At 59.7% G+C, this 114521-nt stretch carries 114 protein-coding genes and 1 tRNA gene (1 of these 115 running past the window's edge); 95 read left to right on the forward strand and 20 right to left on the reverse strand.

Annotated elements, in window-relative coordinates:
- Positions 1-946, reverse strand: a 946-nt coding sequence (locus HPY65_09445) for a cache domain-containing protein (GenBank protein ID NPU84698.1), incomplete at its 3' end; no start/stop codon positions are given.
- Positions 947-1307: 361 nt separating this feature from the next.
- Here HPY65_09445 and HPY65_09450 point away from each other — a divergent pair.
- The 10 genes from HPY65_09450 to HPY65_09495 all read left to right on the forward strand — a co-directional run bounded on the left by HPY65_09450 (position 1308) and on the right by HPY65_09495 (position 13460).
- Positions 1308-2678 carry a sigma-54-dependent Fis family transcriptional regulator gene (locus tag HPY65_09450; protein ID NPU84699.1) on the forward strand — a complete coding sequence of 457 codons (1371 nt, stop codon included), beginning with the start codon at positions 1308-1310 and terminating at the stop codon, positions 2676-2678.
- A gap of 123 nt (positions 2679-2801) precedes the next feature.
- Positions 2802-3281 carry a chemotaxis protein CheD gene (locus HPY65_09455; GenBank protein NPU84700.1) on the forward strand — a complete coding sequence of 160 codons (480 nt, stop codon included), beginning with the start codon at positions 2802-2804 and terminating at the stop codon, positions 3279-3281.
- Positions 3281-4126, forward strand: coding sequence for an HDOD domain-containing protein (locus tag HPY65_09460; GenBank protein ID NPU84701.1), 846 nt, complete (start codon positions 3281-3283; stop codon positions 4124-4126). Before HPY65_09455 ends, HPY65_09460 begins: the two co-directional genes overlap by 1 nt.
- Before the next feature lie 27 nt (positions 4127-4153).
- Complete coding sequence (locus HPY65_09465; protein ID NPU84702.1) at positions 4154-4609, forward strand: hypothetical protein; 456 nt, start codon at positions 4154-4156, stop codon at positions 4607-4609.
- A 26-nt stretch (positions 4610-4635) separates the two neighbouring features.
- Positions 4636-5010: a chemotaxis protein CheY gene (locus HPY65_09470; protein NPU84703.1), complete on the forward strand. Its 375-nt coding sequence runs from the start codon at positions 4636-4638 to the stop codon at positions 5008-5010.
- Positions 5011-5042: 32 nt separating this feature from the next.
- Positions 5043-5516 carry a chemotaxis protein CheX gene (locus HPY65_09475; protein NPU84704.1) on the forward strand — a complete coding sequence of 158 codons (474 nt, stop codon included), beginning with the start codon at positions 5043-5045 and terminating at the stop codon, positions 5514-5516.
- Positions 5517-5761: 245 nt separating this feature from the next.
- The gene (locus tag HPY65_09480) at positions 5762-8263 is read left to right on the forward strand and encodes a PAS domain S-box protein (GenBank protein ID NPU84705.1); all 2502 of its coding nucleotides are present in this window, start codon (positions 5762-5764) and stop codon (positions 8261-8263) included.
- Positions 8264-8294: 31 nt separating this feature from the next.
- Positions 8295-9173 carry an HDOD domain-containing protein gene (locus HPY65_09485; protein ID NPU84706.1) on the forward strand — a complete coding sequence of 293 codons (879 nt, stop codon included), beginning with the start codon at positions 8295-8297 and terminating at the stop codon, positions 9171-9173.
- A gap of 4 nt (positions 9174-9177) precedes the next feature.
- Entirely contained in the window at positions 9178-10107 is a 930-nt protein-coding gene (locus HPY65_09490; GenBank protein NPU84707.1) for an MBL fold metallo-hydrolase, read from the forward strand.
- Between the two features lie 98 nt (positions 10108-10205).
- Positions 10206-13460, forward strand: a complete 3255-nt coding sequence (locus tag HPY65_09495; GenBank protein NPU84708.1) for a PAS domain S-box protein — start codon at positions 10206-10208, stop codon at positions 13458-13460.
- A 100-nt stretch (positions 13461-13560) separates the two neighbouring features.
- On the opposite strand, the gene HPY65_09500 is transcribed toward HPY65_09495, so the two are convergent.
- Genes HPY65_09500 through HPY65_09510 form a run of 3 tightly spaced genes read right to left on the reverse strand, consistent with a single transcriptional unit; the run spans position 13561 to position 15875 of the window.
- Positions 13561-14454 carry an OmpA family protein gene (locus HPY65_09500; GenBank protein ID NPU84709.1) on the reverse strand — a complete coding sequence of 298 codons (894 nt, stop codon included), beginning with the start codon at positions 14452-14454 and terminating at the stop codon, positions 13561-13563.
- Between the two features lie 20 nt (positions 14455-14474).
- Entirely contained in the window at positions 14475-15332 is an 858-nt protein-coding gene (gene motA, locus HPY65_09505; GenBank protein ID NPU84710.1) for a flagellar motor stator protein MotA, read from the reverse strand.
- Between the two features lie 3 nt (positions 15333-15335).
- Positions 15336-15875, reverse strand: coding sequence for a PilZ domain-containing protein (locus tag HPY65_09510; GenBank protein ID NPU84711.1), 540 nt, complete (start codon positions 15873-15875; stop codon positions 15336-15338).
- A 243-nt stretch (positions 15876-16118) separates the two neighbouring features.
- Between HPY65_09510 and HPY65_09515 the strand changes: the two genes are divergently transcribed.
- From HPY65_09515 to flaF, 53 genes are all read left to right on the forward strand, one after another.
- Positions 16119-18443 (forward strand): tetratricopeptide repeat protein, encoded by a 2325-nt coding sequence (locus HPY65_09515; GenBank protein NPU84712.1) that lies wholly within the window; start codon positions 16119-16121, stop codon positions 18441-18443.
- Entirely contained in the window at positions 18440-19231 is a 792-nt protein-coding gene (locus HPY65_09520; protein NPU84713.1) for a hypothetical protein, read from the forward strand. The genes HPY65_09515 and HPY65_09520 overlap by 4 nt, the downstream gene beginning before the upstream one ends.
- Before the next feature lie 33 nt (positions 19232-19264).
- A complete protein-coding gene (locus HPY65_09525) occupies positions 19265-20659 on the forward strand; it encodes a sigma-54-dependent Fis family transcriptional regulator (GenBank protein ID NPU84714.1) in 1395 nt (464 codons plus the stop codon).
- A gap of 72 nt (positions 20660-20731) precedes the next feature.
- Positions 20732-21115, forward strand: a complete 384-nt coding sequence (gene flgB / locus HPY65_09530) for a flagellar basal body rod protein FlgB (GenBank protein NPU84715.1) — start codon at positions 20732-20734, stop codon at positions 21113-21115.
- 1 nt (position 21116) lies between these two features.
- Positions 21117-21542, forward strand: coding sequence for a flagellar basal body rod protein FlgC (flgC, locus tag HPY65_09535; GenBank protein ID NPU84716.1), 426 nt, complete (start codon positions 21117-21119; stop codon positions 21540-21542).
- Positions 21543-21607: 65 nt separating this feature from the next.
- The gene (gene fliE / locus HPY65_09540; GenBank protein ID NPU84717.1) at positions 21608-21901 is read left to right on the forward strand and encodes a flagellar hook-basal body complex protein FliE; all 294 of its coding nucleotides are present in this window, start codon (positions 21608-21610) and stop codon (positions 21899-21901) included.
- Between the two features lie 76 nt (positions 21902-21977).
- Positions 21978-23555 carry a flagellar M-ring protein FliF gene (gene fliF, locus HPY65_09545; protein ID NPU84718.1) on the forward strand — a complete coding sequence of 526 codons (1578 nt, stop codon included), beginning with the start codon at positions 21978-21980 and terminating at the stop codon, positions 23553-23555.
- Between the two features lie 40 nt (positions 23556-23595).
- Positions 23596-24591, forward strand: a complete 996-nt coding sequence (gene fliG, locus HPY65_09550; protein ID NPU84719.1) for a flagellar motor switch protein FliG — start codon at positions 23596-23598, stop codon at positions 24589-24591.
- On the forward strand, positions 24578-25309 hold the full coding sequence (locus HPY65_09555) for a hypothetical protein (protein ID NPU84720.1): 732 nt from the start codon (positions 24578-24580) through the stop codon (positions 25307-25309). The genes fliG and HPY65_09555 overlap by 14 nt, the downstream gene beginning before the upstream one ends.
- Complete coding sequence (fliI, locus tag HPY65_09560; GenBank protein ID NPU84721.1) at positions 25299-26612, forward strand: flagellar protein export ATPase FliI; 1314 nt, start codon at positions 25299-25301, stop codon at positions 26610-26612. The genes HPY65_09555 and fliI overlap by 11 nt, the downstream gene beginning before the upstream one ends.
- Before the next feature lie 4 nt (positions 26613-26616).
- Positions 26617-27057, forward strand: coding sequence for a flagellar export protein FliJ (gene fliJ, locus HPY65_09565; protein NPU84722.1), 441 nt, complete (start codon positions 26617-26619; stop codon positions 27055-27057).
- Positions 27054-27659: a hypothetical protein gene (locus HPY65_09570; protein ID NPU84723.1), complete on the forward strand. Its 606-nt coding sequence runs from the start codon at positions 27054-27056 to the stop codon at positions 27657-27659. Before fliJ ends, HPY65_09570 begins: the two co-directional genes overlap by 4 nt.
- A 1272-nt stretch (positions 27660-28931) precedes the next feature.
- Positions 28932-29816 carry a hypothetical protein gene (locus tag HPY65_09575; GenBank protein NPU84724.1) on the forward strand — a complete coding sequence of 295 codons (885 nt, stop codon included), beginning with the start codon at positions 28932-28934 and terminating at the stop codon, positions 29814-29816.
- Positions 29817-29849: 33 nt separating this feature from the next.
- The gene (locus HPY65_09580) at positions 29850-30251 is read left to right on the forward strand and encodes a hypothetical protein (GenBank protein NPU84725.1); all 402 of its coding nucleotides are present in this window, start codon (positions 29850-29852) and stop codon (positions 30249-30251) included.
- A gap of 48 nt (positions 30252-30299) precedes the next feature.
- Complete coding sequence (locus HPY65_09585; GenBank protein ID NPU84726.1) at positions 30300-31514, forward strand: flagellar hook protein FlgE; 1215 nt, start codon at positions 30300-30302, stop codon at positions 31512-31514.
- A gap of 236 nt (positions 31515-31750) precedes the next feature.
- Positions 31751-32518: a motility protein A gene (locus HPY65_09590; protein ID NPU84727.1), complete on the forward strand. Its 768-nt coding sequence runs from the start codon at positions 31751-31753 to the stop codon at positions 32516-32518.
- Positions 32511-33203: a hypothetical protein gene (locus HPY65_09595; GenBank protein ID NPU84728.1), complete on the forward strand. Its 693-nt coding sequence runs from the start codon at positions 32511-32513 to the stop codon at positions 33201-33203. Before HPY65_09590 ends, HPY65_09595 begins: the two co-directional genes overlap by 8 nt.
- Positions 33200-33928, forward strand: coding sequence for a hypothetical protein (locus HPY65_09600; protein ID NPU84729.1), 729 nt, complete (start codon positions 33200-33202; stop codon positions 33926-33928). Before HPY65_09595 ends, HPY65_09600 begins: the two co-directional genes overlap by 4 nt.
- Before the next feature lie 53 nt (positions 33929-33981).
- Complete coding sequence (locus HPY65_09605) at positions 33982-34473, forward strand: hypothetical protein (GenBank protein ID NPU84730.1); 492 nt, start codon at positions 33982-33984, stop codon at positions 34471-34473.
- Between the two features lie 97 nt (positions 34474-34570).
- The gene (gene fliM, locus HPY65_09610) at positions 34571-35578 is read left to right on the forward strand and encodes a flagellar motor switch protein FliM (GenBank protein ID NPU84731.1); all 1008 of its coding nucleotides are present in this window, start codon (positions 34571-34573) and stop codon (positions 35576-35578) included.
- Positions 35559-36032: a flagellar motor switch protein FliN gene (gene fliN / locus HPY65_09615; GenBank protein ID NPU84732.1), complete on the forward strand. Its 474-nt coding sequence runs from the start codon at positions 35559-35561 to the stop codon at positions 36030-36032. The genes fliM and fliN overlap by 20 nt, the downstream gene beginning before the upstream one ends.
- A 9-nt stretch (positions 36033-36041) precedes the next feature.
- Positions 36042-36428, forward strand: coding sequence for a flagellar biosynthetic protein FliO (gene fliO / locus HPY65_09620; protein NPU84733.1), 387 nt, complete (start codon positions 36042-36044; stop codon positions 36426-36428).
- 26 nt (positions 36429-36454) lie between these two features.
- A complete protein-coding gene (fliP, locus tag HPY65_09625) occupies positions 36455-37204 on the forward strand; it encodes a flagellar type III secretion system pore protein FliP (GenBank protein ID NPU84734.1) in 750 nt (249 codons plus the stop codon).
- Positions 37205-37280: 76 nt separating this feature from the next.
- Positions 37281-37550, forward strand: coding sequence for a flagellar biosynthesis protein FliQ (gene fliQ, locus HPY65_09630; GenBank protein NPU84735.1), 270 nt, complete (start codon positions 37281-37283; stop codon positions 37548-37550).
- Between the two features lie 30 nt (positions 37551-37580).
- Positions 37581-38360 carry a flagellar type III secretion system protein FliR gene (gene fliR / locus HPY65_09635; GenBank protein ID NPU84736.1) on the forward strand — a complete coding sequence of 260 codons (780 nt, stop codon included), beginning with the start codon at positions 37581-37583 and terminating at the stop codon, positions 38358-38360.
- A gap of 51 nt (positions 38361-38411) precedes the next feature.
- Positions 38412-39482, forward strand: coding sequence for a flagellar biosynthesis protein FlhB (gene flhB, locus HPY65_09640; GenBank protein ID NPU84737.1), 1071 nt, complete (start codon positions 38412-38414; stop codon positions 39480-39482).
- A 15-nt stretch (positions 39483-39497) separates the two neighbouring features.
- Positions 39498-41606, forward strand: a complete 2109-nt coding sequence (flhA, locus tag HPY65_09645) for a flagellar biosynthesis protein FlhA (GenBank protein NPU84738.1) — start codon at positions 39498-39500, stop codon at positions 41604-41606.
- On the forward strand, positions 41593-42759 hold the full coding sequence (gene flhF, locus HPY65_09650) for a flagellar biosynthesis protein FlhF (GenBank protein ID NPU84739.1): 1167 nt from the start codon (positions 41593-41595) through the stop codon (positions 42757-42759). The genes flhA and flhF overlap by 14 nt, the downstream gene beginning before the upstream one ends.
- A 41-nt stretch (positions 42760-42800) precedes the next feature.
- Positions 42801-43697, forward strand: coding sequence for a MinD/ParA family protein (locus tag HPY65_09655; protein ID NPU84740.1), 897 nt, complete (start codon positions 42801-42803; stop codon positions 43695-43697).
- Complete coding sequence (locus HPY65_09660; protein NPU84741.1) at positions 43690-44400, forward strand: FliA/WhiG family RNA polymerase sigma factor; 711 nt, start codon at positions 43690-43692, stop codon at positions 44398-44400. The genes HPY65_09655 and HPY65_09660 overlap by 8 nt, the downstream gene beginning before the upstream one ends.
- 1 nt (position 44401) lies before the next feature.
- Complete coding sequence (locus HPY65_09665; GenBank protein NPU84742.1) at positions 44402-45661, forward strand: tetratricopeptide repeat protein; 1260 nt, start codon at positions 44402-44404, stop codon at positions 45659-45661.
- A gap of 13 nt (positions 45662-45674) precedes the next feature.
- Complete coding sequence (locus HPY65_09670; GenBank protein ID NPU84743.1) at positions 45675-46259, forward strand: hypothetical protein; 585 nt, start codon at positions 45675-45677, stop codon at positions 46257-46259.
- Between the two features lie 45 nt (positions 46260-46304).
- Entirely contained in the window at positions 46305-47105 is an 801-nt protein-coding gene (locus tag HPY65_09675; protein ID NPU84744.1) for a HAMP domain-containing histidine kinase, read from the forward strand.
- Complete coding sequence (locus tag HPY65_09680; protein NPU84745.1) at positions 47086-47850, forward strand: hypothetical protein; 765 nt, start codon at positions 47086-47088, stop codon at positions 47848-47850. The genes HPY65_09675 and HPY65_09680 overlap by 20 nt, the downstream gene beginning before the upstream one ends.
- A gap of 18 nt (positions 47851-47868) precedes the next feature.
- Positions 47869-48165, forward strand: coding sequence for a hypothetical protein (locus tag HPY65_09685; GenBank protein ID NPU84746.1), 297 nt, complete (start codon positions 47869-47871; stop codon positions 48163-48165).
- 20 nt (positions 48166-48185) lie between these two features.
- Positions 48186-48653 carry a hypothetical protein gene (locus tag HPY65_09690; GenBank protein ID NPU84747.1) on the forward strand — a complete coding sequence of 156 codons (468 nt, stop codon included), beginning with the start codon at positions 48186-48188 and terminating at the stop codon, positions 48651-48653.
- 30 nt (positions 48654-48683) lie between these two features.
- Entirely contained in the window at positions 48684-49844 is a 1161-nt protein-coding gene (locus HPY65_09695) for a flagellar hook-length control protein FliK (GenBank protein NPU84748.1), read from the forward strand.
- A gap of 63 nt (positions 49845-49907) precedes the next feature.
- Positions 49908-50204: a flagellar biosynthesis protein FlhB gene (locus HPY65_09700; protein ID NPU84749.1), complete on the forward strand. Its 297-nt coding sequence runs from the start codon at positions 49908-49910 to the stop codon at positions 50202-50204.
- Between the two features lie 81 nt (positions 50205-50285).
- On the forward strand, positions 50286-51026 hold the full coding sequence (locus HPY65_09705) for a flagellar hook basal-body protein (GenBank protein NPU84750.1): 741 nt from the start codon (positions 50286-50288) through the stop codon (positions 51024-51026).
- Positions 51027-51045: 19 nt separating this feature from the next.
- Positions 51046-51828, forward strand: a complete 783-nt coding sequence (gene flgG / locus HPY65_09710) for a flagellar basal-body rod protein FlgG (protein NPU84751.1) — start codon at positions 51046-51048, stop codon at positions 51826-51828.
- A gap of 8 nt (positions 51829-51836) precedes the next feature.
- Complete coding sequence (gene flgA, locus HPY65_09715) at positions 51837-52574, forward strand: flagellar basal body P-ring formation protein FlgA (protein NPU84752.1); 738 nt, start codon at positions 51837-51839, stop codon at positions 52572-52574.
- 10 nt (positions 52575-52584) lie between these two features.
- Positions 52585-53319: a flagellar basal body L-ring protein FlgH gene (locus tag HPY65_09720; protein NPU84753.1), complete on the forward strand. Its 735-nt coding sequence runs from the start codon at positions 52585-52587 to the stop codon at positions 53317-53319.
- A 13-nt stretch (positions 53320-53332) separates the two neighbouring features.
- Positions 53333-54514: a flagellar basal body P-ring protein FlgI gene (locus tag HPY65_09725; GenBank protein ID NPU84754.1), complete on the forward strand. Its 1182-nt coding sequence runs from the start codon at positions 53333-53335 to the stop codon at positions 54512-54514.
- 19 nt (positions 54515-54533) lie between these two features.
- Positions 54534-54857: a hypothetical protein gene (locus HPY65_09730; GenBank protein ID NPU84755.1), complete on the forward strand. Its 324-nt coding sequence runs from the start codon at positions 54534-54536 to the stop codon at positions 54855-54857.
- A 77-nt stretch (positions 54858-54934) separates the two neighbouring features.
- Complete coding sequence (flgM, locus tag HPY65_09735; protein ID NPU84756.1) at positions 54935-55243, forward strand: flagellar biosynthesis anti-sigma factor FlgM; 309 nt, start codon at positions 54935-54937, stop codon at positions 55241-55243.
- Positions 55244-55465: 222 nt separating this feature from the next.
- Positions 55466-56008 carry a flagellar protein FlgN gene (locus HPY65_09740; protein NPU84757.1) on the forward strand — a complete coding sequence of 181 codons (543 nt, stop codon included), beginning with the start codon at positions 55466-55468 and terminating at the stop codon, positions 56006-56008.
- A gap of 3 nt (positions 56009-56011) precedes the next feature.
- Complete coding sequence (gene flgK, locus HPY65_09745) at positions 56012-57370, forward strand: flagellar hook-associated protein FlgK (protein ID NPU84758.1); 1359 nt, start codon at positions 56012-56014, stop codon at positions 57368-57370.
- An 11-nt stretch (positions 57371-57381) separates the two neighbouring features.
- Positions 57382-58284, forward strand: a complete 903-nt coding sequence (locus tag HPY65_09750) for a hypothetical protein (GenBank protein ID NPU84759.1) — start codon at positions 57382-57384, stop codon at positions 58282-58284.
- Between the two features lie 365 nt (positions 58285-58649).
- Positions 58650-59456: a flagellin gene (locus HPY65_09755; protein NPU84760.1), complete on the forward strand. Its 807-nt coding sequence runs from the start codon at positions 58650-58652 to the stop codon at positions 59454-59456.
- Positions 59457-59616: 160 nt separating this feature from the next.
- The gene (locus tag HPY65_09760; protein NPU84761.1) at positions 59617-60249 is read left to right on the forward strand and encodes a hypothetical protein; all 633 of its coding nucleotides are present in this window, start codon (positions 59617-59619) and stop codon (positions 60247-60249) included.
- A 400-nt stretch (positions 60250-60649) separates the two neighbouring features.
- Positions 60650-61453 (forward strand): flagellin, encoded by an 804-nt coding sequence (locus HPY65_09765; protein NPU84762.1) that lies wholly within the window; start codon positions 60650-60652, stop codon positions 61451-61453.
- A gap of 66 nt (positions 61454-61519) precedes the next feature.
- A complete protein-coding gene (locus HPY65_09770; GenBank protein NPU84763.1) occupies positions 61520-61918 on the forward strand; it encodes a flagellar protein FlbT in 399 nt (132 codons plus the stop codon).
- Positions 61899-62312: a flagellar biosynthesis regulator FlaF gene (gene flaF, locus HPY65_09775; GenBank protein ID NPU84764.1), complete on the forward strand. Its 414-nt coding sequence runs from the start codon at positions 61899-61901 to the stop codon at positions 62310-62312. The genes HPY65_09770 and flaF overlap by 20 nt, the downstream gene beginning before the upstream one ends.
- A 66-nt stretch (positions 62313-62378) precedes the next feature.
- On the opposite strand, the gene HPY65_09780 is transcribed toward flaF, so the two are convergent.
- Together HPY65_09780 and HPY65_09785 are read right to left on the reverse strand one after the other, a co-directional pair.
- The gene (locus HPY65_09780; GenBank protein ID NPU84765.1) at positions 62379-65330 is read right to left on the reverse strand and encodes a DUF115 domain-containing protein; all 2952 of its coding nucleotides are present in this window, start codon (positions 65328-65330) and stop codon (positions 62379-62381) included.
- Positions 65327-66148 (reverse strand): tetratricopeptide repeat protein, encoded by an 822-nt coding sequence (locus HPY65_09785; GenBank protein ID NPU84766.1) that lies wholly within the window; start codon positions 66146-66148, stop codon positions 65327-65329. The genes HPY65_09780 and HPY65_09785 overlap by 4 nt, the downstream gene beginning before the upstream one ends.
- A 107-nt stretch (positions 66149-66255) precedes the next feature.
- Between HPY65_09785 and HPY65_09790 the strand changes: the two genes are divergently transcribed.
- The 4 genes from HPY65_09790 (at position 66256) to HPY65_09805 (ending at position 69350) form a co-directional block, all read left to right on the forward strand.
- Positions 66256-66471 (forward strand): hypothetical protein, encoded by a 216-nt coding sequence (locus HPY65_09790; protein NPU84767.1) that lies wholly within the window; start codon positions 66256-66258, stop codon positions 66469-66471.
- A gap of 13 nt (positions 66472-66484) precedes the next feature.
- Entirely contained in the window at positions 66485-67966 is a 1482-nt protein-coding gene (locus HPY65_09795; GenBank protein NPU84768.1) for a response regulator, read from the forward strand.
- Between the two features lie 444 nt (positions 67967-68410).
- Positions 68411-68962, forward strand: a complete 552-nt coding sequence (locus tag HPY65_09800) for a lytic transglycosylase domain-containing protein (GenBank protein ID NPU84769.1) — start codon at positions 68411-68413, stop codon at positions 68960-68962.
- 118 nt (positions 68963-69080) lie between these two features.
- Positions 69081-69350: a hypothetical protein gene (locus HPY65_09805; protein NPU84770.1), complete on the forward strand. Its 270-nt coding sequence runs from the start codon at positions 69081-69083 to the stop codon at positions 69348-69350.
- Positions 69351-69563: 213 nt separating this feature from the next.
- On the opposite strand, the gene HPY65_09810 is transcribed toward HPY65_09805, so the two are convergent.
- Positions 69564-70154 carry a hypothetical protein gene (locus HPY65_09810; protein NPU84771.1) on the reverse strand — a complete coding sequence of 197 codons (591 nt, stop codon included), beginning with the start codon at positions 70152-70154 and terminating at the stop codon, positions 69564-69566.
- Between the two features lie 357 nt (positions 70155-70511).
- On the opposite strand from HPY65_09810, the gene HPY65_09815 reads away from it, so the two are divergent.
- Complete coding sequence (locus tag HPY65_09815) at positions 70512-71360, forward strand: DUF2279 domain-containing protein (protein NPU84772.1); 849 nt, start codon at positions 70512-70514, stop codon at positions 71358-71360.
- Positions 71361-71456: 96 nt separating this feature from the next.
- Here the strand turns inward: HPY65_09815 and HPY65_09820 are convergent, their stop codons facing one another.
- The 3 genes from HPY65_09820 to HPY65_09830 all read right to left on the reverse strand — a co-directional run bounded on the left by HPY65_09820 (position 71457) and on the right by HPY65_09830 (position 74276).
- A complete protein-coding gene (locus HPY65_09820; GenBank protein NPU84773.1) occupies positions 71457-72785 on the reverse strand; it encodes a YihY family inner membrane protein in 1329 nt (442 codons plus the stop codon).
- Between the two features lie 56 nt (positions 72786-72841).
- A complete protein-coding gene (locus HPY65_09825) occupies positions 72842-73528 on the reverse strand; it encodes an HD-GYP domain-containing protein (protein NPU84774.1) in 687 nt (228 codons plus the stop codon).
- Between the two features lie 76 nt (positions 73529-73604).
- Positions 73605-74276, reverse strand: coding sequence for a Crp/Fnr family transcriptional regulator (locus HPY65_09830; protein ID NPU84775.1), 672 nt, complete (start codon positions 74274-74276; stop codon positions 73605-73607).
- 137 nt (positions 74277-74413) lie between these two features.
- Here HPY65_09830 and trxA point away from each other — a divergent pair, with 137 nt between their 5' ends.
- The 3 genes from trxA (at position 74414) to dinB (ending at position 77118) form a co-directional block, all read left to right on the forward strand.
- The gene (trxA, locus tag HPY65_09835; GenBank protein NPU84776.1) at positions 74414-74749 is read left to right on the forward strand and encodes a thioredoxin; all 336 of its coding nucleotides are present in this window, start codon (positions 74414-74416) and stop codon (positions 74747-74749) included.
- A gap of 126 nt (positions 74750-74875) precedes the next feature.
- Entirely contained in the window at positions 74876-75868 is a 993-nt protein-coding gene (locus HPY65_09840) for an arsenic resistance protein (protein ID NPU84777.1), read from the forward strand.
- Between the two features lie 134 nt (positions 75869-76002).
- Positions 76003-77118, forward strand: coding sequence for a DNA polymerase IV (gene dinB, locus HPY65_09845; GenBank protein NPU84778.1), 1116 nt, complete (start codon positions 76003-76005; stop codon positions 77116-77118).
- A 65-nt stretch (positions 77119-77183) separates the two neighbouring features.
- Here dinB and HPY65_09850 read toward each other — a convergent pair whose 3' ends face one another.
- The gene (locus HPY65_09850) at positions 77184-77768 is read right to left on the reverse strand and encodes a helix-turn-helix transcriptional regulator (protein ID NPU84779.1); all 585 of its coding nucleotides are present in this window, start codon (positions 77766-77768) and stop codon (positions 77184-77186) included.
- 1047 nt (positions 77769-78815) lie between these two features.
- Between HPY65_09850 and HPY65_09855 the strand changes: the two genes are divergently transcribed.
- The 4 genes from HPY65_09855 to HPY65_09870 all read left to right on the forward strand — a co-directional run bounded on the left by HPY65_09855 (position 78816) and on the right by HPY65_09870 (position 82832).
- On the forward strand, positions 78816-79868 hold the full coding sequence (locus HPY65_09855; GenBank protein NPU84780.1) for a 3-keto-5-aminohexanoate cleavage protein: 1053 nt from the start codon (positions 78816-78818) through the stop codon (positions 79866-79868).
- 96 nt (positions 79869-79964) lie between these two features.
- On the forward strand, positions 79965-80750 hold the full coding sequence (locus HPY65_09860; protein ID NPU84781.1) for a glucose 1-dehydrogenase: 786 nt from the start codon (positions 79965-79967) through the stop codon (positions 80748-80750).
- A 235-nt stretch (positions 80751-80985) separates the two neighbouring features.
- Positions 80986-81846, forward strand: coding sequence for a MoxR family ATPase (locus HPY65_09865; GenBank protein ID NPU84782.1), 861 nt, complete (start codon positions 80986-80988; stop codon positions 81844-81846).
- Between the two features lie 161 nt (positions 81847-82007).
- Positions 82008-82832, forward strand: coding sequence for a VWA domain-containing protein (locus tag HPY65_09870; protein ID NPU84783.1), 825 nt, complete (start codon positions 82008-82010; stop codon positions 82830-82832).
- A gap of 18 nt (positions 82833-82850) precedes the next feature.
- Here HPY65_09870 and HPY65_09875 read toward each other — a convergent pair whose 3' ends face one another.
- A complete protein-coding gene (locus HPY65_09875) occupies positions 82851-83972 on the reverse strand; it encodes a hypothetical protein (GenBank protein ID NPU84784.1) in 1122 nt (373 codons plus the stop codon).
- Positions 83973-84302: 330 nt separating this feature from the next.
- On the opposite strand from HPY65_09875, the gene HPY65_09880 reads away from it, so the two are divergent.
- Positions 84303-84872: a GAF domain-containing protein gene (locus HPY65_09880; GenBank protein ID NPU84785.1), complete on the forward strand. Its 570-nt coding sequence runs from the start codon at positions 84303-84305 to the stop codon at positions 84870-84872.
- Between the two features lie 30 nt (positions 84873-84902).
- Here HPY65_09880 and HPY65_09885 read toward each other — a convergent pair whose 3' ends face one another.
- Complete coding sequence (locus HPY65_09885) at positions 84903-85490, reverse strand: hypothetical protein (GenBank protein NPU84786.1); 588 nt, start codon at positions 85488-85490, stop codon at positions 84903-84905.
- A 537-nt stretch (positions 85491-86027) separates the two neighbouring features.
- Between HPY65_09885 and HPY65_09890 the strand changes: the two genes are divergently transcribed.
- From HPY65_09890 to HPY65_09910, 5 genes are all read left to right on the forward strand, one after another.
- The gene (locus HPY65_09890) at positions 86028-88058 is read left to right on the forward strand and encodes a hypothetical protein (GenBank protein ID NPU84787.1); all 2031 of its coding nucleotides are present in this window, start codon (positions 86028-86030) and stop codon (positions 88056-88058) included.
- A 159-nt stretch (positions 88059-88217) separates the two neighbouring features.
- Complete coding sequence (locus HPY65_09895; GenBank protein ID NPU84788.1) at positions 88218-88709, forward strand: hypothetical protein; 492 nt, start codon at positions 88218-88220, stop codon at positions 88707-88709.
- Positions 88710-88952: 243 nt separating this feature from the next.
- The gene (locus tag HPY65_09900) at positions 88953-90455 is read left to right on the forward strand and encodes a tetratricopeptide repeat protein (protein NPU84789.1); all 1503 of its coding nucleotides are present in this window, start codon (positions 88953-88955) and stop codon (positions 90453-90455) included.
- A gap of 15 nt (positions 90456-90470) precedes the next feature.
- The gene (locus HPY65_09905; GenBank protein NPU84790.1) at positions 90471-90773 is read left to right on the forward strand and encodes a hypothetical protein; all 303 of its coding nucleotides are present in this window, start codon (positions 90471-90473) and stop codon (positions 90771-90773) included.
- A gap of 31 nt (positions 90774-90804) precedes the next feature.
- Positions 90805-91356, forward strand: coding sequence for a DUF2889 domain-containing protein (locus HPY65_09910; GenBank protein ID NPU84791.1), 552 nt, complete (start codon positions 90805-90807; stop codon positions 91354-91356).
- A gap of 203 nt (positions 91357-91559) precedes the next feature.
- Here HPY65_09910 and HPY65_09915 read toward each other — a convergent pair whose 3' ends face one another.
- The 3 genes from HPY65_09915 to HPY65_09925 form a co-directional block, all read right to left on the reverse strand.
- Positions 91560-93839 carry a CHAT domain-containing protein gene (locus HPY65_09915; GenBank protein NPU84792.1) on the reverse strand — a complete coding sequence of 760 codons (2280 nt, stop codon included), beginning with the start codon at positions 93837-93839 and terminating at the stop codon, positions 91560-91562.
- 196 nt (positions 93840-94035) lie between these two features.
- Positions 94036-94380: a DUF4019 domain-containing protein gene (locus HPY65_09920; GenBank protein ID NPU84793.1), complete on the reverse strand. Its 345-nt coding sequence runs from the start codon at positions 94378-94380 to the stop codon at positions 94036-94038.
- Between the two features lie 152 nt (positions 94381-94532).
- On the reverse strand, positions 94533-97901 hold the full coding sequence (locus HPY65_09925; GenBank protein ID NPU84794.1) for a sulfatase-like hydrolase/transferase: 3369 nt from the start codon (positions 97899-97901) through the stop codon (positions 94533-94535).
- 453 nt (positions 97902-98354) lie between these two features.
- On the opposite strand from HPY65_09925, the gene HPY65_09930 reads away from it, so the two are divergent.
- The 10 genes from HPY65_09930 to HPY65_09975 all read left to right on the forward strand — a co-directional run bounded on the left by HPY65_09930 (position 98355) and on the right by HPY65_09975 (position 108630).
- Positions 98355-100586 carry a vitamin B12-dependent ribonucleotide reductase gene (locus HPY65_09930; protein ID NPU84795.1) on the forward strand — a complete coding sequence of 744 codons (2232 nt, stop codon included), beginning with the start codon at positions 98355-98357 and terminating at the stop codon, positions 100584-100586.
- Between the two features lie 250 nt (positions 100587-100836).
- Complete coding sequence (locus tag HPY65_09935; protein NPU84796.1) at positions 100837-102111, forward strand: ABC transporter substrate-binding protein; 1275 nt, start codon at positions 100837-100839, stop codon at positions 102109-102111.
- Between the two features lie 152 nt (positions 102112-102263).
- Positions 102264-103124: a branched-chain amino acid ABC transporter permease gene (locus tag HPY65_09940; GenBank protein NPU84797.1), complete on the forward strand. Its 861-nt coding sequence runs from the start codon at positions 102264-102266 to the stop codon at positions 103122-103124.
- A 107-nt stretch (positions 103125-103231) separates the two neighbouring features.
- Positions 103232-104140, forward strand: coding sequence for a branched-chain amino acid ABC transporter permease (locus tag HPY65_09945; GenBank protein NPU84798.1), 909 nt, complete (start codon positions 103232-103234; stop codon positions 104138-104140).
- The gene (locus HPY65_09950; GenBank protein ID NPU84799.1) at positions 104127-104882 is read left to right on the forward strand and encodes an ABC transporter ATP-binding protein; all 756 of its coding nucleotides are present in this window, start codon (positions 104127-104129) and stop codon (positions 104880-104882) included. Before HPY65_09945 ends, HPY65_09950 begins: the two co-directional genes overlap by 14 nt.
- The gene (locus tag HPY65_09955; GenBank protein ID NPU84800.1) at positions 104875-105591 is read left to right on the forward strand and encodes an ABC transporter ATP-binding protein; all 717 of its coding nucleotides are present in this window, start codon (positions 104875-104877) and stop codon (positions 105589-105591) included. Before HPY65_09950 ends, HPY65_09955 begins: the two co-directional genes overlap by 8 nt.
- A 48-nt stretch (positions 105592-105639) precedes the next feature.
- A complete protein-coding gene (locus HPY65_09960) occupies positions 105640-106242 on the forward strand; it encodes a hypothetical protein (GenBank protein NPU84801.1) in 603 nt (200 codons plus the stop codon).
- A gap of 571 nt (positions 106243-106813) precedes the next feature.
- Positions 106814-107389, forward strand: coding sequence for a lipocalin (locus HPY65_09965; GenBank protein NPU84802.1), 576 nt, complete (start codon positions 106814-106816; stop codon positions 107387-107389).
- 207 nt (positions 107390-107596) lie between these two features.
- On the forward strand, positions 107597-108031 hold the full coding sequence (locus HPY65_09970; protein NPU84803.1) for an OsmC family protein: 435 nt from the start codon (positions 107597-107599) through the stop codon (positions 108029-108031).
- 218 nt (positions 108032-108249) lie between these two features.
- On the forward strand, positions 108250-108630 hold the full coding sequence (locus HPY65_09975; GenBank protein ID NPU84804.1) for an EthD domain-containing protein: 381 nt from the start codon (positions 108250-108252) through the stop codon (positions 108628-108630).
- A gap of 81 nt (positions 108631-108711) precedes the next feature.
- Here HPY65_09975 and HPY65_09980 read toward each other — a convergent pair.
- The 4 genes from HPY65_09980 to prmA form a co-directional block, all read right to left on the reverse strand.
- Positions 108712-108787 (reverse strand) — tRNA-Phe (locus HPY65_09980).
- 73 nt (positions 108788-108860) lie between these two features.
- Complete coding sequence (locus HPY65_09985; protein NPU84805.1) at positions 108861-109364, reverse strand: RDD family protein; 504 nt, start codon at positions 109362-109364, stop codon at positions 108861-108863.
- Entirely contained in the window at positions 109361-110146 is a 786-nt protein-coding gene (locus tag HPY65_09990) for a 16S rRNA (uracil(1498)-N(3))-methyltransferase (GenBank protein NPU84806.1), read from the reverse strand. Before HPY65_09990 ends, HPY65_09985 begins: the two co-directional genes overlap by 4 nt.
- Positions 110143-111105, reverse strand: coding sequence for a 50S ribosomal protein L11 methyltransferase (gene prmA / locus HPY65_09995; GenBank protein NPU84807.1), 963 nt, complete (start codon positions 111103-111105; stop codon positions 110143-110145). Before prmA ends, HPY65_09990 begins: the two co-directional genes overlap by 4 nt.
- 158 nt (positions 111106-111263) lie before the next feature.
- On the opposite strand from prmA, the gene HPY65_10000 reads away from it, so the two are divergent.
- The 4 genes in view from HPY65_10000 to hemC are tightly spaced (at most 58 nt apart) and all read left to right on the forward strand, a layout consistent with a single transcriptional unit that may run on beyond the window.
- The gene (locus HPY65_10000; GenBank protein ID NPU84808.1) at positions 111264-111911 is read left to right on the forward strand and encodes a bifunctional precorrin-2 dehydrogenase/sirohydrochlorin ferrochelatase; all 648 of its coding nucleotides are present in this window, start codon (positions 111264-111266) and stop codon (positions 111909-111911) included.
- A 4-nt stretch (positions 111912-111915) separates the two neighbouring features.
- Positions 111916-112731, forward strand: coding sequence for a cytochrome c biogenesis protein CcsA (gene ccsA, locus HPY65_10005; GenBank protein ID NPU84809.1), 816 nt, complete (start codon positions 111916-111918; stop codon positions 112729-112731).
- A 4-nt stretch (positions 112732-112735) separates the two neighbouring features.
- Positions 112736-114004 carry a glutamyl-tRNA reductase gene (locus tag HPY65_10010; protein NPU84810.1) on the forward strand — a complete coding sequence of 423 codons (1269 nt, stop codon included), beginning with the start codon at positions 112736-112738 and terminating at the stop codon, positions 114002-114004.
- A gap of 58 nt (positions 114005-114062) precedes the next feature.
- A protein-coding gene (gene hemC / locus HPY65_10015; protein NPU84811.1) for a hydroxymethylbilane synthase crosses the window boundary here: on the forward strand, positions 114063-114521 show its start. The gene runs 486 nt beyond the window's last position; the window shows 459 of its 945 coding nt (coding positions 1-459); the start codon lies at positions 114063-114065; the stop codon falls past the right edge of the window.

A 114521-nucleotide genomic window follows, 5' to 3' on the forward strand; every position in this document is an offset into this window, starting at 1 on the left:
CGGACCTGGTGATGGGACGGCTGATGCCGCGGGCGAAAAAGAGAACGCCGACCACGGTCAGGGCCAGGAATGCCACGGCGATGATCAGGATGAAGTTCCGGATCATGTGGGCAGGAGCGAGAAATTCATCCTGATTCTGGGTGAAGCCGACGGCCCAGCCGGTGAGCTCGACGGGGGCGAAGCCGGCGATCTTGGGGACGCCCTGGAACACATAACGTTCCGATCCGCTTTCATGCGCCAGCATTCGCTTCATAATGCTTTCCATCCCCGCCTGTTTGTTCAGCTCCAGCTCCAGGATGAATTCCTTCTTCGGGTGAGCGACGACGAGCCCCTTTTTGTCGACCACGAAGGGATAGCCCGTTTTGCCGACCTTGACGGCGACGATCTTCTCAATGAGGAAGTCGATCTTCAACACGGTTGCGACCATTCCCCGGAACTCGCCGTTGCTTCCCAGGATGGGAGCGGCGACGACCGCGACGGGAGCGCCCGACTTCTTGGACTTGATGACGGTTCCGACATTCACCTTCCCGGCCTTCGCCGTGGTGAAGTAATCCCGGTCGCTGACGTTGAGGCCTACGTAACCGCCCCCGATTCCGTCCGCGCGTCCGACACCGGAGGCGTCGCTGACGAAAATACCTTCATAGTCGTTGCCGATCCTTTTCATCATCGTTGTCAGGCGCTGAGTCGCACCATCCGTCTTGCCGGAGGAAGCCTCTACAATGGCCGGATCCGCTGCGAGGCCCGCGATGAGTTTCATTTCCTCCGCGAGGGCCATGCCAATGAGGCCGCTCACGTTTTTTGCGACGATCTCGGCCTGGTTTTCGGCGATGTCGGACAGTGCCTCAGACGATTTCCAGGCACTGAAGATGCCGACGACGAGCAGCGGAATCAAAACGATCAGGATTCCACCGGTCATCAACTTCACATTCAGGGACATTTTCTTCATGGTTCCTTCTCCTCCTTACGACGTCTGGACCTTTGCAGGTTCGTTATGGGAATTATGTGTTCGGGCTGTTCAAAGCAATTTTGAGGCCATTTTTATCCCCTTTCTTTCGGTACGGCTGCCGGATGCCGCTCCATCCTCAGAATCGTGAGCAGCCTGCTGCGGCAGATGCCGATTCTGAAATGCGGAGCCGCAGGCTCTGCAGCCATGCCTGATAAATTTATGGATCGATCGAAAGACGATACTCGGGAGCGAGCGCCGGGGCGGGTGAAAAGATAATGATTACGGTCTTACAAAATGCTTGACAATTCCTGTCATGAAATTGACAATCCGTCAAACCCTTGGAGTCGGAGGAAGAAACCCCATGGCGAAACGCTGCCGGATCCTGATTGCCGAAGACGATGACATGAGCCGCCAGAATCTGAAGGAACTTCTGGAGGAGAGCGGTTATGAAACCGTCGCCTTCCCGGACGGCAAGGAGGCCATGGACGCCTACGTTACGGACCGATTCGACCTGATCCTGACGGATCTGCGGATGCCCCATGTCGACGGCCTGGAGCTTCTTTCCTTTGTAAAGGAAATCAACCCGGATGCGCTGGTCATCCTGATCACCGGCTACGGAACGGTGAACACGGCGGTGGACGCCATGAAAATGGGCGCCTTCGACTACATCACCAAGCCCATCCGGGAAGACCGCCTCAAGATCTCCGTCAACCGGGCGCTGTCTTTTCATAAATTAAAGGAAGAGAACGTGGTGCTGCGGGATCACCTGAAGGAGCGGTTCGATCTGGGCAAGCTGATCGGATACAGCGAGACCATGAAAAAGGTCTTCGAGAAGATCCAGAAGGTGTCTACAACGGACAGCACCATCCTTATTCATGGAGAAAGCGGAACGGGGAAGGAGCTGGCCGCCCGGGCGATCCATTTCAACAGCGACCGCAAGGAGGCGCCGCTGGTACCCGTCAATTGCGGAGCCATTCCCGAGGACCTCCTGGAGAGTGAATTGTTCGGTCATGAGAAGGGGGCCTTCACGGGAGCCATCCGGACGCGCATCGGGCGGTTTGAACTGGCCCAGGGAGGCACGATCTTCCTGGATGAAATCGGCGACATGAGCCAGGCGTTGCAGGTCAAGGTGCTCCGGGTGATCCAGGAAAGGCAGTACGAGCGAATCGGCGGCGTCAGGACATTCAACGCGGACGTGCGGATCATCGCCGCCACGAATCAGGACCTGGAAAAGGCCGTTGCTGAAAAGCGTTTCCGGGAAGACCTCTTTTACCGCATCAACGTGATTCCGATCTACCTGCCTCCTCTCCGGGAGCGCGGCCTGGACGTGGCCATCCTGGCGAACTCCTTTCTCAAGAAGTTCAGCAAGCAGAACAAGAAGACGGTAACCCGGTTTTCTTCCGAAGCGATTCAGGCCCTCCTCGACTACCCTTGGCCGGGAAATGTCCGGGAGCTGGAAAACCTGGTCGAAATGCTCGTGGTCATGAAGGATTCCGGGGATATCCTGGTGGATGATCTCCCGGAGAAGATCGCCGCCCGCAGAGGTCGAATCGAGCAGGTCTACTCCGTCGACTTTCCGGACGAGGGCGTCAATTTTAACGACATGGTGATCCAGTTCGAGAAGGATCTTCTTCTGAAAGCCCTCGAAAAATCGGGGGGAGTCAAAAATCGGGCAGCCAAGCTCCTGAATCTCAACCGGACGACGCTTGTCGAGAAACTGAAACGATTATAAGCTGTTCCCTCTCATAGTCCGGAAACGGACACCCACCTGCCACCAGGCGCCGGGACCCTGTTGAAGATGGTCTCGATCTTGCATTCACGCATCCTGAAATGATTCCTCGCTCAGGATGACAAAGTGGATATCGTCGTTGGCATTTCCGATGTAAAATGCAGCAACAAGAATGGGGACGTCCTCGTGACCTATGCGTTGGGCTCCTGCATCGCCGTGGCCGTGCATGATCCCGTGGCCGGCGTCGGGGGGCTGCTTCATTTCATGCTTCCCGATTCCACCCTCGACCAGACGAAAGCCAGCCAGGCGCCGGCCATGTTCGCCGATACGGGAATCCCTCTTCTGTTCAAGTCCTGTTATCAGTTGGGGGCCGATAAACGCAGAATGACGGTAAAGGTGGCCGGTGGAGCGAGCATTCTGAACGACACGGATTACTTCCGGATCGGGAAGAAGAACATCACGGCCATGAGGAAGATTTTCTGGCGGAACAACGTCCTCATCAGTGCGGAAGATACGGGACTCAACTTCAACCGGACGGTTCGACTCAATGTGGCGGACGGAAAGTGCCTCGTCAAGGTGTCGAACGGAACCCTGAAGGATCTATAATGGTCGAGAAAATTCTGCAATCCATCCGCAAGCTCCCCGCCTTTCCGGCCTCCGTGCACAAGGTTTCGGAACTGCTGAGGGATGACGACTATTCGACCCAGGAAGTAGTGAAGGTCATTCAGTACGATCAGGCCATTACCGCCAACATCATGAAGATGAGCAATTCGGCTTACTTCGGATCCAGGCAAAAGATCCGGACCATTCACGAGGCGGTCGTTTTCCTGGGACGGAGGCACCTCCAGTCAGCCGTGGTCACTGCCGGCGCATCGCGCTTCTTCCAGGCGTCCAAGGGCGGCTACGTGGAGAAGGGAAAGGCGTTGTGGGAACACTCCGTCGCCGTGGCCGTGATGTCCCAGATCCTCTCCCGGCATCTTCGCCAGCGTGAGGATCAGGTACTCTATACGGCGGCCCTGATGCACGACATCGGAAAGCTGATCCTGGGCGAGTTTGTGCACGACGGCTATGAGAAAATCCAGGACCTGATGGAGCGGAGAAGCTGTTCTTTCCTGGAAGCGGAAGAGGAGATCCTGGGGATCAACCATGCGGAACTGGGGGGACGAATCGCCGATCAATGGAACTTTCCCCCGGCGATCCGGGACGGGATCGCATTCCACCACCGTCCGGACCTCCTCGAGGACGAGGATTCCATTGCCGGCCTGATCTATCTTTCCGATCAGTTCTGTCTGATGGCGGGCATCGACGGAGGCATTGACGGCCTTGCCCATCGGGGCATCGGTTCGGTCATGAAGCAGTTTCAGCTCCGGGAAGTGGATCTGGAGCGGAATCTGATCGTGCTCCTCGATGAGCTCGACAAGGCCGCGGACGTTCTGCAACTGGTTCATTGAACGACTGATTTCCGGAAGGGGAATACCATGAAGGAACGATACGGAGAAATTGAGCAGCAACTGATCAAGGCCATCTTCGATGTCTTTGAAAAAATGTACTACCTGTACCTGGAGCCGCTGAACGGGGAGGAGGTCACCCATGAGTGGCAGGCCTCGATTGGATTCAAGGGGATCCTGAACGGACGGTTCGAGGCCCTCTTCAGCGAAGAAATCGCTACGGCGATGGTGGAGAACAGCCTGGTTCTGGACGGGGAAGAGGTGACGGACGCCCTGCGGGATGACTGCCTCAAGGAGTGTGTCAACATGATCTGCGGGAGCTTTCTCCGGCTGGTGGATTCCGACCGCATTGCGCATCTCTCGCTGCCGTCCTGCAGCAAAACCAAGACGGCGCTTCCGCCGGGAACGGGGGAGGAAGCCGGCAAGATCCTTCTCCGGTTCGAGGTCGACGGGATGCCGGTTGCATTCAGGGCAGAGATTGAATGAGGAATTGATAGAAAGGGGCATCTTATATGGATAAAGGATTGAAGCTTCTGATTGTCGATGATTTTGCCACCATGAGAAAGGTGATTCGCAACATCCTCAAGCAGCTCGGGTACGAGAACATTGTCGAAGCGGAAGACGGATCGATCGCACTCCGAGTGCTCAAGTCCCAGAAGATCGATCTGATCATCAGCGACTGGAACATGCCCAACATGACCGGCCTGGAACTCCTCAAGGCCGTCCGTGCCGACGAAGAGCTCAAGGCCACGCCATTTCTCATGGTCACGGCCGAGGCCCTGCAGGAAAACGTCGTCGCGGCCGTCAAGGCGGGAGTGAGCAATTACATCGTGAAACCGTTCACGGCGGAAGCAATGAACGAAAAGCTTCAGAAAATCCTGGGATAAAAAGTATACAATCCCCGGGCAGGGAGAGACTTATGGACGTTCGCTTTATCAATGCATTTCTGGCCGGCACCACGGATGTTCTCAAGATGATGGCTTTCGTAGATCCCAGGCCGGGGAAGGCCTTTCTGAAAAAGGACAATGCGGCCAAAGGGGATGTCTCCGGCGTCATCGGCCTCACCGGCGCGGCCCGTGGTTCGCTGGCCCTCACGTTCAGCGAGTCCTGCATCCTGAAGGTGGTTTCGAACATGCTGGGGGAGGAACAGACCTCCATCAACGGCGACGTCAAGGACGCCGTGGGGGAACTGACCAACATGGTCTCGGGTTCCGCCCGCAAGAAGCTGGAGTCGGAGGGCCTGAGCGTCACGGCGGCCATTCCCACGGTTGTGTCGGGCGGCGGGCATTCCATCCGGCATGTTCTCGGCGGTCCATCCATCATCATCCCCTTCGAGACGGACGACGGTCCCTTTTTTGTCGACGTTTGTCTGATCCTCGCCAACGGGTCCTGAAGCGGGTTCCCTCATGGACGGCTCCAGACCGGCGAAAGAGATGAAACGTTCACCGGCGGTGGGCATGCAAAACCAGCGGAACGGCATTGTCCGTGAACACCCGGAGCGTTCACGATCCCCACGACCAGTGACCATATCCGGCCCGGCACATACGATCGGGAAAAGGCCCTTCAGCGGGAAAGGGCCGGAAAGCGGGACATCTCCAGCCGGGGCACGACCGTAATTCAAGTGTCGGAGGATCCGTCATGACGAGACGGAAAACGCCCCTGCAGTTTCAGTCCTTTTTCCAACAACCCCGCGTGTCCGGTGAGGACGCTGTCCATCGTCCGGCCCTCCTCCTCCATCATCTGACGAACAGCGTCCTTGCGTTGTCCCTGCTTTCCCTCCTGATCGTCATTCCCTTTTTCTACGTCCGGAAAGAAATCGGCGCCGCATGTGCCGTTGCGGTCGTCATCGTCACCCTTGTCTGCCGGTATCTCCTGCATGGGGAATCCGTCCGCGGGAGCGCCGCCCTTTTCCTGTCTTTTCTCTGGATCGTGTTCTTTCTGGCCATTGTCTCCGGAAAAGGCCTTGGAGACGCGAATATCGCGATCATCATCGCCCTGATTGTAATGTCGGGACTGCTCCTGGGGCAGCGCATCGCCCTGGGGACGGCGGCCGTTTCGATCGTGGCCTTCCTGGGCCTGGCGCTGCTGGAAGGAAGCCATGTCCTGCCTCTGAACTTTTTCCCCCAGCCTCCGCTGGCGAAGTGGAGCCAGTACGCTCTGGCAATCGTGATCATCGTGCTCATGCTGAACCATGCCCTCAGAGCCCTGGATCGATCCCTCCAGTCGGCCCGACGGCAGAGTCAGGACCGCCAGGCGGCACTCGATTCGCTGCGGGAGAGCCAGGAGCTGCTCAGCCGCATCGTAAATGCCATTCCCGATATCGTGATCCGGATCAATATGGAGGGTGTGATCGAGTATGTGAACGACCATGCGCTGAAAGTCAGCGGTTACAGGCGGGAGGAGATGACCGGGGCGGACATGATGGCCTTCATCGTCTCCGAGGACCGCGACCGGGCCTTCCTGAACATGGTCCGGATGCAGGATGGCCCGCTGGGTGCCATCGAATACAAGTTCATCCTGAAGAGCGGGGAGCGGCTTTCCGCGGAGGTCAACGGCGATGTCCTGCGCCGTGGGGACGGTTCTCCCTATGGCGCTGTGTTTGCCTGCCGGGACGTCACGGACCGGAGGACGGAAGAGGAGCAGCGCCGCATCGCGATGAACAATTCCCAGTCGGGAATCTTCATTGCCTCGGGAGGACTTCTCCGCTACATAAACCCCAAGGCTATCTTCCTTTCCGGATACACGGAGGAAGAACTCCTGGGCACTCCGAGCATGCGTTACGTTCATCTGGAGGACCGGGAGATGGCAGGCCAGCACGCCCGGGACATGCTGGCGGGAAAGCGGACCACTCCTTATGAATACCGGATCCTGACGAAAACGGGCGGCGTCCGGTGGCTCATGGGAACGTTCACTCCGGCAATGTACCAGGGACAGCGGGCCGTTCTCGGTGAAATGATGGACGTCACGGAATTGCGGGAGGCCCGTGAGGAGCTCGAGAGAATGCAGGACCAGCTTCTCCAGGCAAAGAAGCTGGAATCGCTGGGGACGCTGGCCGGCGGTATCGCGCATGACTTCAACAATCTGCTCATGGGAATTCAGGGCTATGCTTCGCTGATGCTGCTGGATACAGGGGAGAGCCACCCGCATTACGAAAAGCTGAAGGCGATCGAATCGCAGGTGCGGAGCGGGTCGGACCTGACCCGCCAGCTTCTGGGCTTTGCCCGGGGGGGGCGGTACGAGGTGAAGCCGACGGACCTGAATTCCCTGCTAGGGAAAACAGCGCATCTGTTCAGCCGGACCAGGAAGGAAATTCGCCTGTTCGAGAGGTATGCCGAAAAACCGTGGACGGTCGAGGTGGATCGGGGACAGCTGGAGCAGGTGTTTCTGAACCTGTTCGTGAATGCGTGGCAGGCGATGCCGGGGGGCGGCGATCTTCATGTGGAGACGGCCAACGTCATGCTGGACGAAGATGACGCCCGGGCGGACCTGGCTGACGCAGGTCCGTATGTGAAGGTATCGATTACGGATACCGGCGTGGGGATGGACGACCGGACACGGCTCAGGATTTTCGATCCGTTTTTCACGACGAAGGAAATGGGCCGGGGAACGGGTCTGGGACTGGCGTCCGTTTACGGGATCGTCAAGGGTCACGGAGGGTTTATCCGGGTTTCGAGTGCACCCGGCCGGGGGACGACGTTCGTGATTTACCTTCCCGCCTCGGGCAAGGCGCTGGCGGTGGAGCCGTTCACCTGGGACGGCGGAATGAGCAGGGGACACGAGACGATCCTGGTAGTGGACGATGAGGACATGATCCGGGAGGTGACGAAAGAGATGCTGGAAGGCCTGGGGTACCGGGTCCTGACGGCCGGGGACGGCGGGGAGGCCGTTTCCCTGTTCCGCTCCGAAAGGAAAGGAGTCGACGTGGTGATCCTGGACATGATCATGCCCGGCATAGGGGGAGGAGAGGTATATGACGCTCTCCGGGCGCTGGACCCGGGGGTGCGCGTGATTCTCTCGAGCGGATACAGCCTCGACGGGCAAGCGCGGGCCATCATGGAGCGCGGCATTCGCGACTTTCTCCAGAAGCCCTTTCGTATTGAGGATCTCTCCCGAAAGATCCGCAGCGTCCTGGCGGAATGAACGACCATGAAGAGAGGCAACCGGGGGCCGGATGAATGATCGCCTGAAGCAGGTTGAAGCCTATATCGGCCGCATGCCGAGCCTGTCCACGACGGTTGCAAAGGTCCTGGATATCTGCAACCGTCCGGACACCTCTCCCAACGACCTGAACAGGGTGATCGCGCTCGATCCGGTTCTGACAGGCAGGGTCCTCCATCTGATCAACTCCGCCTACTATTCCCTGCCCGACGAAGTGACCTCCCTCACGCGGGCCATCATCGTGCTGGGCGTAAACACCGTGAAGAACCTGGCCCTCAGCACGGCGATCCTGGAGGCTCTGAGCGGCGGAGGGAACAGCCGGGCGCTGTCCATGGACGAGTTCTGGACCCATTCCATCGGGGTGGGAGTCATTGCCAAATCCCTGGCGGCCATGAAGGGCGTCCCCGCGATCCGGAGGGAGGAATATTTTGTGGCAGGCCTTCTCCATGACCTGGGGAAGATTCCCCTGAACGTCGTTTTCCCGGAAGATTATCGCCGGGTGGTTGCGCTGCTGGAGGAGGGGACGGCCGGGTCCAGCTCCGCGGCGGAAGAACAGATCCTGGGGCTGGATCACGCCCGGATCGGCGCCCTGATCGCCGACAAGTGGAAGCAGACGGAGGCCATGCGGGAGGTGATGCGATGCCATCACACCCCCTCGGCGGCGAAAGAAGAATGGGGACCCATCGTGACGATCGTCGGCCTGGCGGATGACTGCCATCATCTTTTCCGGAAGGTGCGCGTCGAGGATGGTTTTCCCTCCGGCGATCCCCGCCTTGCCCGTCTGTGGGAAGAGGCTGGGATGGATGCACCGTCGGTCGCGGCGCTCCGGGATGCCGTTTCGGAAGAGATTGAAAGGGCGAAGATATTCCTGTCGATCGCGGGGAAAGGGTAATGCGATGAAGATCCGCTTCTGGGGGGTCCGGGGATCCATTCCCTGTCCGGGGCCCGCCACCGTAAAATACGGGGGGAATACGCCCTGCATCGAACTCCGGCTTGAAGACTCCCGGCGGACCGTCATCATCGACGCCGGCTCGGGCATCCGGGATCTGGGCAACCTCATGATGGTCCGCGATCTTCCGGAGGGGCCGATACGGGCGGACCTTTTCCTGACCCATACCCACTGGGACCATATCATGGGGTTTCCCTTCTTTACTCCCGTCTATGTTCCCGGGACAAAACTCAACATCTACGGACCGGCTACGTACGAGGAAGAAACCATGCGGGATGTGATGGGCGGGCAGATGGCCTACCGGTATTTCCCGGTGCGCTGGACGGATCTCGCCGCTGACATCCGCTACTTCGACCTGAAGGAAGAGCGCATCGACCTGGGGGGGGGGCTCCTGGTTTCGTCCATCTACCTCAATCACCCGGTCCTGAGCCTCGGGTACCGCTTCGAACGGGCCGGCGCGGTTCTCTGTACCGTCTTCGACACGGAACCGTTCCGGAACATCTTTTCCACGGATCCGCTGGATTCGTCTTACAGCGAGGAAATGGCCGCGGAAGGAGAGGCGGTCGCGAAGGAGCAAAACGAACGTCTGGAAGCGTTCTTTCACGGCGCCGACTTCCTGATTCATGACGCACAGTATACCGGGGAGGAATACAGTCAGGGCAAGACTGGCTGGGGGCACTCGCCGATGGAGCACGCCATTCAGACAGCCGGGCGGGCAGGCGTCAAAAGGCTGGCGCTCTTCCATCACGACCCGATGCGGACCGACGCAGAACTGGACGCGCTCGCCGTGACGCTCTGCACTCCCGGGACGGCTGAATCCCCGGAGGTTGTATTCGCCCGGGAGGGGATGGAGATCGATATCGGGCGGTGCGCGTGATCTGAATCCGGAAACCCGTTGCTCTCGACGCCTGGCTCCCGGAGCGGCAGGATCCGCGAAGACGGACGGGCGGCGGGGCGGGAAAGGAGGTCCGTTGGATGGTGAGGGATGCTTTCTTGACGTTCCGGTCCTGGTTCCGTCCCCCCGTTTTTCCGGATGACGAATTCAAGACCGGCGCAGCCAGGGTGCTCGCCACCATGCTGGCGTTGATGTCCGCGCTGGCACTGTTCTCTCTCTTTGTCGCCGTTCCCTTCATTTACGGTAAAAAGCTGGCCAGCGCCGCAACCAGCCTGTTTGCCCTGCTCGTCGTCCTGGGTGGCTACCTGCTGATGCATCGCGGGAGCATCCGTGCGGCCGGTGCGTTCGTGATCGCCGGGCTCTGGATCCACTTTCTCGTGGTCGTCATCCTGGGCAGCGGCATGAAAGACACGAACCTGGTCCAGTTCGTCGTCCTGCCGGCCGTGGCGGGACTGATCCTCGGCTGGCGGGCGGCCATCTGGACGATCGCGCTGGCCATCCTGACCGGCCTCACGCTCGCCGTGCTGGAGATTCGGGGATTCCTGCCGCTGTACTTTTTCCCCCAGCCGCCCCTGGCCCGGTGGGTCACGATCGCCTTCGGCATCGTCCTCCTGGCTGCGACGCTCAGACAATCATTCCGGACGCAGGAGGATCTGCTGCAGTCCGCCCGTGCGCAGCTCCGGGAGCGCATGAAGGTCGAGGAGGCGCTGCGGCGGAGGACGGAGCAGGTGTCCGCCGTCACTTCCAGCCTGCCCGGTTTGGTCTATCAGTTCTATGCCCGCCCGAACGGCGAGATGGGGCTTAATTATCTCAGCGACCGGGCCGCGGAGCTTTTTGGCATATCCAGGGACGCGGCGACCTTCTTCGATGATTTTTCATCCAGGTTGCACGCCGATGATTACGGGCGGTTCATGAATTCGATCGCAGAGTCGATCGCGGCCTTCCGCCGATGGGATTTCGAGGGCCGATTCGTGAAAGAATCGGGCGACCTGATCTGGTTCCGGGGCCTTTCCGTACCGACACGACGCGGGGATGAAACCGTCTTCAATGGAATCCTCCTGGACGTGACGGACCGCAGGCGGGCCGAGGAGGCGCTCCGGGAGAGCGAAAACCGGTTCCGGGTTCTCGCCGATGCGGCCCGGGAGGGCATTCTCATCCACAAGGACGGCGTCATTTTCGATGCCAATGAATCGGCCTTTTCGATGTTCGGATACGAACCCCGGGAGGCGATCGGAAAAAGCGTTCTGGATTTTCTGGCCCCCGAATCGGTTCCGGCGGCTCTCGCAAAACTTGCCGAGGCCGACGCACCGGAACTCTACCTGGAGGCCGTGGGTTTGCGGAAAGACGGGACGGTCTTCCCCATGGAAATTTTCGGGAGACCCATCACCTACCGGAACATCCGGGGCCGGGTCCTGGCGATCCGCGATCTCTCGGCCCGCAGGGCGGCGGAAGAGGCCCTGCGGCGGACCGAGCAGCGATACAGCACGATCCTGGAGGAGATCGAGGAAGGATACGTTGAGTTCGACGACAGCGGCCGCGTTACTTTCTGCAACGAGTCCTTCCGTCGGGCCATGGGCTATGAAGCCGACGAGATTATCGGTTCCAGCTACAAACGCTTCACGGCGGACGAAGACGTGCGCAGGGACATCGCTCGGGCCTACGGCGAGATGTTCCGCACGGGGGCGCCCCTCCGGATGTACGAACTGGACCTGCTCACCCGGACGGGAGAGCGGCGAACCGTCGAGCACTCCGCGTCACTCATACGGGATGCGGAAGGCCGTCCCACGGGGTTCCGGGGAGTCTTCCGCGACATCACGGAGCGGATTCGTGCGGAGGAGCAGTACCGGGTCATGGCGAACAACTCCCAGGCGGGGGAGTTTATTGCGATCGAGGGGAAGTTCCGGTTCGTGAACCGGCACGTCCTTCAGTACGGGGGATACACGGAGCCGGAGATGATCGGGGTGCCGACGATGCAGTTCGTGCATCCGGAGGACCGGGAGATGGTTCGGGAGAAGGCGAGGCAGATGCTCAAGGGGGCGGCGGTCTCACCGTACGAATACCGGATCGTCAAGAAGAGCGGGGAGTCCCGCTGGCTCCTCGAGTCGGTCACCCGGATCACCTATGAGGGCCGTCCGGCGGTTCTGGGGAACAACATGGACGTGACGGAGATCCGGGAGGCGCGGGAGAAGCTGGAGCACATGCAGGAGCAGCTGTTGCAGGCGCAGAAGCTGGAGTCCCTGGGGACGCTGGCGGGAGGGATTGCACACGACTTCAACAATCTGCTGATGGGGATCCAGGGATACGCGTCGCTGATGATGCTGGACCTGAAGGAGGGTCATCCGCACCTTGAGAAGCTGAAGGCGATCGAGTCGCAGATACGGAGCGGGGCGGAGCTGACGCGCCAGCTGCTGGGTCTTGCCCGCGGGGGGCGGTATGAGGTGAAGCCGACGGACCTGAACGAGCTGGTGGGGAAGACGGCGCGGATGTTCGGCCGGACGAAGAAGGAGATCCGGATCGACGAGCGGTATGAGGGCGGCCTGTGGAGCGTGGAGGCGGACGGGGGCCAGCTGGAGCAGGTGTTTCTGAACTTGTTTGTGAATGCGTGGCAGGCGATGCCGGGCGGGGGGGACCTGAGCCTGACGACGTCGAACGTGGAGCTGGACGAATCGTTTTGCCGGATCTACGGGATCAAGCCGGGGTCCTACGTAAAGGTGACGGTATCGGACACGGGTGTGGGGATGGACGAGCGGACGCGCCAGCGGATCTTCGATCCGTTTTTCACGACGAAGGAGATGGGTCGGGGGACGGGTCTGGGCCTGGCGTCGGCGTACGGGATTTTGAAGGGCCACGGGGGGATCATCACGGTGTCGAGCGAGAAGGGCCGGGGGACGACGTTCGAGATCTATCTTCCCGCGTCGGGGGAGGCGGTTGTCCGGGAGGAGCCGTCTGTGTCGGGGATCGAGCCGGGTCGGGGGGTGGTTCTGGTGGTGGACGACGAGCCGATGGTCCGGGAGGTGACGCGGGAGATGCTTTCGGGACTGGGCTATACGGTGCTGACGGCGGCGAGCGGTGCGGAGGCGCTGGAGGTATACGGATCGCGGGGGACGGAGATCGACGTTGTGGTTCTGGACATGATCATGCCGGGGATGGGCGGTGGCGAGGTGAACCGGGAGCTTCAGATGCGGAATCCGTCGGTTCGTGTTCTTCTGTCGAGCGGGTACAGCCTGGACGGGGAGGCGTCGGAGATCCTGGAGAAGGGGGTCCGGGGCTTTCTGCAGAAGCCGTTCCGCCTGGAGGAGCTGTCCCTGAAGATCCGCGAGGCCATGGAATCCTGAACGGGAAAACCCGGGAACGAGGCGCTCGGACCGGGCATGCCGTCCGGGCATGTGGGTCCCTTGCCGGCGAGGCGCAGACGGGGGGATGCGGGCGCTGTTTTCAGCGGGGAGGAGGCGCGGCGCCGCTTTGGGCCGGACCTTGCGAAGGAGCCCCCGTGCTTGTCTGTGCTCCCGTTCCAACTTCGGTAGCCGCCGGGATCGGCACCGTCGCCCCGGGAGGGATGGGCGCCGCCGTTGCCGAAGAAGCGGAGGTTCCGTCTTTCTGCTGAAGAACGATCACGCTGATGCGGCGGTTCCGGGGGTCCTTGGGATTCTCCTTGATATAGAGTTCCTGGTCCGCGTAGCCGACGACCCGCGCGATCTTGCCGGGATCGACACCGTCATTCTCCATTTCCCGGCGGGCGGCCGACGCCCGGGCCGTGGAAAGCTCCCAGTTGGTGGTCTGGGATCCCCGGAAGGGCGCCGCGTCCGTATGCCCCTCCACGGCGATCCGGTTCGGCAGGTCGCGAATGTTCTCCGCAACGAGACCCAGAATCGTCTTCGCCTTGTCCGTCAGTTCCGAGCTGCCGCTCTGGAACATCGTGCTGCCTTCCAGGTCGATGATCTGGATCCGGACCCCTCCCTCCAGAATGTCCACCTGCACCTGGTCCTTCAGGTTTCCCAGCTTCTCGTCGACGGCTTTCTTGAGTTTGGCCGCCAGGTCCTGAGGCCCCAGGCGAATGGCCTGGTTGGTAAGGGTCAGAACCGCGGCGTTCTTGTCCATGAAGGAGCGGCCGCCGGCGGACTGCTCCTTGAATATGTTGAAATTCTTGAAGTACTCGGAGACAGCGATCTTTTTGTCCGGGGAAACCATGGAGATCAGCCACAGCAGAAGAAAGAACGCCATCATGGCCGTGACGAAGTCGGCGTAGGCGACTTTCCAGGAGCCGCCGTGATGCTCGCCGTGCTTCTTTTTCTTGATCCTTCGGATGACGATAGGGGTGCGTTCTTCCATCCCGGTCCCTTCTGCCGTGGTCAGCGTTTCGCTTTCCGCAGGGCCGCCTCGACTTCGAGGAAGCTCGGCTTGTCGTGGGAGGGGATGACCCTCCGGCCGAATTCAATCGCTACTTTCGGTGCCGCCCCGCCGATGAAGGCGATCAGCGCGGCCTTGTAGACCTGAAGGTACTGGATCTCTTCCGTGGCGGTGTGTTCCATGTTTCGTCCCATGGGTCCCACGAAGCCGTAACATAGAAGGACGCCGAGAAAGGTTCCCACCAGGGCCGCCCCGATGCTGTGCCCGAGGACCTCCGGCGGGGAGCCGATCTTCCCCATGGTCAGGACAACGCCCAGGACGGCGGCGACGATCCCGAGTCCGGGCAGGCCGTCGGCCACGAACGTCACGGTCTTGGAAGGGTTGATCATCTCTTCGAAATGACCTTCGATTTCCGTGTCGATGAGGGCTTCCAGTTCATGGGGGGCGATGGTCGTGGTCATGACCATCCGCAATGTGTCAGTGACCAGGCCGATGGCGCGCGGATTCTTTAGTATTTTCGGGTACTTGTTAAACAGGGAACTCTTCTCCGGCTGATCCACGTCCGATTCGACGGAGACCAGACCCTCCTGGCGGATCTTGTAAAAGAGGCCGTTGAGAAGCATCAGAGCCTCCAGGTAATCTACCGTTCCCCGGGCTTTGGCCGTGAAAAGACCGAGGAAGGAGCCGATGATGCTTTTCAGCATCTTCATCGGCGTTGCGATGATCAGAGCGCCGACGGCCGCTCCACCGATGATGACGAGTTCGGCGGGCTGGAAGAGAACCGAGAGGTTCCCGTGCTCCATGAGGTAGCCGCCGATGACGGCGACCGTAACGATGACGCACCCGATAATGACAATCATGGACTACTCCGTCAGCCTTTTTTCCCGGAGGATTTCCCTCTCCCGCTCGAATACGAAGCGGACGATCTCGTCGCGGATGTGGTCGTCCATCTTCACGAAGGAAACGGCCGCGATGTATCCGCTGGTCTGCTTCTCCACCTTGATGACCTCCCCGTAGGCGAAGAGGGCCGTCGGCTGATTGACGGTGAGGATCATCTTCAGTTCCACCAGGTCTCCCGAATCGAAGGGCTCTGCCGATGAAAAGCTCATGCCGCTGCCGCTGATCTGGACGGCCTTGGGATGAAGGTACTGGAATCCCTCGGCATGGATCGTCAGGACGCGGATGATGCTGTCGAGCTTGCCGTTGAGCATCTTCAGCCATTCATAAAGGATGCGGTCCCCGATTTCCGGGACGACGACGCCCCCTCCCGGAAGGATGGTGTCCCCCGCCAGCCTGGCCCTCACGACCGGCCGCTCTTCCGGCAGGACTTTGCGGAAAGAGAGGGGAATGTAGGCATAGACTCTTGAATATTCCCTGCGGTTCGTCGGCGATTCCTTTTCCATGGGCATCGTCTCGTCCTTTCTTCAGGCCGGCGTTCTTCTCCGGCTGAAACGGATGTCGTTCCGACCGGGATTCAATGCAAATGAAGTGCCAGGAAGCCCGAAGCGGAGTCCGAGCGTTCAGGGCGGAGTGGTATGCAACTTGCTTTTCCAGGGTCAGGATTCTTACGGATCATCTTGTTTTCCATATCTGCATTCAGACGCCTGTCCCCGGGAAACGGGGGCGGATCATCATGGGAGGTGCCGGTGTCGTTCAGTCTGTTCGGGCGCGGGTTCCGAAAGATCGAGACAGTTGCCAGGGCCTTCAAGGACCACGGTTTCCGAAAGATCGGAAGCGTTGCCAAGGTCTTTCAGGGCCGGGAGTTCGGGAGGAAGCCGCTCTTTTTGGCTCTGGGCGTTCTGGTCTTTGCGTCCGCCGCCCTCGGGATCTGGTATGCGGCCGTTCCCGGCCCCGTGAAAACCGCTGCTCCCCCGGAGGAGAACCGGATTGCCGCCCCGTCGGCTCCCGCCGCGGAGTCAAAAACAGCGACACGTCAAGATATTGACAAGGCGGAAACCCTTCCCGAAAAAGCGGATTCCGGGGTGGCCGCAGCGCCGCAGCCCGCCCCCGGGCATTCACAGGCAGCCGCCGCTCCCGTCCATGTCCTCGTTCAGCAGGCCAGGGCGGAATATGACGGCGGGCGCTATGCCCGTGCCGCCGAGATGCTTTCCGAGCTCCTGCGTCAAAATAATGTCGAGGCGACGGCGCAGGATCAGGCGAAACGCCTCCTGGCGGACTGCTCGTTCCAACTGGCCGAGGGGAACAACAAAAAACTCCTGGAGGCGGTGGACGCCTACAAGCGGATCCTGGATCAGCATCCGGATCCATCCGAGGGAAACGACAGGGCCTATTTCAATCTGGCCCGGACGTACGAGAAGCTGAAATTCTACTATGAGGCGGCGGCGGCGATGGAAAAGCTCCTGATCCGCTATCCCGATTCCTCCCTGGCTGTGGACGCCCCATTCTTCATTGGTGAAATGAACATGAAGACCGGGAAAACGGAGCTGGCGGCCGCCCGTTTCGAGGATTTCCTGTCGAGACGGCCGGATCACCCGAAGGCCAGGGAGGCAACCGTGAACCTGGTGGGGATCCACCTCACGGGGGGACGGATCGATGCCGCCCGGCAGCATGCGCAGACCGCTCTGAAACGCTGGCCGAACCTGTCGGAACTGTCCCCGGATGCCCTGTTGAATCTGGGCCTGGCCCACTACTGGTCGAAGGAGTACGCCGAGGCCATCCGTGTCCTTGCCGTCGCCGCCAGCCTTTATCCGGCGGGCGAGAAGACCGCAGTTACACTTTATGTCCTCGGATGCACGCTGTTCCATGCCGAGCGGCCGACCGCCGCCCTGGCGGTGTTCAGCCGCGTCAAGGAAATGAAACCCGATTCCTGGGAAGGCGATGAAAGCACGCTCGCTGCGGCGAATATCGGATTGGCCCGGCCGGATCTGAAAGCACCGTTCTTTCTTACTCTGGCTCCCGCTTTTCGGGATCCGCTGGAGGCATACAACCAGCTTCTGCAGAAGACCCGGAATCACGGCCTGATTGAGCGGATCCGGTTTCAGAAAGCCTATGGCCTGTGGCTGAAGGGGCGGTACGAAGAAGCCTTCCGGGAATTCCACCAGGTGGCGGCGACCTATCCGCTCGGATCGTTTGCCGCTCCCAGCCGGGACTGGATGATGGCCTCGCTGGAGAAGATCCTGGAAGAGGCCTTCCGCAAGGGAGATCACACCATGGTGGCCTCCCTGTATTTCCAGATTCCCGTCCGGGAACTGCAGCAGAAGCTCCCTTTCGAACGTCTTTACGGAATCGGCAAAAGCCTGGCCGCCGTCGGCCTCGATGCAGAGGCGAAGTCCCTCTGGAAGGCGCTCCGGCGCCGTGCTCCGGATGACCGTGCGCGGGAGCTCCTGGCGGTGTCCATCGCCCGGCTGGATCTCGATCGCAGGGACGCGGCGGAGGCGCAGCGCGATCTTCAGGATATCCGGCGGTCCGCCGACGCGGGCCTTCAGCGGGAGACGGCCGCGGTCCAGGCGGGCATCGACCGGCTCGCCGGGCGGAGGGGAGAGGCGATCTTGAGATATGAAGAGGCCCTGAATCTGCCCGCCGACCAGGCGGGTGATCCGTTCCTGCACCGGGAGCTGGCCATGCTTCTGGACGCGGAAGGCCGGACTCCCCGGGCGATCGACCAGTACCGGAAAGCGCTGCAGGGATTGTCCGCCGACCCGGAGCGGCAGGCAACCGTCCTGGCGGACGGGCGGATCCGGCTGGCGGACTCTTATGTGAAGGAAGGCTCGATCCAGGAGGGAATGAAGCTGCTGCAGGACGTTTCAAACACAGCCCCGGATGCATCGCTGCGCCGATGGTCCTGGTATCGCATGGGTCGGGCCCTGGCAAATCAAGGGAACATGACCGGCGCGGACAAGGCCTTCGGCCAGGTGAAGGGTGCCGGAGAGGATGAATTCTGGGGGAAAGTGGCCGACTTTGCCCGGGAGGATGCACATTGGTCCCGAAAATTCAAGGACGTCATCCGATGAACGAGGCGGTCAAGCCGGACGATCAGGCCGTCAGCCGGTCCCGGGAGCGGGACGAGGCCCTCTGGCGGAGGGAAACCCTCGCGGCCCTCGGGGGAATGGCGGAAGAAGTCGCCCATCAGATCCGGAACCCCCTGGGATCGATTGAGCTGACGACCAACCTTTTGCTCAGGGATTGGCTGGGGGAAAAAGACCAGCGTCGGCTGAAGCGCATTCTGTCCTGCGTGCGGGAGATCGAAGGGCGGATCTCCAGCCTGCTGTCCGCGAGCTGGGTCTACGGGTTCAGCCTCCGGCCGGTCCGTGTCCATGAACTCCTGGGAGAGATCTTCCAATCCTCCGAGGCGTTCATGGACGGCGACGAGACATTTCTCGAGATCCGCTACGGAGCGGGGGATCCCGTAATACGGGGAGATCGCCCGATGCTGAAGCACCTCCTGGTCCAGATGGTTCTGAAAATGCTTTCGGGCTCTTCCGCCGGCGGCCGGCTGGTCGTTGAGACGGAATCCCCCGTGCCCCTTGCCCGCGGCGGCGAGTCGGTCTGGGCGGCCATCCGGTTCCGGCTCTTCGGGCCCGGTGAAATGAGGCCGTCCAACACCGGTATCCGGGGCCTCTTCCGGGAGAGAAGCAGCGAACATGGGGTATTTCTGGCGGTGATCCGGAACATCGTAGAGGCCCATCGGGGGATCATCCGCTTTGTCGATGACGACGCCTCGGGCCTGTCTCTGGTTCTTTATCTGCCCTGTGTCCGGGACGCGGACAGCGCCGGAAGGTTCGGCCCGGCTTCCCGATGAAAGCAGCGAAACGTCGAAACAAGAGGACAAGGAATGGAAGCAACGCACGTACTGGTTGTCGATGACGATCCCTCCATGCGGGACGCCCTTTCGGAGTCCCTGGAGATCTGCGGATTCGAGGTGGATACGGCGGAAGACGGCGCCGTCGCCCTGAATATGTTCGCGGACGGGGGGAAGTACGACGTCGTCGTGACGGACATGAGAATGCCCCGGCTGGGCGGGATGGACGTCCTGCGGGAGATCAAGCGGCGGTCTCCCGGCACGCCGGTGATTCTCGCCACGGCATACGGAACGGTAAACACTGCCGTCGAGGCGATGAAGGAAGGCGCCTCGGAGTTCATCACGAAACCGTTTACCCTGGACGACCTGGAATTCATCATCCGGAATGTGCTTGCCTCCCATGAACCATCCGGAAAGATGGAGACCGATCCTGCCGCCGGTCCGGCCGGCCAGGCGGGAATCATCACGGCGGACCCGTCCATCCTGGAGATGCTGAACCTCCTCAAGCGCGTCGCCGACAGCCGTTCCACCGTCCTGATCCAGGGAGAGAGCGGAACGGGCAAGGAGCTGTTCGCCCGCTTCGTCTACCTGAACAGCGGCCGGAGCGGGAAACCCTTCGTGGCCGTCAACTGTGCCGCCATCCCGCAGCAGCTCCTGGAGAGCGAGATGTTCGGGTATGAAAAAGGGGCCTTCACAGGGGCCGTTCAGCGGAAAATTGGGAAATTCGAGCTGGCCCACGGCGGAACCCTCCTGCTGGACGAAATCGGGGACATGGACATCAACCTGCAGGCCAAGCTGCTCCGGGTCATCCAGGAATCCCAGGTGGACCGGGTCGGAGGACGGGAGCCGGTTCCCGTCGACGTCCGCATCGTCGTCACGACGAACGTGGACCTGAAGAAGGCGGCGGAAGACATGAAATTCCGCCGGGACCTTTACTGGCGGCTCAGCGTGATCCCCGTCAAAATTCCAGCTCTCCGGGAGCGGAGGAATGACGTCCCGCTCCTGGCCTCCCACTTCCTCCAGAAGTACAGCCAGGTGAACGGAAGGACCGCACCGGCCCTGGACAGGGAGTCCCTGGACCTTCTGCTCCGGTACGACTGGCCCGGAAATGTCCGGGAACTGGAAAACGTCATGGAGAGGGCCGTGCTCCTCTGTGAGGAAGGGATCGTCCGCCCCGAGCACCTTCACCTGGAGGGATTCCTGGACGAGCGGGCGGCCGCCCCCTCCCCCGTCTTGACCCCGCCGCCCCCCGGAGAGACTCCCACGGTCCCGGCCGTCACGTTGCGCGATGCAGAAAAAGCAATGATATTCAAGACCCTGAAAGAAGTGAACGGAAACCGGACCGCCGCCTCGAAGATCCTGGGGATCAGCGTTCGCACCATGCGAAACAAGCTTCATGAATATGAACAGGAAGATCGTCAATCCTGAAGGCAACCCCGGACAACGGATGAGTGGTACGAGGTTTGCAAGACTGTCAGCCATACGGAGGTGGACTGAGACATGGACGCGCTTTTTGGCAAAACGATCGATATGTTATCGAAAATGCTCGATTATCGGTCAAAGCGGCATCAGCTTCTCACGTCCAACGTCGCGAATCTGGACACGCCGGGATACAAGTCCTCCGATCTCGAGTTCAACAAAAACCTGGAGCGGGCGATCCGTTCCTCCGGTACGTTGCCTCTGACCACGGATCACCCCGGACACATGACCGGACGGACGGGAGGGAAGGATGCGTCCTACACGGTCCGCCGGGAAGAGGGTCAGGCCAGCCTCGACAAGGAAATGGCCCGCCTGGCGGAGAATCAGCTTCAGTACAACATGACGGTGGAAATGCTGGCCCGCAAATTCCGCGGGATCGGCAACGTCGTGAAGGAGACGAAGTAAGATGGACTTTCTGACATCGTTCAAAATATGCGGAGACGCACTGGCATCGCAGCGGGCGCGGATGGACGTGGTGGCCAGCAACCTGGCGAACGCCTCCACCACCAAGACCCCGGAAGGGGGACCCTACCGCCGCAAGGTCGTGTCCCTGTCCTCCAAGGAGGTCACGGGAAGTTTCGACGACGCACTGAAGGAATCGATCCGTTCCGTAAAAGTCGAGAATATACGAGAGGATAAGCAAGGATTCCGCAAGGTGTACGATCCCTCCCATCCGGATGCGGACGACAAGGGCGTCGTCATGCTGCCGAACGTTGAGCCGATCGTCGAAATGGCGGAACTGATTGCGGTGAACCGGTCCTTCGAGGCCACCGTTACCGCTTTTGACGCTGCGAAGAACATGGCCCTGAAGACCCTGGAGATCGGCAAATAATTCCGGGCCGGCTGCACGGGACCGAAGGACGCCGCCCGCTGAACCGGGCAGAAGGAGAAACCGTCATGGATGAGATTCGGATTATCGGTGGGGCGGGCATATCCCCCGCCGGGGCGGGCAAAAGCCAGGGGACGGCCGGCAAAGGCTTCGGAGAGGCGCTGAAAAAGGCCGTTCAGGACATCGATTCGCTTCAGAGACAGGCCGACCAGGAGATAAACCGCGTCCAGCTTCAGGACAACGGCAGCATTCACGCCACCATGATCGCCATGGAGAAGGCGGATCTCTCCCTTAGAACCATGATTCAGGTGCGCAACAAGGTCCTGGAAGCCTACCAGGAAGTCATGCGCATGACGGTGTAGGCAACCTTTCCTGATTAAGGATGCAACTGCTCCGGCGGGATGGAGTCTGCCGGTAAAAAAAAGGAAACACGGATCCATGCAGCCGTTAGCAGCCAATTTATCCTCCCTTCGACAGAATCTGACGGCCCTGCCTCCGGGGCGGCGGATGGCCCTGCTCATGACGGGACTGTTGTCCATTGCCCTCATCGTCGGACTCGTCCTCTGGTCGAACCAGGTGGACTACGGCGTTCTCTATGCGGGACTTTCCAGCGAGGATGCCGGAGCGGTGGTGAAGCGCCTCCAGGAGAAGAAGATCCCCTACAAGATCTCCCCGTCCGGAGACACCGTATCGGCACCGGCCGACCGCGTGCCGGAGCTGAGAATGGAGCTTGCCTCCGCCGGTCTGCCCCGGGGCGGGCACGTCGGTTACGAGATCTTCGATCAGAAGTCCCTGGGGGCGACGGAGTTCGAGCAGCAGCTCAATTATCGCCGGGCCCTCCAGGGGGAGCTGTCGAGGACGATCGACAGCCTCGACGAGATCCAGCAGAGCCGCGTCCATATCGCCATTCCCAAAGAATCCCTTTTCATCGACCAGCAGAAGAAGCCGACGGCCTCGGTGACCCTGAAGCTGAAGTCGGGGCGCTCGCTTCGGCAGAACCAGGTAGACGGGGTGGCCTACCTGGTTGCCAGCAGCATCGAGGGCATGAGTCCCGACGACGTTCTCGTGGTCGACAGCAAGGGGAACATCCTGTCGCGGCCGCCGGGCGACACAAGGATGGCCAAGATGTCAACCTCCCAGGTCGAGTACCAGCGGAACATGGAGAAAGACCTGGCCGGCCAGGTCCAGAGCATGCTGGAAAACGTGGTGGGCAAGGGAAAAGCCGTCGTCCGTGTATCGGCGGACCTCGATTTCCGCGTGACCGAGAAGACCGAAGAGACCTACGATCCGGAATCGGCCGTGGTTCGCAGCACGCAGAAGCAGACGGAGCGGAACGCGACCGGCGGCGGAGCGGGAAGCGCTGCGGCCGCCCCGGCGGGGACCGCCCCGGCGGGCTCCGGATCGGAACGGGAAAAGACGGATGAAACCGTCAACTATGAAATCAACCGTGTGGTGAACAAGACCCTCCTGCCGGCGGGAGAGATCCGCAAACTCTCCGTTGCCGTCGTGGTGGACGGGGTCTATACGAAGAACGACAAGGGGGAGGAGACGTTCCAGGAACGTCCGAAAAAGGAAATAGAACAGCTGGAAGACCTGGTCCGCAAGTCTGCCGGTCTCAACGCGACGCGCGGAGACCAGGTAGCCGTGACCAGTATGCCCTTCAACCGTGCCGAAGCGGAAGGAGGCACCTCCGCCCGCTGGCAGGACGGCCTGACCCCTTTCCTGCCCTTCGTGCGCTACATCGTGATTCTCGCCGCGGTCGCCCTGGTGATCCTTTTCATCTTCCGTCCCTTCCTCAGGGGCCTTCTTGCCGCCGTGCCGGCGGGCAGTACGGAGCCTCAGTCCCTGTCGCTTCCGACTTCCCGGGAGATGCCCGCCGTGAGGAGGGAAGGCGCCCCGCCGCTGCCGGAGGGAAGGCCGGACTTTACGGCTCTTTCCCACGATGCAATGGTGCAGCAGCTTGCCGGGGCGGATGCAAAGAAGTTTGCGGAACTGCTGAGAAACTGGCTGAAGTAGCGATGGAAGCCGGGCATTCGGAGAAGGAAGGAAAAGGGCCATGACAGGCGAGGAAAAAGCGGCAATCATGCTCTTGTCCCTGGATGAGGATCTGGCGGCGGAGGTCATTCGCAATCTGCGGCCGTCGGAGATCCGGAGGGTGGGCAAGTATATGAACCGCATCAGCAGCATCCCGACCGACGTCATTCAGGGCGTTGCCAAGGAATTCGTCGTCATGGCCCAGGAGGGAGGCGGAACCGTCGTCGTCCAGGAAGGAGTGACGAAGAACATCGTGACCAAGGCGCTGGGCGAGAAGGACGCCCAGGACATTCTCTCCGACGTCGGAGCCGCCCGGAGCTCGGACAATCCCATCATCGACAAGCTCCGGGACATCGATCCCAAGCTGCTCATGGATTTCACCCGGTATGAACACCCCCAGACGATAGCGCTCATCCTGGCCAACATCAAATCGGATCAGGCGGCCCTGATCCTGGAGAGCTTCACGCCGGAGATGCAGACCGAAGTTGTCCGGCGGGTTGCGACCATCAAAAGCGTTCCCCAGGAATTCATCGAAGAGGTGGCGCGGACGCTGGAGCAGGAAATCGTGACCGGGTCGATGAACGACCAGGTGGTCGGCGGCGTCCGGACTGCGTCGGAAATCCTCACACGGATGAACCGCTCCACGGAGAGTGCCATCCTGACTTCGATCGAGGGACAGGATCCGGAGCTGGCGGGCGAGATCCGCGGCCTGATGTTCACCTTCGAGGATGTGCTGAAGCTGGACGACCGGAGTCTGCAGGAACTGCTTCGGGAGGTCAGCTCGGAGGAACTCGCGAAGGCCATGAAGATGGTGGACGAGAGCCTCCGCCAGAAAGTCTACAAGAACATGTCGAAACGCGGCGCGGAGATGCTCCAGGAAGAAATCGAGATGATGCCTCCCGTACGGGTGTCCGAGGTGGAGAGCAGCCAGCGGAACATCCTGGACATTACCAAGCGCCTGGAAACGGAAGGGCGGATTGTGATCCTCCGGGGAGAGGATGCGGATGAGTTCGTCTAAGTCGAAGATCCTTCGCGCCTCGGACATCCGGATGGTGGAAAGGCCGGCCGGCTTCTCGTCCCCGGGGGGTTACCCGGGGACTGAAACAGCAGGGGGGCAGGGACCGGACGGTTCCGGCGGAGAGCGTCTCCGGCTGGAGTTCGAAGAGAAGCTCCAGCGATCCGCCGCGGAAAGCTACGAAAAGGGAATCCGGGAAGGCGTGAAGCGGGGCCGGGAGGCGCAGCAGGCCGACACGCGCCGGCAGCTCGATACGCTGGCCGGGCTTCTCGCGGAAGTGGCATCGCTGAAGCGGAAAATCCTGGAGGACTCCGAGCCGGATATCCTGGAAATGATCTTCGCCGTAGCGGAGAAGGTCCTGCACCGGGAAGTGGCCCAGCAGCCCGACGCGGTTGTGCCCGTCCTCAAGGCGGCGATGAAGAACGTCATGGACCGGGACGGAGTCAAGATCCGGATGCATCCGCAGGATTACCAGCATCTGCTCGAGATCCGGGAGGACTTCCTGCGCCAGACCGACGGCCTTCGGAATGTCGTTTTTGAACAGGACGAGAGCCTCCATCGGGGAGGCGTCTTCATCGAGACGCGCTTCGGCGACGTGGACGCCCGTCTGGACCGTCAGCTCGGGGAACTGAAATCGCAGCTGAAGCGGGGAAAGCCGTCGGGTCCCATGGAGAATCGGCTGCCGGAAGAAGGCGGCGGGGAAAACATCCATGCGACTTGACCTGTCCCATCTTCGGCAGCGGCTGGAAGGCATCCAGCCCGTCAAGGTTTACGGCAAGATCAGCGAGATCGTCGGCCTGGTCGTGGAGGGACACGGTCCCGCCGTCTCCATCGGCGAGGTCTGCACCATCCAATCCGGCCCGGAAGAGGCCGTTCATGCCGAAGTCGTCGGATTCCGGCAGGGCAAGGTCCTCCTGATGCCGCTGGAGGGAATGCAGGGACTCAGCCCCGGATGCCAGATCCAGTCCCTGGGACGCAAGGCCTCTGTGCGGGTCGGGAACGGCCTGCTGGGGCGCGTGATCGACGGCCTCGGAAACCCCATGGACACAGGGGGGCCCATTTCGGGCACGGCCTCCTATCCGCTGTATGCGGACCCCATCAATCCTCTTCTGCGGGGCCGGATCCGGGAGCCCATGGACCTGGGCGTCCGGGTCATCAACGGTCTTTTTACCTGCGGGAAGGGCCAGCGGCTCGGGATCTTCGCCGGATCGGGGGTCGGAAAGAGCGTGCTTCTGGGGATGATCGCCCGGAGTACCGAGGCGGATGTCAACGTGATCGGGCTGATCGGTGAGCGGGGACGGGAAGTGCGCGAATTTCTGGAGAAAAACCTTGGAAAGGAAGGGCTGGAGCGGTCCGTGGTGGTCGTGGCGACCTCCGACCGTCATCCCCTGATCCGCATGCGGGCGGCATCCCTGGCCACTTCCATCGCCGAGTATTTCCGGGACCAGGGGAAGAACGTCCTGCTCATGATCGATTCCCTCACCCGGTATGCCATGGCCCAGCGGGAAATCGGACTGTCGGTAGGCGAGCCGCCCGCCACGAAGGGATATACCCCGTCCGTGTTCAGCCTGCTGCCCAAGCTCCTGGAGCGGTGCGGCCCCGTGGAAGGGAAGGGATGCATTACCGGCCTGTACACCATCCTCGTGGAGGGGGACGATTTCAACGAACCCGTCTCCGACGCGGCCCGCTCCATCCTGGACGGACACATTACGCTTACCAGGACCCTGGCCAGCCGAAACCATTATCCCGCGGTGGACGTTCTGCAGAGCATCAGCCGCGTGATGATCGACGTGACGGATGATCAGCACCGCAAGTGTGCGGGGGAACTGCAGAACATCGTCGCGACCTACCGGAAGGCAGAGGACCTGATCAACATCGGGGCCTACGTGAAGGGCAGCAATCCCGAGATTGACCGTTCCATCGCCATGGTCGACCGTGTCGATGCCTACCTGCGTCAGGGGATGGAGGAAAAGATCGATTTTGCCCGGGCGCGGCACGAACTGATGACCCTGTTTGCAAACTGAAACCATGACGCCGTTTCCTCTTCAGACCGTCCTCGATGTCCGCAAACGCCAGGAAGAGCGCTCGTTGATGGAATTCGTGGAAGAGGCGCGGTGCCTGAAAGAAGAAAAGGAGCGTCTGGGCGGCATGCAGAGGCAGGTGAACGACGCCCTGGGCCTGCTCCGGAACCTCCAGCAGAAAACGATCGAGGTGATGGAAATGGAGATGCACCTCGTTCATGTCCGGAATTGCCGCCGGCTGGTCCAGGAGCAGCGGGCCGTGGTCGACCGGCGGGAAGGAGAGGTTCGGGCCAGGCGGGAACGGCTCGTGCAGGCGATGAAGGAACGGAAAGTCATGGAAACCCTCCGGGACCGTCACCACGCCGAACAGAAAAAGGAAGAAGACACGCGGGAGCAGGCCGCCATGGATGAACGGGCCACGATGGGCGCCCGGAGGAAGAGAACATGAAAAAGGCATTTTGGATTCTTCAGATCCTCGTGATCTTCGTCCTGGTCGTCAAACTCGCGGCCATGGGGGGCGCATTGACCAGTGCCCGTGCAACAGGGTCGGAACGGTCGATCCTGTCCGAAGCCAGCGCCCAGGCAGGGCACGGGAGTACCATGACCCTGGCCGGCGTGAAGGACGTGCTGGATGACGAGCTGCAGCGGGAACGGGATCTCGTGACGGCCCTGGACAAGCGGAAGGGCGAGCTGGACCGGCGGGAAGCGCTGGTGCGCGCCGAAGAGGACAAGCTGCTGGCCCTGAAGAAGGAGATCCTGGAAAAGATGAACGCCCTGAGCGCCCTGGAGAAGCGCCTCGATGCGCGCCTGGAGGCGGAGAAGAACCAGGACGTGAAGCGGATCAAGGACCTGGCCAAGGTGTACGATGCGACGGCCCCGGACAAGGCGGGGGCCATGCTGGAGAAGCTGGATACAAAGACCGCGGCGGCGATCACGATGTACATGAAGCGGGAAAAGGCCGGCGCCGTGCTGAAGCATCTCAACGTCGAGAAAGCCGTCCAGATCACGAAAGAGATCACCAACGCGGCTCCCCCCCCGCAGAAGGATTGATCCCCTTTCCCCACCCCTTTTCTTTTCTCCCCCGTCCGCCGGACGGGGGATTTTTTTGCCTTTTCCCCGGTCGGAAAGTTTTTCCCTTCCGGGTGCCCCGTCCGGAATTGGAAATTTCAAGCCATTGTAATTATTGATATTATTCTTGTGCCGGGCCTGGCACGGCCGTTGCAAATGGGTCTTGGCAAAGGAAGAAATGGAACGATGAATCCATCAGCAATGCAAATCATGCCGGCCCCGATCAACGAAGCTCCCCTCTTCAGAGAGGGCTCCGCGCCGGCGGGCCGCCCCGGGAAATCGGGTGAAGGCTTCTTTGCCGGCTCTATAGATCAAACTGCACGCCCGGCCGGCTCGGAGAAACCGGCTTTTTCACAGATCCTGGCCGAACAGAAGGCGGAACCGACTGCGGAGAACGCCGAACAAGTGACGGCCGCCGTGATCGGCCCGGGATTTTCCGAACCTTTTGAGCCTGAAACGATTGCCGATAACGAGACGGCCTCCGGTGAGGACGGAGCCGATACCGGCCTGCCCGCCGGTCTTCTGCTCGCTTCGGTCCGGTCCGCCCTTCCTGCCGGGACAACGTCCGGGGCAACACTGCCGGTTTCGGCCGATTCGAGTGCCCAGCCGGTGAAGAACGATTCGCTTCCTGTCGCTGATGCACGGGTGTCCCAGGAAACGGGCGACACCGGGAAAATTTTTCCCGGTCGATCCGCTGTCGACAGTATGCCTGTCCCTGCTGACGTACCGGCGGGGAGCGGCGTGACGGCAGACCCGGTCGCAAAGGGTACGAGTGCGTCGGCGGAACAGATCGCAAAGGTTACAAACAAGGCGGCAGACCCGGTTGCGACGTCAGACCAGCGTCTTCCCGGCTTTTCTCCCGTGATCGAAGGAACGGGTGCGACAGTGGAAGGCCCGGATAAGACCGCGGCACTCCGGAGAGAGACGGATTCCGCCGCGGACGCTGTCGCTTCCGGGCCCGACCGTCGTGACGCCGGCCGGCAGGCCGCCGGGAGTGCCCCGGCAGCCGCCCCTGAAACAGGCAAGAATCCGTCCGCTCCGAATTCCCCTCCGGACCGGGTGACAAATCCGGCGGAGAGCAGGGGACCGGCGGAAGTTCTCGTTTCGGCAGCCGGAGAAAAGAATACGGTCGTCGCGGACGGGGAACGTCCGGCCGCTTCCGGACAAGAGACCCCGCCTGCCCGGACCTCTTTGAAAAACGGAGAACAATCCGCTGCTTCCCCCACCCGGACGGAAGCGAGGGCGGCTGAAAGCATGAACGCCGCCGTCACGCCGGACAGGCAGACCTTTTCCGCCTCCGTCGCCGGATCGGAAACACAGCGGCAGACAAGGTCGGCCACGCCGGAAGCCGTTCAGCCGGCCGCGACTGCTGGAGTTGAGAAAGCCGCTCTCCGAACGAAGAAAATCTCCTCCTCCGCACCCTTTGAGGTGCGCCGGGCGGAATCCGACTCTGCGCAGGCAGCGGCGAAAGGACAGGACAACAAGCCCGCCGCGGCATCTCAAACGAAACAGGCTGCCACGGATGCCCCGGCGTTCCGCGAGGCCGTTGAGCAGACCTCGCAGCCGGGCATCGAGAAGGCCGGACCCGGCAGCGCCGGAGAAGTCCAGGGAATGGCGACGGCCGCCAAAACGGACAGCCCGTCCGTTCAGACATCTTCCGCGTCCCTTCGCGATTCGTCCTCTGTTCTGAAACAGGCTTCGGATTCCTGGACGACGGCGGCCGAAAAGCATGGAACGGACGGTGGACGGGTCCGCATCGTTCTCTCCCCGGATCATCTCGGGGGCCTGGATATGAATGTGAGGGTCCGGAAGGAAGCGGTGGAGATCATGATGTCGGTCCAGCGGGAGGACTCGCTGAAGACCATGCAGGGGCACGCGGCGGAACTGAGGACGGCGCTCTCCGACCAGGGACTCCGGGTGGAATCGCTTTCCATGCAGACATCGGGACGGGATTTTCAGTCGAACAGCGGACCTTCGGGTGGATACGGCGGTCCCTACGACGGCAGGAACATGAGTGAGTCGGGCGGCCAGGGAGCGGGGTCGGGTCGCCGGGACGGGGAGCAGGGCGCTTCGACGCCGCTGCCCGCCAAGATGGCTTCGCAACGGATAGCGAGAGACGGCATCAGCGTATTTGCCTGAACAGATACCGACACCAAGCAAGAGGGAGACACCATGAGCGTATCGAGCATCACCGGATCGGGCACCACCACAACGACCACGTCGGCGACGTCGACGACAGCCCTGGGGAAGGAAGCATTTCTCGAAATGCTGGTGGCCCAGCTGAAGTACCAGGACCCCATGAATCCGGCGGACGGGACGGAGTTCGCGTCGCAGCTCGCCCAGTTCTCGAGCCTGGAACAGCTGACCAATCTGAATGACAGCATCGAGAGTCTCGCCGTGGATACAAACAGCCTGCAGGCGGTCAATCTTATCGGAAAGGTGATCACGGCGGGGGAAGATGACAGCCAGGTGACAGGAACGGTGACCGCAGTGAGCTTCAGTGGCGGTTCTGTTTCCGTGACGCTGGATAACGGAGAGGAAGTGGCCTTCAGCGACGTGACCTCCGTCTCGTAGAAGAAGGGCAACCATCAAACATATCGATTATTTTCAGGAGGTTTTATCATGTCGAGTTCATTATGGATCGGGGCCACCGGGATGACGGCCGTCGACAAACAGTTGGACGTCATCGGCAACAACCTGGCCAATTCAAGCACTGTCGGATACAAGGCAAGCAACGCCCAGTTCTCGAGCATGCTGAGTCAGACTCTCTCGGGCGGCTCCGGCAACATGCAGGTCGGCCAGGGCGTGAGCGTGTCTTCCATTGCCACCGATTTCACCCAGGGGTCCTTCCAGACCACCTCCAGCGTCACGGATCTGGCGATCGACGGCGAGGGTCTCTTCATAGCCAAGGACGGGGCCGGCCTGACATATTACACCCGCAACGGCGCGTTCGCGATCGACGAGGACGGGTACATGGTGGATGCGAGCGGCTACCGGATCCAGGGAAACATGTTTTCCGGCGGGTCGGAAATCTACAACCTGGGGGACATCAACCTCGCAGATATTCAGTCGCAGCCGGTGACGACCACATCCATCGAGATCGGTGCCAACCTCAACGCCCAGGCGGCGACCGGCGATGTCTTCAGTGCCAGCCAGACGGTCTACGGCAACGACGGGGCGGAGTACACCATGACGACCACCTTTACGAAGACGGCCAACGCCCGGGAATGGAGCATCTCCGGCAGCCTGGAGGATGCGAACGGGAATATCACCAATGCGGCCGCCATCGCAACCCTGGTCACCTTTGACGCCACCGGCGCCATGCTCACCCCCGCGGCTAACGTAGGTTTTACCTTTGCCGGCGCGAATATCGGCACGGCCGGGCTCATTAACTGGGACGTGACGACCACCGGTGCGGCAACGCTTACCGGGTTCGCCAGCGACTCGACCATCACGACCGTAGACTGCAACGGGTACGCGGCCGGTTCGCTCCAGAGCATCTCCATCGGGACGGACGGCGTGATCACTGGCTCCTTCAGCAACGGGCAGACCGAGAAGCTGGCCCGGTTCATGCTGGCGGACTTCGCGAATTACGGCGGCCTGAGCAAGGTCGGCACCTACTTCATGGAGACCGACAAGTCCGGGGCACCGCTGATCAACAACCCCGGCGCCGGGAGCCTCGGAGGCATCATGTCCAATTCCCTGGAAGTCTCCAACACGGACGTAGCCGCCGAATTCATCAACATGATCACGGCCCAGCGGGCCTACCAGTCCTGTGCCAAGGTCGTTTCCACCGCCAACGACCTGCAGCAGCTCCTCATGAACATCAAGCAGTAGTCCTTTCCCGCCCGGGGCCGGGCTTTCGCCGGCCCCGGAGAATGCGGGTGTCAACGAATTGACGAATCGCCGGCCGCCCCGGCCGCCCGTGTTTCCCCTCCCTTACCCTTCCCGTTGAATCCATTGCCTCCTCAAGGGGTTTCTCCATCCTCTTGCGTTGTTGGTACATGGCTTGCTTAAAGACCTGCATGTGATGCCGGGTGCGGTGTCAATCGTGGATTTCAGGTAGGCGGCCCGTGGATTTTGCAACCATCATCGGCATCATCGGCGCATTCGGTCTGGTCATCCTGGCGATGGCCGCCGGCGGCGGAGTGACGTGGTTTCTTGACGGTCCCTCCGCCATGATCGTTCTCGGAGGCACCTTCGGCGCCGCGCTGATCCACTACCGGATGTCGGACATGCTCGGGGTCTTCCGGGTGATGAAGAACGCCTTCCTGAGGAGGAAAGCAAGTCCCCCGGAGATGATCCGCCTGATCGTGGAGATGTCGCGCACGGCGCGGCGGGACGGCCTCCTGTCCCTGGACGGCCTGGCGGCCCGCCAGCGGGATCCTTTCCTGGCGAAGGCGGTCCGCCTGATGGTGGACGGCCTCGATCCGGAGAAGGTCTCCCTCATTCTGGAGACGGAAATGGACTGGCTTTCGGAACGGCACCGCAAGGGCGCGGAGATCATGACCAGCATGGGGCATTTCGCGCCGGCCATGGGAATGATGGGAACGCTGATCGGGCTGGTCCAGATGCTCATGAAGATGAACGATCCCGCCGCCATCGGCCCGTCCATGGCGATTGCGCTGGTGACGACCTTTTACGGCCTGATCCTTGCCAACCTGGTTTTCCTGCCCATCGCGGGCAAGCTCCGGACGAGGAGCGGCGAGGAGATGCTCATGAAACAGTTGATTATTCAAGGGGTTCGCGCGATCCAGTCGGGGGACAACCCGCGGATCGTCGAACAGAAGCTACACGCCTTCATCGCCCCCCGAGAGCGGAGATCCCGTTACGATGAATAGAAACGGACAGAGGCGAACAATCCCTTCACAATCACCGGAGGAGGTCTGGACGACCACCTATGCCTCCCTGGCGATGATCATGGTGGTCTTCTTCGTCATGCTCGTCTCCTACTCCCACGTCTCCGGACGCTCGGCGGTGCAGATCCGGGCCGCCCTGAGCGGGAAGGGCGATCAGGCCGCCGGAACGGCAGGCCCCGTCGCCCCCGCAGCCGTGACGGTAACGGGCGAGCAGGAAGCCGTCGCCGGAGCGAGACTCCTGGCGGAGGCGGGGGGTATCCTGCGGGGCGCCCTGGATAAAGCGAATCTGAGCCGGGACGTTGTCCTGGAAAGGACCCGCTCGGGATGGAGGATGGTCCTGGGCATGAATGCCCTGTTTGACGGCGGCCGGGGGAAGATCCGGGAGTCGATGCACCCCTTCCTCCGGGAGGTGGGAACTGCCGCGATGAATGGGAATCTGGCCGTCCGCGTCGAGGCCTTCGGTGCCGCCGCAGGAGGCCGGGCAGGATCCTCCTGGGCCGCCCCCTCCCTGCAGGCCGCGGAGGTGATCGACTTCCTGGAGCGCGACGGAGTCCGTTCTCCCCTGTCCATCCGGGGAAGCAGAGCGGCGCGGCAGGCAACGGGTCCTGCTGCGGACGCCGGCGGAGAGCTCGTCATTTCCGTTTCCCTGCCGGAGGTGGCACGTTGACCCGACAAGGACGCAGATACCCGGAGGCGGATGATTCCGGGAAACGGGCAGACTGGATGGTGACGTTCAACGATCTCATGACGCTGCTCCTGACGTTTTTCATCCTGCTCCTGACGTTCTCCACGCTTCAGCCGGAGAAGGCTTCCCGGGCGGCCGCATCGGCGGTTTCCGCCCTCGGGGCGGAGCGAATGGGCGGGAATGCGGTGGAGCGGTTTTTCCTGCCGTTCATCCGTCCCCATGTGGACCGGGATATCGAGGAACAAAAAGCCCGGAAGAGCTCCGACAGGCCCGGCGGCATCGTCCGGGACCGACAGGCCGCCGTGGCCGCCGCCCTGGCGTCCGTTCCGGGATCGCGGATTGCCGCCGCGACCGGCGGATTCGTTGTACATCTGCCACTCTCCGGACTGTTCGAGGGGGAAGCCCTCCGGCCGGGAGAGACCTCCCGGGCGGTTCTCGATCAACTGGCGGCCGTATCGAGGGGCGGCGGGGCATGGATTACCGTAGCGGCTAACGGGGAACAGAGCAGGCCCGGTGAAGCCGGCCGGAGGGACCGGGAACAGTCGATTCTCCGGTCCGATGCCGTGGCCCGATACCTGAATGAAACGGGAGGGATCCCGGTGGAGAAGATCTCCGTCGCCTGGGCGGAGACGCCGGGCGAAGGGACGGGCCGGCTGCCCGGCCCGACCGGCGTAGGGATCCGGCTGGCCGTTGCATTTCCCAGGTGAGTCCGGCCGACCGACCGCAGGACAGGAAGAAAAGACAAGATTCTGGAGGATACATGGCAGCGGACAAGAAAAATCAGGAAGAGACGGAAGAGAAGAAGGACGGGGAACAGAAAAAATCCTTTCCCGTCAAGGCGATCGTCATCGGCCTTGTGGTGCTGGTCGTACTGGGCGCCGCCGGGGGCGGCGGCTTCTGGTTCTATACCCAGGCCACGACGAAAAAAGAGGAGGCACCGAAAGCGCCTGTTTCCGTGATGTGGGCTATGGATCCATTCGTCGTCAACCTGATGGACAACGCGGGGGAACGTTACCTGAAGCTGGCCATTCAGCTGGAGATCACGGACCCGAAGGGGGTCGCCGAGCTGGATCAGCTGAAGCCCAAGCTCCGGGACAACGTGCTGGATCTCCTGTCCGCCAAATCCGTGAAGGAGCTGATGGACATGGCGGGAAAGCAGCGCCTGCGGGAGGAGATCGCCATGCGGCTGAACTCCTTCCTGACGACCGGAAAGGTGTCCAAGGTGTATTTCACGGAGTTTGTAATCCAGTAAGAAAGCGGAACGGGACCGGTCCAACCGGGCGGGCGGGACGATCCCGAAGGTAGAGTCGAAACAAGATCGTGCAATCCATGCCAAGGTGCTGTGAACGATGTCGCATATCCTGACACAGGAAGAGGTGGATGCCCTCCTGAGGGGCATTTCCGGCGGGGAAATCGAGACGGATGTAGCGGTCTCCTTCGATCCCAACGATGCGATTCCCTACGACCTGACCAGCCAGGACCGGATCATCCGCGGCCGGATGCCCACCCTGGAGATGATCAACGAGAAGTTCGCCCGGATGTTCCGGGCGACCCTGTCGTCGCTGCTCCGCCGTGTCGCCAGCGTGAGCGCCGTCTCCGTGGACATGATCAAGTTCGGCGAGTTCCTCAAGACCCTGCCCGTTCCCACCAGCCTGCACCTGTTCCGGATGGATCCGCTGCGGGGCAACGCCCTCTGCGTCGTGGAAGCCAAGGTCATCTTCATGCTGGTGGACATTATTTTCGGCGGCACGGGAAAGGATTTTTTCAAGATCGAGGGCCGCGAATTCACCGCTATCGAGAGCAGCGTCATCCGGAAAGTTGTCATCAACGCCCTGGAGGACCTGGAAAAGGCCTGGCGGGCCCTGTTGGATGTCAAGATTGTCTACCAGCGGTCGGAGATCAACCCGCAGTTCGTTCAGATCGTCGCCCCGACGGACGTCGTCGTGGTGATCCAGTTCGAGATCGAGGTGGAATACTCCTCGGGGATCCTGACCCTCTGCATGCCCTATTCGACCCTCGAACCCGTTCGGGAAAGGCTGCAGGCGGGTTTTCAGAGCGAGCAGCTCGAGGTGGACAAGGGCTGGGTCGACCGGCTCCGGAAAAACATTGCCAAAGCCCGGGCCGAGATCGCCGTGGAGCTGGGCGGCACGGAAATATCCGCCCGCGATGTCGTGAACATGAAGCCGGGGGACGTCATCCCCCTGGACCAGTACGCCTCCGACGCCGTGACGGTGTACGTGGAGGGCATTCCGAAGTACCGGGGTTACCCCGGGATTTTCAAAGGCAACCAAGCCGTCAGGATTTCCGAGGTAGTCCTGACGAAAGGGGGACAGGACGATGGAGCAGAAGGAAATTGACGACCTGCTGAAAGGACTTGATCTGGGAGAGGAAGGCGGCGGCGGCGAAGCGGCGAAGCAGGAGGAGGAGCTCACCTGGGACGACGTCCAGGAGGAGATGGCCCTCTCGCAGACAAAAAAGCCGGCGGAAGTCAGCGAAGTGAATTTCCGGGAGATCCAGCCCAGCGCCCAGCCGGCCATGGACCCGAAAAAGTCCCTCGACCTGGATTTCATCCTCGATATTCCGCTGACGCTGAATGTCGAGCTGGGAAGAAACCGGATGCTCATCAGCGACCTGCTTCAGCTGGGCCAGGGGTCGGTGATCGAGCTGGCCAAACTCGCCGGGGAGCCGATGGATGTGTATGTGAACCAGCGCCTCATTGCCCGGGGGGAAGTGGTCGTCGTGAATGAGAAATTCGGGATCCGGCTGACGGACATCGTCTCCCCGGTGGACCGGATCAACAACCTCCGCTGAGGTGCGACTGTGGACTTCAGTTTCTTCTCGGCGCTCCTGAAAATGCTCTTCGCCCTGGCAATCGTCCTGGGCCTGCTGATCGGATCCGTCTATTTTCTCAAGAAATTCATGGCTCCCGTGGGCGGGGGCGACGACGGACAGGCGATCCGGATCCTGGCGACCCGTTCCCTGGGGCCGAAGAGCAGCATCCTGGTGGTGGATATCCTGGGCAAGATTGTGGCGCTGGGTGTCACCGGTTCCCAGATCTCCGTGATCGCGGATCTGGACGATCCCTCCGCCCTCGAGCGGCTGCGGCCGCGGGGGGGCGCCCCGGTGTCCCCGCTTCCGGAGACCCTGGACCGGTACCGCAAACTCATAAAATCGTTTGCTTCCTCCAGGAAAGGCGGGAAACCGTGAACGGGCGGCGCAGCCGGAAGGCCTGCATTCTCCTGACCCTGGTCGCGATTCCGGCGGTCATCCTGCTCCTGGCGTCGACGGGAGCGGCGGAACCACTCTCGCTTCCGAACGTCAACCTCCAGATCGGAGGAACCGCCGATACCCCCGGCAAGACCGCGACGGCATTGCAGCTTCTGTTTCTGCTGACGGTCCTGTCGCTGGCGCCCGCGATCCTCCTGATGCTCACGTCCTTTACGCGCATCGTGGTCGTCCTGTCGCTCCTGCGCAATGCCCTGGGGACGCAGCAGATGCCGCCGAACCAGGTTCTGATCGGGCTGGCCCTGTTCCTGACGTTTTTCATCATGGCTCCCGTCTGGCAGAAGGTCAATGCGGAGGCCCTGCAGCCCTACTACCAGGAAACCATCTCCGGGGAGCAGGCCCTGGAGCGGGCGGTGGCTCCGGTGAAGGACTTCATGATGAAGCAGACCCGGGAGAAGGACCTAGCCCTTTTCGTTTCCATCTCCAAAGAGAAAAGGCCCGCCAATCCGCAGGAGGTTTCCCTGACCACGCTGATCCCGGCGTTTATCATCAGCGAGTTGAAGACGGCGTTCCAGATCGGGTTCATGATCTATCTTCCGTTTTTCGTCATCGACATGGTGATCGCCAGCATCCTCCTCTCCATGGGGATGATGATGCTGCCGCCCATCATGATGAGCTTGCCCTTCAAGCTCCTGCTCTTTGTGCTGGTGGACGGGTGGTATCTGGTCGTGGGATCCCTGGTGCAGAGTTTCCGGTGACGCCGGCCGAAGGGGGCCGTTCCGGTCAATGACAACAGCCGCCTCCCCGAGGAGGCCGGGAAGGAGTAAGGAAATCATGAACATCGACTTTGTCGTGGGGGTCATGGCGGAAACCGTGAAGGTTACGCTGCTGGTAGCGGCGCCGGTCCTGCTGGTCAGCCTGGTGGTGGGGGTCGCCATCAGCCTGTTCCAGGCGCTCACGCAGATTCAGGAAATGACCCTGTCGTTCGTGCCCAAGATCGTCGCCTGCCTGATCGCCATGGTAGTGGCCCTGCCTTGGATGCTGAGCAACCTGATCACGTTCACCGAAAAGATTTTCAAAGGCATTCCGATGTATATCCGGTAGCGGAGAGCATGGAGGCCGGGGGCATCCGCCATGAACATCCCGATGATCACTCCCGATCAGATCGGAGCCTTCCTCTTCGTCTTCCTGCGCATGAGCGCCATGATCGCGCTCCTGCCCATTTTCGGCGACCGCCCGGTCCTGCTCCGCGTAAGGGCCGGCCTCTCGCTGATCCTTTCGTTTCTCGTCTTTCCGTTTGTTGACCCGGGCAATGTGCCGGCCGTTACCGGGAACGTCGTCTCCATGATCCTGTCCTTGGCGGGAGAGGTGCTGGTCGGCGTCATCCTGGGGTTTGCCGTGCGCTTCGTCTTTGCCGGGATCCAGTATGCGGGCGAACTGGCGGGCCTCCAGATGGGCTTCTATATCGCCAACGTGCTCGATCCCGTGTCGAACGGGCAGGTGTCCGTCATCGCTGAGATCCAGTACATGATGGCCCTGGTGGTCTTTCTGGTCGTCGACGGCCACCATGTGCTGCTCCAGGCCGTCACGGAGAGTTTCCGGATCCTGCCCCTGGGGGGGCTTCACATCTCGGGACCCCTCGTCCAGACGATTTTCGACTGGACCCGCGGGGTGTTTGTCATCGCCCTGAAAATCGGCGCCCCCATCATGGCGGCCCTGATTTTCACCAACGTGGCCCTCGGCATCGTGGCCCGGACAGTTCCGCAGATCAACGTGTTCATCGTCGGCTTTCCCCTGCAGATTGCCGTCGGATTCCTCTTCCTCGGCCTGTCCGTCCCCATCTTCATCACTATGGTGGCACGGCTCTTTTCCCGGATTCCGGGGGAACTGGGTGCGGTTCTCCGCCTGATGTAGATTCGCTGATTCGTTGACGCTACCGTCAACCGATCGATAGGAGGCGCGGCGATGCCGCCAAACAAGGACGACCAGGAGAGAAACGAACGCGCAACCCCACGCAAGCGGGAAGAAGCGCGGAAAAAAGGACAGGTCGCCCGGAGCCGGGAAGTGGTCTCCGCAGCGGTCCTGGCGGCCTGCCTGATCTGTTTTTACTTTCAAGCCTCCGGGGCGATGGAGCGCATCATGAACCTGATGCGCTCTGCATTCCGGCGCAGCATCGCCGTCACGCTCAGTACGGATACGGTGCCGGCGCTTTTCGCGCAGACCGTCCTGGAGATGCTGATCCTGCTGGCGCCTCTCTTCCTGACCGTCGTTCTGGCCGGCCTGGCCGCCAACACATTCCAGGTGGGTTTTCAGATCACCGCGGAAAGCGTGACGCCGAAACTGTCCAAGATCAACCCCCAGGAAGGGTTCAAGCGCCTGTTTTCCCTCCAGTCGGTCATGGAGCTGGTGAAAAGCGTCATGAAGTTGGCCATTGTCGGTTTTGTGGCGTACCTGGCCATACGGTCGGAGCTGCCCCATCTGATCCCGCTGATGGATCAGGGCGTGCCCGACATCGTTCGTTTCATCGGGCGGGTGTCCTTCCGGATCCTCGGCACCACGTGCGTCATCCTGGCGGTCCTGGCGGTTCTCGATTATGCCTACCAGCGGTGGGAGCACGAGCGCAGCCTCCGCATGTCCCGGCAGGAACTGAAGGATGAAACCAAGGAGACAGAAGGGGATCCCCTGATCAAGAGCCGGATCCGGAGAATACAGCAGGAAATGGCCCGCAAGAGGATGATGGCCGCCGTCCCGAAGGCCGACGTGGTCATTACGAACCCGACCCACCTGGCGGTGGCCATCCGGTACGATCCCGAGCGCATGGCCGCCCCGACGGTCGTCGCCAAGGGAAAGGGCTTCCTGGCAGCCACCATCCGGGAGGTCGCCGAGAAAAACGGCGTGCCGGTGGTCGAAAACAAGCCGGTGGCACAAGTATTGTATAAGATGGTTGAGGTAAGCGGGAGCATCCCTGAAAATCTATACCGGGCCGTCGCGGAGATTCTCGCTTTCGTCTACAGGCTCCGCGAGAACGCGCTCTAAAAGGAAGACGGAATCATGGAAGCAAGAGTTGCTGCAGTTGCTGATTCGAGCGTCTCGATAGGCGGGCTCATGAAGAGCTCCAGCGCCGTCCTTGCCTTCGGGGTAGTGGGCATTCTGCTTGTCATGATGGTGCCCCTTCCGACCCTGCTCCTGGACATCCTGTTGTCCATGAACATCGCCGTTTCCCTCATCATCCTCCTTATGTCCCTGTATGTCCTGCGCCCCCTGGACTTCTCCGTGTTCCCCTCCGTCCTGCTGGTGGTGACCCTTCTCAGGCTGTCCCTCAACGTCGCCTCCACCAGGCTCATCCTGCTTCACGGGAGCGAGGGGACCGAGGCGGCCGGCCAGGTCATCAAGGCCTTCGGGACCTTTGTCGTGGGGGGGAACTACGTCGTCGGCATCATCGTCTTTTCCGTCCTCGTGCTGATCAACTTCGTGGTCATCACCAAGGGGGCCACGCGGATCGCCGAAGTGGCCGCCCGCTTTACCCTGGATTCCATGCCAGGCAAGCAGATGAGCATCGACGCCGATCTGAACACCGGCCTGATCAATGACCACGAGGCGCGCCGGCGCCGCCGGGAACTGGAGGGCGAGGCGAACTTTTACGGATCCATGGACGGCGCCAGCAAGTTCGTCCGGGGCGATGCCATCGCGGGCATCATCATCGTGCTGGTGAACATTGTCGGCGGCCTGATCATCGGCGTGCTCCAGCAGGGAATGCCCATCGGAGACGCCGCCCGGACCTATACGCTGCTCAGCGTCGGGGATGGGTTGGTGACGCAGGTGCCCGCGCTCATCGTTTCCACCGCGGCGGGCATGCTGGTGACCCGGACGGCTGGTTCCGCGGAGCTGGGCCAGGAAATGAGGATGCAGCTGTTCGCCCAGCCGAAGGCGGTCGCCGCGGCGGCGATCGTGGTTCTCGTTTTCGCCCTCATCCCGGGAATGCCGAAGCAGGCGTTTCTGACCATCGCCGCGGCCGTCGGGGCGATCGCCTGGCAACTCTCCCGCATCCGGGTCCAGGAAGAGGCAAAACAGAAAGAAGAAGAACCGGCGGCTCCGCAGGCGGAGACGGCGCCCCTTCTGGATCCGCTGGATGCACTCGGACTCGAGGTGGGATACGGACTGATTCCCTTTGTCGACGCCTCCCAGGGGGGGGAGCTGTTGCGCAGGATCCGCATGTTCCGCAAGCAGATCGCCCAGGACATGGGATTCGTCGTTCCATCCATCCACATCCGCGACAACCTGCAGCTCAAGCCCTACGAGTATGCGTTCCTGGTCAAGGGGGTCGAAATCGCCCGCGGGGAGATCCTGGCGGGACATCAGCTGGCCATTGTTCAGGACGGCATGAAGATTCGCGTCAAGGGTATCGAGACGAAGGAGCCCGCCTTCGGGCTTCCGGCGGTCTGGGTTCCGGACCGCGAGCGGGAGACCCTGCAGGCCCAGGGAATCGTCGTGGTCGATCCCGCGACGGTGATCACCACGCATCTGACGGAGCTGATCAAGAACAACGTGGACTCGCTCCTGGGGCGCCAGGAAATCCAGGTGCTCCTGGACAGCCTGGCCACGGCGTCCCCGCGGCTGGTGGAGGACCTGGTTCCGAAGGTCATCCCCGTGGGGACTCTCCAGAAAGTGCTGCAGCGGCTTCTGGGCGAACGGATTTCCATCCGCGACCTGCAGACGATTCTGGAAACCATGGCAGATTACGTCCCCCTCACAAAAAACGTGGATGTCCTGACCGGGTATGTGCGGCAGGCCCTGTCCCGGGTCATCACGCGCCAGTACTCGGACGAACGGGGCGGACTCCACGTGATCATGATCTCTCCGGAAATCGAGGAAGGCATCCAGCAGACGCTCCAGCATACGGAGTTTGAATCCTTCGCCTCCCCGGATCCGCAGATGGTCAGGAAGATCGTCACGAGCATGAAGCGATTCGTTCCTCTTTTCACCGCCCGCGGTTTGCAGCCGGTCATCCTGTGCTCGCCGACTGTCCGGATCCATCTGAGGAGGATTCTGGAGCGGTTTGTGCCCAACCTGGTTGTCCTGGCCCATAATGAAATCACCCGGGACGCAAAACTGACCTCTCTTGGTCTGTTGGAGTTGCACCATGCAAATGAAGCGATATGAAGTTTCCAGCCTGCAGGAGGCGATGCGCCGGGTCAAGAAGGACCTTGGGCCGGAGGCAATCATCCTGTCCACGAAAACCCTGAGGGACTCGAGTCCGCCCCTCCTGGAGGTGGTGGCCGCGCTGGACCGGAAGCAGGAAGATGCGCTTCCTTCCTCTACCCGCCTGCAGCATCCGCCCCCCTCCGTCGCCCCCCCGGGCGGCGACGGGATGCCCGACTGGGCCCGCTCCATCACGGGCGAGCTCCGGGAGTTGAAGGGGATGCTCGGCAACGACCGGACGGACCAGCAGCTCCGGGAGGAGGTGTCGGAAGTCAAGGAAGCCCTCTTTACGCTCTTCGACATGCTGGGATTCCGCCATGGGAGCCGCGAACAGTCGCCCTACGGGCGCCTGTATCACCGGCTGCTGGCCAACGGGGTCTCCCGCACGCGGGCCCTCAGGATCGTCGACGGGGTCCGTCAGGAAGGCGGCGGCACGGAGGAAGACACCTACGAGGCTTCCGTCCGCCGCGCCCGGGAGGCGATTCTTCGGTCCTTGCCCGATGAGGCGGCGTCCGGAGAGGGTAAGCGTGTGAAGGCGCTCGTGGGGCCGACCGGCGTCGGCAAGACCACGACCCTGGCAAAACTGGCTGCCCGTTTTGCTTTGGACCAAAAACGGAAGGTCGGCCTGATCACGATGGACACCTACCGCATCGCCTCTGTGGACCAGCTTCAGACCTATGCGGACATCATGAAGCTCCCCCTGCTGGTCGCCGGGGACGGCGAAAGCTTCCGGGAATCCGTCCGGAACTTCGCGGACCGCGACATCATCCTTGTGGATACGCCGGGGAGAAATCCCGAAGACCGGGACTATCTGAACGACTTGAAACGGCAGTTCGACGGATCACCCGGTGTGGAAGTGAATCTGCTCCTGACGCCGGCGATGAATAGGGAGGGCCTTCAGGTAACGGCGGACCGTTTCCGTCTCCTCGATTATGACTCGCTCATCCTGACCAAGCTCGATGAATGTCAGCGCTTCGGCGTGGTGTTCGACATCCTGGAGCAGGCGGGACGGCCCGTCCGGTATGTGACCTGCGGACAGAACGTACCGCAGGATATCAAGGAAGTCACCCCGGGATCCCTGGCATCGCTGATCCTGGGACATTCGATCCATTGACGGGGGAACGCTTGGACCAGGCGGCAACACTCAGGCAGGCTATGGAACGGGAACGGGAACGAGGCGGAGCGAAGATCCCCGGCAGGAACGGATCCCACGGGGACGGCGCGGATGCGGACGTACGGGACAAACCCGTCCGCGTTCTCGCTTTCACGAGCGGCAAGGGGGGCGTCGGAAAGACCAACATCGCCGCCAATATCGCCTACATCCTTTCCCAGCGGAACCGGAAGACCATCGTCCTGGACGCGGACATGGGACTCGCCAACATCGATCTGCTTCTGGGCCTGACGCCCAGGTACAACCTGTACCATGTCCTGAAGGGGGAAAAGAGCCTGGCGGAGACGCTGGTGACGGGACCCGGCGGGATGCAGGTCCTCCCCTCCTCTTCCGGCATTGCGGAGATGACGGAACTGTCGCGGGGACAGAAGCTGACCCTTCTGGACGCGGTCAATTCGCTGAAGAACAAGCCCGAATTCCTGCTGATCGACACGGCGGCGGGCATTTCGGGAAACGTCACGTATTTCAACTCCTCCGCTCATGAAATCATCGTCGTCACCTCTGCCGAGCCGACGGCCCTCACCGACGCCTACGCCCTGATGAAGGTGCTCTACCAGGGATACGACCGGAAAAAGTTCCGTCTTGTCGTCAACATGGTCAACCATCCGGCGGAGGCCCGGGAGGCCTATGAGCGGCTTCGGCATGCAACGGACCATTTCCTGACTGTTGCGCTCGACTACCTGGGATACATCCTTCACGACCCGAGGCTTCCGGAGGCCGTGAAAAAACAGAAAGCCCTGGCGGAACTGTACCCTTCGTCACCGGCCACTCGCTGCCTGCAGGACATCGCATCGAGGCTGTGCGGGGAGTCGCCCGGCGGAACGGAGGGGGGAAGCATTCGTTTTTTCAGCAGCAGAACCATTCGATCCAGCCGTGAATAGAACCGGGAAAGACGAAAAAATTCTGCAATATGCGCCCCTGGTGAAACAGGTCGTGAACCGGATGACCGCCCGCTTGATGCTGGCGCCGGCGGATCGGGACGCCCTGGTGCAGGCGGGTGTCATCGGCCTCATGGCCGCGCTGGAGAAGTTCGACGAGACAAAAAACGTCCGGTTCGAGACCTACGCAAAGATCCGGATCCGGGGAGCCGTACTGGACGAGATGCGGGCCGCCGACCGCGTTCCCCGGTCCGTGCGCAGCAAGGACACGAAGATCGAGAAGGCCTTTTCCGTTCTCCAGAAGCGGCTCGGCAGGCCTCCCGTCGAGGAGGAGATGGCCGATCACCTGGGAATTCCGCTGGAGGAGTATTTCGATCTCCTTGACGAGGCGAAACTGATCAAGGTGATCAGCACCGAGGATCTGCCCCCCGATTTTCTCGAGCGATACGGATGCGGGAGACTGCAGGAGGAAATCGACCATGGAGACCCTCTCTCGCTCCTGGAAAGCGAGGAACTGAAACGCGGGATCAAGAAGGCCATCGATCAGCTCCCCGAAAAGGAACGGATGGTCCTGGCCCTCTATTATTACGAGGAACTGAACCTGAAAGAGATCGGGCGGGTTCTGAACCTGACGGAGTCGCGGATCTGCCAGATCCACACCCAGGCGGTGCTCCGGCTGCGGGGCCTTATGGATGGGGTGCGCTGAAATGAGTGCGCAGGGAACGGCCATGACCGAGACTCCGGACCGGATTATGACCTTCCTGGTGGTGGACGACCAGCGGGAAGTCCGGAAAAGCATCCGGAAAATGCTTGGCTCTCTCGGTTACACCAGCGTTCTGGAAGAAAAGGACGGCCTCGATGCGTGGCAGCGGCTCCAGACCGATCCCGTGGACGTGGCGATCGTGGACCTGTTCATGCCGGGGCTCAGCGGAATCGACCTTCTTCGCCGTGTCCGGAAGGACGAGCGGCTCCGCGGCCTGCCTTTCATCATGGTAACGGGAGAACTGGCGGAAGAAATCGTGGCGGAGGCCGCGGAGACGGATGTGGACGCCTACATCATCAAGCCGTTTGCGGCCCAGACGCTGGAGGAAAAGATCAACGCCGTGCTGGAGCGGCGGTCGAACCCGTCCCCGCTGGAGGGCCGTCTCCAGCTTGCCCGGGTGTTCCTCGAAGAAGGGGAATACAACCGGGCCCTGGGGGAGCTGAAGGCGGCCATGACGCTGCAGCCGGAAAACCCCCGCGTCTATCAGCACCTGGGGGAGTTGTACGTGTGCCGGGGCATGCTGGAGGACGCGGAGAAGGCCTTTCAGAGAGCGATCCATTATGGGCCGAGGTTCACCCGCGCCTATGACAGCCTGGCCGACGTGTATGCCCGCAGGGGGGACCGGGAGCGCGTGGTTGCCGCGATGCGGAAGGCGGCGGCCATCAGCCCGAAGAATGCAGGCAGGCAGATGAATCTCGGCAAGGCCCTCCTGGAGAACGATGCCGTCGAGGAGGCCAGGAAAGCCTTCGAACAGGCCGTCCGGGAGGCGCCGGGGGATCCGTCCGTCCGCAGGGAGATCGGCGAAGCCCTGCTGGCCGGGAACCTGAACCTGGAGGCGGAGGAGGTCTTTCGCGTCCTCCTGCGTGAAAATCCGGAGGACCTTCATCTTTACAACCGCCTGGGCATCGCCTGCCGCCGTCTGGGCCGTTTCCGGGACGCCATCGATCTGTACAGGCGGGCGATCCTCCTGGATCCCGAGGACGACCATCTCCACTTCAATCTGGCGCGGGTCCTGATGGAAGACGGTCGGGAGGAGGAGTCGAGGGTGCACGTGCTGAAAGCCCTGGAACTGTACCCCGATTTTCAGGAAGCGAAGGCCCTCCTGGACCGCCTCGATCGGGGATCCGGCAAAACGCTGCCGGGAAGGAAGCAAAATTCCGCGGACGTCCCGGCGGACGAGCGTAAAGGCTTATCGATAGGCTGAGAGAGGAGACGTCATGGCGCAGCAAAAGGCCAAACTGGATATTCTGGACCTTCCCCTGGATAAAAGTCTCCTGATGGAGGATCTGCCGCCTCCGCCGCCGGGTGACGCGGGAGACGGCAATGTGCCGGAGAAACAGAAGCGGGCTTGGTTCAGGGACCGGAGGGTCCTCGCGGGCGGGATCGGCGTGGCGGTACTCGGGATCCTGGCGGCGGCGGTCCTGCTGATCTGGAATCCGATGGCCCGGAATAAAACGCCCGGGACGGCAGTTCCCGTCACCGTCCGAATCCCCGCCGGGGCATCCGAGGCGGCGGCCCTGGTCGAGGAATTCTATGTCGATATAAAGGATGCCTCGGGAACCCCCCGGCTGGCGGTCGTCAATATTGCGCTGGATCCGGTGGATCGGAAGGTCCTCCCCGAGATGAACGGACTGGACGTCCGGAGGGAGGTCCATGCGATCCTGTCCGCAAAAACCGCGGAAGTATTGAGAACACCCAGGGAGAGGGAGAACATCCGGAAGGAAATTACGGGAGCGATCAATCAGGTCCTGAAACGGGAGGCAGTCAAGACCGTGTGGTTTTCGGATCTCAATGTGTGGTGAAAACGGTGCGGGCGGGCTCGGAGGATCGAGCGGAAAAGGCAGCTTATGGAATCCATAAGGGAATTGTATCACGTCGATTGGCAGCGCATGATCGTTCATGATATGAAAAATCCTCTGGCGGTTATCCTGGCGAACCTGGACCTGCTTTCCAAATGCCGGCTGCGCGCACGGGAGGAAGATCTCCTGGATAGCGCACTCAAGGGATGCCGGGATCTCCAGCGTATGATTCAGGGGTTCCTGCGGATCGCGCGCATGGAAGACCGGGGACCCTCCCTGGAGCTTTGCGTTGTCCCCGTCGGCCCCTTCTTCCAGCGTCTGGAAGAAATGTGGACGGCGCCGTGCCGGGACAGGAACGCACATCTGCAAATCGACCTCGATCATGCTCCGGCAACGCTGGTCGCGGATGAGTCCCTGCTGGAGAGGATCCTTTCCAATCTGGTACGGAATGCCATTGCCCAGATCCGGCGGGGCGGACGGATCGGCATCCGGGTATGGAACGCCGCCTCGGGCCGGATCCGCATTTCCGTGAGCGATAATGGAGCCGGGATGCCGGAAGAGGTCAAGGCGGCCCTGGTTCGCCCTCTTCCGGGCGGCCGGGCCGGCGATACGGCGGCGGGACCTTTCCTTTCCGGCAGCGGCCGGGATGTCGGCTTCGGGATCGGACTGGCCTTCTGTCGCCTCGCCTGTGAACTTCACGGGGGAAAAATCTGGGCAGAAGGGGCATCCTCACGGGGGACCGTTGTCCATGTGGATCTGCCGGCGGATCTTGTTCCCTCCGGAAGCGGGTTGCTGGACGGGCCGGAGGAGAGAGTGACGAGGAATGATCATGGAAATACAAGAGCTTGAACATGCCCTGGAAGGGGCCTTTGCGGAGACTCTGCTGTACGCTTTCGTGCCGGGGCTTCTCCACAACTTTGCCAATCCGCTCAACGGGATCATGGGCAGGGCAAAGATCCTCGAACGGCGCCTGGAGAACCTGCAGGCGGCCATGGAGAAAAGCGGGGTCCGGCTGCCGGGAGCACTGGCGGAGGACTGGTCGAAGGTTCAATCCGACGTCCGGTTGCTGAACAGCGAATCGGAGCGTTTTGCCGACGTCTTCCAGGATGTCGCCTCCCGGTTCGGGATTCTCACCCACAAAAAGGCAGACCGGTTTGATCTGGTGAGCCTGGTGCGCCGGGAGGTCCGCTTTGCGGATCATTACCTGGACTTCAAGCACCGGGTTCGCAAGGTTCTGGACCTTTCCGACGGGGTCCCGCCCGTGCTGGGCGTCCAGGCCCATTTCTCCATGGCCCTCTGGGCGATGCTCCGTCACGCGGCGGTTCGCATGGGGGCCCAGGGAGATCAGGAACTCCATGTAACGGTCGGGAAAGAGAACGATCGGGTTCTTCTCGGAATCCGCCATACAGGAACACCGCTTACGGACGAAGAGCGGAAATACATGAGCGGAGTCCTGGAGGAGAACCGGCAGCCCCGGATCCGTGAAAATCCGCATTGCGCACTCTGCCTGTCCCTGCTTGTCTGGAAGCACTACGGGGCGGCCGTTTCCGCAGAACAGGGTCAGGAAATCGGGATTTCGATTCCTGCCGGGTGATTGCGGGGGAGGTGAACGATGGATATTCAACGATCGATCCTTCCGATTCTTGGCGCCGAGACGGTTCCGCAGGTCCAATCCTCGGTTTCGGACCGGCAGCGGCAGTCCGTGCCTTTCCGGAATCGCGGGAAAAAGAAGCCTCCCGTATCCCCGGATCAGGAGGAACGGAATGGAAAGGCCGCTCGGGGGCAGGATGATGAGGACGCGTCTCCGGAGTCCGGACGGAAAGGGCAGGCCATTGAGACCGTAATAGACGGCGCGGGCGCCGCGGAAGACGAGCGGATCCAGGGAAGCCACGTGGACGTGCTCGCCTGACGGAAATGGGAGGAGCCGACATGCTTGAAATGACGACGCGGGAATTTCTGCTGCTGCAGCTTGGCATGGATGTCGCCCTTGCCCTGCTCGTTCTGGTACTCCTCTGGCAGGTTCGCAGGGCCCTGAGCAAAAAAAGCATTCCTCCTCCCGGCGAAAAGGAGATGCAGACGCTCCGTCAGCTTGTCGAGGATTCCCGCAGCGCGACCGACCATTTTTTGACGGCCGTCCAGGAAAGCAGGGACGCTCTCAAGGATCTGGCCCGCAGCCTGGATGAGCGGGAAAAGAGAATCCGGGAGCTCCTGGCCCTGTCTCCGGAAGGCCCGGAACGGCAGGAGCCGGAAGCCGACCTCCCCGCCCCGGGGGATCCCCGGGCCGCGCAGGTTCTGGCCCTGGCCGCCCGCGGGTTCTCGGAGCGCGAGATCGCCCGGCAGACCGGCATCCCGGACGGGGAAGTCAACCTCATCCTGAACCTGACCGGGAAAAGATAAAACCGGCCGCCGCAGGGCGAATCGATCCCCATGAAACTCATTTCACTCACCGATCCTTCAACGCAGCCCGTCTTGCCGGCGAATCGAACGCGGGCGGTCAACCCGCCTTCCCTCTCCATGGGCGAGCGCGTGGAAGCAATTGTCCTCGAAGTCCGCGAGAGAGGCCTGCTTCTCCTGGAGCTTGGAAACACACGGGTTCTGGCCGAAACAAGGCAACCCATGAGCGAGGGCGCGCGCTTCACCGCTCGGGTCGTCCAGAATTCCCCGCAGATCGTTCTCCGAATCCTGGCGGACGACCAGCCGGGCATGCAGGAAGGGCTCCCGGAATCCCTCATCATGTTCCGCAGCAGGCCCGGGCTCATGGAAGACATGTTCCGGCAGCTGTCCGCCCTCGTCGACTCCATGGCGGAAACCCTGCCAGCGGAGCAATTTCCCCTGGTGGCGGCGGCGCGGAACGGCTTGCAGGGCCTCCTCGCGTCGCTGATCTTTTCCGGTTCCGGAACGCAGGACCTGGACGGCATTCCTGAAGCCCCGGCGCGACCCGAAGCGCCGGCCGGCGACGGCGGGAATTCCGCCGCCCGGTTTTCCGGGGGAGACGATCCGGCAAAAGCCTCCGCGGGCACGCTCAGGGAATCCCTGCTCCGCCTGGCCGTGGTGGTCGAGGAGAAACTGGCGGCCATGGATGCGGGCGCTCCCGGCCGGAAAGACCTGGAGCATGCGGCGACCACCGTCCGATCCGCCCTGGAGACCCTGGATGTCCAACGGGATGTCAATATCTTGTCGCGTCGGGAGGGAGGACCGGTTGTGATCCAGATGCCGGCGGCGTTTCCCGGCGGGATTCGGGTTCAGGACCTGTTCATCTACCCCGAAGGGGGGCAGGACGGGGGAGATGGAACGACGGAAGAGTCCTTCCGGGTGGTTCTTTGCCTCAACATGGAAATGCTCGGGGACATCCTGGTGGATGCCCGGATGTCCGGCGGGCGGATGACGGGATCCCTGCGCTGCGGCACGGAAGAAACCCGGGACTTGCTTCAGTCCGGTGTGGACGATCTGAAGGAACGCCTGGCGGCAGCGGGGTTCCCCGACGCAGGGATCGTCTTCCTGACCGATCACGACATCGCCGGGACCATCCTGGAGAGAAAGCATTCCCTGCCTCTCTTTCAAAGGGATGCTGTCAATGTTTATGCCTGACCGCCCCGGAGCGGCGGCGGGCCGGTTTTGGAAACGGGCGGGCTCCCGCCGCGGAAGGATTCCATGAAACAGGACCCCGGTGACAAAAAGGAAAAGATCCCTCTCGCGGCGGCGCTGAAATACGACGGAAAAACGGATGCGGCACCCCGGGTGACCGCAAAAGGGCGCGGCGAGGTGGCGGCCCGGATCATCGAGAAGGCGCGCCTCCACGGAGTCCCGGTGAAGGAGGATTCCGCCCTGGCGGAGTTCCTCTACCGCCTGGATATCGATGAGGAAATCCCTGCCGAGCTGTATCGGGCCATCGCGGAGATCCTGGCCTTCGTATACTCCCTGGACGAGCGCAGGCGCGATATCCGATAACTCCTCTCCTTACTCTGTTTGTCCCTTTCCAGGCATGCTCCTTGCTTCATGTAATGCATCAATCTGTGAGGAAGAGAAGACATGCCACTCGATGTTCGCGATATCGCCGCGGCGGCAACCCGCAGCATCCAGCAGCTCGATATGGTTACCCAGAATATCGCCCATGCCAATACACCGGGTTTCAAGGCGGTTCACCTGGCCTATGCACTCAAGTCGGAACCGGTCTCCGAAACGGAGGACCCCGCTTTGGAGTATGTCCCGTACGCGCAGACGGATTTCTCGCCTGGAACGCTCCAGAGAACCGGCGGGGCGCTCGATGTCGCCCTGGAGGGCGAGGGCTTCTTCGCCGTCGAGACCAAGCAGGGGACGGCCTATATCCGGGGAGGCAGCTTCCATGTCAACAAGAACAACGAACTGGTTACGTCCACGGGAGAGCGTGTCCTTGGCTCATCCGGGCCCATCACGGTCGACGGTGCCGACGTCCAGATCGGTCCGGACGGGACGGTATCCGTGGCACAGCCCGGTCCGGACGGAACGATATCCACCAATGTAGGCCAATTGAAGGTCGTGACCTTCGAGAAGCCCCAGAATCTCCGGAAACAGGGCGACAACCAGTACGTCGATCCGGGAACCGCCGGGATGACCGTTGTGTCGGACCCCCGGATTCAGGGGCAGACCCTGGAAATGTCAAACGTGAATGCCATCAAGGAAATGGTGAACATGATCGAACTGCAGCGCTCGTTCGAAACCTATCAGAAAATCATCAAAACAATGAGCGATCAGGACAGACAGGCCACCACCCAGATCGGGAAAGTGGTCTGAGGAACAGAAGGAGGATTTCATGATTCGTTCTCTATGGATCGCCGCTACCGGGATGCAGGCCCAGCAAATGGAGCAGGATGTCATTGCCAACAACCTCGCCAACGTGAACACGGTCGGCTTCAAGAAGTCCCGCATCGACTTTCAGGACCTGATGTATCAGATTTCGTCGCAGTCGGGCTCGGAGACCTCGGCGGGGGTGCAGCTGCCCTCGGGCATTCAGATCGGCCTGGGCGTCAAGGTTGTCGCGGTGTCCAAGAATTTCACCCAGGGCGACTACCAGCAGACAGGCAATTCCTTCGATTGGGCCATCGAGGGAAGCGGCTTTTACCAGCTGGATAACAACGGTAGCACGGCCTATACCCGGGCCGGGAGCTTCAAGCTCGACAAGGATGGTTACCTCTGCAATCCCGAAGGGTTAAGGCTTGTTCCAAACGTCCAGGTGCCGTCGACCGCCGTCAGCTTCACCATCGACAGCGGCGGGACGTGGTCTTATTCGGACAGCAGCGGGGCGTCGACGACAGGGGGACGAATCACTCTGGCCCGGTTCATCAATCCCGCGGGCCTTGCCAGCATGGGCCGCAACCTCTTCACCACGTCCAATAGCTCGGGCGAAGCCATTGTCAGCAATCCCGGGGAGGACGGGTGCGGGACCATCACCCAGCAGTACCTGGAAATGTCGAACGTCAACGTCATCGACGAGATGGTGAAGATGATCGCCGGGCAGCGGGCCTACGAGATCAACTCCAAGGCTATCCAGACGGCGGACGACATGCTGCAGGTCGCCAACAACATCAAGCAGTAGGGATGAACATGACATACCGGACGATACGCTTCTATTCGGCAGTCCTGATCGTGGCAACGGTCTTTATCATCGCGAGCGCAGGGCCGCTCCGGGCGTCTTCGCGGACCGTCCGGGTCGGTGCCGGGCAGATCCATGATGCCGTCCGCCAGGCCGTGACGAGTCAGAACACGGAGTCCCGAGAGACCTTCCGCGTGATCTTTCCCCGCCCGGCGCAGGAGATGCAGGTGGAGGGGGAAAATATTTCCCGGGAAGTGGTCGTCGTACAGGGAAATCCGTTCCTCGGTTACGCACAGTATGCCGTCCGGCTCTATGAGAAAGGGGTCCTGCTGGCGGAGCAGAGGGTGTCCGTTGTGATCGAGGTCCAGCGGGAAGTCCTTATGAGCGCCCGAGCCCTCGGCCGCAATACGCAAATCGGTACGGAGGACATCCAGGTGATGAAACGCTGGGTCCGGCGCATCCCGACCCAGGCGGTCACGGATGCCGAGAGTGCCGTCGGCAAGATGCTGCGGGTCAACGTGGCCCCGCACACGGAGATCACCCGGTCGATGCTTCGCGAGGTGCCTGTCGTGCGCAGGGGAGCGCCGGTCCGGATTGTTTATGAAAACGGACCGATGCGCATCGTGACCCTCGGCGTGAGCGAGGAAGACGGACCGGACGGAGGCATGGTCCGGGTCAGGAACACCACCTCCCGGAAGATCCTTCATGCCCGGGTCATCGGGGATTCCACGGTTCAACTCGTTTTTTAGGAGGTTCCCCATGTGGTTATTGCCGGGACGTCGTGCGAAGGGATTCCTGCTTGCCGGCGTATTCTGCGGGTTGATTCTGACGGGCTGTTCGCTCGTGACCAAACCGGACGCGATCCTGGAGGATGCACCTCCGGCCCCGGTTCACCGGGCGCCGCCGCCCGTATCGCCCGTGTCGTATGTGTCGCCGGGATCGATCTGGCCCGGGGCCAACAGCCACAACATGCTCTTCACGGACAAGAAGGCCATTGCCGTGAACGATATCGTGACCATCATCGTGGAAGAAACCGCCACCGGCGCAAACAAGGGAACAACGAACACGTCACGGGACGGCAAGTCGGAATTCGGCGTCAGCGCCCTCCTGGGGATCGAGTCCTCCATTCTCCAGAAGAATACAAACATGGGGGAATCCATCTCCGTCGGCGGTACGAGCACCAACACGATGAAGGGAACGGGCGACACGACCCGCGGCGGGAGCCTCCAGGCCCGAATTACGGCCCGGGTGATCAAGGTTTACGAGAACGGCAACCTCTACATCGAGGGACGGAGGATGCTGACGGTCAACGCGGAAGACCAGTATCTGGTGCTGACCGGCATCATCCGGCCCGAGGACATTACGTCGGACAACACCATATCGTCAAAATATATCGCCGATGCGAGGATTGTCTATACGGGACGGGGCGTTGTGGACGAGAAAATGCGTCCCGGCTGGCTGAGCAGGGCCCTGGACTATGTCTGGCCCTTCTGACAGGAGAAAAACCATGCTGGATAACGGAACATGGAGATGGATCGGGGCCTTTGTCCTTCTGGCCGTTCTTTTTCTGCCCTGCGCCGGATCGGCCGCCCGTCTCAAGGACATTGCGGCGATCGGTGGCGTGCGGGAAAACCAGCTCTTCGGTTACGGCCTCGTGGTCGGTCTCATGGGGACGGGGGACGACGTGAAAAACGGTTTCACCCGCGACACGATCGCCAACCTGCTGAGCCGCCAGGGGCTGGCCATGCGCGACAAGACGTCCACCCTGAAGGCGAAGAACGTCGCCGCCGTCATGGTGACGGCCAACCTGCCCCGTTTCGCCAAAACGGGAAGCCGGATGGATGTTACGGTTTCCTCCCTCGGCGACGCCACCAGCCTGCAGGGCGGAACCCTGCTCATGACTCCCCTGAAGGGGGCGGACGGGGAAGTGTATGCCGTGGCCCAGGGAGCGGTAGCCATCGGCGGGTTCAGCGCCTCGGGCGGAGGCGCCTCAGCCGTCAAGAACCAAACGAACGTCGGGATCATCTCCAACGGGGCCTTTGTGGAGAAAGAGGTCCGCTTTGATTTCGAACGCTCGAAAATGCTGACCGTCAATCTGTATCAGCCGGATTTCACGACGGTCAGTCGCGTGTCCGCAGCCCTGAGCAAGTCCATCAGCGGGATTGATGCGAAGCTCAAGGACGCCTCGACCGTCGTGATCCAGGTCCCCGCATCCTTTGCCGGAAGCGTTGTCGAACTGGCCACGGCCATCGAGAACATCGAGGTGAACGTCGATACGCCGGCGGTGGTCGTGCTGAACGAAAAGACCGGCACCGTTGTCATGGGCGAAAACGTCCGGATATCCACGGTCGCGGTGGCCCACGGCAACCTGAGCATCCAGATCAAGGAGACCCCCGTCATCTCGCAGCCCCTCCCGTTTGCACCGCAGGCCGGTCCGGGCGCCCAGCCGTTCGTGAACCGGAAGGACGGGACGATCATCGCGCCGGGCGGGCAGACCGTGGTGGCGAAGGACACGGCGATCGGCATAACCGAGGAGAAGAAACAGCTTATGCTGGTGCCCAGGGCCGTCACCATTCAGGAGATGGTCCAGGCCCTCAACGCGATCGGCGTCACGCCCCGGGACCTGATTACGATCCTTCAGGCCATCAAGGCCGCCGGGGCGCTCCAGGCGGAGCTGAAACTCATCTGATCGGGAAGGAAGCGAAACCATGGACAAGGTAACGGGGGCTTCCCTTCAGACCGCCGGAAGTGCGGGCGGGAAAACCGGCGCCGCAGGAACGGATGCGGCGGTGGCGCGCGACAAGAAACTTCGCAAGGCCTGCGCCGATTTCGAAGCGGTCATGACGTACCAGATGCTCAAGACCATGCGTCGTACCGCTCCTTCCCTGACGTCCATCACCAAGTATCCGGGAAAGGAAACCTATGATATGATGATGGACCAGAAGGTGGCGGAAGAGCTTTCCCGGCGTGGAAAAGGCCTGGGAATCCAGGATCTCCTTTACCGGCAGCTCAAGGGAAAGGTCGCTCCCTGAAGGGAGGAAAAATTTTCCCTAAAGTGCCGGCGCCTTTCTGCCGATAAGAATGACAAAATGAAGATCAGGGGCATCCCATGAAGATCAACGACACGAATTCACAGACCGCACAGGTCATTTCGTCCTATGCCCGTGGCGAGACGACCCGGCCCAACCCGGAGAAATCGGCCGAGGGGACGGTACCGGTTCCCCAGGAACGCATCGATCTTTCCGGAAAGGCTAAGGAAGTTCTTCAGTTGCAGAAGGCGGTCACCGAAGCACCCGAGGTCCGTGAAGACAGGGTGAACGAACTGAAGGCCCGCATCGAAAGCGGTAATTATAACGTCTCGGCGGGAGATATCGCCTCCAAGATTGTCGGCGATACCCTGACGGACCTGATTCGCTGAGGAAAATTTTTCCTCGAAAACAGCCCCCCTCCGCCTCCTGAGGCCCCGATTGGAAGGGTCTTGGGAGGCGCCCACCGCTGACCGTCGCGCTGGACCGGATTTCCCGCCGACCCGACCCTCCGGCTTCCCTGGTACGCCCCTTGCAATGCTTTGGATGAATCTCGAAGATCCGGAAGATTTTCGGGAAGAGAACGATCAACAACAGAAGGGGTGAATCGCATCATGAACGGTCCTGCACTCGACGACGCCCGCACGAAAAAGCGTTTTCTCGAAGTTCTTCCACTACTCATCTCCAATCTGCAGGATGAATTGACGAAGATCGAAGCCCTGCACTCCTGCCTGACCCGGGAGAGAGAGATCCTGCGCGGAGGTTCTCCACAGGCCCTGTTTGGGAGCAATGATGAAAAGGAACGGATTTTCGCGGAACTGGCGGCGATCCGGTCTCTCCGGGCACCCATTATGATGGAACTGTCCGATCTATCGGGAATTCCTTCGGATCAGGTGACGGTTTCGATGCTGGCCTCCCTGGCATCCGGTCCGGTCCGGAGGGACCTGACGACTCTCCGGCAGAGGTTCGGTCCACTGGCAGACGAGATTCGGGCGCTCAACATCAGGAACCGGGGCCTGATCGAAAATTCCCGCCGGTACGTCAAGAACTGGCTCACATTTCTCCTGAACGCCGCCGCCAGCGCTCCCTGTTACGCAAAATCCGGGGCGGTTCCCCAGGCGGGGATAAAGGGGCGGTTCTTCCGCACGGAGGGTTAAGCGATGGCGATCAGTTCCCTGCTGAACATTTCCAGAGACGCCATGATGACCTATCAGGGGGCCATCACGATCACCGGCTCCAACATCGCCAACGTCAATAACGCGAAATACACCGTCCAGCGGGCGGTCATCTCGGCAACCAGCGACGGAGCCAGCGTCAGTGCCGATGTCACCCGGGTTTACGACCATTACATCGAGAACCAGATCATCGACGAGACAACGACCGGAGGATACTGGGATACCCGGAGCGGGATCCTGGGTCAGGTGGAGGTTCTCTTCGACGAGACGGCCGATGCGGGGATCACGACGGACCTGGAGGCCTTCTGGGATTCCTGGTCCGACCTGGCACAGAACCCGACGGGACTGGTGGAGCAGAACGCCGTCGTCTCGGCGGCGGACACCCTGGCCTCGGACATCCGGGACAAGTACCAGTCTCTTCAGTCCATCCTGTCGGGCGTCAACGAAAGCATCACCGAGTCGGTGGATACGATCAACACCCTGGCGGCCGACATCGCCACTCTGAACCAGGACATTGTAGCCGCGGGCCCGGACGGGGTCGGGGTGAACGCGCTGATCGACAAGCGGGACGCCGCGCTCAAGGACCTGGCGGAACTCATTCCGATTCAGTCCGTCCGGAGCGACAACGGATCCGTCAGTGTGTTCCTCGCCGACGGGGAGATGCTGGTCGGCACCACGTCGTCCCGATCGCTCGCCGTCAGCGCGGCGGGGGACATTACATTCGAAGGCAACGCAACACCGTTGACCGGCCGGATCACCGGCGGCAGACTGGGAGCACTCCTGGAACTGAGGGACGAAACGCTGCCGGGATACATGAGCAGCCTGGACACGCTGGCCGCCGCTGTCATCAGCCAGGTGAACACGCTGCACGGAAGCGGCGTGGATGAGACCGGCGCGGCCGTCGTGGGCCGCCTCTTCTTTGCGGATACGCCCGTCGGCGCCTCGGCGGCCCTGACCATGACCGTGGACGGCAGCATCCTCAGCGATCCCACGACCATCGTCGCCTCCCAGACCGTTGCAGGGGACGGAGCGGTGGCCAAGGCGATTGCCGCCCTCCAGAGCCAGGACATCGTAACGAGCGGTACGCAACAGGTAACGGCCAGTGAATACTGGGCCTCAACCGTATCGACGGTGGGGAGCGACATCTCGCTCAGTGAACAGAAGGCGGATCAGTCGGCCGCCGTCATGACGCAGCTTGAAAGCAGGCGGGCGAGCGTGTCCGGGGTCTCTCTGGACGAGGAAATGATCATGCTGATCCAGTATCAGCTGGGCTACTCTGCAGCCGGACAGCTGTGCAGCACGGCCCAGGATATACTCGATACGCTGATGGGCATCGTACAATAGGAGGCAATCCAATGACCCTGCGCATCACGGAAGGAGTCCGGTATCAGACGACCCTGGCCAGCATGAAATCGGCCCAGACGGGAACGACCGATATCGTGGAGCAGTTGAGCACGGGAAAGCGGATCAACCATCCCTCCGACGATCCCTCGGGAACCGAGAACCTCATGGTGTGGGATTCCGCCCGGAGTGAAATCGCCCAGTATCAGAGCCAGATCTCCTCGACGGATCTCTGGCTCCGGACGACCGACCTGGTCCTGGGGCGCGTCGGGGACCTGGTCGAACAGGCTGCCGACCTTGCAGCGGGAAACGTCTCTTCCGATTCCGTGCAGAGAGGAATCGCAGCCGACGCCATTGAAACGATCAAAACGGAACTTCTGAGTCTGGCAAATGAAAAGTGCGGAGACCGCTATCTTTTTGCCGGGACCGGTGCGGACGAGGCCGCCTTTTCCGTAACGACGGATGCCTTCGGCAACGAAACCTTCACCTATGAAGGCAATGACGACGGCCTCACCGTCGCCATCGGCAGGCAGTCGACCCTGGAGTACAGTACCACGGGGTCCGACGTTTTCTACCTGAACGGCCAGAGCGTCTTCCAGGTCCTGGCGGATCTGACGGCTGCCCTCGCGAGCGGCGATTCCGCCGCGATCGGCCAGGGCGCAGACGATCTCGAGGCGCTTTCGACCCGGGTCCTTGAGGCCCAGTCCGTCAACGGCGTCCGGCAGGAGCGGCTGGAGTCGGCAAAGGCATACCTGACGAACCTCGATGCAAAGCTGGCCGACCTGGTGGATGAGACCGAGACCGCCGACACGTCAGAGCTGGCCATCCAGTTCAGCCAGCAGGAGCTTGCTCTCGAGGCCTCCTACAAGCTGGCCTCCCGGGTGAATGAAATATCGATCCTGGATTTCATGAAATAGCCCCCGCCGTTCCTCCCCTTCTTTTTTTTCTAACCCGGAAAATCGCATCTTCCGTATCCCCCTCCCGCCGAAACGCGCCAGGTGCCCGTTTCGGCTTCGATTTTTCTGCTTTAAAAAATTCCCTCAAGTTTCCCCACCTGCATGTCGATAGGATGATCAAAAGGAATGGTGAGTCAACAAAACATGGTCACGGAAAGACGGAGACGAAAGAGAGAGGGGGTGGCGACACAGGGAATCCGGAAAATCTGGTAGCAGCGGCGGGAGAGGGTCCGACCGGACCCGGAGCAAGCAATCATCAGATCCAAAAAAAATAAAAAAAGCCCGGCAAGAATGCCGGACAAAAAACCCAGAAAAGGAGAAAAACCATGTCTTCCAACACGATTCAGCTGTCTTCGGGAATGAGAAACACCCTGCTGAGCCTTCAGCAGACCAACAACCTGCTCAACCAGACGTCGGAGCGCCTCGCTACGGGCAAGAAGGTGAACAGCGCCCTGGACGACGCACTCAGTTACTTCACGGCTTCGTCCCACACGAGCCGCGCCAGCGATCTGTCCCAGCTCAAGGACTCCATGGGTGAGGCCATCCAGACCATCAAGGCCGCCGACTCGGGTATCGAGGGGATCATCGATCTCATCGAGACCATGAAGGGCATCGCCAAGGACGCCTACTCCGCCACGGCATCGGAAGCCACCGACCTGGCGGCCCAGTATAACGCCATGGCGTCGCAGATCAGTGACTTGGCCGAAGATGCGAGCTATGGCGGAATGAACCTCCTGGGCAGCGACACGCTGACGGTGGTCTTCAACGAGGCCGGCGACAACACGATGGGCGTGACAGGATTCGACGGAAGTGCGACCGGTCTCGGCATTGCCACGGGCGCCTTCGGCAGTTCCGGAGCAATCGGCAGCGCCATTTCGGAACTTGATGCGGCCCTGTCCACCCTGCGGACCAAGTCCCAGACCATGTCGGCGAACCTGAGCGTCATCACGGCGCGGCAGGACTTTACCACGAACCTGATCAACGCCCTGACCGTGGGCGCCGATAACCTGACGGCGGCGGACACGAACGAAGAAGGAGCCAACATGCTGATGCTCCAGACCCGTCAGTCCCTCGGCACCACGTCCCTGAGCCTTGCCTCCCAGGCGGCCCAGTCGGTGCTGGCCCTGTTTTAATCGACGGGGAGTTGACGATATAACGGAGCGGGGAAGCCAGGCAGAGGACGGACCCTCCCTCCACTGATAGAGACAGGCTTTCCCCGGATCTTGCAACCATTCAGCGACCGGGAGGCAACCGCCTCCCGGTCGAGCACCCATTCATGGGGAAGGCGGAGCGATGCACATTTCAACCCTTGACAGATACAGCGGTGCTGTCGACCAGACAGCCAAAGAGTCCGCGGTCGCCGCTCCTCCCGGTGAGACGAAGTCGAGAGGATCCGCTCAACCTGCTGCAAACGGAGGACAGCCCCATCTGCTCCTCCGCCAGGCAGAGGCGATCGATGCGATTTTCCAGGAGGCCGCTTCCAAGCTCGACCAGATGAAGGACTCCCTTCAGGGGATCTTCAAGACGTATCCTCCCTATCCTCCCGGGAGTGAAGAGCGGGCGGAAAAACTGCAACAATACGACGCTCTCCGGAGGCAGATCGAGCAGCTCCGGCCCGAGACAACCCCTGAACCGGATGCGGCGGAAGAAAAGTCCGCTTCCGAGCCCCTGCCGACTGCCCAGAAAATATGGGACCTCGCCTTTGATGAACAGGGACGGATCCGTACCGTTTCCACGGACGAGGGAAATGCTTCAGGAACCGGAGGCAATCCCTGGCAGCTTCCCATTCTCCCCGAGAATGCTCCGGATGAAACGATCCGCGATACCGCCGACCGGATCGGACGTCTGTCCGAGGCGGTGGAGCAGAAACGAAGCGAGTTCTGGTCTTTTCTCGAACCGTACGCGCTGGCCGACCTCTACGCCTGATTCCCCCGATTCGATCACCCCGGAATTTTCTTCCCTTTCCATTTCTGCCTGACGGCACTTTTTTCTCCTCACCGTCTCGTCGGCTAAGCCGCTTTGTAAATCACAATCATATTAATAGTTTAAGTTCTTCCATCCTTGGCATGCGGTTTGCTTTATCGTCTGCAAGTGTCTTCCCCGGTCGATTCGGGGGGCATGGATGGTCTGGAGTTGCCGCAGGCAAACAAAGCAGGCGTGTCAAAAACCCAGGTCAAACATGACGGCGGGAAAGGGAAAGGGGGTGCGAGGAAACCGTTCCTGTCGGTCAATACGGGCGAATTGAGAAGTTTATGAACTGCAACCATGAATGAAAAAACAACGGCAAGAATGCCGATATCTATCCAAGAATAGGAGGAAGAAAGTCATGTCGAATTCAATTCAGTTAACAACGGGAATGAGAAACACCCTGCTGAGCCTTCAGCAGACCAATGACCTGCTCAACCAGACGTCGGAGCGCCTCGCCACGGGCAAGAAGGTGAACAGTGCCCTGGATAACGCCCTCAGCTATTTCACGGCAACGTCCCACACGAGCCGGGCCAGCGACCTGTCCCAGCTCAAGGACGCCATGGGGGAGGCCATCCAGACCATCAAGGCGGCCGATGCGGGCATCGAGGGGATCATCGATCTCATCGAGACCATGAAAGGCATTGCCAAGGACGCCTATTCGGCAACATCGACGGAAGCCACCGACCTGGCGGCCCAGTACAACGCCATGGCGTCGCAGATCAGTGACCTGGCCGAAGATGCGAGCTACGGCGGGATGAACCTCCTGGGCAGCGATACGCTGACGGTGGTATTCAACGAGGCCGGCGACAACACAATGTCGGTAACGGGGTTTGACGGAAGTGCGACCGGTCTCGGCATCGCCACGGGCGCCTTCGGCAGTTCCGGAGCGATCGGGAGTGCCATTGCGGAACTCGACTCGGCCCTTGCCACGCTCCGGACAAAGTCCCAGACCCTATCGGCGAACCTGAGCATCATCACTGCGCGGCAGGACTTCACCACCAACATGATCAACGCCCTGACCATCGGTGCGGACAATCTGACGGCGGCCGACACAAACGAAGAAGGGGCCAACATGCTGATGCTCCAGACCCGTCAGTCTCTTGGCACCACGTCCCTAAGCCTCGCTTCTCAGGCGGCCCAGTCGGTGTTGCAGCTGTTCTAACCCAAAGGAAACCGGGGACGGTGGAGGAATCCCTCCGCCGCCCCCCGGTTCATTCAGGGGGGCGTAATGGGCCTGAAAATTGAATTGAAACCCCACGAGCGGTTTATCCTCGGGGGTGCTGTCGTCCGGAACGGCAGTTCCCGGGCGGAACTCATCATAGAGAACAACGTGCCTCTCCTGAGGGGAAAGAACATCCTCTCGGTAGAGGAAGCGGATACCCCCTGCAAGCGGATCTTTTTCTCCGTTCAGCTGATGTACGTAGGGGGGGGGGACATGAAGTCGTATCACCGGACCTATTGGGAACTTGTCAACGAAGTGGTGAAAGCGGCTCCCAGCACGGTGGGGTTGATCGACACGATCAGCGAGCATATCCTGGGCGGGCAATATTATCAGGCCCTGAAAGCGGCCCGGGAACTGATAGAATATGAAGAGAGGTTGGTGAACCATGTACGGGAATCAAGTTAAGGCCTATCAGCAGACACAGAAAATGGGCATGACGGGCCGCGAGATCGAGGCACATGTCCTGACAAAGGCGGCCCTGAAGTTCCGGGAATGCCAGGACAACTGGGACAATGGCGGCAGCAACGGCATGCTGGGCGAGGCCGTTCGTTACAACCAGAAGATCTGGAGCGTCTTCCAGGGAGAGATGGTCGATCCGAACAATCCCATGCCCGTGAAACTGCGGGAGGACATCCTGACCCTGAGCCGTTTCATCGACAAGCGTTGCTTTGATATCATGGCTTTCCCCAAGCCGGAGAAACTCGACATTCTGATCCGGATCAACCTGAACCTGGCGGCGGGACTTCGTGGTTCCGCCGGCGAGGAAACCGACGAGTCCGGAGAGGAAGGTAACGAGTAAGCATTGATTCCCCACACCGGGCCGGACAAAAGGGTGGCCCGGTAGTGAAGACGAGATGAGCAGGGGTCAGGGAGTCGCCGCCTGCTTCAGGCGTTGCAATCTTTCAAGGGCCGGAGGGTAACCCGGCTGGATACGGAGGGCCGCTTCGTAACCTACCTTGGCTGCAGCGCTGCTCCCCAGTCGTAGAAAGCAATCCGCCCACTGGAGAAGAATCCGGTAGTCGTTCGGATGCGTCTTCACATACCGCTCATAGAACGGGAGCGCCTCGATCGTCCTTCCTGAAGAAGAAAGAGCGAAAGCAATCTGGAGACATGGCCCGTTTGAACCGGGATCCCGGTCAACGGCATTTCGATAGCTTTCCAGCGCCGCTTCCAGTTTCCCCCGTCGGAGTTGAACGTTCCCCAAGTCTCTGTAAAGCATTGCGTTTTCTGGATGGCGGTTCGTCATCTGGAGGAGTTCCTTTTCTGCCGCTTCCCAACTCTGCGCTCCCTCATAGGTACGCAGGAGGCCCAGCCCGGCTTCTGAATCCGATGGGTCCGATTCAACCAGTTCCCGGAACAGGGCGAGTGCCGTAGAAAAGTCTTTTTTCAACAGGTTTTGCCGGGCTGTTTCGAACCGGAGTTTCCGCTCATCCCGGGCGGTCTTTTCTTCCTGTTCCTTAAGGACCTGCTGTGCCGTCGACAGAACCTTTTGCTCCCTGAGTTCCAGGGCTTGCTCCATTATTTCCCGCACCTCCCCGGATGGCTCATGTCGCATCATCAGGATCCGGCACTCCAGGAGACACCCGACAAAGTCATTCTTTTCCAGGCATCGGCGGGCGGTCTCGATATGTCGAGTCTGGTCCTCCTCCCGTTTCTTTTGAAGACGTTCCCGGAACATTTGCTTTGCCTGGTGTCCGTCGGGGAGCCTTTCCAAGCACTCCCCGGCCTTTCCGAACTGGTTACGGTCCAGGTGGAGGGCGAACAGCTCCTCCATGGCGACGGTGCGAAAAGCCTCCGAGCGGGCCGCAGCTTCCAATTTGACGGCGGCCTTGACGAAGTCCCCCATCCGACGCAGGCAGAATCCCTGACGCAGGTGAAGTCCCGCCTCCGCATCGCTTCCTGGCGCAGCGGTCTGGAGCGCAGCGGCGACCGATGCATATTCTTTCAGAACGGGATGAACGTCGTCGATCTTTTCCATAAGTGGCGGGCAGCTGTCCTTCAGTCCCGAACACAGCTCTTCGCAATACCGGATTGCCTGAACGGCGATTTCCCGGGCATCGTTCGTATCCAGCGACTGTTCGCCGATCCTGATCAAATCGCGTCTGATCCTGACTGTGGCCAGGCGAATCAGCCGGCCTTCATCGAGCGTCTGCAGAACGGAAGCAAACGATTTCAGGACTTGCCGGTTAAGACCGTTCAGTTGGTTTATTCGCTGCGGCAGGCACTTTTCTCCTTTTCCGGGAAGCATGGTCTTCATCCTGCCGGTCATCTGCTCCAGCTTCTCAACATATCGAAGGAGCCGCTCCAGGTGCCGGCGTGATTCTTCCAACTCCAGATAAAGCCGGTTCGGGTCCGACCCGAGGGGGATGCGTGCCTTGGCAAGAAATTCCGTAACGGGAAATTCCTGGTGGCAATGCATCTCCAGGACCTCACTCAGGGGCATTCGCTCCGTCCCTGCGATATGGGCTCCTCCCTCGGTGGCATTGATGAACCGGCGGTCGGGATGATCACGGAGTGTCGTTTCAATCGCTTCCAGGAAGGCAAACAGGGAGGTATTGCTGAGGACGTGGTTTCCGTAATAGCCGGGGACCCAGCAGGCTGCCTGTTCATGGTCTCCCTGCTCATGTTCCGCGATTACGCGGTTGCCGCGGACCGTAACAGGCCTGCTGGCCAACGCCCCGCTGATATGGCTGGATTCCCCAAAGGCCAAGTCCTGGCCGGTGAAGATGATGGGGTTCGCCCCCACCATCAGGGCCAGATTCAAGGCGACCTGCGCCACCGTAAGGCTATGGCCTAAAAAGGGGGGCAAATCGCTGCCGGGAGTGCAAAGCAGGTTGTTCCGGTCCATGGTGACAAACAAATCCCCTTGGTATTCCAGAGGGACTTGCGGATGAACTTGAGGACTGGTCAGGAGGGGCATATCCGCGACGGCGAAGGCATCTTTGATCTCCAAATAGTTGGGTTCCCCGAAGTCAATGGAACAGATTATGTCGGGGCGCACATCATAGGCCAGCAGCACTCGAAGGGCCTGGGCGACTGCGATAATAAGCGTCTTCCCCTGTGCCTGTCGGAGAAGATGGATGTTTTTCTGCAGGGAGGGGCCTGTCGCTACGATGATGGCGGGCCGGTTTCGAAAGGTGCCGCTCAGGAGTCCCTCAGGGCTCCATCCCAGAAGGGTCTTCGGCAGGTTTTCCAACTCGTTCCGGATGATCTTGCCGCCTTCTTGGATAACCGTGTTGTAGTTGACCTGAATTGCATTTGTCTGGCGAAGACAGGTGTCGTGGAGAATGACAGTCTGGGTGTCCATCCGGCGGGTGAAGTCCTCCAGGAACAGATGGATCCGGCCGGTTAAGAGAACGCCGTTCTTTTCATGGATGACGCGACGAAGTGCTTGCTGTTCGGGAACGGCGAAGATCAAGATTCCCTTGCGGATCTCCGCAGAGTAGTCGTGAAGGGTCAGGGCCAGGCGGAGTATGTCCGGGTCTCTCTCCACGATGAAGACTGCATGACCCGTCTCCATGATGCTCAAGATATGGAGCGCCCTGTAGCCGAGTCCCAGGCCGAACAGGAAGGTCAGGCTTCCCTTCGGGAAGGACCGGTCAGCCAATTCCTCGCGCATGGCCTCAAAAGGGTTTTCCCTGTTGTAGAGGATGATGCGCCAGCCTCCGGGACGCTCGATTTCGAGATCAGGCAAACCGGACATGCTGGAGAGCAACTGATATTCACCAGGCTGGGAAGGGCATTCCTCCCACCAGGTCAGGAAAGCGGGGCAGCGCTCCCGGAGAGCGGCCAGGTTGGCGTCCAGATGGCCGTTCATTCAGGTTGTGCCTCGGGGGCGGGGGGTGCCGAGGCCTGAAAACGGATGTATTTCAGGAGTGCCCTTCCTTCCTGAAAATCCGGTTTCGTCTTCAGCCCCTCCAGGATGGTTTGTTCCGCCTGGTCCCAGTCTTTCTTTTCTATGAAGGCCCGGGCGAGGTTGTAGTAGAGCCCCTCGTCCTTGGGGTGGAAGAACAGAGCCTTCCTGAATTCCGTGACGGCGCGGTCGAAAAGGCCGGCTTTCCTGAATTCGATGCCGGCGGTGTTGCAGATCTGCAGAATCAGGGCCAGGGCCACCTCGTCGTTGCCGACGGCTTCCTTGGCCTGATCTTGGCTTCCTTCTTCGATCATCGCCAAGGCATCCTTCGCCTTCAACTCCGCTGCTTCCGGAGAGGGATTCTCGGCACCATCGACTCCGTCAGGATTTTGACGCGTCGTCACAGACATCGACAGTTCGTCCACCTGGATCTGGAGCATCTGCCGGAGGAAGTCGAGGGTGGTCTTGATATCGTTGTCCCGGAAGGAGACGGGGCCGAACTCGTCCAGAAATGCTCTGGATGAGGATATATCCTGTTGAAGACTGTTTACCGTTTCCCGGACCATCTTTTCGTCCGCCGGGATCATCGGCGTCCGAAGGATTCGCTCCAGGGTGTCCCTGAAAAGATGCAGGCATCCATGAAGATGCCCTTTTTTCAGGTGGATACGGCTCTCGTCCAGTTTTCTCAGAATCTGCACTGCGTCTTCTCGCCGCACCGTTTCCGCCATGGCATTCCTTTCCGGATCGTTGGTGACAAACACCACTATTCCTTCACGTTTCATGCCAGAAAAAATTTCCGGAAATGTTGCTTCATGGCTTAAGTCGCGGCGGCCGGATGCCGATAATATGAGCAGAAGAAATCTTAACCGAGGCGGTGCAGGAGGCACCTATGACCATTTCAACCTATCAGATTGACAGCGTCATCAAGGCGTACACGAAGCAGTACCGGGAACGGATTCGCGTCGGCCAAACGGATGAGCCGGCCCGTGACCACTCTGCCGACGTCGTCGACCTGTCCATGGGGAATGAACGGAAAGAAGGGGCCTTCGAGAAAATCTCCTACTCGCTGATGGACGTCCTGGTCGGAAAACGGAACCAGCCGTAAGGATGGGACGACCATGAATGCACATGCTGTTCTCGAAGACAGTCTCTTCGACAGACGAATCCTGGTGGTGGACGATTACGAACTCACCCGCCGGATGATCGTCGACGCCCTTCTCCAGACCGGTTACACCAGCGTCCAGGAGGCGACGGACGGACTGGAAGCCCTCGACAAGTTCCGGAACGGGTATCATGACCTGATCATCACGGATGTCATGATGCCACACATGGACGGGATGGAGCTGCTCGACCGTCTCCAGGAACTCCGGGCCAATTCGTCCATCATCCTGGTCACGGGACAGCCGGAGGTCGATGCCGGCGTGGCGGCCATGAAGCGGGGGGCCGTCGATTACATCCGGAAACCCTTCAACATCCAGGACCTCCTCTATAAAGTTGAAGTCTGTCTGCGGGAGCGCCATCTGCTGCCCGAGGAAGACAGGCAATCCGCCCTCGCGAGCAGTCAGCTGACGGAGAAGAAGAAGGAACTGTCCGTTCACAGCCACATTTACGAATCCGTCGAGAATATCGAGGGCGACAACCAGCAGGTCTTCGAAAAGATGGCGGAGTTGTCCCTGCGGGTCGTCGACGGGGCAGAGGCGACCATCTGGATCTTCGACGCCGAGTCCGACCAGTTCCATCCCCAGGTGATCCGAACCGCGGAGGGCCATTCCCACGACCCGGGAGGAGATGAAATCAAGGCCATTCCGTTTCTCTACCAGGTGGTGGACAAGCGGGAGGCCCTGGTGGTTCAATCGCCCGACGGGAACGGCGGGGCCGCTTCCCTGATCTGCGCTCCCCTGGTCATCCGGGGCGCCGTGTTCGGCGTGCTGGCGTTGCGGAAGAAGAAATACTCGGGCATCTTCAACAACAAGGACCTCCATTACATCGTCAGCCTGACCAAGCGGGCGTCGCTGAACCTGGAGAACAAGCTCCTCTACGAGAGCCTCTTTTCCAACGTCCTGGACACGTTCCAGTCGCTGGTCGCCTGCGTCCAGATGCGGGACAACTACACGCAGGAGCACTGCCGCCGCGTGACGAAGGCGGCTATCCGGACCGCCGAGGTTCTGGGGCTGGGCATCCAAGACCGGGAATGCCTGAAAGTGGCCGGCATTCTTCACGATGTGGGAAAGATCGCCATCCCGGACAACGTCCTGCTCAAGCCGGGGCGCCTGACGGATGATGAGTACACAATCATCAAGCAGCATCCCGCCCTGGGGGAAAACGTCCTGAAGCCCATCGCCCTGTTCGACCGGGAGCGGGAAATCATCCTTCACCATCATGAGCGCTGGGACGGACTGGGGTATCCATCCGGTCTCGCCGGTAAGGACATCCCACTCCTGTCCCGGATCGTCGCCGTTGTGGACACCTTCGACGCCATGACCAACAACAGGCCCTACCGGCAGGCGCTGGACGTCGAAACGGCGTTGAATGAAATCCGGCGCAACCGGGGAACCCAGTTCGATCCGGACGCGGCCGACGCGTTCCTCAGCCTTTATTGACGGGCACCCTTTCCGATTATCAACCCTTCGATTCCAGAATCGTTTTAAGCTATGAGCATCACTTCGTCCGGCCTTCGGAAAGGCGACGCGTTTCGGCGTCGTCTTTCCGAAAGGCCGGGAAGTGCTCGGCATGGAAATTGTATGTTTATCGCTTATATCTACAGGGAGCATTCCATGGTTGCATTCGTAAAAAATTCGGATCCGGGTCTGATCGGGAACATTCTCCCGAAAGGCGGCGAATCGTCGGCCGGTTCCACCGGCGGAGCGTTCCGGGGGGAGGCGGCCTTCGAGTCCCTCCTGAAGCAAGCCCTGACCGCGGCAGAAAATGCGAATGCCGGACAGGTACAGAATTCCGGCGCACTCGCTCGGACCCTCATGGAGCGGATGCAGGTCCGGGCGACAGACCGGCTCCTCCGGCTGATGTCCGGAGACCAGGCAGGAGAGATGCGGGAGCAGGACGGAAAGATTCTGGAACAGCTCCTTGAGGCGGCGGCCCGCACGGTTCGGGAAACGGCACCTCGGTCCCTTCCCGACGAGGCGAGCCGGTCGGTTGCCGAGGCGGCATCGACCACGGTCCGGAGCGGGGGGGGGCGGAAGGGCAGCATGGCGGAATCGGCTGAACTGAAAGAGATCATCGATAAGGCCGCGGACCGGTATGGAGTCGACCCCTCTCTGGTCCGGTGCGTGATCCGGGCGGAGAGCGGTTTTCATCCCCGGAGCACATCTCCAAAGGGGGCCATGGGGCTCATGCAGCTGATGCCCGCCACGGCCCGCGACCTGGGAGTAAAGGATGCCTATAACCCGGAGGAGAACGTCCATGCCGGCACACGGTACCTGAAATCCCTCCTGGATCGTTACGACGGGGACGTCTCCCGGGCATTGGCTGCCTATAACTGGGGCATGGGAAACGTGGATCGCCGTCCCGACCGCCTTCCGGAGGAAACCAGGCGATACGTATCCGGAATCATGAGAGAATACCAGAGATCGTCGGCGTGATCGGGACTGTCCGCCCGATTGTGACCAGCCCCTCCTTTCTGTGCAGATCCCAAGGAATTGTTTGACTTCTTCGGCAAAAACAGAGTAGAACGGCTCTCTCAAACGGAGGAGGAAGGGGATGCCGGATTACTGGGTAAAGATTACCGAACGGGAAGAGGATGAGATTCAGCACCATCACTATCTGGTAGCGGCGAAAAGCGACGTCGAGGCCAGAAGGATGGCCATGCGGTTCGTGGAACGGTTTTTTGACGACGACGAGAACCCCGAGCAGATCGACAGCGGCTTTTCCTTCTACAACCGGGCGATCGACGTCCAGATCAGCGACATCAAGGAAACGACCCGGGAACGCTTCAAGGATTTTCTCCTGAAATTGCACACCATCGGCTGAAGTCAGGCCGCGGGAAAGAGCCGCCCGGCATTTCCGCCGGCGACGCGGTCCGCTCCGCCCTTTCCAGTCCCGACTTTTCATAATTCCACCTGATCGCGGGTCTCCTTTCCCGGGAATTTTCGCCCTTGCATGAAAAAGAAACGCCGGGCTCTCCTGGAGGAGCCCGGCGTTATTTTTTTGACGCTCTGTTATGCCGTTCGGACCGTTTCGCCTCTATCTGAAGGCTGCCTTGACGCCGGCGTCCCTCAGGACAGCCACGACGGCCTGGTTGATCGTGGCATAGGCATTCTTCTCTCTTGCCGTGAAGTCTTTCGGATCGCTCACCTGGACCGTCTTGATCTTATACTGGTTCTTGTACTTCAGGACCCCGTCCCGCTCGATCCGGATGCTGAAGTCAAATTCTTCTTCCGTCCAGCGGTCGATGATGAGCTTCAGGTCCGGAATATGGGTAAGCGGGCTTTCATGGGCGACCTGCATGCCCGCCATCCACATGGCGTCACGGAAACAGTCCATGACGAAGTAGTCCAGCGGGACCGATGCTTCGTACGCAATCCTGGAGTCGGCGCTGAAGTAGGCGTATCGCTTCGTCTTCTGGTCGTTGTTGATGAAATCGTTCAGGTCGATGGTCTTCCCGCTGTAAAACGAAGTGACGTCCTTGGGGATTTCCGGCTTGTACAGGTGACGCTGCAGCGCGACCTTGTGTTCTGCCACCACGCAGCCCGCCAGCATCCAGACCGCCGCGAGCAGAAGGGAAAAAAACATGACGCCGCGGGCCGTCTTCGTCCGCTTGCCGATTCGATCCATGATGTCCGCCTCCTTGGATGGGATTTTCTGAGCGAAACCTTATCACAATCGCAACCACCGTGAAATGGGAAAAGGGATGCCGGAGCGCTCCTGCGTCCCCGGGCGGACTGATCTGGAGGAGGACCTCCGGGCGCGTGATCTCCTTGAAAGAATCGTTTGAATGAAGTATAAAAATCCCGGGTTTTTTAAAACCGGCCCGGGCAGGCCGTCCCATTTCCCATCTGCAGGATCTGAAATCTCTTTTCCTCCGCTCTGTAATTCGAAGCCGCTTCTTTTTCATGTGTCCCGTTCTTCTCTTCGTGAGGGACCGTCCGGTCCGCCATGAACCGTTAAATTCCGGATCCGGAGGAGAAGACCATGAAAGAGAAGGTCCTGATTCTTGCCGTCGCTTTGTGGATTGCCGCCTCCCCGGCGGGGGCCTCGCAACCGGCGGATTTACCGGCAGCCCCCCCGGCGGCCGGACTCTCCCGGGAAACCAAGGCCGTCCTTTTGAATGCAACGGCCGCGGCGGCGGTCATCGGCTGGGGAATCGCCGTATGGGATTACGGGCAGCGGAGCCCCCGCTTCCGGGACGAGGGCTGGTTCGAACGCACCTCCAACGAGGGAGGGGCCGACAAACTCGGGCATTTCTATTCAGGCTATGTTCTGAGCCACCTGTTCGACTACCAGTACCGGCGCTGGGGGTTTGAAAAGGAGCAGGCCATCCGGCTGGGTGTGCTCTCATCCGCCGGGCTGACGCTGCTCGTCGAACTGGGCGATTCCTTCAGCGAATTCGGATTTTCCTATCAGGATGCCCTGTTCAGCGTGCTGGGAGCCGCCGCCGGCTACGGCATGGTCCGTTTTCCCGAGGTCGCCCGAAAGGTGGATTTCCGCGTCGAATACGATCCCTTCCGCTCCAGTACCCGCAAGAAGGACGTGACGACCGACTACGACCGGCTCAAGTTCCTGGCGGCGGTCAAGCTGGACGGGTTCGACGCCTTCCGGGACACGCCTCTCGGGTCTCTGGAGCTGCATCTGGGTTACTATGCAAGGGGATATGACGAGTACGACGAACTGACCGGGCAGAACGACGGCCGACGCCGGAAGGTTTATGTGGGGGTCGGCCTGAACGTGGGGAAGCTGCTGAAGCCTCTCTGGGACACTCGGCTGTTCAACTACATCCAGCTGCCGTACACCTATGCTCCTTACAATCACCGGCTGGATTGAAAGAGGGAGCCTTGAGCCGCGTTCCATCCCTGGTGCGTGTGGAATGTGGGGGTGCAAGGCCGGCTTCGATCGAGGCAGTGCCGTGATGGCCGGCGTTCAGAAGGCCTTGAGCAGGCGGTTGGACGGGAATTCCCGAAGCATTTTCTCGAACTCCCGCAGGCTGGCGGACAGCTCTTCCAGCGCCTCCGTCCGGAGGATGGGGATGTCATCCGTCCCCCGCCTGTCCAGGGCGTCCAGGACATACGCAATCGTCAGCCGGTCCGGGTCCACCGCCGGCTGGAACCCCGCCTCGCCGGGCCGCTCCGCCGATACTTCCGCCAGAATCCCGCACTCCGTCAGCTCGCTCAGGATCGCCGCCAGAAGTTTGTGCGGGATCCCCGTCATGAGATGGAGTCCCGCTGCCGTGAGCGGCGCCCCCGGCTCAGTAAAATTCCTGCAGACGCGGTTCGCCACCCAGAGGGCGAGGGTCTTGCGGAAGGCGGGGCTTACCCGCTCCGCGTCGGGACCGAATTCCAGAAAATCCGCATTCTGGTGGGCCTGGGAAACCTCGGCCCCCGCCAGGACGATGAGCCAGCTGATCTGCAGCCAGGCCAGCAGGAGCGGCAGGGCGGCGAAACTGCCGTAGATGGCGTTGTATTCGGCCACCCCAACCTGGAAGGTGATGTAGACCCACTGGACGATCTGGTAGACCGTTCCGGCAAGGATCCCCGCAAAGAGCGCCGACTGCCAGCGGACCTTCGTGTTCGGAAGGAACATGTACAGGAACGTGAAGAGGCCCCACATGATGCAGTAGGGGGCGTATTTCAGGGTGAAAAGGATAAGAGGCTGGAGGGCTCCGAGAAACTCGAGTTTCTGTGTCAGCACTTTCGCCTGCGAGGCGAGAAAGACCGTTGCACTCCCGGACACCACCAGGAGTACCGGGGCCACAAACATGACCGACAGATAGTCCGTGATCTTCCGGGAAAGGGAGCGGTCTTTCCGGACTCCCCAGATGACGTTGAGGGCATTCTCGATATTGCCGACGAGCTTGATGATCGTCCAGAACAGGAGGCCCACGCCGACGCCGGCCACGAGTCCCCCCTTCGTCCTGGCCAGGAGGGAGTTTGCGAAGGAGAATACGTTGGTCAGGATCTCCTCTTGGCCGGGGAATTTCTCCAGGAGGCGCTGCTGGAGTACGGACTGAAAATCGAAGCCCTTGGCGATGCCGAAGGCCAGGGCCACGACGGGAACGATGGAGAGTAGGGTGTAAAAGGTCAGAGCGCTGGCCTGGAGGGGGCCGCGATGCTCGGCGAATTCCCGCCCGGCTGCCAGCAGGACCCGCAGGTTTCCCACGAGAAGGGCTTTCCCCCGGGACAGGTCCCGGAGGCGGATACGCCAGATGTCGGTCCTGAAGTATCGAATCAGCCGGTCCATCAATGTCTTCACACCCTTTTCATAAATACCGTCCGCTTGCCGAACGGGGGGGCCGTCGAGCGGCACAATCAATCCAGCTCAAGCATCTTGTAACCCTGAATGTCGAAGAGCCGCAGGCAGGCGTCCACGACGTCCTGGTCGAAGATGCTGCCCCGGTCCCCCTTCATGGAATAGATGGCAACGTGGACCTCCCGGGCCGGCCGGTAGGCCCGCTTGGACGTGATTGCGTCCACCACGTCGGCAACCGCCAGAATACGCGATTCCAGGAGGATGCGCTTTCCCTTCAGGCCTCTCGGGTATCCGGAGCCGTCCATCCTCTCGTGATGCTCCCAGGCCATTCTCGCCACCGGCCAGGGAAAGCGGATTCCCTTCAGCATTGCATACCCGATCTCGACATGGGTCTGCATGACCAGGGCCTCGCTTTCGTCCAGCCTCGCCTCCTTGTTGAGAACCGCACCCGGAACGTCGATCTTGCCGATATCATGAAGCAGGGCTGCCAGTCGGAGGCCGGTGATCCGGTTCTTGTCCAGATTCATCTGTTCGCCGATGGCGCGGGCGAGGTCGGCCACCCTGAACTGGTGCCCTTCCTTGTATGTATCCCGGACTTCAAGGCTGACCGCAATGGCCCTGGCCAGGGCGAAAGCCCGCTGGAGGCTTCTCTCCGGACTGAGCTCCGTCTTTTTTTTGGAGAACAGCTGCTGCATCTCCTTCAGCCGCTCCTCGATTTCCATCTTCATCCGTTCTACGTCGATCATTGATTTCACCTCCAAGAAAGGTGGACATGCCATTGTAACACAATCACCGGCCGAAAACTGACCTGTTGTCGCGGGATCAGCTTCCCTCCGCCATCTGCACGAGAGACGGCCGGTCCAGCAGGCGGACGACCCGCCCCTCCGTACGGAGAAGGCCTTCATTGCTCATTTTCTTGATGGCCCTGGAGAGGGCCTCCGGGGTGGCACCCAGGATTTTTGCCAGTTCGCGCTGGGTAATCGGCAGCGCAACGGAATCCGCGGCCGCACCGGGTTTCAGGCTCAGCAGATACGTCGCCAGGCGCTGGGGGATCTCCATGAGCGACAGGGACTCCACGAGCGCCATGGATTCTCTCAGGCGGCGCGAGAGAACCCGGATGATGTTCAGGAGGAGAGAGGGTTCCTGGCGGGAGATCTCTTCGATGACAGGGCCGGGGATGACAAGCAGGCTCCCCTCCTCGAGGGCCATGGCGCTGGCGGGGAAGGAATCGACGGCGAAGGCCGTGCACAGGCCGAAAGGTTCTCCCGGGCCGAGCACATAAAGTGTCTGTTCTTTTCCTTCCGCGGAACTCTTGTAGAGCTTCACCCTGCCCGAAAGAATCACATAAAAGGCCCGGGCCGGATCCTCCTCCCCGATGATCAGGTCTCCCGGGCGAAAGGGTTTCCGGACGACCTGTGTCGCCAGGGCGTTCATGCGTTCCCGGCCGATCCCCTCGAACAGGGCGACCTCCCGGATCTGTTTTGCCGTATCCATGATTTTTTTCTGCCGGCGTTGATCCAGATCAATGACGCATTCTGCGTCCTCCTGTAGGGATGAATCAACGGGATGGAAATTCTAACACAGCCGTCCCACTGAAACCACGAAAGTTTACGCATAAGGAGGAAGGAAAAATGAATACCCGGGAACATTTGAAGTCCGTGAACGATGCATCCTTCGACGTTGAGGTGCTGAAGGCGGAGCGGCCGACACTGGTCGATTTCTGGGCGCCCTGGTGCGGACCCTGCCGGGCGATGGGGCCCGTCCTTGAGGAAATCGCCCGGGATTACGAAGGGCGACTGAACGTGGTCAAGGTCAATGTGGACGAGAATCCGAAGACGTCGCTCCTGTACGGGGTGCGGAGCATCCCGACGCTCCTGGTGATCCGGGACGGAGAGGTCCGGGAAACCCGGGTCGGCATGCTGCCGCGGGAGCAGCTTGCCGCCATCGTCGACCGCAGTCTCCAGTAAGAACGCGACCCGGCCCAGCGGGATGCCGGGCCGATCGCTTCCCGATGCATTCCCGCCCGCTCCCGGCACCCGGTTTCCGGGTACCGGGAAGCAGGCGGAAGGCCCTGAAAACGCGAGGAATGAACGATGATGAAGATCCTTGGAACCCTGAACCGGAACCTGGCGGTTGCGATCCCGGCAGCCATGGCGCTGGGGTTCGCCGTCGGCATGGTGATGGATGCGCGGGTCCTGAAAGGAGGGATCCTGCCCCTTACCTTCCTGATGGTCTATCCCATGATGGTGACGATGAAGCTCCGGAAGATCCTGGAGGGCGGGGACGGGAAGGCCCAGGCGATGGCCCAGGCCATGAACTTCGGGATCGTCCCCTTCGCCGCCTTCGGGCTGGGTCTGGCCTTCTTTCCCGGCCGGCCCTTCCTGGCCCTGGGGCTGCTCCTGGCGGCGCTGGTGCCGACGAGCGGCATGACCATCGCCTGGACGGGCTTCGCAAAGGGGAACGTCGAGGCGGCGGTGAAGATGACCGTCGTGGGGCTGATCCTGGGCTCGCTCCTGACGCCCCTCTACCTCAACTCCCTCCTGGGAGCGAAGGTGGCCGTCGACCTCCCGGCCGTATTCGGGCAAATCCTGCTTACGGTCTTTCTGCCCATGGCGGCGGGGTACGCGACACAGCGCGCGCTGGTCCGGCGTTACGGTCAGCGGGATTTTGAAAAGCGACTGGCACCACGCTTTCCGGCTTTTTCAACCCTGGGCGTCCTGGGGATCGTCTTCGTCGCCGTGGCCCTGAAAGCAAGGGAGATCGCCGCCCATCCGCTCCTGGTCGGAGAGGTGCTCGTTCCGGTAATCCTCCTCTATGGGGGAAATTACCTGCTCGGTGCCTTGGCAGGGAAGACGTTCCTGAACCGGGAAGACGCCATCGCCCTCGTGTACGGGACGGTCATGCGGAACCTTTCCATTGCCATGGCCGTGGCCATGAACGCCTTCGGAGAGGCGGGCGCCGAGGCGGCCCTGGTCATCTGCGCGGCCTATCTCGTCCAGGTCCAGTCCGCCGCCTGGTCCGTCGGCTGGGTGAAGCGGTTCTTCGAGCCGCGGATCCTTCCCGTTGCAGCACCCGAAGAGTCCTGACGCCGGGCCCGCGTCCGCATTTGCCTCGGCGCAATCCGGCAGGACGGATCACCGTCTGCCGGGCCCAGTTTTTCTTTGACATTAGAACGGTCGTTCTATATGCATGCCTCAAGAAAAACTGGAAACGCCATGGCATGAACCCATCGCTCCCCCCGGAGGAAAACCGGACCCTGAACGGCTCCCCGGCCAGAAGGATCCTCCATATCGACATGGACGCCTTCTTCGCCGCCGTGGAGGAGAAGCGGAACCCCGCCCTCAGGGGGAAGCCGGTGATCATTGGGGGCATGGGCGACCCGTCCCGGCGGGGCGTCGTCTCCACGGCGAACTACGAGGCCAGGAAATTCGGCGTCCACTCCGCCATGCCCCTCAAGACGGCTCTGCGCCTCTGTCCCCGGGGCGTCTTTCTTCCCGTGGATTTCGAGGCCTACGAGGCCGCGTCACGGACATTCAAGGGCGTGCTCCTGGGCATCGGTGCCCCCATGGAGGACGTCGGGATCGACGAGGCCTACCTGGATCTCTCGCTTCTGGAAGATACAAACGAGGCCGTCGCCGGGAGGATCAAGGCGGGCATCCGGGAAGCGACCGGCCTGACCTGCTCCATCGGCATCGCCCCCAACAAGCTCCTGGCCAAGATCGCCTCGGATCTCGAGAAGCCCGACGGCCTCACGATCATAGGCGAAAGCGACATCGAGACCCGGATCTGGCCCCTTCCCATCCGCAAGCTCTACGGCATCGGCCCCAAGACGGAGGCCTCCCTCCGGGAGATGGACGTCCTCACTATCGCCCAGCTGGCCGTGCTTCCCCTGGAGGTCCTGGTCGGCCGCTTCGGGGAATCCTATGGACATTACCTCCGGGAGGCCTCCCGGGGGATCGACGACAGTCCGCTGATCACCCACTGGGAACCGAAGTCTTTCAGCCGGGAGACGACCTTTCAGGCGGACGTCAGAGACTGGCAGGCCATCGCCCGGACCATCGCGGAGCAGGCTCGGGACGTGGCGTCGGACCTGGAGCGGAGGGGCTACCTGGCCCGGACGGTGACCCTGAAGGTCCGGTTCGACGATTTCCGGACTGTCACCCGGAGCTGCTCCCTCATCGACCCCGTCCGGAGCGAAGGCCTGATCCGGCGGGCGGCCTTCTCATGCCTCCAGCGCGTGGAGCTGCGGCGGAAGGTGAGGCTGATCGGGGTCCGGGTGAGCAACCTGGAGAAGGGGGATCCGGGAGGCATGCCCCCGGGAAAGGGAATCTTTTAGATTCTTTCAGGGAGGAGGCGCGCCGGCCGGACGATCAGAAAAAACCGTTCATCTATAAAAACATATTAAAACGTCGGTGGCGTGACGGCGGCAAGAAATATTGTCTTTTGCTTGCTCAAATTTGTATATTTATGAAGGAAATTACTTGGATGGTAAATTGTATCTCCTTCTGTAATGATGTACTTTTCAACCTTGCCTGATGCAGGATCCGTTAAGATTACCTCTATCTTTCCCTGAATGACGTGTGAAAATTCCTCTCCGTCGTGCTGGAAATCACCAATTGAAGCCCCTGGCTCCATAATGAAAAGTCCCGCCCAGATTTTTTTGTTCCTTGCTTTTTTTACCAGGGAGTAGATTTTAACATCGTCGTTATCAGAGATAATTGCTTTTGCCTCTTCGTATTTAACAACTCTTTCATCTTCCGATGTGTCGATCAGGTCATGTATCGAACTGTCAAAGAGTTTCAGGATCTTCTGCAAATTGGCTAAACTGATTCCTGATTTCCCATTCTCAAAAAGACTTAAGAATGAAACGGACAGCCCCGTGTTATCCGAAACTTCCTGCAATGTAACGCCTCGGGTTGTCCTCAGCTTCTTCAGCCGTTGCCCGACATTCTGTAACTCTTTTTTATCATCAATGACACTGTTCATTCATGTTCCTTTCTTTACGGCAAATTACAGTCAACATTTCTATTATATCGGCAATTCTGAAATTTCAGTATATAACAAAACGGGTATATATTGTCAATGATTATTTACTGTTAAGGATCTTGCCTCGTTCCTGTGAGATGTCTGTCGGCGCATCAAATGGCGAAACTGAAGGATGGTAACAACTGTAAGTAGAGGTATTGTTCGACATAATATGTCTGAACCGCTTTTTGAAATTAGTATAATTGTTGAGTCATGTTGCTTTAAGGGGTGATCCATCGCCCGTATCCGCATGAAACATAAAATTACGCTCCTGCCATTTTGAGTCTCTCAGGTAAAAATTGCTTCCGGTGTCGAGGGGCCGTTCTCTTCTGCCGTCATCGGCCCGAAGCCTTGCTGTCTCCAATTCCAATCCCCCCACCCTTCGCTTGACTGTGAGGACATCCTTCCTCCCTGCGCCTTGCACCAGCGCTTACCGGGCCAGTTTGTTTTGAGTATCATAGAAAAATCACCTTGACAACCGACGGATCTTTTTTTATAAACTGAAAAAAACAAAAACGTCTGGCCGGCGATGCAGCTCTTTCCGATCGAGGTCCACGGTGGTGCAATTGAATTACTGATGCTTTCGGCAGAATTGGAGCAGGCATGAATCGATTGGGTAATAATGAACAGAATCAATAGGATGCAATCAAAACACTCCCGGTGCGGATTCTGTCATCCTGTGAAAGTATCATCCCGTGTCGGGAGGATTGAGGTGTCAAGCCTGTGGCGATGGAGGTCGACACTTGACGGAATCACAAGATTTCCAGCGGTCTTTGGGTCTTAACGAACATGTCGGGTGACCATATGTGTTTAATATGATGAATGAAAATATCGATGAGGCGGGTGCGCTCGGGCTAGACGCAAAATATTAAAAACTTTTGAGTTGATTTCAATGTCCAGGGAAGGGGGTGACGGAAGGAGGTCGGGGCTGCCCAAACGAGCGAACAAGCTTCAGTAACTTAACGGAAGCATGAAGTAGCCAATACAAACGAAAGGAGCTTATTGGCGATGGCAAAAGACAAAGTGAACTGGGAATGGGTAAACGAGTGGAAGAAAGACGTGAATCCGCTCGGCATGAAAGAGGAATTCAAGTGCCTCTGGATCCCTTACGGACTTCCCGAAGTCGTGGACCCCGTGGGGACCAAGTTCGGCATCGGCATCGAGGTTCAGCCGAAGTGGAAAATCCCGCAGAAGGTCTTCGTGTCGCAGACGATAGTCGGCGCCTTCTACAGCAAACAGGGAAACCCCAATCATCCCATCAAGCCCGACGAGATCCGGGATCAGGCCCTGGCCTGCCTGGAAGCGGGCGCTCCCAACGTGCACATCCATGTGCGCGACGAAAACGGATACAACGTTCTGGACCCGGAACTGTTCCATTACGTGATCGACCCTATCCGAAAGCAGTTTCCGGAACGGCTGGTCTGCGGCTGCATGGTTCCGTTCCAGACGGGCGAATGGGAAAAATTCATCGAATGTATGGAGGACGGGCTCTTCGATCAGACGCCGATCAACTCTGTGGCGGCTTTCTGCGGGGACACGCTCTTCTGCAAGCCACCCCATGTCATGATCGAAAAGACAAGAATCTGCCAGGAGCTGGGCTGCAAGCCGCAGATCGCCGTGTACAGTGACGGGGATATCGATAACGCGGACCGCTACCTTATCAAGACGGGTCTGCTCGAGAAACCCTACTACTGGATCATCCTTCCGACGCTGCCCGGCGGATCGCCCATGCAGAATCCCAAGGCCATGGTGGAGGTCCTGATGCACTACACCAACAGGATCCGGGAGATCGACGAGGATTCGCAGATCGTCGTCTGCGCCTCGGGCCGCGCTTCAACGTACCTCACGACCTTCGCGCTTCTTCTGGGCCTGCACATCCGCGTCGGCATGGAGGATTCCGTCTGGAAATGGCCCCACCGGGACGAGAAGATCAAGAACAATCTCGAGACGTATCTTGCTACCAAGCAGATCGTGGAGCTCCTCGGGCGGGAAATCGTTTCACCCGAAGAGTGGCGGCAGACCCTGAAGATGAGAAAACCGGGCGGCAAGCTGAAAGCCTAAGCAGGGAGCCATAAGTCATCAAAACAAGGGAGAGGCTGTCTCTTTCTGCAAAGGTAGAGACGCCTCTGCCCTTTTAAAATATCCAAGGGGGAAAAAATGAATAAATTGGCAGGTAAAATTGCTGTTGTGACGGGATCCAGTTCCGGTTTTGGACGAGCCATCGCCAAGGCGTTTGCCGCAAGCGGCGCCAAGGTCGTGTGCAGTGATATCCGGAAAGAGGCCAGGCCCGAGGGATACGAAACGGATATCAATCTCTCGACGGACGAAGCCATCAAAAAGGCAGGCGGCGAGGCGATCTTCGTCAAGTGTGATGTCACAAAAGAGACGGAGGTAAAGGATCTGGTCGACGCGGCGGTCAAGAAATTCGGCAAGCTCGACATCATCATGAACAACGCAGGGGTATTTACCCGCATGGCAAAAATTCATGAATGCACGGAAGATGAATATGAATTTACCATGGGAGTCAATATCAAAGGTGTTTGGAACGGCTGCAAGTATGCGATTGCCCAGATGCTCAATCAGGGTAACGGCGGGAAGGTGATCAACCTTGTTTCCATCGGCGGACTGGTCGGCCTCGCCAACGAGCCGGCTTACTGCGCATCCAAGGGGGCCGCGGCCAATCTGACCAGGCAACTGGCGATCGATTACGGCCCGGACAAGATCACCGTGAACGGAATCTGCCCCAATTACGCTCCTACCGCCATGTGCAGGCCCTATTATGAAGACGAAGGCGTCAAGAAGTACGTGGAGGATGTTACCCCTCTCGGACGCTGGGTAACTGCGGAAGAGATCGCCAAACTGGCGGTTTATCTGGCCTCGGATGAAGCGGATTACATCACCGGGTCATTGATTCCCATTGATGGCGCGTACACCGCGCGCTGACGGGTGAGGCGATCGCCGGCCTGCGGAGATGAGCGAATCTCCACATTGAAATGAATGAGATTGTTATCATGATGGACGGATAGATAACGGTCAGCTTGTATTTTTTGTGCAACGTTTCAGTTCCCGGAGGGGGAGTGATGCGCTCTCCCTCCGGGAACCATGCATTGTGTCGATTAAGATAATATTCAGTTCTTTGGCATGTGAAAGTGAGCGGTCGAACATCATGAATGAACGGATGAAGAATGTTTATGAACGGGTTGTCGGGCGCAGGCGGGAGATCCTGATGATCGTCTCGGCGCTCGAGGCGGGGAAGCACATCTTTCTGGAAGGCCCTCCGGGGACGTCCAAGTCGACCATCCTCCAGGCCGTCTCGGAATGCACGGGGCGCCAGTACTGCCTGGTGACGGGGAACAGCGACCTGACGACGTCGAAGCTCATCGGCTATTTCGACCCGGCGGAGACCCTGGCCAGGGGATACCGCCCCGAATTCTTCCAGTACGGTCCGCTCCTGCAGGCCATGAAGGAAGGGATGTACCTCTACGTCGAGGAGTTCAACCGGCTGCCCGACGAGACGACGAACGTGTTCATCACGGCCATGTCCGAAAAGAGGCTGACCGTTCCGAGGCTGGGGATCGTGGCGGCGGACCCGGCGTTCCGCATCATTGCGGCGCTCAACCCCCTGGACGACATCGGCATCAGCCGGATCTCCCGGGCCCTGAAGGACCGCTTCACCTCCATCCGGATCGACTACCAGACGCGGGAGGAGGAGATCGAGATTGTCCGGCGGCGGACGGGAGGAGCCGAAGACGGGATCGTCGAACTGGCCGTGGACATCGCCCGGGAGACGCGGAAGCATCCGGATCTCAAGCTGGGCGCGTCCGTCCGCGGGAGCATCGACATGGTGGACGTGTACCGGAGCGGCCGGGATCTGCAGCCCGGGAATCCCTCCGGAGCGTTGAAGGCCGGGGACCTCAAGACCCAGGCGGCCTTCATGGCCTTCCGCAACAAGATCTGGCTCTACGAGACGAGCGAGAGAAAGCCGGAAGAGATCATCGAAGAGATCATGGAGAGGCTGGAGAGGCAAAAAAAAAAGTAACCCTCCGGGACCTTGAGCTTCTCCTCGAATCCGGCACCGCATCGATCGGGGCCGGCCGGGACCCCGCCGAGCTTCTCCCCATCGAGCGACGGATCGACGACCTCCTCCGGCAGGGCGACCTCAGGACCGTCTTTGGCATCTCCGAAGAATACTCCCGGACCGTGGGAAGGATGCTGGGGAACTACGGGGTTCTCCTGGCGCAGTGGGAAGAGAGCGATCCCGAGCTGGTCCGGAAGCTCCTGACCAGGACCTGGAATCGCCTGGACGAGAACGTCCGGAAGCAGTTCCTCCATCTCATGATCGGTATGATCTACCGGGTGTCCCGGAGCGAGCTGGTCCACCGGGGAGCGCCCACGGGCGATGTCGCCACGGTGCCGTTTACCTTTTCGGGGGACGAGATCGATCTCGACCGGACCATCGAGGCGACGGTCGAGCACCCCCTGCCGCGCTACGAGAACCTCTTTGTTCTGGACAGAAAGAAGCGGAAAAACGCGGCCGTCATCATCATGGACGCGTCCGGCTCCATGCAGGGAGAGAAGCTGTCCATGGCGGCGATCGCCGTGACGTCCCTCGCCGCGAACCTGGACGCCCGCGATGAGTACGGCGTCGTCCTGTTTTCCGAGAAGGTGAACGTCTGCAAGCGGATGGACCAGGCGAAGCCCCTGGACGAGATCATCAACACCGTCCTGTACGTCCGCCCCGAGGGCCGGACGAACATCGGCCTCGGGCTCCTGGCGGGTCTCACGGAGATCCAGCGGTCCACCATCGACAGCCGGACCGGCATCCTGCTCACGGACGGCGGGCAGAACACGGGCCAGGATCCCCTGGGCGTCGCCCGCCGGTTCCCGCAGCTCCATGTCGTCGTTCTGCCCGGCGGCAACCCGGAACTGGCCGGACAGATCGCCGCGAAAGGGCGGGGCAGCCTGATCTCCCTGAAAAGCATCCATGACGTCCCGCGGGCCATCGTCCGGTGCCTGTGCCGGTGAGAGGCTTGATGGATTTTGTCAGCGTCTCGGCCGGGTCAGCCGGAAATCCTGCCGGGGCAGGCCCGGATCGCGGTTCGGGTCGTAGGTCGTGTCGTTCGAATAGATGTAATCGCCATTTGCATTGACCCAGCGGCGGCTCCAGTCGCTCGTGTCCCGCTCGACCTTCCCGGTGATGGGATTGACGTAATCCTCCTGGCCGGTGAGGGTCAGATACTGGTCCTTTTGAATGGCCTGCTGGGTGCGGGTCCGGTGAGCCGTAATCTCACGGTCGATCCTGTTCAGATCCTCGAGGACCTTCCGGGAAATCTCGGCCCGTTCGCCCTGCCCCCGCAACTCTCCCGCCACCCACTGCGGATTCAGCCGGACCGAGTTCCCGACGATGTCCAGCACGGGTTTCCATTGATCCACGTCACCCGCCGGCGAACGCATCGTCGTCGTGAAGTCGTTCGCCCACAGGCCCATGGAACGGCGGGCATCGACCAGGACCGTATAGAGCAGCTCCTTGTAGGCCTTTCCGTTCTCCGTGTATTCGACGATGATGAATCCCGCCTGATAGGTCGGAGGCTGAATGCCGACCTGCATCAGTGCCCGGGCGACCGGCTCCGACAGCCGGCTAACGAGCTGTGCCAGTTTCGGAAGGGACTCCTTCTGGACGACCCGGGCGCCGGTCGCGCCCGCCCTGGTCTGCGAAAACACATACAGGAGGTAATCTTCCCAACCGGGCATGCGGACGACAGTCATTCCGTTGTAGTTCATCCCGGGGCCGTGCGTCGGCGGCAGCATGGGACCGTCGGCGTAATTGATCTTGGGTAGCCTCCGCAGCATGACCGTGCCTTCGGCGTCGCTCTTGACCGCGATGTCGCACTTGGCCTCGATGGAGTTACCGGTTCCGCCGGTCCTGTTCGGATCCACGCGGAAGATCCCCCCCTCCACGATCCAGCCCCTCGGGACCAGCATGGTAAAAGCGTGCTCTCGGGGTTCCGAAACACGGGTGAAGGCAATGGTCGGGGGGACTTTCTTTATGGATGTTGTCTGTCGGGCGTTTTTCCTGGATTCGGACGCAGCGACCGATGCGGATGCCGCTGTGAAAAACACTGAAAGGGCCACTGCAATGGCGGCCATCGGCAACATCTTCTTCATGGACGCACCTCCCGGGGGCGAGTCGCCCGACGGGCATTTTACCCATCATCGGGAAGAATTGAAAGCCGATCGTTGGAAAATGCATGGACTGCCTCCGCCTGTTGCATTGACGAATGCCGCGAATGGCATTAAGATTATATGAAAAGAATGTTTATGCCTCCGCGTTCGTTTCCATAACCTTCCGAACAACGCTCGATATACCGGCAACGATCGACCCCGTTCATCACCTCAACGAGAATCGCAAGCGGCAACCAGTGAAGGATTCCTTTCAAGCATTGGTGCATCAGGGGGTCCGTGAACGAAATTTTTTCAGGACAAGGAGGTGCCGACATGGAAAAGCGTATCGAGACGTACTATCACGGATTATACGAAGCGGCGGCCGTCCTGAATTCCACCCGCCAGATCCGGGACATTCTCCATTCCATCGTGGAGATTGTTGCGAAGAGAGTGGATGCCAAGGGGTGCTCGCTGATGCTCCTTTCCCGGAATAAAAGAGTGCTCAGCCATGTCGCGTCGTTCGGACTGAGCGAGGGATACCGGACGAAGGGCCCCGTGCTGTCGGACAAAAGCCTTGCGGAAGCCCTGGCGGGCAAAGTGGTGAATGTCCTCCATGCGTCGGATGACGACCGGATCCAGTACCCGGAGGAAGCCCGGAAAGAAGGAATCGCGTCGATCCTGTCCGTGCCGATGATGCTGCGGGATGAAATCGTCGGTGTCATTCGGGTTTACACGGCGGAGCCGCGGCAGTTCACGATCGACGACATCTATTTTATCGGGGCGGTCGCCAACCTGGGAGCGATCGCCCTCGAGAATTGCAAACTCTACAGGACCCTGAAGAAAGACTACGAGACGTTCCGGCGGGAGTACTTCACCCATATCGGTGAGGACCGGGCGTGGTAGGAAACGGGGCAGGGGCTCGGGCAGGCGGTCTCAGAGCGGCTGGCCGCACACCGGACACATGCCGCCGGGCGGGAGGTCGGTCTTCCTGAACTCCATGGTACAGTGCGGGCAGGTGATGAATGGCGAGACCTCGGAGGAAGGCCGGTCCTGCCCCCTTGGCGATGCTGCAGCCCGCTCTCTTGCTTTTGCCGCCTTTTGCGCCAGGTCTTTTCGGACCTCCGGATTCAGCGAGCGCTCGACGGTGTTGAGCGTTTGTTTGGCCAGCATTTGCGTGGGGATGCGGATATAGGTGAAGTGGTATCCGCCATCGGGATCTTTCCACTGTATGTTGAGGCGGTATGCAACGTGAATGGTTTTCTTCGGAAAGAGGAGCGCCAGCGGTCCCAGAAACAGGAATCGGCCCAGGGGGTAGGTTCTCTGGACGGAGGTGTCGTCCAGGAGTGAGACCTCGGTAATGCCGTCGAGGGGAATGCGGCCGATTTCCTTCTCGCCGTCATGCAGGATGAGGGATTCGTGTGTCGGCACGCAGGCAACCAGCCGGTCGGACGGGATCTCATCCAGCAGGGCCTGCAGATGATCGGCACTCCCCTTATGTGTTTCTCCCGTTGCTGTACTCATCGTACCTTGAAACTTACGTGATCCATGGTTTCATGTCCATGATTTCCTGCCGGCCGCAATCCGCCGCCGGGCTCTTGAAAAAACGAAGATTTCTCGCAGTAACTTCCACACGGGCGATTCCACTGAATTATAAGTACTTGACACAACCGTCTTTCTTCCGTAAGCATGGGCTCTGCCATCTTAAATGCCTGTAATTACGCTTAGTAGGGAGAAGAGCTAATGTGATGAGAGAAGTGCGTATGATCACTGGGCCGAATAAAGAGACACTTGAACAAGGATGAAGCTATGCTGAGTTTACTCAATTCATTTTCAAAACCGGCAAGCCTTAAACAACTCCCTCTCAAACGTCAACTAATCGATTTTTCCCTGGACCGACTCGTTCGCGGGGTGGACAATATCCACATCGACGTTCACATAAGTCCTCAGTTTCAGAATGTCGTCAAACGCACGATTTCTCTTCTCGTCATTAAACATAGTGGTGCCGAAAACTATTTCAAAGATTATCAAAGAGAAAACCTTAAGAATGACATCAATACGTTGAGGAAGATCTGCAGCGATGTTCTTCTGGACGGAATCAACCGGGCCAAATCGGCGGCGGAAGTTCAGATTGACTTGTTGGGGCAGATTTCTCTCGTAAAGTTCTTTATTGAGGAAATCAGGAACCAATATGAAACGTTTATCGCTAATTTTAAGGATATTATAAGAAGCTATGAATTATCCCTTGACCATGATTCGTACGAATCCTTTAAAATCAAAGAGAAGCTGAATGAATTAAACTACAACCAGAAGCGGATTCTTCTTCACGTCGGAGACGAGCTGTTCCGGTTGATGACCGAGGCCAACGGCGGAACTCTTCATGATATCCGGGAGTCGAACTTTCAATCCGATCAGATCCTTCCCGATAATATCTTCCTCAACCCGATTCTTTACACGGACAACATGGTGGACGATCTTTTTCTGATCGAGGCATATGTGCTGATCAGCCAGAGGTCGGAGGATCCCGACAATTACGCGAATCTGAAAATGATGATTTACGATCTGTTGGAAAAGACGGATTTATCCGATGGGGATTCCGGCGGCGGGGAGCCTGTCCATAAAGACGGTCCAGGATTGAAAATCGAAGAAAGGCAATTGCTGGCGGGTGGAAACGGCTTCGATCCGCTGCTGATGCAAATCGAGAACATCGACATCTTGTTCGACTGTTTCGAGAGCCGGGACAAGTATGAGAGATTGAAAAGGAACAAAGAGCCTCGGGAGACGCTCGAAGCGATCAGGTCGCAGATGAAAATTCAGGAGAGCCTGCTGACTCTCTTTTATCGAAGATTCAATGAATCTCCCGTCATGAGGCAGGTCGTTGCGGCGTATGAAGTCAGGGAGATATACGGCAAGTACTGTCCCCCTCTGCGGCTTCACCAGTTGAGGGAGTTCCTGCTCGATCCCCGATCGGGAGAACCCGTTATCCGGCAGTTGAAGGGCAGGAAACCGGATGCCATTGAGCTGCTTTATAAAACGAGCCGCCAGATACAAGGCTGCTCCACGACCAAAAAGCAACGGCATCTCCTGCAGTTCCTGAGGGATTTTTCCCGCTATCACAGGGATTTGCGCGTCTACGAGCTGCTGAGAGGCGTCATGGATGCCGTCAGCCTCGTCAACGACGACAAAAAGATGATGCTGTCGAGGGAAAACCGGTCCCTGTATGAGTTTCTGCTTCCCAGCGAACGGATCATGGGGGAGAAGCCGATCGTCAATCACGTCATCATGAAGGCGGATATCCGGGGATCCGTTGACATCACATACACCATGATTGAAAGAGGGTTGAACCCGGCATCCTATTTCAGCCTCAATTTCTTCGACCCGATCTCCGAAATTCTCTTCGACTACGGCGGGGCCAAGGAGTTTATCGAGGGGGACGCCATCATCATGTCGATCTTCGAGCACGAGGACACGCCGGAGGGCTGGTACAGCGTGGCCCGCGCCTGCGGGCTGGCCGTCAGGCTGCTCCAGATCGTCCAGCAGTACAACGTGAAGAGTCAGAAGCACAAACTGCCGGTGCTCGAGTTGGGAATCGGCATCTGCTTTCACCAGAGTCCTCCTTCGTTTCTGTTCGACGGTGATTCGCGGATCATCATCTCCCCGGCCATCAACCTTGCGGACCGCCTGTCGAGCTGCAGCAAGACGCTGCGCAAACAACTCAAGGACGAAAACCGGCTCTTCAATCTGTTTGTCTTCCAGGACATCCCGGATGAGGAATTCAAGGCCACGGCGGACGACCTGTCCCTCCGGTACAACGTCAACGGGATCGAGCTGAGTCCCGAGGGATTTGCCAAGCTGTGCAAGGAAATCAGCCTGAAAAGCGTGGAGTATCCGATAAACAGCAGCGAAAAGGTCACGCTGTACACGGGGACGGTGCCGACGATCAGCGGCGGGTCCCAGCGCCTCGTCATCCGGGAGGCCGAAGTGCTTCGGGTCAAGCCCAAAACCGTGGATGTGATCGACAAGACGTCCAGGAAATACTATGAGGTTTGCACCCAGCCCGAGATCTATGAGTTCGTAAAAACCCGCATTTAAGCCTGTGCGATCGCCCGTAGGCGGTCCCATCTTCTTTTTTTTGCCCGGCACGGACATTTCCCGTCCCTTCATCACCGGTCGATAGGCCGCACCGGAAATTGCCGTTCCGGTATTCGCTCTTTCCTTGACGCGGCGCTTTGATGAATTTAAAGTGCCCGTATGAAAATCCACTCCCGCCACACGGCACTTCAACCCGGTCATCAAAAAACAGGAAAGCTCCCTCGACCGGTTCCGTTTCTCATCCTGCTGCTTGTTGCAACCTTCAGCCTGTTCCTCTGGGCCTGCATGGAGGCCGGCGAGCCCACCGACACGCCGGAGCAGGTCACCCGTGTCTACGAGGCCAAGGAGAAGTTCGTTCTCCAGGCCATTGCCAAGGTCTTCAATGAAAAAGACCTCGGGAAAGCCACGGTCAATGCGGACGCGCATGAAGTGACGTCGGACTATGTGTATCAGGGTGAATGGAGAACCCGGGGCTCCGCCCGCACCCGCCAGATCAACTGGAAGGAAACGGAAGTGACGCTCACCGTCATTACGGAGAAGAAGTCGTCAGCGGGATGGGAGATGCGGCGGCTGCTTGGAGCGGATCAGTACAAAAAGATTTTCAAGGCCATCGAGACCCAGATCTACCGGGAGATGTACAAGACCGAGTGAGCGAAGTCCGCCGCAGACAAAACCGGGACCGGCGGAAGTGAGATGCGTCATGTCCGGCGGAATGAAGGCCCCGGACAACCTTCAAGCCCTTTCGATCTGCTTCGCCTGATAAAGAAATTCCCCCGCCCTTCGATACCCCAGTTCGATCATCTCGGACGCCCGCATTCCCATGGTCATCTCCTTGTGATTCACCCGGTCCTGATGTATTGAAATTGCGTCCATCCGGGAAAGGAACATCGACCGATGAAACTCAATCCGAAGAGAATCGCCGTCTTTTCGCTTTTGCTCGTTCTGTCCGTTACAATTCCCGCATTTGCGGAAACCAGGACCTTCATCAAGGAATACACCTACCAGGCGAGCGAGGATGACAGCCGGAACTCCAGCCGGGTCATCGCCCTGAGGGAGGTGAAAAGGCTTCTCCTGGAGGAGCTGGGGACCTACCTGGAAAGCGAGACGGAGGTGAAAAACGTTCAGCTCACCCGGGACCAGATCACAACCCTGACCGCCGGCATTGTCCAGACGGAAGTCATCCAGGAAAAGTGGGATGGCCGTGTCTATTGGCTGAAATCGAAAATCGCGGCGGATTCGGACAAGGTGGTCCAGTCGATCAACGACCTTCGCAAGGATCGTGAAAAAACAAAAGAATTGGAAATGATGAGGAAGAAGTCGGACGCACTGCTCAAGGAAGTCGAAAAGCTTCGGAAGGAGCTGGCGTCGGCGAAGGATGGAAACCGGGAGGCGAAGAAGACGGCGTATGATCTATCGATCAAGGAGTTGTCGGCCAAGGAATGGCTTGAGAAAGGATTTGCGGCGAAAGACCGCCGGGCATTCAAGGAGGCCGTGGAAGCATATGGTCGAGCCATCGAACTGGACCCTGACAACATCGAGGCCTACTATGCACGGGCGGTGATCAGCGACGAGAACCATGCCATGCAGGATTTCTACAAACTGTTAACAAAAGATCCGAAAGATTCGAAAGCCTTTCTGTATCGGGCATGGACCTATAAGGAGCTGAACAAGCCCGATCTCGCACTTCGGGAATTCGGGAAGGCAATTGAGGCGGCTCCCAGTCCCGTAGAAAAGGCGGAGGCTTATTTTGAACGCGGGAAGTTCTACTATGCCGTCATGAGGAATCACCGTCTCGCAATCCAGGATTACACACGGGCGATCGAATTGAGACCGAAGGATGCAGATTATTATTTTTATCGGGGAACATCCTATAGCGGCCTTCAAAACGGCGATCTTGCTTATTCGGATTTCAGCAAAGCCGTCGAACTCGCCCCGAGAGATGCGTCCAATTATCTGTCTCGTGGAAGTGTATTGCTGAATTTGATGAACAAGCCTGAATCGGCGATAGCTGATTACAGCAAGGCCGTTGAGCTCGAACCGATCGGGTTCAATTTTAAACAGCGGGGAATCATGTATGAGATGATCGGCAGGAAAAATCTCGCGCTCAGCGATTACAGCAAAGCCGCTGAATTGTACGGGGACGATGCTTCCAGGCGCGGGGATTACGAATTTGCGATCGATCAATACAATGATGCCGTCAAATTGAAGCCGGAACGTGCAACTCTCTTTTATAAGAGGGCCCTGGTTTATGCACTTATGGGGGATTCGAAGAAAGCGCTGACGGATTTAAAGAAGGCGATGGAACTTGATTCATCTTGCAAAGACAGCGCCCGAAAGGCCCCGCAGTTCAACAGCATCCGGAATCACCCGGGCTTCATCAAACTGGTTGGAAAATAATCGGCCGTCGGGGACATGAACTGCATCCGGTGCAACAGGGAATTCTCGTTCAAGGAAGATTGCATTGCCTCCATCTCCGGCAGCATCCTGGGCGACGAATGCACGGAATCGTTCTTTTACTGCGACCGCTGCGGGGTGTACACGAAGGAAGTGTTCTGGGACTGCTTTTCGGGAGAGGAATCCGCCTCCGTGTGCGGGCCGATACCGAAACCGGACGGGGATGGGAAGGTTGCATTGATCAAACGCTGCTCGGAGCCCTGGAACAAAAAGTGCCGCTGCGAGGCGCACGTGTCCTATTTTGACGGATCTCTGGACTGACCGACATCATTTGAACGGGGAGGCTGACGGGATGCTCGTATTCGGAAAACCGAGGGGGGAGAAGTACCACACCAGAACCATCGAGACGACCAGCTACGATTATGACGAGCGAAGGTTTGTCGTCGAGGGATGCCTGACGGATTACCGGTTCAAGGATTATCACCTGGCGACGGGCGAAGAGCGGTCGGGCGGTATCCTGCACCAGATGATCGTCTGTCTGCTCGTGAACAAAGCAAGCCTCGAGATCGAGGATCTGCAGGTTGAAATGCCGGTTATTCCACGGGACGAATGCCTGGAGACCATCGACTGTCTGGATCCCGTCAAGGGGATGAAGATCGTCGGCGGCTTTTCGGCCAAGGTGAAAGACATCGCCGGCGGTACGAAAGGATGTAACCACCTGGTGGCCCTCCTGACCGCGATGGGTCCCTCCGTGATGCAGGGATACGGCGCTTATCACGACCATCGAAGCCCCAACTTTCTGGCGGAGAATTTCCAGATCCTGATGAACACCTGCCGAACGTGGCGGGAGGATGGACCGCTGGTTGGGATATTGGAAGACAAGAGGAAAGCGGGGAAAGGGTGAAAGGCGTAGCCGGGAATTTGTGACCGATCACGTATTTACGTCCAAGGCCGTCCGGTCGAATTGGGGGCTCCTCCATTTGGTAAAGGTAACGTCGCTCCGCTTTCCCGGGAGATGCATGAAGAGAGACGCGTGACGTCAAGGGGAGCGGGCGGATTTTGCGCATGTGACGGCTATGGATGAACATGCCGGATGTCTGCCATGTCCTATCTGGCCCTGCCGGTTAATTGGAACGAAGACCAGTAATAGGGATGCGGATATTTCCTGCGCGTTTCGATCTGGGCCTTGCGCAGGGCATTGAGTTTGTCCGTTTGCCGCATTTCCTGGTAGAATCGGATCATCAGGAGAGACGTTGCCAGGTCGTCCACTTTCCAGAGGCTGGCAACAATGGAACCGGCTCCGGCATAGAAAAATCCGCGCGTCAGCCCCACCAGGTCGTCCCCGTTGGCCACCTTGCTCAGGCCCGTTTCACAGGCGCTCAGGGTGACAAGGCTGGTGTCCAGTTGCATGGAGTAAAGCTTGTCCACCGTCAGCATCCCGTTGGAACCGGCGTCGGGAGAGAGAAGAAGCGCCGATTGCAGCGGATTGTCGGGTGAAAATTGACCGTGCGTGGCAAAGTGAATGTACTGGTACTCCCCGCCATACCTGCGCACGACATCCTCCGTGGCCTGCTTCCGCACAAACACTCTGGAGTTCTGCCAGATTTTCGCAACCTCGACCGCCTCTTTCTGGGCAAAGACAAGGTCGTGAGCCGGATTGCCGAGATCGGGGTTGCCCAGGGCCAGGATCCCTCCCTTTCCTTTCCCTTTCTTCTCTCCCAGGTACTTCATGGCACTTGCACTGGGCATCAAGCGGATCCGGTAACGGTCGATCAGGTATTGTTTCCCGTCATGCAAAGCGTTGAACGGTATGTAGTGCAGAATGCCATGTGAAACGATTACGAGATTCTGGTTCTGCAACGCCGTTTCCAGCGGTTTGAACAGGCGCTGATACAGTTTTCCGGCATGCATCAACGTTGCGGGCGAGCGGGGGTTTTCCAGGGACTTCCTGAAGGCCGCCACCTCTTCCTCCAGCCCTGCGGGATTGAGCCTGATGCTTTGCAGGCTTCCGGCGGTAATGACAAAAGCGAACATGTCGTTGCCGGAATAATAGTACTCGACCAGGGACTCTTTCGGGGAGAGAAACGATGCAATCTCGGATACGGGCGTGGAATCCACCGTCACCAGTGAAGCCAGCTCCGGAACGTCGCGCTGCAGATCCTGCCGCGCTTTGACGGCAATGCTCCGGCTTTGCGACGGGTTGACGCTCTTGTCAGAAGACAGGATTTCCTCCTCCGATTTCACCGTGGCGGCCAGGACATTGCGCACCTGTTCCTCCCTGCCGGTTGACTTGACCACGAAGTCTTTCTTGCCGGCCAGGAGATCGACCAGGGCGCGGGATTTCGATCGCTCCACGTACTCGAAGGCTTTCTCATACTGCCTGTCCGCATAAAGCCCCGCGATCAGGCTGTGATACACGGCCTGCTTGTCCCCGACAAATCCGATTTTCCCGGCCTCAACATTGATGGTGGAGCGCTGCTGTTCGATAACGTCCACCGCCTTTTCATAAAACCGGATCGCCTCCCGGGTGTTGCCTTCTTTTTCGGCAATCCGGCCCCGGTCGAACAGGATAATCCAGTGCATCTCCCCCCGGTCCTGGATGTAGGGATACTTCAACAGCGCATCATAGCCCTGCTTGGCCTCGGCAGTACGCCCCACTTCATAGAGGCTTTTGTTTTTCATGAACTCAAAGGACAATTTATTGTTGGTGAAGACATCCCACCCGCTGATTGTTTTCAGAAAGGAGTTGGAGTCCTCAAACTTGTAGGAAACGGCATCGATGGCTTCGGGGTACTTCTTCAGGATGATGTAAATCTTGGCCAGAGCGATGTTTCGATCATCCTTGACCAGCATATAGGGATAACCCAGATAAAGCCCTTTGAGCTGTTCGGCGGCGGCATTGGCCTTTTCCGCCTTTCCGGCCAGGCCATAGGCAATCCCCAGGATTTCCAACACCTTGACTTCCTCGAAGCGGTTCAGTTGGTTGTCGACAACGATTTTATTGGAGAGTTCGGCCGCCTTGACGGCGTCTTCGTACTGACCCAGTTCGATCAAGGCGCTGGTCCGGAGTCTGGACGGCGTTGCGGAATGGTTCCAGGTATCGGCGATGAAATCTCCCTTGTCCACCTTGGCCTGGGCCGCATCCAGACAGGGAAAGAGTTTTTTGTAATTTTTCAGCTCCCCGTATGCGGAGCACAGATAGATCAAATCCTGAAAGGGCAGGCTGGAATACTGTTCCTTACCGGGTTCGAATTCCCGGACGACCTGGGTGTAATTCGCCTCGGCGACCAGATTCAGTCCCTTGCTGTTGAATGAAGCGGCACACCCTGAAACGATGCAAGCGGCCAATACGACGGCAATCCATGAATACCTTGTCCTTCCCGACATGCCGAACCACTCCTTTCGCGTTCTTCTTGCCTCGCCGGAGCGGAGTTCGGATTCATTCGTGACGGATGGACCATGAAACCGCTCGAGAGGATCGGATCGTGATTTGCCCGGGAGCCATGTACCACACTCAGCGACAGATTTCTGCCATTGTCTTCCGCGGAGGACACCTTTTTCCCGACGGCGGATATCGGATTGCCTATCGTATGTAATAACCCGATACTCTCCAGCGGCCGTCCTGATCAAGTATGGGGGTGACGGTTTCGACAGCCGATTGCTTGTTTTGAAAGGAAGTCTCGAACTGGATCACGACATAGTGGCCGTCCGGCGCACCGGGAACGGACGTTCTGTACTCCTTCGCCTTCAACTTTCGTGAAATCATCTTTCCCAGGGGCCCACGAACCGACTGCACCATCTGTTCCCACTGGTCCTGCCTGACTGCGTTCCGGAACAGCCCTGCCGACTCCTGCCAGCTCTCGGCATATTTCCCCTCGTCGATCAGCACCAGCCACCGCTCCGCCGCGGCCAGCGCGGCCTTTTCCATTTCATTGCCTGTTCCGCAAGAGATGCAACCCAAGAGCACGATCGTAATCAACATTCCAGCCGCTGCGACCCTTTTCATATGATTCACGCTCCATGTCAATTTTCCCGATGGTGGTTTGATTACACCGATCGGGAAGCCAAAGGGTATGGTCTTTACTCCTGTTGCGCGATGAGATGGAACCGCACCGTCGAGGCGATACCCGTCTCGTCGATGGCCCTGACAACGATGGCGTGGCGGCCGGGCGCAAGCCGGACCCGCGCCTCCCAGAAGGACGTCCCCTCTGCAGGCTGAAACTTGTCTTCTCCGTCCACACGGAACTCCACCCGCTCGATTCCGACCGAGTCCTTGACGAATCCCAGGATGCTCGTGGTCCGGCCTGCCGGAACCACCTGGTCCTCCGCATGGGAGGAGACTAGAATCTTCGGAGGGTCCAGGAGATCCGTCCCGTCGGCGGGCAGGGCGTCCAGGAAACCCAGTGCCCCGGCCACGGTGGGCGCGATGTCGTCGATCTCGACCACCGAGCGCACGATGCTTTGCCGGCCTCCGGAGGGATTCATGATCAGGAGGGGGACCTGGTCTTCGACGCGCTCGCCGCGGCCGTGCTGTCCCAGGTAGATGCTTCCCCGGGGGGAGAAGTAGTAGGGGTTCTTCGCCTCCACCAGGAGGTCCCCCGAGCGGCCGGAACCGGACAGCCCCAGGGCTCGCGCGTTGAGGCGCTCCTCGCTGTCCCGCTCCAGCCTTCTCGTCACGACCTTTCCATTGTTCCCGCTCATCAGGAAGACGGCGGGCTCTTTGCCGGGGATGCCGGTCTCGCTGAAGAAGATCCGGGACACGTAAGGCTCCTTCAGCAGGAGGGCCGAAACCGCCTCGATGTCCGACCGGGCCGGCGGGGAAGACCAGGGGGACCCGGGGGGCCGGATGGAGACAAGGGCCGCATTGCCGTTGGAGTCGGCCATGACGGCGATGTCGAAGTCCGTGGCGTTTTCGTCCAGGCGTCCCGACTTGTCCAGGGGTGGACGGTACGGGCTTCCGGCCAGGGCATGATAGACCCTCTCCGCATCGACGGTGAATTCGTCCTTCGCCACCGCGTCCGCCTGTCCATGGTCGGATGCCAGGAAGATCAGCGTCTCGTCCAGCAATCCGCGGTCTTCCAGGGCCTTAATGATTTCTCCGATCAGCGGATCGAGATGCTTCGCCAGGTAGTCCGCCTGCCGGTCTCCGGCACCTCCGATGGGGCCGGGGCCTTTCGCGTGGGACCACCCGTCCAGTCCTGAAAGCCATATGCCCATCAGCTCCGGCGGATTCTCGCTTCGGATCAGGGCCACGGCTTTTCGCGCGGCGGAGGCGTCCAGGAGGGCGTACTGGTTGACGAACGGCAGAAAATCGAGACTGATGAGGGCGTCGAAGAGGTCCGGGTTCACGACCACGTCGGCGCCCCGTCTCACGGGATCGAAAACGACCGCCGTCCGGGTCGTGCGGCCTCTCGCCATCTCCGCCTCCTTGAACGCCTCGTAAATCGTCCGCACATCCCGGGAGAGGTCCTGGTCATGAACGGGAATGCCCCCGAAGGACCAGGCGCGCCCCAAGCCGGGATCGTCTTCGCTGCCGTATTTCACGTATTCCCGCGTCCGCCGGTACAAGGGCACATTGGCGTCGAGGGTCCGGTCGAACCATTCATTCCCGGGGACTCCGTGACGGCCCGGGTAGACGCCCGTGAAAATCGTCGTGTGATTGGGGAGGGTGATGGAAGGGAGGGCAGAGAGGCACTTCGCGAAGCGCACGACCCCCCGCTCCCGGATCAGGCGTTCCAGGTTCGGGAGCCTCTTTGCGTCGAGGGCGTTGTAGGCCGACTCGCCCCGCAATGCGTCCACGACAATCACGATGGCCCGGCTCCGGGAGTCGAGGCGCTTTCGCAAAAGGCGGAAGGCCTGGAGGGACTCGACGCCCGTGATCGGTTTGATCGGCTGAAATCTCGGGGGAGCGCCGGGACCGGGAGCGAAGAGGCCGAGGCTCAGCGCGAGATCGGCGGCGCTCTTGTACCAGGCGCTGGCTTCCACGTCCTCGAAGCGGGAGGCCTTGTCCATCATCTGCGTGGCAAGCGTCTCGTCGCGGGTGGCCCTGGAAAGAACGTCCTCCAGGATAACGGCGAACTCGGCGCGGCTCAGCGCGTCGGAGGGACGGAACGTTCCGTCGGGGAAGGGCTCGAGTCCCCGAACGCCCAGAGCGAGAACGCGCCGGATGTCGTCCCGATAGGCACTATCCTCGATGTCTTTCACCGTTGGCGACGCCGCCTGCTTTTCGACATAGGGTCGCCAGGTCGCCGATCCCCGGATCGTCCGGATGCGATCCACGCGCAGCTCATGCACCAGCAGGGCCGCCAGCTCACCCCTGGTCACCTGGGGCAGGAGCCCCAGTCTCTTCCCCAGGTCGCTGCGAGGCGCAAAAGAGTATACGGACCGGATGCGCTCAACCCGGCGATCGAGATCGACCTTCCCGGAGGGGTGCGCTATGCGGCGAGCGCGCTCCAAGGCCTCGATGGCCCTGGAAAGGTAAAGACCTTGCTGAAACAGGTTTCCCAGCCGAAGAAGGCTCTCCCTGTCCTCGGCCTTGTACCGGTTCAGGACTTCCCACTCCCGCTCGGCCAGGTCGAGACCGTTAGGCGGCAACTCTCCGCGATTGCTCGCCGCGGCCAGGATCCGGATCGTCACCCTGGAGGTCCGGATGCGCTCCTCCCCGGAGCCGGCCCGGATCATTGCCTGGCGTACCTCCGACAGGGCCTCACCGGTCTTTCCCATGCTCCCCAGGGCTTCCGACAGCCCAAGGCGTGCTTCTAGCAGGTCCGGTCTTTTCTGCAGGACCGCCTGGAAGCGCGGGATAGCCTTCTCGTCCATTCCCGCCGCGAGAAGGCGGTTTCCGGCCTCGAGATCCACTTCCAGTCCCGGCGCCATGCGGACCTTGGTTTTCCTGCCCCCGGCCTCCGGATAGGACAACACGGACTTCTTCAGATCGAGGAACTGCCCGCCGAAACCGAAGGCCTCCATTTCCGCCATAGCTGCCTCCAGCGACCAGCCCTGGACCTGCATGCGGTAGATCGCGGCCATCACCCCTGTCCGGTCTTCTCCCTGCCGGCAATGGAAGAAAACCGGCCGGAGGGCGGGATCGGTAACAACGTCCAGAAAACGAAGGATCGAATCACGGCTTGGAGTATCCAGTGCGGACAAGGGGATGTGCTCGACTCGAAGGCCCAATGCCCCGGCCGCTTCGCGGTAGGGAACGTCATCCCGGAGACAGACCAGCGTCCTGACGCCGGCCCGCTTCAGCGACTTGAGTCCGCTGTCGGTGGGAGAGCCGCCCCGGTAAACGTCCGTGTCGATGCGGGCGAACCGCTCGATGCCGTCCACTTTCATGGTCTCGGCCATACCCGGAGGTTCCGCCGCCTGTTTCCTGACCGCCGGGGTGCTGCTGCAGCCTGCCTGAATGATGAGCAGCAGGGAAACGATCAGATACAGGGGTCCAATCATGAACGGCTTCTTTGATTCCATGATTTGCACCGAGTCATACCTCCTTTTGACAAGACGATGGTGCCGTTGTCGGACAGGCACCCAGGAGAAAACAGAGGAATTGATGGACGTTTCAGCGATGCAGCAGCATTGCAACGTTTCCGTGACGTTACCACAGACGTCACCGGGGGAGCAAACGCCATTTGGCCGATGGGAGACAGGCCTTTGTCATCACAACGGACTCATTTACGGACCGGGAAGACGGCGTTGGATTCCATCCTACAGCCGACTTCCCTTCTTTCGCTCCCTCATGAACCCACAATCCTGCGTGCAAGCCGGATCTGCATTGGGGAGGCAGGTCGCCATTGACAATCACTACATGTTGTGGTTATGTGCAGGGCCTCATACAATATATGGTGTTGATCTGTCGAAATTTCTCTTCTATTTCCAAGGGGTTAATCTGCCATGAGAACAATGTCTGATTCTTTCGATAAACCGGAGTTGGCGAAGAATGCCGTCACAGTGCTGGAAAGGCGGTATCTGAAACGGGATCTGGATGGCAACGTCCTGGAAGCACCGGCGGATATGTTTCGAAGGGTAGCGCAAACCATTGCCGAGGCAGATCGAAAATTCAGCAGGAAAAGCGGCGTATCCCAGCTTGCAAAGGAATTCTACCGCATGATGGCTTCCATGGAATTTCTGCCCAACTCGCCGACGCTGATGAACGCCGGGCGTGAACTGGGGCAATTGTCCGCCTGCTTTGTGCTGCCGGTGGGTGATTCCATGGAGGAGATTTTCGATGCCGTGAAATACACCGCCTTGATTCATAAATCCGGAGGAGGCACCGGTTTTGCCTTTTCCCGGCTGCGCCCCGCCAATGACGTTGTCCTGACGACAACCGGCATTTCCAGCGGTCCGATATCGTTTATGCGCGTCTTTGACATCGTCACGGAAACCATCAAGCAGGGCGGCACGCGGCGTGGCGCGAACATGGGCATCCTGCGTGTCGATCATCCGGACATCATGAATTTCATCATGTGCAAAGCCGACAAGAAGCAGCTCAACAATTTCAACATTTCCGTCGGGCTTACGGAAGCCTTCATGAAGGCCGTCGAAAAAGACGAAAATTACGAGCTGATCAATCCCCGTGACGGGCGTGTCACCGGAACGCTCAATGCCCAGAAAGTTTTCCATCGGATCGTTTCTCAGGCCTGGGAAAACGGCGAACCGGGGATCGTATTTCTGGATCGCCTCAATCGCGACAATCCCACGCCCCACATCGGGGAGATCGAATCCACCAATCCCTGCGGCGAACAGCCCCTTCTGCCCTACGAATCATGCAACCTTGGCTCGATCAATCTATCCAGGATGGTGAAGGGAGAAACGGTGGATTGGGAGCGGCTGAAGAAGGTTGTCCACCTGGCCGTTCACTTTCTGGACAACGTGGTGGAAATCAACAAATACCCCTTGCCGCAGATCGCCGAGATGACCCTCGCCAATCGCAAGATCGGGCTTGGAGTCATGGGATGGGCGGACATGCTGATTCTGCTGGGCATTCCATACAATGCGGAAGAGGCGCTGGAGCTTGCCGGAAGGGTCATGAATTTTATCAATGAGGAGGGGCACAGGGCCTCGCATGCATTGGCCGAAATCCGCGGGCCATTCCCGAACTTCAAGGGATCGATCTATGATCAAAAAGGGATGCCGTCCATGCGCAACGCAACGGTCACGACCATCGCGCCCACCGGCACGATCTCGCTCATTGCCAATGCCTCGTCAGGCGTGGAACCGCTCTTCGCGGTCTCCTTTGTCCGGCAGGTCATGGATAACGACGTCCTCCTGGAAGTGCACCCGCATTTTGAAGCCATTGCAAAGCGCCGGGGTTTTTACTCGCAAGAATTGATGAAGCGAATTGCCGAAGAAGGATCCATTCACAACATGGAAGACATCCCGGAAGATATCCGCAATCTGTTTGTTACGGCCCACGACATAACACCGGACGTGCATATTCGTATGCAGGCAGTCTTTCAGAAATATACGGACAACGCGGTAAGCAAAACCGTGAATTTCCCCAATGGTGCAACCATCCAGGATGTCACCCGCGTCTATGAGCTGGCCTATCAGCTCGATTGCAAAGGGGTTACGATCTATCGTGACGGCTCTCGGGATCGGCAGGTGTTGAGCAGAGGAAGCAAGGAAGGTCAGCCGATTCCGGAAACCCCTGCTCCTGAAAAACCAACGGCCAAACGTGAGCGTCCCAAAGTGCTCAAAGGCTGGACCTACCAGATGCAGACCGGATGCGGACCCCTGTATGTAACCGTAAACCAGGACAGCTCGGGTCTCTTCGAGCTCTTTACCACGATGGGGAAGGCGGGTGGCTGTGCGGCCTCACAGAGCGAAGCAATCGGCAGGATGGTGTCTCTGGCCTGGCGCAGCGGACTTCAGGCAAAACAGGTTATCAAACAGCTTCACGGTATTTCCTGCCACTCGCCATCGGGTTTCGGCGAGAACAGAGTCCTGTCATGTGCGGATGCTGTAGCCAAGGCGATTCAGTACCATCTGTCGGCGAATGGCGGTGGCGGTAAAGTTCCGTATCAGGAAAAGAGCGTTCTCTTCAAAGGAGCCTGTCCCGAGTGTGGGGGAATTGTTGAGCATGAGGGCGGCTGTATGGTTTGCCGTATATGCGGTTATAGCGAGTGCGCATAAAGAAAGCCCGCCGGGGTAATCCAGCCTGGAGAGATTGAAAACGCAATCAGCCTTAAATCCAATCTTCCAGATCTCCCGTAGCAGCCCTATCCGTCTCATGGATCCCATCCCCCGGGCTCTATGCCAACCGGACAATTTCTGCGCTACAATATCCGCACTTTTTATGTATTCTCTGCAGGAGAACACGTTTTCATTGACAATTTCTTTGTTTTCATATACTTCGCCAACATTCTTCCAAAGGAGGTAATAAATGAAAAGCAAATCGTTGCGGTTGCTTGGTTGCGTGGCGGTAGCGGCGGTCTTGTGCCTGTTGCTCGCGGCAGGTCCGGCGGCAGCCCAGCAAAAAGTGATCAAGATCGGGACTATTTTCCCCCTGACCGGCCCGGTTGCAAACGCGGGGCAGCGCTGCCAGGCCGCGGTCCAGACGGCGGTTGAAATCGTCAACGGCCAGCATCCCGGAGTGAAAATCCCCCTGGCAAAGAAGGGTGGACTGCTCGGCGGATACAAGATCCAGCTGGTCCACGCGGACAGCCAGGGCAAGCCGGACATCGGCAAGGCCGAGGCCGAGCGGCTCCTCAACCAGGAGGGCGTATGGGCCCTCATCGGGTCTTATAACAGCTCCGTGAGCGGTCCGGCGAGTCTTGTCGCCGAGCGCGCGAAAAAGATCTTCATGTGCGGTGCGTCCAGCAGTTCAACGCTGACAAAGCGCGACCTTAACTACTTCTTCCGCCTGGCGCCGACCGACGCGACCGAGTCAGCGGAATTCGTCGAAGTCCTCAAATGGCTCAACCAGAAGCAGAATGCCAATATCAGGACGATAGGAATCATTTACGAGAATACCCTGTTCGGAAAGGGCGCCGCCGGTGAGGCGAAGAAAGCCGCGACCGCCGCGGGATTCAGCGTAGTGGCGGACGTTCCCTACACCCCCGGGGCGACCAACCTCAACAGCGAGGTACAGACACTCAAGACCAAGAACCCCGACGCCCTCTTCGGAGCGGTGCTGGGTGCCGATTACGCCCTCATGGTGAAGACCATGAAGCAGGCAAACTGGGTCCCCAGAATGTCGATCAACTACTGCTCGGGCTACCAGGATCCGATCATCGCCAAACAGCTGGGCAAGGATGCCGATTTCTTCATGGGCTCCAACGCCTATACCCCGCAGTTCGCATCCCTGCTGCCGGCCGTTGCCGCGGTTGAGAAGATCTTCAAGACCAAGACGAAGGGTGTGCCGTTTGACGGCGACAGCATTCAGGAAGCGGTGGCCGTGATCGTGCTGGCCCAGGCGATCGAGAAGGCCGGAAGCCTCGACCCGGAAAAGGTAGCCAAGGTGCTCCGAGAGAACACATTCGACTCCCCGCTGTCCCTGGGCGGGAAAGTGCAATTCGCGAAGGGTGGCCAGAACATAAAGGCGTTCAGCATCGTGACGCAGCTTCAAAATGGAGAATACAAAAGGCTTTATCCCGCCGAGCTGGCGGATCCGAAAGCAAAGGCCGTGTTCCCCATGAAACCCTGGGACAAGAGGTAAGAAGGTGACCCGGGGGGGCGACCGGCCGGTTACCCCCCCGGCACATATCCGATATCCGGTTTGCTCACTTCGACAACGGATCGAGTGAACTTTGTACGGGAGCCTTTGGGAGCCCGATACACCGCTCCCAAAGGCTCCTGTTTGTGTATTCAATGGAAACGGTTCTCCAGGTACTCATTGATGGGATTTTAAGCGGGCTCCTGTACGCACTGGTGGCCGCCGGTCTATGCCTCATCTGGGGCGTCATGGACGTCATCAATTTCGCCCACGGCGAGTTCCTGATGGTGGCCATGTATGTCAGCTACTGGCTGGGGTTCATGGCCGGCGTTGATCCCCTGGTGTCTGTTCTTGCCGCCGGCGCGTTCGTGTTTCTCCTCGGGGTGCTGACTTACCAGCTGATCGTCAAATACACCGTCGGCAAACCACCGCTCGCGGCGCTCCTGGCCACCTTCGGGCTGGCCATGCTCATCAAGAACTTCTGCCTGAACCGCTTCTCGCCGAACTTCCGCATCCTCTCCGATACGTGGCTGGGCGACAAGACCTATCACCTGGGAGAGCTGATCATCCCCATCCCCCAACTGGTGACAGGTGTCATTGCGCTGCTCGTCATAGGGCTCATCTACGCACTGATCAACTCCACCCGGTTCGGCTGGGCCGTCCAGGCGACCGCCATGGACAAGGAAGCGGCCGAGCTGATGGGCATCAACACGGAGCGCATCTACCTCCTGATCTTCGGTATCGGTGGGGCGTGTGTGGGCATTGCCGGCGGCATCATGCCGACGTATCTTGCCGTGCATCCCGAGGTGGGCTCGCTTTTCGGGCTCATTGCCTTCATCTGCGTGGCGATGGGGGGGTTCGGGAGCATCCCGGGGGCGCTGTTCGCGGGCCTGCTCGTGGGGGTTGTGGAGTCGTTCGCGGGGTTTTACATCGCGCCCGTTTTCAAATACGTGGCCGTGTTCGGCCTGTACCTTGCGGTTGTAGCCTTCAGAAGGAAGGGGCTTTTCGGTTGGTAAATCCGACGAAAAACAGAATCTTCGGCAAGGATGCCGCCTGGCTGCTGTTCCTGGCGGTCGTGGCCGTCCTGCCCCTTGTGCCGGGTTTTGCGGATAATTCCTTCCGCATGCACGTCTTCATTCTGATCCTGTTGTACGCCAGCATGGCTCAGGCCTGGAACATTCTCGGCGGTTACTGCGGCCAGGTGTCATTCGGCCATTCGGTGTTTTTCGGGATCGGCGCCTATGGGGCAGCAATGGCCCTGGTGACGTACGGGATGGCGCCCTGGCCCGGCATCCTGATCGGCATGGCGGCGGCCGGCTTGGTGGCGGTGGTCATCAGTTATCCGTGCTTCAAGCTGAGCGGCCATTATTTCGCCATTGCCACCTTCGCCATCGTGGAAATTTTTTTCCGCATGTTCCAGGTATGGGACTGGATCGGTGGGGCCATCGGGCTGGACTATCCCGTGATCGAAGAGGGGCTCTGGAACCTGGTCTGGTATTCGAAGACCGGGTATTATTACTTCGCCCTGATCCTGTTTGTGGTTGTCTTCGGAGTCGTGCGCTGGCTGGAAGGGCACCGGTTCGGGTATTACATGAAGGCCGTGCGGGAAGGGCAGGAGACGGCCGAATCGCTGGGCGTCAACAGCGCCATGGTGAAACTCACGGCAATGGCCATCTCGGCGGTCCTGACGGCCCTTTGCGGTGTTTTCTTCGTGCAGTACAACCTGCGGGTGGACCCGTCCATGGTCATATCCCTTGACATGGCGATGAAGTTTGTCCTCATCACCATCCTGGGCGGGGCCGGCACCCTCCTGGGACCCCTGGCCGGTGCGGCAGTCCTCATCCCGCTGCAGGAGTACACCCGGGCGTTCTGGGGCGGACTGGGCGGCGGCATCGACCTGATCATCTTCGGATTGATCATCATCCTCATGGTCATCAAGCAACCCGCCGGGATCGTAGGGATTTTCCAGGGGATCCGGCAGCGGATTGCGAAAGCCCGCGGCAAGGGAGGTGCGGAAATTGGCACTCCTTGAACTGAATGAAGTGACTATGAAGTTCGGCGAGCTCGTCGCCAACGACCGGGTCAGCTTTACCGTGGAAGCCGGTTCGATTGTCGGGCTTATCGGCCCCAATGGCGCGGGGAAAACGACCCTGTTCAATTGTATTTCTGGGCTCTACAAGCCGTTCAGCGGACGCATTTCCTTCGACGGCAAGGATATAACCGGGCTCACGCCTTATCAAATCGCCCGCAAAGGGGCGGTGCGTACCTTCCAGGTTGTGCGGCCCCTCAAGGAAATGACGGTTTTCGACAATGTGCTGGTCGGCGCTTTCCTGAAATGCCATGACAACAAAACGGCATTCGAAAAGGCTGCGGAATGCATCAGGCTGTGCGAGCTTACCCCTTTCCAGGACAAGCTGGCCGGGGGGTTGCCCATCGCCGGGAAGAAGCGCCTGGAAATGGCGAGGGCGCTGGCTGCGGGTCCCAAGCTGCTCATGCTCGACGAAGTGATGGCGGGCCTCACGTCGACGGAAGTGAAGGCGGCCGTGGAAGTCATCTTGCGCCTGAAAGACAGCGGCCTGACCATGATGATCGTGGAACACGTCATGGAGGCCATTATGCCGATCGCCGACAAGGTCGTGGTGCTCGACAGCGGCCTCAAGATCGCCGAAGACGCGCCCGAACGCATCGTCAACGATGACAAGGTCATCGAGGCCTATCTCGGGGCGAAATACGCCCAGCGCTTCAAGGAACAGAGGAGTGGAGCCGGTGGCTGAGCCCATCCTGAAAGTTTCCAGCCTGTATGCGGGCTATGACGGCATCCCCGTCGTCTTTGACGCCTCCCTGGAGGTCATGCCGGGGGAACTGGTCGCGATCGTCGGCGCGAACGGGGCGGGGAAGTCCACGATCATGCGGACAATCTGCGGTCTCATGCACCCTCTCGAAGGAAGTGTACTCTTCGAGGGTGCCGATATCTCCCGGCTCCCGGCGAACCGCACCGTTAAGCTCGGCATCAGTTACGTCCCCGAAGGCCGCCGGATTTTCGCCAAGCTCTCGGTTGAGCAAAACCTCGCCCTGGGGGCGTATGCCGAAGACTCCAAGACGGAGGTCAAGCGCCGCGTGGAGGAGATATTGCAGATATTCCCCGTGCTCAGGGAACGCGCCAGGCAAATCGGCGAAACACTGAGCGGCGGCGAGCAGCAGACGCTGGCCATCGCACGCGGCCTCATGTCGCGCCCCAAGCTGCTCATGCTTGACGAGATGTCGCTGGGCCTCATGCCCACCATGGTGGAGAAAATGATGGAGACCGTCATTGGCATCAACAAAGCCGGGACCACGATCCTGCTTGTCGAACAGATGGTCCAGGAGACGCTCGAAATCGCCCACCGCGGCTACGTCATCCAGAGCGGGAATATCGTCCAGTCGGGCACGGGACGCGAACTGCTCGATTCTCCCGATGTCCGCAAGGCATACCTCGGAATGTAAGCCCTCAACTCCTTTATTAATGAATGTTTAAGCAGGAGGTGGCTTAAGATGAAAAAGCGATTATTTATTGTATTTGGAATTGTATTATTGGTTGCTTATCTGTTTGCGAACGCTGCCGCAGCAGAAGCGCAACGCGCCGTTAAGGTAAAAGAAAAGCAAATAATATTAAAAGGTTTAAGTATTGGAATGGATATCAATGAAGCACGGAAGATATGTGTAAATTTAATAGGCAAAAACTGGACTGTCAGTCAAGTCGAAGACTCTAATGCTTTGATGTCGCATGATAGGGAGTTTTTCAAAAAAAACAAGATGCGCATGTTTGGTAAGCAAGGCTTTCTTATGAAAAATAAAGATGGCAATCTGACCGGGTACGGGTTCATCATCGACGATGACGGAAACGGCAAGGTTACCGAGATTTTTTTAAGCGGGGAATTAACGGATTACATCTTTCTTACAAATGATGTTCACGCGGATTATTTTGTCGAGGAATTCAAGAAAAATTTTGGACTGCCGAATCTTCCATGGATCTTTCGCGGATGGCAATACTCAAGTCCACTGGGATATGAGTTAACGATCATGACCGATAAATCAATTGATTTGAAGAGAAACAAGCCGAATATACCTCGCAGACCGAAAATAAAATTCGATTAAGATGGGCCTTGGCGGAAGGAGGGCAACTCTGACCGCAAGGATGTGCTTGCACTTGAAGGTGACCTTCTCACCGAAAACGAACAGCATGACTGGACCAGTTTTTAGGAGACCCTCAAAGTGGTTTAAAGTAACATGAAAGGTTGTGCGAAAGAAGGTGATTGTAATTTCACTTCTATTGGTGGTCTATTTCAATTACTTGGGATGACAGAATACGAATCTCGTGGAGTTTACAGAAAGAAAGATTGAGAATGGATCCATTATGTATTCAGGGATCCTGCTATTAATAACCTGAAATCTGCAGGCTCCTGCGTTTTCCAGATCCATACCCTTTCATCAACACATACTCCCTCTCAAAAACACGTTCCTTACGGATCCTCCCCCTATACAACCACCACTTGAGATCTCTTCCCCTGAAGGACTGGAGAAGGCTAGGGAAAGATTCTAAAATTTTGTTCACCTCTTGACATCTCCACCAAACTCATTCAGGCTCTTTCCCATACCGTTGCACATAGAGGTCTCCCCCATGAAAAAGAAATACTCCACCTATCAGGACGATACCGAAATCAAAAGAATGATTTATAATCTTGTTGGGAGGATAAAGATTTCAGGTGATTGGTTAGTAAAGGTCGTCAAGATAAAATATTTATTGGCAACATTGGTTTTGTTATTAACCGGGTGTGTTGGAATACCCGAAAATGTAAAGCCCGTTGATAATTTCAGATTGGAGAGATATCTCGGGACCTGGTATGAAATTGCCAGGTTGGATCATCCATTTGAACGAGGTTTGACGCGAGTAACGGCTAATTATAGTATGCGAGATGATGGAGGTGTGAGAGTTATAAATCGCGGATATTCTGAGAGAGAAAATAAATGGAAAGAAGTTTTGGGGAAGGGCTATTTCGTTAAAGGATCAGACCAAGGTTATCTGAAAGTATCTTTCTTCGGCCCCTTTTATGGTTCGTATATTGTTTTTGAACTTGACCATGACAATTATCAATATTCGCTTGTGTGTGGTCCTGATAAATCCTATTTATGGATTTTGGCCAGAAATTCGAAGATTAATGAAGATGTACGAGAAAGGCTGATCGCAAAAGCAGCAGCTTTGGGTTTTGAGACTGGCAAATTAATATATGTCGCTCACGAATAATGATCCGTTTTGGCGAAAGTCCCCGATGACGGATCCGTGGAGGTCAAAAGGCGGGGTGCACGGGAAAACGAGTCCTTTGCTGATCTGGGGGATGATGGAGGGATTTGCGATCAGGAGGGTGACTGCTCACATAAGCCATTTTCCCCCTTGGTAAACAGGTGTTTGACAGAAGAAAATTATCAATAATCCCTCTGAAGGAGTAATAATATGTCTTATCAACAAGAAGAAGTGTCTGTTCGACTGATAAACCAGAAAGTTCAATTTTCAGGGGTATCGAATGCGAATCCCGAGCAGCCAATCCAGTTTGATTATAACCCTCCAATCGGGGACGGGATGGGTTATAACGGACTTGAATTACTCCTCATGAGCTTTACCGGGTGTAGCGCCACAGCCATCGTTTATTTATTGAGAAAAATGAAAAAGACCGTATTTGGATTAGAAGTAAATGCAAGAGGCATAAGGAAAGAGCAGCAGCCAATCAAATTTACAAAGATTTTTATTGAATACATAGTTAATTCCAAAGATGTCAGCGATACAGACATTCAAAAGGCGATCCAACTTGCCGAACAATCAGCGTGTCCTGTATGGCAGATGATAAAGAACAATGTTGAAATTGTTCCGGGATACAAAATCATTGACTAGGAGAATACCAAGAAGAGTTTGACAATTGAAATAAATTGCCAAGAAGGGGAATCTTCTGTGAACTCCACAAAATACCCAGTGGTGGAGATTATATTGTATTGATTTTTGATGGAATTTAATCTTTCCAATTTTTGATGAAATGTCATAGGAAGAACAAACATCGGAATACCCAAGCACATGATATTGATTGTTAGGCTATAACAAAAGGAGATGAATGCATGATCAAACTTGTTTTTTGTGCAAAGCGCCATCCGAATATGTCACGGGTTGAATTTCACGACTATTGGTTAAATCATCACGGCCCATTATTTAAGAAGTTTGCTGATACATACAGGGCCGTACGTTATGTGCAGAGCCACACCATTGATTCGCCATTAAACGAGAATATCATGAAATCCAGGGGGACAATGGAAGCGTATGATGGTGTTGGTGAGATATGGTGGCAGTCGGAAGAAGATTTCCTCGCAGCCATCAATTCACCGGAAGGTCAAAAACTGCGCGTAATGTTTGTTGAAGATGAATCAAAATTCGTTGATCTGAAGGCATCCTCTGTTTTTTTTACGGTTGAGCACGTTCTCATTGACGGAAAGGTATCGTAATCAAGGAGAGTGTCAGACAATAGGGTAGCAATTAAGAAAAAGGGGGTCACAGAATGTAATCTGTGACCCCTTTTGGTGTCATGGTGGGCCAGGGCAGAATTGAACTGCCGACACCCGGATTTTCAGTCCGGTGCTCTACCGACTGAGCTACCGGCCCGTTTTTGCATCGGTTGCTCCCCCGATTGGGGATGCGTTTTGTAGTAAATCTCCTTTTCCTTGTCAAGCCCTTTTTATCCCGCTTCCGGGCCGAAAGGCAGAACCATCTGTGGGCTCTCCCTGTGCTCGCCGATCACGATCGTTCCGGCGATCTTGTCGTGCCAGCCCTGCTTCTGGGGATCCACAGCCACCCAGAGGAATCCCAACAGGAATATGGATGACAGGTGATAGCCCACCCAGCGGAGAAAGGCGAGGCCCGGCGTCATGGGCACGCCGTCCAGCCGGACCACCCGGATCCGGAAGAGCATCTTGCCGGGGGTCTGCCCGGCGACGCCGTGGAAAAACGTGAAGTAGAAGCAGTTCAGGCACACGAGGGCCAGTCCGTAGAGGACCATGAATGAGGATACGGATTCGAAGATGTCCTCCGGCCAGGGGAGCCCCCCCTGAATCCAGGAAAGATTGAGGGCCGCCACCCCTGTGATGAAGAGGAACACGGCGATGGTGGTGAGGATGAACCAGTCGATGGACATGGCGAACGCCCGCTTCCAGAAGCCGACGTAGGGAATGAGGGAATTCAAGATCCTTCCTCCGGAGTTTCTTCTTCCGCGGCCCTGCCGAGTCCGCCGATCTCGTACTGCAGCATGGCCGCGACGGCCGGGGCGGCCGTCTCTACCTTGAGAACGTTCCTCCCCAGGCTGACGGAACGGAACCCCGCCTCCCGGGCCAGGCGGACCTCATCGGCGGTGAGCCCGCCCTCGGGTCCGACGATCAGGCAGTATGCCGCGGCGGTTTTCCGGAGGCTGCTGATGGTCTCCCGGAACCCCGCCTCCCGCTCCTCCTCCCAGAAGATCAGGCGGCAGGCGTCGTAGGGCAGCGAGGTCCGGACCATCTCCTCGAAAGAGAGAATGGAATCGACCTCCGGGATGTGGGCCCGCCCCGTCTGGCGGGCCGATTCCTCCGCAATCCGCTGCCACCGGGCGACCCGCGCCGCGCCTTTGTCGGCGGACAGCCGGGGGACGCTGCGGGCCGAGCGGTAGGGGATGATCCGGCTGACGCCCAGCTCCACGACCTGCCGGATGATGGCGTCCATCTTGTCCCCCTTCGGGATGGACTGGGCGAGGATGATCGGAACGAATGGATGTTTCCGTGCGGTGCGGTTCAGGATCGTGAGCGTGGCCGAGCTGCCCGAGAAGAAAGAGACGACGGCCTCGCACTCGGTGCCGCGGCCGTCGCTGAGAACGATTCCCTCCCCCTCCTTGAGGCGGAGGACATTCTTCAGGTAGTGGCTCTGGGATTCGTCGATGATCCGGGCTTCCCCCGGCTCCGGCAGGGAATCCAGAAAGATGCGCGGTCGGGTCACGCGCCGCCCCCTCCCTTTTTCAGGGCGAAGCAGATCCATTCCTTTTCCGTCACGAGCCGCTGGACCGTGAGCCGGTCGGTGATGAAGTGCTCCTCGATGGTGCCCCGCTGCTGTTCCAGGATGCCCGACAGGATGAGCCAGCCACCGTCTTCCAGGAGGGACGTCAGGTGGGAGCGCAGCTTGAGGAGGAGCTTGGCGGTCAGGTTGGCCACGATCAGGTTGAAGGAGTCCCGGATGGTGGAGACGTCCCGGTTGACGACGGCCACCCGCTCGGAGACCTGGTTGATGGCTACGTTCTCCCGGGCGATCTCGACGGCCTTCCGGTCGACGTCGACGCAGAGGACCTTCTCGGCGCCGATCTTGGCCGCGGTGATTCCCAGGATGCCCGTTCCCGTTCCCACGTCCAGGACGTGCCAGGTCATTTCGTGGCGGCCGTGCAGCATCAGGTCCTCGATGGCCTCCAGGCACATGCGGGTGGACGGGTGCTGGCCCGTGCCGAAGGCCATGCCCGGATCGATGTCGATGACGATGTCCCGGCCCGAAGAGGCATAGCGCTCCCAGGTGGGCTTGACGACGATGCTGCGGCTCACCCGGAGGGGCTTGAAATACTTTTTCCACTCCTCCCCCCAGTCGGGGTTCTCGATGATCTCCCGGTTCACGCGGACGGCAGGGAGTTCGGGAAACAGCTCCGTTAGGTTTTCCAGGTAGGCCGTCAGCGAGGCGATGCGGTTTTCCGACCGCACGTCCAGCGGGAGAAAGGCATAGATGGTCTCTTCGGAAGAGAGGCTGGGGAAATCCTCGTTTTCATCCTGCGTCACGGGGGCTTCCTGATAGACTCCCTGGACGCCAAGCTCGGTCATGAAGTTCGACAGGGCGTCCGACAGCTCCGGCGGGCTCTGGAGCGACACCTTCAGCCAGCGTTCGTGCTTTTTTTCCCCCTTGGACGATTGTTCCGGCATGGCCTCTCCCTTTCGTGAAGTGAGTCTCCTCATAACCTGTTTCCCATGACATTTCAAGCAGCTTGAATTTTCAAACCCGGCATGGTAGCGTCTCGACGCGGTTTTTCACCGTCCATGCCGGAGCCCTTCGGGCGCTCCGGCCCTCAGAGGGGTGTTTCATGGCTTACTATCCCGTCAATCTGGACATCGCCGGAAGAAGGTGCGTCGTTGTCGGGGGCGGCCAGGTGGCGGAGCGCAAGGTCGAGCGCCTGGTGGAATGCGGCGCCCGGGTCGCCGTCCTCTCCCGTCGGCTGACGGACCGGCTGGCGGAGATGGCCCGCGCCGGAACCGTGGAGCATATCGATTCCGAGTACGAACCGGAGAAGTTGGGGGAGGCCATGCTGGTCATCGGGGCGACGGACCGGGAAGACGTCAACGACGCCGTCAGCCGGGAATGCCGCCGCCGGGGCATCCTGGTGAACATCGTGGACGACCCGGAGCGATGCGACTTCATCCTGCCGTCGATCCTCCAGCGGGGCGACCTGATGGTGGCCGTTTCCACCGGCGGGAGGAGCCCCGCCCTGGCGAAGCGGATCCGGGAGGACCTGGAGGAGTGCTTCGGACCGGAATACGCCGTCCTCCTGGAGATCATGGCGGAGCTCCGGCGGAAGGTGACCGCCCGGGGGCGGTCTGCCGACGAGAACAAGGTCCTTTTCGAATCCGTCGTCCATTCCGAGGTGCTGGACCGGATCCGGACCGGCGACTGGGAGGGTGTCCGGACCCTGGTCCGGGAACTGACGGGGGAAGAGATCGACGCGAGGCCCTGAATTCATGGATATCCTGGTCTTCAAGGCGGCGCTGGCCGCCTATCTTTTCAGCGCCCTGGGCTACATCGCCTCGCTCCTGGTGCGGCGCGTCCATGTCGCCCGGATCGCGACCTGGCTGCTCGGGGCGGCCTTCGTCATCCATGCGGGCGCCCTGGTCCTGCGGTTCATGGCCATCGGGCGCGCGCCGGTGGTGGGCCTGCACGACATGCACTCCCTGATCGCCTGGATCATGACGGGCGTGTACCTGGCCTTCCAGTTCAAGACGAAAACCAGGGTCCTGGGGGTCTTCGTGGCCCCGGTGGCCTTTCTCGTGATGGTCACCGCTTCTGCCGGCCTCGGCGGGACGGTCACGGCGTCACCCAAGCTGGAACATTCCCTGGTCACGATCCACGTGATCCTGTCGCTGGCGGGGGAGGCCCTCTTCGTCCTGGCCGCCCTGGCGGGCATGATGTACCTGATCCAGGACAAGCGGATCAAAGAGAAGAAGATCAGCCGCTTCAGCCGCTTCCTCCCGCCGCTGACGGATCTCGACCGGATCAACGAACTCTGCCTCCTGTGGGGATTTCCCCTGCTCACCCTCGGCGTCCTGACGGGGTCCATCTGGGCTCGCGTTGTCTGGGGCAGCGCCTGGCAGTGGGACGCGAAGATGATCTGGACGCTCCTGGCGTGGGTCATTTTTGCGCTCCTTCTCCACCAGCGCCTGGCCATTGGCTGGCGGGGCCGCAAGGCGGCCCTCTACTCCGTGGCGGCCCTCCTGGTCCTGCTTCTGACCTTTGTGATGGAGAAGAGCTTCTTCACCACGGTCCATCGTTTCCTGTGACGCCATGAGCCTGATTCTCGTCGGCATGAACCACAAAACGGCCCCCCTGGAGATCCGGGAGCGCCTGAGCATCACCTGCGAGGACGGGAGCGATCCCCTGGCGGAGGTCCTGAATACGCCCGGTGTCGAGGAGGCCCTGTTCCTCTCCACCTGCAACCGGGTGGAGATCCTGGCCCGCGCCGGGAGCCGGGAGGCCGCCGAAGGGCTGTACGGATTCATCTTCCGCTGCGGGAACCTGGAACGCCAGGAGATGGACCGCTGCCTCTACACGCATTACGACCGGGAGGCGGTGCGCCACCTCTTCCGGGTGACCTCGAGCCTCGATTCCCTCGTCATGGGGGAGCCGCAGATCCTGGGGCAGGTGAAGGATGCCTACCGCCTGTCGGTGGAGCGGAAGGCCACGGGCGCCGTCCTGAACAAACTCCTGCACCACGCCTTCCGGACGGCCAAGCGGATCCGCACCGAGACGGGCATCGCCGCCAACGCCGTGTCGGTGAGCTTCGCGGCGGTGGAACTGGCGAAGAAGATCTTCGGGAGCCTCCGGGGAAAGACAATCCTCCTCATCGGAGCCGGCGAGATGTCGGAGCTGGCGGCGAGACACCTGATGGGCCAGGGGGCCCCGCGGATCCTTGTTGTCAACCGGACCCATGCGCGGGCCGTCGGCATGGCGGAGGAGTTCCGGGGCGAGGCGGTTCCCTTCGACGAGCTGGCCCGGGCGCTCCAGGAGGCGGACATCGTCATCAGCTCCACCGGCGCGGCCGGCTGGGTCGTCACGGCCCCGATGGTGGCGTCGGCCCTGCGGCGCCGGAAGAACCGGCTCCTGTTCCTCATCGACATCGCCGTCCCCCGGGACATCGATCCCGCCGCGGGTGACATTGACAATGTCTACCTGTACAACATCGATCACCTACAGGAAGTGGTCGACGAGAACGTCCGGGGCCGCCTGGCGGAGGCGAGGAAGGCCGAGGACATTGTCGCCGAGGAACTGGACCGGTACGAGGGGTGGTACCAGACCCTGGAGGTCGTGCCGACGATCGTCTCCCTCCGGGACAAGGTGGACGGCATCGTCCGGGGCGAGATGGAGCGGGTCTCCTCGTGGCTCGAAGGACTGAGCGACGCGGACCGGGAGCGGGTGCAGATCCTGGCTTCCTCGATTGTGAACAAGATTCTCCACGACCCCATCACGGGGCTCAAGGAGGAGAGCCAGGAAAACGGCGCCGCGGCCTACGCGGAGGCCCTGCGCCGCCTGTTCCGCCTGGACGGGGAGAAATGAAGGCAGGCATCGAAAACGGGAATCGGACGCGGTCCGCCCCGGGCGGACGGCAGATATAATGGAGGATGTTCTGGAAACGAACGTTTTGAGAATCGGGACCCGGGGCAGCGCCCTGGCCCTGAAGCAGAGCGGCTGGGTGGCCGACCGGATCCGGGAGCGACATCCGGGCCTGACCGTGGAGTTGGTCGTCATCAAGACGAAGGGCGACATCATGCAGGACGTGGCCCTGGTCAAGATCGGCGGGAAGGGGGTCTTCGTCAAGGAGATCGAGGAGTCCCTGCTCCGGGGAGAGGTGGACCTGGCCGTCCACAGCATGAAGGACATGCCGGCGGAGCTGCCGGAGGGCCTCACGATCTCCGTGACGCCGAAGCGGGAAGACCCGCGGGACGTTCTGATTTCCAAGGGGAACGTCAAGTTCGAGCGCCTCCGCCGGGGAAGCCGCATCGGCACGGGATCGCTCCGCCGCCGGTGCCAGCTCGTCAGCATCTACCCGGACCTGGAGATCGTTCCCCTCCGG

This window comes from Syntrophaceae bacterium, from assembly GCA_013177825.1.
Classification (GTDB): Bacteria; Desulfobacterota; Syntrophia; order Syntrophales; family PHBD01; genus PHBD01.

What these genes read in the sequence shown, in the direction of transcription:
- HPY65_09450 (NPU84699.1), top strand. Translation starts at nt 1,308, where the DNA reads ATGGCGAAACGCTGCCGGATCCTGATTGCCGAAGACGATGACATGAGC.
- HPY65_09460 (NPU84701.1), top strand. Translation starts at nt 3,281, where the DNA reads ATGGTCGAGAAAATTCTGCAATCCATCCGCAAGCTCCCCGCCTTTCCG.
- HPY65_09465 (NPU84702.1), top strand. Translation starts at nt 4,154, where the DNA reads ATGAAGGAACGATACGGAGAAATTGAGCAGCAACTGATCAAGGCCATC.
- HPY65_09470 (NPU84703.1), top strand. Translation starts at nt 4,636, where the DNA reads ATGGATAAAGGATTGAAGCTTCTGATTGTCGATGATTTTGCCACCATG.
- HPY65_09475 (NPU84704.1), top strand. Translation starts at nt 5,043, where the DNA reads ATGGACGTTCGCTTTATCAATGCATTTCTGGCCGGCACCACGGATGTT.
- HPY65_09480 (NPU84705.1), top strand. Translation starts at nt 5,762, where the DNA reads ATGACGAGACGGAAAACGCCCCTGCAGTTTCAGTCCTTTTTCCAACAA.
- HPY65_09485 (NPU84706.1), top strand. Translation starts at nt 8,295, where the DNA reads ATGAATGATCGCCTGAAGCAGGTTGAAGCCTATATCGGCCGCATGCCG.
- HPY65_09490 (NPU84707.1), top strand. Translation starts at nt 9,178, where the DNA reads ATGAAGATCCGCTTCTGGGGGGTCCGGGGATCCATTCCCTGTCCGGGG.
- HPY65_09495 (NPU84708.1), top strand. Translation starts at nt 10,206, where the DNA reads ATGGTGAGGGATGCTTTCTTGACGTTCCGGTCCTGGTTCCGTCCCCCC.
- HPY65_09500 (NPU84709.1), bottom strand. Translation starts at nt 14,454, where the DNA reads ATGGAAGAACGCACCCCTATCGTCATCCGAAGGATCAAGAAAAAGAAG.
- motA (NPU84710.1), bottom strand. Translation starts at nt 15,332, where the DNA reads ATGATTGTCATTATCGGGTGCGTCATCGTTACGGTCGCCGTCATCGGC.
- HPY65_09510 (NPU84711.1), bottom strand. Translation starts at nt 15,875, where the DNA reads ATGGAAAAGGAATCGCCGACGAACCGCAGGGAATATTCAAGAGTCTAT.
- HPY65_09520 (NPU84713.1), top strand. Translation starts at nt 18,440, where the DNA reads ATGAACGAGGCGGTCAAGCCGGACGATCAGGCCGTCAGCCGGTCCCGG.
- HPY65_09525 (NPU84714.1), top strand. Translation starts at nt 19,265, where the DNA reads ATGGAAGCAACGCACGTACTGGTTGTCGATGACGATCCCTCCATGCGG.
- flgB (NPU84715.1), top strand. Translation starts at nt 20,732, where the DNA reads ATGGACGCGCTTTTTGGCAAAACGATCGATATGTTATCGAAAATGCTC.
- flgC (NPU84716.1), top strand. Translation starts at nt 21,117, where the DNA reads ATGGACTTTCTGACATCGTTCAAAATATGCGGAGACGCACTGGCATCG.
- fliE (NPU84717.1), top strand. Translation starts at nt 21,608, where the DNA reads ATGGATGAGATTCGGATTATCGGTGGGGCGGGCATATCCCCCGCCGGG.
- fliF (NPU84718.1), top strand. Translation starts at nt 21,978, where the DNA reads ATGCAGCCGTTAGCAGCCAATTTATCCTCCCTTCGACAGAATCTGACG.
- fliG (NPU84719.1), top strand. Translation starts at nt 23,596, where the DNA reads ATGACAGGCGAGGAAAAAGCGGCAATCATGCTCTTGTCCCTGGATGAG.
- HPY65_09555 (NPU84720.1), top strand. Translation starts at nt 24,578, where the DNA reads ATGAGTTCGTCTAAGTCGAAGATCCTTCGCGCCTCGGACATCCGGATG.
- fliI (NPU84721.1), top strand. Translation starts at nt 25,299, where the DNA reads ATGCGACTTGACCTGTCCCATCTTCGGCAGCGGCTGGAAGGCATCCAG.
- fliJ (NPU84722.1), top strand. Translation starts at nt 26,617, where the DNA reads ATGACGCCGTTTCCTCTTCAGACCGTCCTCGATGTCCGCAAACGCCAG.
- HPY65_09570 (NPU84723.1), top strand. Translation starts at nt 27,054, where the DNA reads ATGAAAAAGGCATTTTGGATTCTTCAGATCCTCGTGATCTTCGTCCTG.
- HPY65_09575 (NPU84724.1), top strand. Translation starts at nt 28,932, where the DNA reads ATGAACGCCGCCGTCACGCCGGACAGGCAGACCTTTTCCGCCTCCGTC.
- HPY65_09580 (NPU84725.1), top strand. Translation starts at nt 29,850, where the DNA reads ATGAGCGTATCGAGCATCACCGGATCGGGCACCACCACAACGACCACG.
- HPY65_09585 (NPU84726.1), top strand. Translation starts at nt 30,300, where the DNA reads ATGTCGAGTTCATTATGGATCGGGGCCACCGGGATGACGGCCGTCGAC.
- HPY65_09595 (NPU84728.1), top strand. Translation starts at nt 32,511, where the DNA reads ATGAATAGAAACGGACAGAGGCGAACAATCCCTTCACAATCACCGGAG.
- HPY65_09605 (NPU84730.1), top strand. Translation starts at nt 33,982, where the DNA reads ATGGCAGCGGACAAGAAAAATCAGGAAGAGACGGAAGAGAAGAAGGAC.
- fliM (NPU84731.1), top strand. Translation starts at nt 34,571, where the DNA reads ATGTCGCATATCCTGACACAGGAAGAGGTGGATGCCCTCCTGAGGGGC.
- fliN (NPU84732.1), top strand. Translation starts at nt 35,559, where the DNA reads ATGGAGCAGAAGGAAATTGACGACCTGCTGAAAGGACTTGATCTGGGA.
- fliQ (NPU84735.1), top strand. Translation starts at nt 37,281, where the DNA reads ATGAACATCGACTTTGTCGTGGGGGTCATGGCGGAAACCGTGAAGGTT.
- fliR (NPU84736.1), top strand. Translation starts at nt 37,581, where the DNA reads ATGAACATCCCGATGATCACTCCCGATCAGATCGGAGCCTTCCTCTTC.
- flhB (NPU84737.1), top strand. Translation starts at nt 38,412, where the DNA reads ATGCCGCCAAACAAGGACGACCAGGAGAGAAACGAACGCGCAACCCCA.
- flhA (NPU84738.1), top strand. Translation starts at nt 39,498, where the DNA reads ATGGAAGCAAGAGTTGCTGCAGTTGCTGATTCGAGCGTCTCGATAGGC.
- flhF (NPU84739.1), top strand. Translation starts at nt 41,593, where the DNA reads ATGAAGCGATATGAAGTTTCCAGCCTGCAGGAGGCGATGCGCCGGGTC.
- HPY65_09655 (NPU84740.1), top strand. Translation starts at nt 42,801, where the DNA reads ATGGAACGGGAACGGGAACGAGGCGGAGCGAAGATCCCCGGCAGGAAC.
- HPY65_09665 (NPU84742.1), top strand. Translation starts at nt 44,402, where the DNA reads ATGAGTGCGCAGGGAACGGCCATGACCGAGACTCCGGACCGGATTATG.
- HPY65_09670 (NPU84743.1), top strand. Translation starts at nt 45,675, where the DNA reads ATGGCGCAGCAAAAGGCCAAACTGGATATTCTGGACCTTCCCCTGGAT.
- HPY65_09675 (NPU84744.1), top strand. Translation starts at nt 46,305, where the DNA reads ATGGAATCCATAAGGGAATTGTATCACGTCGATTGGCAGCGCATGATC.
- HPY65_09680 (NPU84745.1), top strand. Translation starts at nt 47,086, where the DNA reads ATGGAAATACAAGAGCTTGAACATGCCCTGGAAGGGGCCTTTGCGGAG.
- HPY65_09685 (NPU84746.1), top strand. Translation starts at nt 47,869, where the DNA reads ATGGATATTCAACGATCGATCCTTCCGATTCTTGGCGCCGAGACGGTT.
- HPY65_09690 (NPU84747.1), top strand. Translation starts at nt 48,186, where the DNA reads ATGCTTGAAATGACGACGCGGGAATTTCTGCTGCTGCAGCTTGGCATG.
- HPY65_09695 (NPU84748.1), top strand. Translation starts at nt 48,684, where the DNA reads ATGAAACTCATTTCACTCACCGATCCTTCAACGCAGCCCGTCTTGCCG.
- HPY65_09700 (NPU84749.1), top strand. Translation starts at nt 49,908, where the DNA reads ATGAAACAGGACCCCGGTGACAAAAAGGAAAAGATCCCTCTCGCGGCG.
- HPY65_09705 (NPU84750.1), top strand. Translation starts at nt 50,286, where the DNA reads ATGCCACTCGATGTTCGCGATATCGCCGCGGCGGCAACCCGCAGCATC.
- flgG (NPU84751.1), top strand. Translation starts at nt 51,046, where the DNA reads ATGATTCGTTCTCTATGGATCGCCGCTACCGGGATGCAGGCCCAGCAA.
- flgA (NPU84752.1), top strand. Translation starts at nt 51,837, where the DNA reads ATGACATACCGGACGATACGCTTCTATTCGGCAGTCCTGATCGTGGCA.
- HPY65_09720 (NPU84753.1), top strand. Translation starts at nt 52,585, where the DNA reads ATGTGGTTATTGCCGGGACGTCGTGCGAAGGGATTCCTGCTTGCCGGC.
- HPY65_09725 (NPU84754.1), top strand. Translation starts at nt 53,333, where the DNA reads ATGCTGGATAACGGAACATGGAGATGGATCGGGGCCTTTGTCCTTCTG.
- HPY65_09730 (NPU84755.1), top strand. Translation starts at nt 54,534, where the DNA reads ATGGACAAGGTAACGGGGGCTTCCCTTCAGACCGCCGGAAGTGCGGGC.
- flgM (NPU84756.1), top strand. Translation starts at nt 54,935, where the DNA reads ATGAAGATCAACGACACGAATTCACAGACCGCACAGGTCATTTCGTCC.
- HPY65_09740 (NPU84757.1), top strand. Translation starts at nt 55,466, where the DNA reads ATGAACGGTCCTGCACTCGACGACGCCCGCACGAAAAAGCGTTTTCTC.
- flgK (NPU84758.1), top strand. Translation starts at nt 56,012, where the DNA reads ATGGCGATCAGTTCCCTGCTGAACATTTCCAGAGACGCCATGATGACC.
- HPY65_09750 (NPU84759.1), top strand. Translation starts at nt 57,382, where the DNA reads ATGACCCTGCGCATCACGGAAGGAGTCCGGTATCAGACGACCCTGGCC.
- HPY65_09755 (NPU84760.1), top strand. Translation starts at nt 58,650, where the DNA reads ATGTCTTCCAACACGATTCAGCTGTCTTCGGGAATGAGAAACACCCTG.
- HPY65_09760 (NPU84761.1), top strand. Translation starts at nt 59,617, where the DNA reads ATGCACATTTCAACCCTTGACAGATACAGCGGTGCTGTCGACCAGACA.
- HPY65_09765 (NPU84762.1), top strand. Translation starts at nt 60,650, where the DNA reads ATGTCGAATTCAATTCAGTTAACAACGGGAATGAGAAACACCCTGCTG.
- HPY65_09770 (NPU84763.1), top strand. Translation starts at nt 61,520, where the DNA reads ATGGGCCTGAAAATTGAATTGAAACCCCACGAGCGGTTTATCCTCGGG.
- flaF (NPU84764.1), top strand. Translation starts at nt 61,899, where the DNA reads ATGTACGGGAATCAAGTTAAGGCCTATCAGCAGACACAGAAAATGGGC.
- HPY65_09780 (NPU84765.1), bottom strand. Translation starts at nt 65,330, where the DNA reads ATGAACGGCCATCTGGACGCCAACCTGGCCGCTCTCCGGGAGCGCTGC.
- HPY65_09785 (NPU84766.1), bottom strand. Translation starts at nt 66,148, where the DNA reads ATGAAACGTGAAGGAATAGTGGTGTTTGTCACCAACGATCCGGAAAGG.
- HPY65_09790 (NPU84767.1), top strand. Translation starts at nt 66,256, where the DNA reads ATGACCATTTCAACCTATCAGATTGACAGCGTCATCAAGGCGTACACG.
- HPY65_09795 (NPU84768.1), top strand. Translation starts at nt 66,485, where the DNA reads ATGAATGCACATGCTGTTCTCGAAGACAGTCTCTTCGACAGACGAATC.
- HPY65_09800 (NPU84769.1), top strand. Translation starts at nt 68,411, where the DNA reads ATGCGGGAGCAGGACGGAAAGATTCTGGAACAGCTCCTTGAGGCGGCG.
- HPY65_09805 (NPU84770.1), top strand. Translation starts at nt 69,081, where the DNA reads ATGCCGGATTACTGGGTAAAGATTACCGAACGGGAAGAGGATGAGATT.
- HPY65_09810 (NPU84771.1), bottom strand. Translation starts at nt 70,154, where the DNA reads ATGGATCGAATCGGCAAGCGGACGAAGACGGCCCGCGGCGTCATGTTT.
- HPY65_09815 (NPU84772.1), top strand. Translation starts at nt 70,512, where the DNA reads ATGAAAGAGAAGGTCCTGATTCTTGCCGTCGCTTTGTGGATTGCCGCC.
- HPY65_09825 (NPU84774.1), bottom strand. Translation starts at nt 73,528, where the DNA reads ATGATCGACGTAGAACGGATGAAGATGGAAATCGAGGAGCGGCTGAAG.
- HPY65_09830 (NPU84775.1), bottom strand. Translation starts at nt 74,276, where the DNA reads ATGGATACGGCAAAACAGATCCGGGAGGTCGCCCTGTTCGAGGGGATC.
- trxA (NPU84776.1), top strand. Translation starts at nt 74,414, where the DNA reads ATGAATACCCGGGAACATTTGAAGTCCGTGAACGATGCATCCTTCGAC.
- HPY65_09840 (NPU84777.1), top strand. Translation starts at nt 74,876, where the DNA reads ATGATGAAGATCCTTGGAACCCTGAACCGGAACCTGGCGGTTGCGATC.
- dinB (NPU84778.1), top strand. Translation starts at nt 76,003, where the DNA reads ATGAACCCATCGCTCCCCCCGGAGGAAAACCGGACCCTGAACGGCTCC.
- HPY65_09850 (NPU84779.1), bottom strand. Translation starts at nt 77,768, where the DNA reads ATGAACAGTGTCATTGATGATAAAAAAGAGTTACAGAATGTCGGGCAA.
- HPY65_09855 (NPU84780.1), top strand. Translation starts at nt 78,816, where the DNA reads ATGGCAAAAGACAAAGTGAACTGGGAATGGGTAAACGAGTGGAAGAAA.
- HPY65_09860 (NPU84781.1), top strand. Translation starts at nt 79,965, where the DNA reads ATGAATAAATTGGCAGGTAAAATTGCTGTTGTGACGGGATCCAGTTCC.
- HPY65_09865 (NPU84782.1), top strand. Translation starts at nt 80,986, where the DNA reads ATGAAGAATGTTTATGAACGGGTTGTCGGGCGCAGGCGGGAGATCCTG.
- HPY65_09875 (NPU84784.1), bottom strand. Translation starts at nt 83,972, where the DNA reads ATGAAGAAGATGTTGCCGATGGCCGCCATTGCAGTGGCCCTTTCAGTG.
- HPY65_09880 (NPU84785.1), top strand. Translation starts at nt 84,303, where the DNA reads ATGGAAAAGCGTATCGAGACGTACTATCACGGATTATACGAAGCGGCG.
- HPY65_09885 (NPU84786.1), bottom strand. Translation starts at nt 85,490, where the DNA reads ATGAGTACAGCAACGGGAGAAACACATAAGGGGAGTGCCGATCATCTG.
- HPY65_09895 (NPU84788.1), top strand. Translation starts at nt 88,218, where the DNA reads ATGAAAATCCACTCCCGCCACACGGCACTTCAACCCGGTCATCAAAAA.
- HPY65_09900 (NPU84789.1), top strand. Translation starts at nt 88,953, where the DNA reads ATGAAACTCAATCCGAAGAGAATCGCCGTCTTTTCGCTTTTGCTCGTT.
- HPY65_09905 (NPU84790.1), top strand. Translation starts at nt 90,471, where the DNA reads ATGAACTGCATCCGGTGCAACAGGGAATTCTCGTTCAAGGAAGATTGC.
- HPY65_09910 (NPU84791.1), top strand. Translation starts at nt 90,805, where the DNA reads ATGCTCGTATTCGGAAAACCGAGGGGGGAGAAGTACCACACCAGAACC.
- HPY65_09915 (NPU84792.1), bottom strand. Translation starts at nt 93,839, where the DNA reads ATGTCGGGAAGGACAAGGTATTCATGGATTGCCGTCGTATTGGCCGCT.
- HPY65_09920 (NPU84793.1), bottom strand. Translation starts at nt 94,380, where the DNA reads ATGGAAAAGGCCGCGCTGGCCGCGGCGGAGCGGTGGCTGGTGCTGATC.
- HPY65_09925 (NPU84794.1), bottom strand. Translation starts at nt 97,901, where the DNA reads ATGATTGGACCCCTGTATCTGATCGTTTCCCTGCTGCTCATCATTCAG.
- HPY65_09930 (NPU84795.1), top strand. Translation starts at nt 98,355, where the DNA reads ATGTCTGATTCTTTCGATAAACCGGAGTTGGCGAAGAATGCCGTCACA.
- HPY65_09935 (NPU84796.1), top strand. Translation starts at nt 100,837, where the DNA reads ATGAAAAGCAAATCGTTGCGGTTGCTTGGTTGCGTGGCGGTAGCGGCG.
- HPY65_09940 (NPU84797.1), top strand. Translation starts at nt 102,264, where the DNA reads ATGGAAACGGTTCTCCAGGTACTCATTGATGGGATTTTAAGCGGGCTC.
- HPY65_09945 (NPU84798.1), top strand. Translation starts at nt 103,232, where the DNA reads ATGCACGTCTTCATTCTGATCCTGTTGTACGCCAGCATGGCTCAGGCC.
- HPY65_09960 (NPU84801.1), top strand. Translation starts at nt 105,640, where the DNA reads ATGAAAAAGCGATTATTTATTGTATTTGGAATTGTATTATTGGTTGCT.
- HPY65_09965 (NPU84802.1), top strand. Translation starts at nt 106,814, where the DNA reads ATGATTTATAATCTTGTTGGGAGGATAAAGATTTCAGGTGATTGGTTA.
- HPY65_09970 (NPU84803.1), top strand. Translation starts at nt 107,597, where the DNA reads ATGTCTTATCAACAAGAAGAAGTGTCTGTTCGACTGATAAACCAGAAA.
- HPY65_09975 (NPU84804.1), top strand. Translation starts at nt 108,250, where the DNA reads ATGATCAAACTTGTTTTTTGTGCAAAGCGCCATCCGAATATGTCACGG.
- prmA (NPU84807.1), bottom strand. Translation starts at nt 111,105, where the DNA reads ATGCCGGAACAATCGTCCAAGGGGGAAAAAAAGCACGAACGCTGGCTG.
- HPY65_10000 (NPU84808.1), top strand. Translation starts at nt 111,264, where the DNA reads ATGGCTTACTATCCCGTCAATCTGGACATCGCCGGAAGAAGGTGCGTC.
- ccsA (NPU84809.1), top strand. Translation starts at nt 111,916, where the DNA reads ATGGATATCCTGGTCTTCAAGGCGGCGCTGGCCGCCTATCTTTTCAGC.
- HPY65_10010 (NPU84810.1), top strand. Translation starts at nt 112,736, where the DNA reads ATGAGCCTGATTCTCGTCGGCATGAACCACAAAACGGCCCCCCTGGAG.